Source organism: Nitrospinota bacterium (genome assembly GCA_009873635.1).
Taxonomy (GTDB): Bacteria; Nitrospinota; Nitrospinia; order Nitrospinales; family VA-1; genus LS-NOB.
In genome coordinates this window covers 124094-212323 of record WAHY01000003.1, presented here as the reverse complement: position 1 = coordinate 212323, position 88230 = coordinate 124094, and the positions used below count along the sequence as shown (strand labels likewise).

The 88230-nt window shown below is 43.3% G+C and carries 86 protein-coding genes; 35 read left to right on the top strand and 51 right to left on the bottom strand.

Translation table 11 applies throughout. From position 1 onward, the window contains the following. On the bottom strand, positions 1-220 hold a 220-nt coding region (locus tag F3741_03695), incomplete at its 3' end, for a PHP domain-containing protein (GenBank protein ID MZG29905.1). Between the two features lie 174 nt (positions 221-394). Here F3741_03695 and F3741_03690 point away from each other — a divergent pair. The 5 genes from F3741_03690 to F3741_03670 all read left to right on the top strand — a co-directional run bounded on the left by F3741_03690 (position 395) and on the right by F3741_03670 (position 4994). Further along, complete coding sequence (locus tag F3741_03690; GenBank protein MZG29904.1) at positions 395-1705, top strand: hypothetical protein; 1311 nt, start codon at positions 395-397, stop codon at positions 1703-1705. 28 nt (positions 1706-1733) lie between these two features. Further along, positions 1734-2360, top strand: a complete 627-nt coding sequence (locus tag F3741_03685) for a thioredoxin domain-containing protein (GenBank protein MZG29903.1) — start codon at positions 1734-1736, stop codon at positions 2358-2360. Positions 2361-2405: 45 nt separating this feature from the next. Next, the gene (locus tag F3741_03680) at positions 2406-3956 is read left to right on the top strand and encodes a S41 family peptidase (protein MZG29902.1); all 1551 of its coding nucleotides are present in this window, start codon (positions 2406-2408) and stop codon (positions 3954-3956) included. 31 nt (positions 3957-3987) lie between these two features. Continuing rightward, positions 3988-4230: a hypothetical protein gene (locus F3741_03675; GenBank protein ID MZG29901.1), complete on the top strand. Its 243-nt coding sequence runs from the start codon at positions 3988-3990 to the stop codon at positions 4228-4230. Between the two features lie 254 nt (positions 4231-4484). Further along, on the top strand, positions 4485-4994 hold the full coding sequence (locus F3741_03670) for an ankyrin repeat domain-containing protein (GenBank protein MZG29900.1): 510 nt from the start codon (positions 4485-4487) through the stop codon (positions 4992-4994). Positions 4995-5012: 18 nt separating this feature from the next. Here F3741_03670 and F3741_03665 read toward each other — a convergent pair whose 3' ends face one another. From F3741_03665 to F3741_03635, 7 genes are all read right to left on the bottom strand, one after another. Beyond that, positions 5013-5573 (bottom strand): hypothetical protein, encoded by a 561-nt coding sequence (locus F3741_03665; protein ID MZG29899.1) that lies wholly within the window; start codon positions 5571-5573, stop codon positions 5013-5015. Between the two features lie 8 nt (positions 5574-5581). Continuing rightward, positions 5582-6166 (bottom strand): hypothetical protein, encoded by a 585-nt coding sequence (locus F3741_03660; GenBank protein ID MZG29898.1) that lies wholly within the window; start codon positions 6164-6166, stop codon positions 5582-5584. 68 nt (positions 6167-6234) lie between these two features. Continuing rightward, complete coding sequence (locus F3741_03655; protein MZG29897.1) at positions 6235-7569, bottom strand: NCS2 family permease; 1335 nt, start codon at positions 7567-7569, stop codon at positions 6235-6237. 36 nt (positions 7570-7605) lie between these two features. Beyond that, on the bottom strand, positions 7606-10236 hold the full coding sequence (locus F3741_03650; GenBank protein MZG29896.1) for a CBS domain-containing protein: 2631 nt from the start codon (positions 10234-10236) through the stop codon (positions 7606-7608). 155 nt (positions 10237-10391) lie between these two features. Beyond that, entirely contained in the window at positions 10392-10904 is a 513-nt protein-coding gene (locus F3741_03645; protein MZG29895.1) for a hypothetical protein, read from the bottom strand. A 10-nt stretch (positions 10905-10914) separates the two neighbouring features. Then, positions 10915-11973 (bottom strand): thioredoxin domain-containing protein, encoded by a 1059-nt coding sequence (locus tag F3741_03640; GenBank protein MZG29894.1) that lies wholly within the window; start codon positions 11971-11973, stop codon positions 10915-10917. A 243-nt stretch (positions 11974-12216) separates the two neighbouring features. Then, the gene (locus F3741_03635; GenBank protein ID MZG29893.1) at positions 12217-13062 is read right to left on the bottom strand and encodes an Mrp/NBP35 family ATP-binding protein; all 846 of its coding nucleotides are present in this window, start codon (positions 13060-13062) and stop codon (positions 12217-12219) included. Between the two features lie 294 nt (positions 13063-13356). On the opposite strand from F3741_03635, the gene F3741_03630 reads away from it, so the two are divergent. Both F3741_03630 and F3741_03625 read left to right on the top strand, forming a co-directional pair. After that, positions 13357-13764 (top strand): DUF4399 domain-containing protein, encoded by a 408-nt coding sequence (locus tag F3741_03630; GenBank protein MZG29892.1) that lies wholly within the window; start codon positions 13357-13359, stop codon positions 13762-13764. 178 nt (positions 13765-13942) lie between these two features. Next, the gene (locus F3741_03625) at positions 13943-15295 is read left to right on the top strand and encodes a tetratricopeptide repeat protein (protein MZG29891.1); all 1353 of its coding nucleotides are present in this window, start codon (positions 13943-13945) and stop codon (positions 15293-15295) included. Between the two features lie 99 nt (positions 15296-15394). On the opposite strand, the gene F3741_03620 is transcribed toward F3741_03625, so the two are convergent. Both F3741_03620 and F3741_03615 read right to left on the bottom strand, forming a co-directional pair. After that, positions 15395-16327, bottom strand: a complete 933-nt coding sequence (locus F3741_03620; protein ID MZG29890.1) for a M28 family peptidase — start codon at positions 16325-16327, stop codon at positions 15395-15397. A 13-nt stretch (positions 16328-16340) separates the two neighbouring features. Then, positions 16341-16769, bottom strand: a complete 429-nt coding sequence (locus F3741_03615) for an NUDIX hydrolase (GenBank protein MZG29889.1) — start codon at positions 16767-16769, stop codon at positions 16341-16343. 316 nt (positions 16770-17085) lie between these two features. On the opposite strand from F3741_03615, the gene flgM reads away from it, so the two are divergent. After that, positions 17086-17403: a flagellar biosynthesis anti-sigma factor FlgM gene (flgM, locus tag F3741_03610; protein ID MZG29888.1), complete on the top strand. Its 318-nt coding sequence runs from the start codon at positions 17086-17088 to the stop codon at positions 17401-17403. A gap of 118 nt (positions 17404-17521) precedes the next feature. Here flgM and F3741_03605 read toward each other — a convergent pair whose 3' ends face one another. Then, positions 17522-17743 carry a DUF1858 domain-containing protein gene (locus F3741_03605; GenBank protein ID MZG29887.1) on the bottom strand — a complete coding sequence of 74 codons (222 nt, stop codon included), beginning with the start codon at positions 17741-17743 and terminating at the stop codon, positions 17522-17524. A gap of 84 nt (positions 17744-17827) precedes the next feature. Here F3741_03605 and rpmB point away from each other — a divergent pair, with 84 nt between their 5' ends. Continuing rightward, the gene (gene rpmB, locus F3741_03600) at positions 17828-18022 is read left to right on the top strand and encodes a 50S ribosomal protein L28 (protein ID MZG29886.1); all 195 of its coding nucleotides are present in this window, start codon (positions 17828-17830) and stop codon (positions 18020-18022) included. Here rpmB and F3741_03595 read toward each other — a convergent pair. Further along, positions 18015-20261, bottom strand: coding sequence for a bifunctional (p)ppGpp synthetase/guanosine-3',5'-bis(diphosphate) 3'-pyrophosphohydrolase (locus tag F3741_03595; protein MZG29885.1), 2247 nt, complete (start codon positions 20259-20261; stop codon positions 18015-18017). The two genes, rpmB and F3741_03595, sit on opposite strands and share 8 nt — an antisense overlap. Before the next feature lie 163 nt (positions 20262-20424). On the opposite strand from F3741_03595, the gene recG reads away from it, so the two are divergent. The 4 genes from recG to F3741_03575 all read left to right on the top strand — a co-directional run bounded on the left by recG (position 20425) and on the right by F3741_03575 (position 24994). Then, positions 20425-22536: an ATP-dependent DNA helicase RecG gene (gene recG / locus F3741_03590; GenBank protein ID MZG29884.1), complete on the top strand. Its 2112-nt coding sequence runs from the start codon at positions 20425-20427 to the stop codon at positions 22534-22536. Between the two features lie 299 nt (positions 22537-22835). Then, positions 22836-23102, top strand: coding sequence for a hypothetical protein (locus F3741_03585; protein ID MZG29883.1), 267 nt, complete (start codon positions 22836-22838; stop codon positions 23100-23102). Positions 23103-23313: 211 nt separating this feature from the next. Next, positions 23314-24597, top strand: coding sequence for a tetratricopeptide repeat protein (locus F3741_03580; protein MZG29882.1), 1284 nt, complete (start codon positions 23314-23316; stop codon positions 24595-24597). Between the two features lie 106 nt (positions 24598-24703). Then, positions 24704-24994 carry a CBS domain-containing protein gene (locus F3741_03575; protein MZG29881.1) on the top strand — a complete coding sequence of 97 codons (291 nt, stop codon included), beginning with the start codon at positions 24704-24706 and terminating at the stop codon, positions 24992-24994. A gap of 135 nt (positions 24995-25129) precedes the next feature. On the opposite strand, the gene F3741_03570 is transcribed toward F3741_03575, so the two are convergent. Both F3741_03570 and F3741_03565 read right to left on the bottom strand, forming a co-directional pair. After that, a complete protein-coding gene (locus F3741_03570; GenBank protein ID MZG29880.1) occupies positions 25130-25702 on the bottom strand; it encodes a hypothetical protein in 573 nt (190 codons plus the stop codon). 4 nt (positions 25703-25706) lie between these two features. Then, positions 25707-28322, bottom strand: a complete 2616-nt coding sequence (locus F3741_03565) for a hypothetical protein (protein MZG29879.1) — start codon at positions 28320-28322, stop codon at positions 25707-25709. A gap of 194 nt (positions 28323-28516) precedes the next feature. Between F3741_03565 and F3741_03560 the strand changes: the two genes are divergently transcribed. After that, positions 28517-29425, top strand: coding sequence for a DUF58 domain-containing protein (locus F3741_03560; GenBank protein ID MZG29878.1), 909 nt, complete (start codon positions 28517-28519; stop codon positions 29423-29425). Then, positions 29422-31524: a VWA domain-containing protein gene (locus F3741_03555; GenBank protein MZG29877.1), complete on the top strand. Its 2103-nt coding sequence runs from the start codon at positions 29422-29424 to the stop codon at positions 31522-31524. Before F3741_03560 ends, F3741_03555 begins: the two co-directional genes overlap by 4 nt. Here F3741_03555 and F3741_03550 read toward each other — a convergent pair. Further along, complete coding sequence (locus F3741_03550) at positions 31379-31768, bottom strand: response regulator (protein MZG29876.1); 390 nt, start codon at positions 31766-31768, stop codon at positions 31379-31381. The genes F3741_03555 and F3741_03550 overlap by 146 nt on opposite strands. A gap of 187 nt (positions 31769-31955) precedes the next feature. Between F3741_03550 and F3741_03545 the strand changes: the two genes are divergently transcribed. Together F3741_03545 and F3741_03540 are read left to right on the top strand one after the other, a co-directional pair. Beyond that, the gene (locus F3741_03545) at positions 31956-34484 is read left to right on the top strand and encodes an SUMF1/EgtB/PvdO family nonheme iron enzyme (protein ID MZG29875.1); all 2529 of its coding nucleotides are present in this window, start codon (positions 31956-31958) and stop codon (positions 34482-34484) included. Positions 34485-34504: 20 nt separating this feature from the next. After that, positions 34505-34774 (top strand): hypothetical protein, encoded by a 270-nt coding sequence (locus F3741_03540; protein ID MZG29874.1) that lies wholly within the window; start codon positions 34505-34507, stop codon positions 34772-34774. A 96-nt stretch (positions 34775-34870) separates the two neighbouring features. Here the strand turns inward: F3741_03540 and F3741_03535 are convergent, their stop codons facing one another. The 9 genes from F3741_03535 to F3741_03495 all read right to left on the bottom strand — a co-directional run bounded on the left by F3741_03535 (position 34871) and on the right by F3741_03495 (position 43584). Then, entirely contained in the window at positions 34871-35338 is a 468-nt protein-coding gene (locus F3741_03535; GenBank protein ID MZG29873.1) for a flavin reductase family protein, read from the bottom strand. Positions 35339-35564: 226 nt separating this feature from the next. Further along, entirely contained in the window at positions 35565-36209 is a 645-nt protein-coding gene (locus tag F3741_03530) for a hypothetical protein (GenBank protein ID MZG29872.1), read from the bottom strand. Positions 36210-36328: 119 nt separating this feature from the next. Beyond that, entirely contained in the window at positions 36329-37390 is a 1062-nt protein-coding gene (amrS, locus tag F3741_03525; GenBank protein ID MZG29871.1) for an AmmeMemoRadiSam system radical SAM enzyme, read from the bottom strand. Positions 37391-37405: 15 nt separating this feature from the next. Next, positions 37406-37864, bottom strand: a complete 459-nt coding sequence (locus tag F3741_03520; GenBank protein ID MZG29870.1) for an SUF system NifU family Fe-S cluster assembly protein — start codon at positions 37862-37864, stop codon at positions 37406-37408. Positions 37865-37934: 70 nt separating this feature from the next. Then, positions 37935-39194, bottom strand: coding sequence for a cysteine desulfurase (locus tag F3741_03515; GenBank protein MZG29869.1), 1260 nt, complete (start codon positions 39192-39194; stop codon positions 37935-37937). Then, positions 39187-40491, bottom strand: a complete 1305-nt coding sequence (sufD, locus tag F3741_03510) for a Fe-S cluster assembly protein SufD (protein ID MZG29868.1) — start codon at positions 40489-40491, stop codon at positions 39187-39189. The genes F3741_03515 and sufD overlap by 8 nt, the downstream gene beginning before the upstream one ends. Positions 40492-40499: 8 nt before the next feature. After that, positions 40500-41246, bottom strand: coding sequence for a Fe-S cluster assembly ATPase SufC (gene sufC, locus F3741_03505; protein ID MZG29867.1), 747 nt, complete (start codon positions 41244-41246; stop codon positions 40500-40502). Positions 41247-41370: 124 nt separating this feature from the next. Further along, entirely contained in the window at positions 41371-42822 is a 1452-nt protein-coding gene (gene sufB, locus F3741_03500; GenBank protein MZG29866.1) for a Fe-S cluster assembly protein SufB, read from the bottom strand. 21 nt (positions 42823-42843) lie between these two features. Then, on the bottom strand, positions 42844-43584 hold the full coding sequence (locus F3741_03495) for an iron-sulfur cluster assembly scaffold protein SufE (GenBank protein ID MZG29865.1): 741 nt from the start codon (positions 43582-43584) through the stop codon (positions 42844-42846). Positions 43585-44100: 516 nt separating this feature from the next. Here F3741_03495 and moaA point away from each other — a divergent pair. The 3 genes from moaA (at position 44101) to F3741_03480 (ending at position 46727) form a co-directional block, all read left to right on the top strand. Then, positions 44101-45102, top strand: a complete 1002-nt coding sequence (gene moaA / locus F3741_03490; protein ID MZG29864.1) for a GTP 3',8-cyclase MoaA — start codon at positions 44101-44103, stop codon at positions 45100-45102. A 268-nt stretch (positions 45103-45370) separates the two neighbouring features. Beyond that, positions 45371-45634: a hypothetical protein gene (locus F3741_03485; GenBank protein ID MZG29863.1), complete on the top strand. Its 264-nt coding sequence runs from the start codon at positions 45371-45373 to the stop codon at positions 45632-45634. A 331-nt stretch (positions 45635-45965) separates the two neighbouring features. Continuing rightward, positions 45966-46727, top strand: coding sequence for a hypothetical protein (locus F3741_03480; GenBank protein MZG29862.1), 762 nt, complete (start codon positions 45966-45968; stop codon positions 46725-46727). 228 nt (positions 46728-46955) lie between these two features. On the opposite strand, the gene F3741_03475 is transcribed toward F3741_03480, so the two are convergent. Next, the gene (locus tag F3741_03475; protein ID MZG29861.1) at positions 46956-47258 is read right to left on the bottom strand and encodes a hypothetical protein; all 303 of its coding nucleotides are present in this window, start codon (positions 47256-47258) and stop codon (positions 46956-46958) included. 252 nt (positions 47259-47510) lie between these two features. Between F3741_03475 and F3741_03470 the strand changes: the two genes are divergently transcribed. Then, complete coding sequence (locus F3741_03470) at positions 47511-48794, top strand: M18 family aminopeptidase (GenBank protein MZG29860.1); 1284 nt, start codon at positions 47511-47513, stop codon at positions 48792-48794. Between the two features lie 187 nt (positions 48795-48981). Here the strand turns inward: F3741_03470 and F3741_03465 are convergent, their stop codons facing one another. The 10 genes from F3741_03465 to F3741_03420 all read right to left on the bottom strand — a co-directional run bounded on the left by F3741_03465 (position 48982) and on the right by F3741_03420 (position 55581). Continuing rightward, a complete protein-coding gene (locus tag F3741_03465) occupies positions 48982-49257 on the bottom strand; it encodes a hypothetical protein (GenBank protein ID MZG29859.1) in 276 nt (91 codons plus the stop codon). 27 nt (positions 49258-49284) lie between these two features. Next, entirely contained in the window at positions 49285-49848 is a 564-nt protein-coding gene (locus tag F3741_03460; GenBank protein MZG29858.1) for a tetratricopeptide repeat protein, read from the bottom strand. Positions 49849-50004: 156 nt separating this feature from the next. After that, on the bottom strand, positions 50005-50778 hold the full coding sequence (locus F3741_03455) for an ATP-binding cassette domain-containing protein (GenBank protein ID MZG29857.1): 774 nt from the start codon (positions 50776-50778) through the stop codon (positions 50005-50007). 14 nt (positions 50779-50792) lie between these two features. Continuing rightward, on the bottom strand, positions 50793-51446 hold the full coding sequence (gene cobC, locus F3741_03450) for an alpha-ribazole phosphatase (protein ID MZG29856.1): 654 nt from the start codon (positions 51444-51446) through the stop codon (positions 50793-50795). A gap of 100 nt (positions 51447-51546) precedes the next feature. Beyond that, positions 51547-51732: a hypothetical protein gene (locus F3741_03445; GenBank protein ID MZG29855.1), complete on the bottom strand. Its 186-nt coding sequence runs from the start codon at positions 51730-51732 to the stop codon at positions 51547-51549. A gap of 525 nt (positions 51733-52257) precedes the next feature. Next, positions 52258-52971: a DUF420 domain-containing protein gene (locus F3741_03440; protein MZG29854.1), complete on the bottom strand. Its 714-nt coding sequence runs from the start codon at positions 52969-52971 to the stop codon at positions 52258-52260. 54 nt (positions 52972-53025) lie between these two features. Beyond that, positions 53026-53205: a hypothetical protein gene (locus F3741_03435; GenBank protein ID MZG29853.1), complete on the bottom strand. Its 180-nt coding sequence runs from the start codon at positions 53203-53205 to the stop codon at positions 53026-53028. A 4-nt stretch (positions 53206-53209) separates the two neighbouring features. After that, on the bottom strand, positions 53210-53794 hold the full coding sequence (locus F3741_03430; protein MZG29852.1) for a hypothetical protein: 585 nt from the start codon (positions 53792-53794) through the stop codon (positions 53210-53212). Between the two features lie 144 nt (positions 53795-53938). Beyond that, entirely contained in the window at positions 53939-54718 is a 780-nt protein-coding gene (locus tag F3741_03425; protein MZG29851.1) for a hypothetical protein, read from the bottom strand. Next, positions 54715-55581: a hypothetical protein gene (locus tag F3741_03420; protein MZG29850.1), complete on the bottom strand. Its 867-nt coding sequence runs from the start codon at positions 55579-55581 to the stop codon at positions 54715-54717. The genes F3741_03425 and F3741_03420 overlap by 4 nt, the downstream gene beginning before the upstream one ends. Before the next feature lie 181 nt (positions 55582-55762). Here F3741_03420 and F3741_03415 point away from each other — a divergent pair, with 181 nt between their 5' ends. Beyond that, positions 55763-57718 (top strand): 4Fe-4S dicluster domain-containing protein, encoded by a 1956-nt coding sequence (locus tag F3741_03415; protein MZG29849.1) that lies wholly within the window; start codon positions 55763-55765, stop codon positions 57716-57718. Between the two features lie 22 nt (positions 57719-57740). Here the strand turns inward: F3741_03415 and gltX are convergent, their stop codons facing one another. From gltX to F3741_03390, 5 genes are all read right to left on the bottom strand, one after another. Further along, on the bottom strand, positions 57741-59144 hold the full coding sequence (gltX, locus tag F3741_03410; GenBank protein MZG29848.1) for a glutamate--tRNA ligase: 1404 nt from the start codon (positions 59142-59144) through the stop codon (positions 57741-57743). A 453-nt stretch (positions 59145-59597) separates the two neighbouring features. Continuing rightward, positions 59598-60038, bottom strand: coding sequence for a hypothetical protein (locus tag F3741_03405; protein MZG29847.1), 441 nt, complete (start codon positions 60036-60038; stop codon positions 59598-59600). 422 nt (positions 60039-60460) lie between these two features. Continuing rightward, positions 60461-60901, bottom strand: a complete 441-nt coding sequence (locus F3741_03400; GenBank protein MZG29846.1) for a hypothetical protein — start codon at positions 60899-60901, stop codon at positions 60461-60463. Between the two features lie 239 nt (positions 60902-61140). Next, complete coding sequence (locus F3741_03395; GenBank protein ID MZG29845.1) at positions 61141-61794, bottom strand: response regulator transcription factor; 654 nt, start codon at positions 61792-61794, stop codon at positions 61141-61143. Between the two features lie 2 nt (positions 61795-61796). After that, the gene (locus F3741_03390) at positions 61797-63068 is read right to left on the bottom strand and encodes a GAF domain-containing sensor histidine kinase (protein MZG29844.1); all 1272 of its coding nucleotides are present in this window, start codon (positions 63066-63068) and stop codon (positions 61797-61799) included. A gap of 272 nt (positions 63069-63340) precedes the next feature. Here F3741_03390 and F3741_03385 point away from each other — a divergent pair, with 272 nt between their 5' ends. The 3 genes from F3741_03385 (at position 63341) to F3741_03375 (ending at position 66411) form a co-directional block, all read left to right on the top strand. After that, a complete protein-coding gene (locus F3741_03385; protein ID MZG29843.1) occupies positions 63341-63646 on the top strand; it encodes a hypothetical protein in 306 nt (101 codons plus the stop codon). A gap of 207 nt (positions 63647-63853) precedes the next feature. After that, positions 63854-64708: a hypothetical protein gene (locus F3741_03380; GenBank protein MZG29842.1), complete on the top strand. Its 855-nt coding sequence runs from the start codon at positions 63854-63856 to the stop codon at positions 64706-64708. Positions 64709-64713: 5 nt separating this feature from the next. After that, positions 64714-66411: an ABC-ATPase domain-containing protein gene (locus F3741_03375; protein MZG29841.1), complete on the top strand. Its 1698-nt coding sequence runs from the start codon at positions 64714-64716 to the stop codon at positions 66409-66411. Positions 66412-66449: 38 nt separating this feature from the next. On the opposite strand, the gene F3741_03370 is transcribed toward F3741_03375, so the two are convergent. Beyond that, positions 66450-68498, bottom strand: coding sequence for a hypothetical protein (locus F3741_03370; GenBank protein MZG29840.1), 2049 nt, complete (start codon positions 68496-68498; stop codon positions 66450-66452). Between the two features lie 59 nt (positions 68499-68557). Beyond that, positions 68558-71197: a spermine synthase gene (locus tag F3741_03365; GenBank protein ID MZG29839.1), complete on the bottom strand. Its 2640-nt coding sequence runs from the start codon at positions 71195-71197 to the stop codon at positions 68558-68560. Positions 71198-71430: 233 nt separating this feature from the next. Here F3741_03365 and F3741_03360 point away from each other — a divergent pair, with 233 nt between their 5' ends. Then, on the top strand, positions 71431-72462 hold the full coding sequence (locus F3741_03360; GenBank protein ID MZG29838.1) for a hypothetical protein: 1032 nt from the start codon (positions 71431-71433) through the stop codon (positions 72460-72462). A 9-nt stretch (positions 72463-72471) separates the two neighbouring features. Here F3741_03360 and F3741_03355 read toward each other — a convergent pair whose 3' ends face one another. Both F3741_03355 and F3741_03350 read right to left on the bottom strand, forming a co-directional pair. Further along, positions 72472-73491, bottom strand: coding sequence for an ABC transporter substrate-binding protein (locus tag F3741_03355; protein ID MZG29837.1), 1020 nt, complete (start codon positions 73489-73491; stop codon positions 72472-72474). Continuing rightward, complete coding sequence (locus F3741_03350) at positions 73478-74335, bottom strand: hypothetical protein (GenBank protein MZG29836.1); 858 nt, start codon at positions 74333-74335, stop codon at positions 73478-73480. Before F3741_03350 ends, F3741_03355 begins: the two co-directional genes overlap by 14 nt. 194 nt (positions 74336-74529) lie before the next feature. Between F3741_03350 and F3741_03345 the strand changes: the two genes are divergently transcribed. From F3741_03345 to F3741_03330, 4 genes are read left to right on the top strand one after another with little or no spacing between them, the layout of a single operon-like run. After that, on the top strand, positions 74530-74724 hold the full coding sequence (locus tag F3741_03345) for a hypothetical protein (GenBank protein ID MZG29835.1): 195 nt from the start codon (positions 74530-74532) through the stop codon (positions 74722-74724). A gap of 22 nt (positions 74725-74746) precedes the next feature. Then, the gene (locus F3741_03340; GenBank protein ID MZG29834.1) at positions 74747-75136 is read left to right on the top strand and encodes a DUF1844 domain-containing protein; all 390 of its coding nucleotides are present in this window, start codon (positions 74747-74749) and stop codon (positions 75134-75136) included. A gap of 14 nt (positions 75137-75150) precedes the next feature. Further along, positions 75151-75867: a YkgJ family cysteine cluster protein gene (locus F3741_03335; protein ID MZG29833.1), complete on the top strand. Its 717-nt coding sequence runs from the start codon at positions 75151-75153 to the stop codon at positions 75865-75867. A 33-nt stretch (positions 75868-75900) separates the two neighbouring features. Further along, complete coding sequence (locus F3741_03330; protein MZG29832.1) at positions 75901-76920, top strand: alcohol dehydrogenase catalytic domain-containing protein; 1020 nt, start codon at positions 75901-75903, stop codon at positions 76918-76920. An 88-nt stretch (positions 76921-77008) separates the two neighbouring features. Here F3741_03330 and F3741_03325 read toward each other — a convergent pair whose 3' ends face one another. Further along, positions 77009-77290, bottom strand: coding sequence for a DUF2806 domain-containing protein (locus F3741_03325; protein MZG29831.1), 282 nt, complete (start codon positions 77288-77290; stop codon positions 77009-77011). 182 nt (positions 77291-77472) lie between these two features. Here F3741_03325 and F3741_03320 point away from each other — a divergent pair, with 182 nt between their 5' ends. Then, a complete protein-coding gene (locus F3741_03320) occupies positions 77473-78258 on the top strand; it encodes a hypothetical protein (GenBank protein MZG29830.1) in 786 nt (261 codons plus the stop codon). 175 nt (positions 78259-78433) lie between these two features. Here F3741_03320 and F3741_03315 read toward each other — a convergent pair whose 3' ends face one another. Then, positions 78434-79336: a DUF1858 domain-containing protein gene (locus F3741_03315; protein MZG29829.1), complete on the bottom strand. Its 903-nt coding sequence runs from the start codon at positions 79334-79336 to the stop codon at positions 78434-78436. A 28-nt stretch (positions 79337-79364) separates the two neighbouring features. Next, positions 79365-80498, bottom strand: coding sequence for a glycosyltransferase (locus F3741_03310; GenBank protein MZG29828.1), 1134 nt, complete (start codon positions 80496-80498; stop codon positions 79365-79367). A gap of 187 nt (positions 80499-80685) precedes the next feature. Between F3741_03310 and F3741_03305 the strand changes: the two genes are divergently transcribed. Further along, positions 80686-81138 carry a hypothetical protein gene (locus F3741_03305; protein MZG29827.1) on the top strand — a complete coding sequence of 151 codons (453 nt, stop codon included), beginning with the start codon at positions 80686-80688 and terminating at the stop codon, positions 81136-81138. A gap of 179 nt (positions 81139-81317) precedes the next feature. Next, positions 81318-82823 (top strand): aldehyde dehydrogenase family protein, encoded by a 1506-nt coding sequence (locus F3741_03300; protein ID MZG29826.1) that lies wholly within the window; start codon positions 81318-81320, stop codon positions 82821-82823. A 189-nt stretch (positions 82824-83012) separates the two neighbouring features. Here the strand turns inward: F3741_03300 and F3741_03295 are convergent, their stop codons facing one another. From F3741_03295 to F3741_03280, 4 genes are all read right to left on the bottom strand, one after another. Next, positions 83013-84434, bottom strand: a complete 1422-nt coding sequence (locus F3741_03295; protein ID MZG29825.1) for a heavy metal sensor histidine kinase — start codon at positions 84432-84434, stop codon at positions 83013-83015. A 2-nt stretch (positions 84435-84436) separates the two neighbouring features. Continuing rightward, a complete protein-coding gene (locus tag F3741_03290; GenBank protein MZG29824.1) occupies positions 84437-85105 on the bottom strand; it encodes a response regulator in 669 nt (222 codons plus the stop codon). Then, positions 85106-85312, bottom strand: a complete 207-nt coding sequence (locus F3741_03285; GenBank protein MZG29823.1) for a hypothetical protein — start codon at positions 85310-85312, stop codon at positions 85106-85108. It lies immediately after the preceding gene. Positions 85313-85471: 159 nt separating this feature from the next. After that, on the bottom strand, positions 85472-85720 hold the full coding sequence (locus F3741_03280) for a hypothetical protein (GenBank protein ID MZG29822.1): 249 nt from the start codon (positions 85718-85720) through the stop codon (positions 85472-85474). 127 nt (positions 85721-85847) lie between these two features. Between F3741_03280 and F3741_03275 the strand changes: the two genes are divergently transcribed. Beyond that, positions 85848-86588: an SDR family oxidoreductase gene (locus F3741_03275; protein MZG29821.1), complete on the top strand. Its 741-nt coding sequence runs from the start codon at positions 85848-85850 to the stop codon at positions 86586-86588. Positions 86589-86786: 198 nt separating this feature from the next. After that, complete coding sequence (gene gatB, locus F3741_03270; GenBank protein ID MZG29820.1) at positions 86787-88226, top strand: Asp-tRNA(Asn)/Glu-tRNA(Gln) amidotransferase subunit GatB; 1440 nt, start codon at positions 86787-86789, stop codon at positions 88224-88226. Positions 88227-88230: the final 4 nt, after the last annotated feature.

Sequence of the window (88230 nt, the reverse complement as noted above, 5' to 3'; positions counted from 1 at the left end):
TATTAAAATCGTGGAATTTTACAGTGATTTCAATTCCGGGAAACGCCGTGATACCCGTAGAATCTGCAGATTGAATAAATTCTGGAATACCATCAAAAGTATCATGATCGGTGAGAGACAAGATCGACACATTATTTTTTTCAGCAATCTGTACCAAATCTGAAGGAGAAAACTCACCATCTGAAAAGATCGAGTGCATATGTATTTCAGATTTACGCAGTGGCATGGCTTTATCCTTGAAGTTTCCATTTATATTAACGGGTTTTCCAGTGATTTCATAACAAAATACGGTTTTCCTGAAAACCAAACGCTTTCTCCTTCCCCAGTTAGGGTGTTCTATCTTCTTATTCCGTGAGCATTGATTTGGTGATAGATTTCCGATACCTTTAAGTGCATGAGACAAACAATATTGATTTTCCTGATATTTATTGCCGGATGCCTTTCTTTAAGCACAAGCACCCCTGTTGCTTCAGAGCCTCGTGAGGTTCTCATTGTATATACTGGCAATGTCCTGGCAGAACTGAAACCCTGCGGTTGCGCCAAGGAAGAAGACCAGGGGGGAATAGAACGGCGAATGCAATATTTGATAGATACGCGCAAACAAAACCCTGATCTTTTGCTTGTTGACACCGGAGATCATTTTAAAGAGCCCACTCGCCAGGGTAAATTGAAAGCAGAAACACTGCTCATTGCGACAGAAAAAATGCAATATGACGCTATTGCATTGGGAGACAGGGACATGGTCTACGGAACCAGGTTTTTAAAAGAACGACCACAAATTCCCTGGATTGCGGGAAACTTGTTGATCAATAATTTTGAGCCTATTCGATCAAAGGTAAAATCATTCTCAAATGGATTGAAAGTGGGTATTGTCGCTGTAGCTGATCCCGACCTGTTTTATGACCATTTCGGTCTGGAAATCTTGAATCCCAAGCAGACAGCCCTGAACCTGATAACCCGTCTGCGTGAAAAAGAAAACCCTGACCTCATCGTCCTCCTCACTCATGCAGAAAAAAAGGTCGCCTTGGGTTATCTTGATTTGGAAGGTGTGGATATTGTGATCAATGGTCACATTGTCAACGAATTAGATGTCATTGACATGGAGCCCGTGAGGAAAAAAGGGAAACTATTTGTTCAATCCTCTCCAAAGGGACAGAAAATGGGAGAATTGAGAGTTCAGTTTGACTCGAATAGAAAAAAATCTATCACCCATCACATGGTAAAACTGGATTCAAGTGTAAAATTTGCCCCTGAAATGGTAAAGTTATACGAAAATTATAATGAAAAAGTAGAAGCCATGTTTTTTGAAACTCTGGCTGGCAAGCGCAACAAAAGAAACAAATCTGTCTACGCCGGAGATAAAGTGTGCAAGAACTGTCATACCTCTGAGCATAAGGTATGGTCGGGTTCCAGGCATGGAAAGGCCTATGAAACTTTAAGGAAAATTAATAAGGCGTTCGATCCTGAATGTCTGAAGTGCCACGTAGTGGGCTTTAATCTTTCTGGAGGCTTCATCAGCGAATTGGATACCCCGGGGCTGAAGAATGTTCAGTGCGAGGTGTGCCATGGTCCGGGCCTAACCCACGCATCAGCTCCACAGGAGAGATTAAAGAGCCGGGCTAAAGAAGCCTGTAGCAAGTGCCATGTAAAAAACCACAGTCCCCGTTTTAATTTTGCGGAGTACTGGCCTAAGATTAAACATTAATATTTTTTGAAAATATAAGGAGTCGTTCATGACAAAGGTTACATCCCTTTTACTTACAGTTTTTTTATTCCTGCCTGCATGGGCTCAGGCTGATGAAAAAATTCGCGGGACCTATGAAGTCGTTGGAGACATCAACAAACTCAAAAATATTAACACCATTGAAATGGCGGAGTTCTTCAATTATTCCTGCGGGCATTGTTATCGGTTTCTGGAAACCTCTAAACGGCTGCGCTCAAAGTTCAAAGACAAATTACATCACAAAAAGTTTCCTATTTACTGGGGCAACCAGACCGCCTATCCAGCAATGGCATTTTATATTGCCGATGAACTGGGGGTTGAAGAAGAATTCACACAGGAACTTTTTGATACAGGTTTTAAATTGGGTGTCGATATTTTCCAACCCAAAGTTATAAAGTTCCTCGCTCGAGATTTTGAAATAGGTAAAGAGATGACCGAAGGCATGCAGTCTGCTTCCATTAAAAAGAAAACCGATCGCTCCCTGGAACTGGCCAAACAGTTCAAGGCCAATGAAACACCAACCATTATAATTAATGACATACTAAAAGTAGCACCCAGCATGTCAAATGGAAGTGTTGATGAAATGACAGACAACTTGGAATTAATATTTTCAGATATATTAAAAAATAATGGTTAGTTATATTCGCCTTGGCCTCGACTCTAATCCTGCTTAAAATCCATTATGAAAAATAATATTTTAAAAAATACATTAGCTCTTTTTATTGTTGCCTTCTTCATCTTATATCTGCCGCAGGTCAATATCCTGGGCACGATTAACCTTAAAGGGACAGCTGACGCAGGCTTCTTCAGCAGTGACCTGGAAATTTTTGAAGAAGTTGTGGATTTAGTCTCAGAAAAATATGTCTACCCCCCTGACCACAAAAAACTGTTCTCTGCCGCGATCGAGGGCATGATAAAAGGTGCGGATTCAGACAGTGTTACACTCAGCAAAAAAACCAACATTAATATTCTGAGATATAAAGACAAGAAAACTCGATACAGGCTGAATTATGACAGAAACCACGATTGGGACGAGCTCCAGAAGGTGTACTATTTCCTCCACGACAATTCAAAAAGGACCATTGAAAAAAAAGATTTGGAAAGTTCAGCCATCGAAGGGGTCATGAGTTCGCTTGACAGCTATTCTCAATATATGGACAAAGACACCTTTAATAAATCCATGCGAGATACTGAAGGAAAGTATGGCGGGCTGGGAATGGTCATCACGATGAAAGATAAAAAGCTATACGTGGTAAAAACCATGGGTGATTCACCCGCACAAAGAGCTGGAATTCTCGCTGACGATTCATTCGTAAGCGTGAATGGCAAAGAAATCGTTGGAATGCATATTGAGGAGCTTGCCAACCTGCTAAGGGGCTATCCAGACACCAAAGTTACAATTACCCTTTTGCGGCCTGCTGACAAAAGAAAAAGAACTTACACCCTCACCCGTGAGATCATTTTAATAAATACGGTCGAATACAAAACCCTTGATAACCAGATAGGTTATTTAAAAATAAATAGCTTTTCCAAACAAACTGAAAAACAATTGATGGCCAGTTTGAAAATGGCTGAAAAAGATGAAGTCAAGGCATTCATCCTTGATGTTCGTGAAAACCCTGGTGGACTGCTTACCCAGTCGGTAAAAGTAGCCAGTCATTTTCTTTTCAAAGGCAGAATGGTTGTTTATACGCAGGGAAGAGACGAAGACGATTATCATGAGTACCGTGGTTTATATAAAAACAGCCTGCATCAGGTTCCCGTCGTTGTTCTCATCAATCAATACAGTGCCAGCGCATCAGAGATTGTAGCAGGCGCCTTGAGAGATTCGGGGAAAGCTCTGATCATCGGTGAAAACTCTTACGGCAAGGGGTCCGTTCAAACCATTTTCAGGTTAAGCGACGGCTCTGGACTGCGTCTCACTACCTCAAAGTATTACACTCCATCAGGAATCGACATCACCGAGCATGGTATAGTTCCTGAGATTCGTATTATCAACGACGTCATAAAAGATGAGGAACATAAAGCCGATATTGAAGGTCCTGTCCAACCTTCACTGACTTTAAAGAACTCCAGCCTCAAAAAGTTTTTCGAAAAGCAGGGCATCACATTGTCCCGAGAGCATGACTCAACAGTGGAACTGGCTCACAGCATACTTATTAACACAACAGTTGCCAGCAAAAAACGGTCTATGGAAAAGGCCCGTGAAATTGCTGCCAACATTGAATATTAGCTAAACTTAAAGATTAGAAGGAATGCAGGAAATGAACATCATCAGCATCGACTACGAAAAAGGAACCGTACAAAGTGATTTTTTCAACTGGCAAATCGTCTCGAACAATGACAACAAATTTCTTCTCCTGCAACGGGAAGAAAATGGCCGGTTTCATGCCGCAGAAGCGGATGTCAAAAAGAAACAAATCTGGGAAGTAAAAGAAATATCATATCGCGGACCGGACGGTGACACTTTTTTTTATGATGAAGACAGCGGCATCATCAAGGTCTAAATAGAAGCCAGCATTGATTTCCCATTGAAGAAAATAACGCGTTCAAGAATATTTGAAATTCATATTGAATCACCTGGTGGTAGACTGCCTGTAAAGCTGGAAGTTCCAATCAGTGGCCAACTAACTGAGGCAGGCCAGTGGTCTCAATTATCTCGAAAGTCAAAAGTTCTAAAAATCTAATTTTATATGTTGGCATCGCTGTCTTCCTGTCAGCAGGGTTGGCTTTGATTATTAATATTGCGACAGCTCCATAAATAAAGACAACCGAACTCCCTCAAAAGAAAAACTCTGAACCCTCTACCCTTCCACCTGAACCAGAAGCTAAACCTGACAAAAACAAATCAACCAAAAAGAGTTTTATTAACTCCTTAAAGCCCAGCACCCTCTATAAGGAAACAGCAGTTATCAGAAAACTGGAAAGAGGAGATTTGACCAGTGTCTATGACTATCTGGTTCAGCGGGGAACCCCCAATGCTAAAACCCAGGACCATTACACCCTTCTTATGGCTGCAACTCTTCACGGGCATATTGAATTCGTAGATGGCTTACTGAAACTTGGGGCAGACCCGAATATTCCTGCCAATGACGGCTTTACAGCATTAATGAGAGCTATCTTGAACGACAATTTGGCAATTGCCAGAATTTTATTGAAACACGGCGCCAAACCAAACCAGCAGGATGACAATGGTGATACACCGTTATCAATCGCGCAAGACTCAAATAACACCAGAATGAGTTCTTTAATAATAAAGTATTCGCAGTAGTTGCCTGCAACTAGCCGGTTATTCAGATTGGAAGATGCGCAGGGACTTCAAATGCCCTAATGAAGTGCGCAGAGTTTCTTTTGTTTTTCCAGCCAGGAAATTACCCCTTAAATCAAGTTTCTTCAGTTTAGGAAATTTTTTCGTGTTCGCCAGGGCTAAAGCCCCGGCATCCCTGATTTCGTTCCAACCTAATTGCAACGACTCAAGGTTAGGAAAACTGGAAGAGCTTGCGAAGGCAATCGTACCTTCATCAGCAAAAAAGTTATGCTTCAGGATTAACTTTTTGAGTTTTGGGAAAGGCTGAGATTGGGATAGCAGTTCGGCACCTTTTGGGCTGATATCGTTGTACCTCAAATCAAGTTTTTTTAGTTTTTTAATAAACTCCTGTTTGAGCAGAGTTTCCAGGCCCTTGTCACCAATCTTTTTTCCAGAGAGGTTTAAGACCTTTCCTCCCCTCGACAGGTTTTCTTTAAAAAGTTTTTCATAATCAACCGGCTCAGAAATATCCAATTGCGCCTCAGCCCAGTTGACAGGAATTAGAAAAACTATTAACAGGAAAAGGAACTTTGATTTGAACATTGGATAAATCAGTCGTCTGTATCGCTGTCCTTCGCGGCCCGGGCTTTGAGTTCTTCCCAGCTATTGATCAAATCTTCATCATCCTCATCCGTGATTTCCTCATAATAAAAATCCTTGAGGTCATCGACATAAAGATGACAAAGCCGGGTTCTACACTTGGCGTTTTGAAGAGATTCTATTCCCTCACGCCGGATCCGGTTCGAGGTGATATATAAATGTTTCAACTTGGAAAGTGTCTGGGATTCAGCAATGGCAATAGCTCCTTCATCTTCGACCAGGTTGCCATATAAGCTGAGTTTTTTCAGGTTGCTCATGTAAGGAGATTCAGCTATCGCCTTAACTCCATCATCACTGATGACATTTCCATAAATATCCAGGTCGGTCAGGTGCTTGAAATTTTCCGAGTTGGCAATCGCCGCAATTCCTTCATCACTGATATTGTTGTTGGGTAAAACCAGTTTTTTCAATCTGCGAAGACTTTTGGATTCTGATAACTTGATGGCCCCCTTGTCTCCAATATTCTGGTTGCTTAAATCCAGGTTTTTTTTATCCGGAGTTAAAAACTGTTTTATAAGATATTCAACACTTGCCACGGGCCATTACCTCTTCACAAATTAAAGGGAGTTTACTTGCCACATTATAACATAATCGGTTCCCGGCTTTAACCATCCAGCATGACATATCGAATCAGGAAAAGGAGCGCGATCAAAATCATTACTGGGTGAACGTCTCTGATCTTCCCGGATAAAAGTCTTGTCAGGGGATAAGTGATAAAACCCAGGGCCATTCCACTGGCGATGCTATAGGTTAAAGGCATGCCCACAATTGTCAAAAACGCTGGAAGAGCGTCATCCCATTTTCTCCACTCAATGCGGGCCAGGTTGGAAACCATGAGACACCCCACAATGATCAACACAGGAGCCGTTATGGGATAAAGAGTTTTACCCGATTCCAGAGTGTAACCCCCGCCAATCATTTGAGCTATTGGAGCGAAAAATAGCGCCAGCAGAAATAGAAACGCAATCACGATGGCGGTGAGGCCTGTGCGTCCACCTTCGGCCACTCCGGCTGAACTTTCGATATAGCAGACCACGGTAGAGGTTCCCATGGCAGCCCCTGCTGTGGTAGCTACCGAATCCGGCAAAAATGCCCGGGTCGCTCGAGGCAGTTTACCCTCCTTCAAGAGACCTGCCTGTTGGCTGACCCCTACAAGGGTTCCCGCCGTATCAAACAAATCAACAAAAACAAAGACAAAGATTACGGTGATAAGCCCAAGGTCTAACGCGCCGAGAATATCCATTTTCAAAAATGTCGGCCCCATAGCAGGCGGCAGCGCAATAATCCCCTGATAACTCACCAGTCCAAAAGGAAGTCCCCCAAATGTCAGCAGCAACATGCCTATCAGAATCGCCCCCTTGATTTTCCTGAACATAAGAAATCCGATCAAGGCAGTCCCGAAAAAGGTGAATAAAACGGGAAGGCTTTTGAGGTTGCCCAGCTTTACCAAGGTTCCCGGGTCTTTAACGATCAGACCACCCTGAACAAAACCAATGAAAAAAATGAACAGCCCTATTCCAGAAGCAATCGCATATTTAAGAAAGTCTGGAATCAGGTTTAGAATCAGTTCACGAACTCGCATCAGGGTAAGGACGATCAAAATAAGACCGGAGCAAAAGACAGCTCCCAGAGCTTTCTCCCAGGAAATTCCCTGGCCAATAACAACGGTATAAGTGAAATAGAAATTGATACCCATGCCAGGAGCCAGGGCTATGGGATAATTGGCCCACAAGCCCATTATCAGGCATCCTAAAGCGGCAGAAAGGCAGGTCGCTGTCATCACCGCACCAAAATCCATACCAGTTGCAGACAGGACAGCAGGCTGTACAAAAATTATATAAGATGCGGTCAGGAAGGTGGCAACACCTGCCCTGATTTCAGTGGGAATATCTGTCCCATTCTGAGACAAAAGGAAAAACTGGTCGATCCGATGTTTAATAGATTGCACCTTCTCGCGCCCAGACAATTTACTTAATCAGGATTTCAGGAACCGTTCTTCAACCAGGGCAACCTCTTCTTCACGGGAATTGACCTCACCCATCACTCGAGCTTCCCGAAGTTCATTGAGCACCGATTGGAAAACAGGTCCGGGCTCCATGCCCATTTCCACAAGGTCATCCCCAGTCAGCGATAGTTCTGCCTTACCCTGGTATTGTGTGAAATAAATATTCGCGTACTGGTTAAATCGGTCTGTAGAAGACAAGGCCATCAAAAAAATGACCGCTTCAACGGAAAGACTGGAAAAGGTATGGTATATCTCTTTCGGTCCCCACTCTTTTATAGACTCCAGTTTTTGCATACTTTCACGGCAGCGGATCCTGTCATCGCGAAGCGAGTTTTTCATACGGGCAGGTAAATGCAAACGATCTGCCGCTTTCAAAAACGCGTCTTCATCCAGGGAATAGAACAGCCCCAAAAAATAGACATACCATACTTCTGGTTTTTTTGGAAAGATAACCCTGTCTGCCCAGGGGAATACCGACTCAAGTCTCTCCAGAACTTCCAGGTCACACGACGATTTCAACATTTCAGGAGATACAAACTGCAACAGATCAAATTCCCTCATTCTACGCACGCAATCCATAGGCTTTTTTTCATTGAGCAAGAGTTTGATCTCATTAAACAAACGCATTCCACTTAAAGAATCGACCAGCCTCTTTTTGATGGTGTTCCCCATAAACGCCTCTGCCTGCTTGCCCATCGAAAAACCAAACCTCTGTTCAAACCTTATTGCCCTGAAAAGTCTGCAAGGGTCTTCAATAAAACTTAAACTGTGGAGGACATGAATTTCCCTGCTTCGCAAATCCCTTTCCCCATTAAAAAAGTCAATCAGGCAAAAAGCATTAGAGCCGGTCAATTTCACAGCCATACTGTTTATAGTGAAGTCGCGCCGAAAAAGGTCAGACTTTATAGAGCTTTTTTCAACTGTGGGCAAAGCTCCGGGATGCTCATAATATTCCATGCGCGCGGTGGCTACATCTATTCGATAACCATCAGGAAAAATCACTACCGATGTCCCGAATTTTTCGTGAGACTTTACCCTGCCTCCCTGTTCTTTAGCAAGGCAGGAGGCAAAGTGAATTCCGTCACCCTCTACGACAATGTCAATGTCCTGATTAGGAATGTTTAAAAACAGGTCCCGGACAAAACCCCCAACCGCATAAACAGAAAAATTCAAACGATCACCAATTTTGGCAATGCCTTCAAGGTGCTTGAACACATCCTTATCCAACCTCTCCTTGACCAGGCTCTTGAGGTTTTTAGGAGCCCCAGACTTACCCAGAAACATAACCTTTGAAGAGTCCTCCTGTTGCAGCATGTCATTATGCAAAACGCGGAGAAGGTCTCCCCGGCTGATAACGCCTATCAAACGATTATCAGCATCGACGACGGGTATGAGCTTCTGTTTCTCTTCAATCACTATAGGAATCAGTGACTTGAAATAATCATCAGGAGATGCAACCGCAAAACGGCTTATCATCAAGTTCTCGGTAATATCCTTATCCATGTCATGATAGATAGCTTTTTCTACTATCTGACGGGTGATCAACCCTACCGGCTGCCCAGCCTTCAAAACTGGAAGCGTGTTCAAGTTATACTGGGTCAATTTTTTCTCAACACTCTCAATGGTATCTTTCATATCCACAGAAATTGCCGGCGAATGCATGATGTCTCCTACACGGCTCAAGGGCTGAACAAGGCGTTCAAGTTCGCCAAGCAACTTTTCTTTCACTTGTTGAAGAGTGAGTTCTTTGATAGTGGCCGATGCAGCGCTCCCATGCCCACCCCCTCCGAAGACCTGTGCCAGCTCAGCAACATTTAATTCTGCAATACTGCTTCGCGCTATCAAATAGATTCTTTTATCCAGTCGAACCAGAGCAAAAACCGCTGCCAGATTTTCCATGTCGACAACATTCTGGACCACATATGCCAGGTCCCTGACAAAATGATCCGAAGAAGCGAAAACGAGGGCAACCTCTATTCCATTGATCATGTGCGTTTCCAGGCTGGACACCAGTTCATTGAAAATTTCAAGTTGTTCAGAATTTAGTTTTTGCCGCATAAAACTGGAAACCCGGCTCAATTCCGCGCCGCGTTTAACCAGTTCTCCGGCAGCAATCAAATCTTCTGGTGTGGTCGAAACTGTAACCAGTGAATGAGTATCCTGATAAATACCCAGAGTCATCAGGGTACATTCTTCCGGTGTCAGAGGTATATCTTTAGCAAGCAAAATTTCATGCAAAATAGTAGTGGTTGCTCCTCTTTTTTTTATAACTGCCTGATTGACATTCACTTCATGCTTTGGGTCTGAGTGGTGATCATAAACATGGACCTCTACTTCCGGGCTATGCATTAAATCAGCAAAAACACCTATTCTCTCAGGCATATGCGTGTCGACAATCACCAATAGTTTCACCTGATTCAAAGGGATGTCCTTAATTCTTGTGAATTCAAGACGAGGGCGATCTTCCTTCAGAAATTCTTCAACCAGACTTTCAGCTGAACCGGGAAGGACGAGATGCGCATCAGGATACAGTTTTTTTGCCGCCATCATAGAAGCCAGACAATCAAAATCCGCATTCAAATGTGTTGTTATGATTTGCACTTTTAGAAAAGGCCCAGGTCAATAAAAAATGATAATTCAACAAGAAGCTTATTTTCAGCCAAAGTGTCTTGCATTATATCTTTTATATAAATTCTAACTTATTTTATCCCAACGAAGGAAAAGAAAACAAAAAGTTGCTCATGCCCGTGATATTTTCAAGTGTCTCTTTTGCGAATTTGAACTCGACTTGAGAAAGGAAGGCTTTTGGGGAGAGTGCAAAGAGTGTTATCGCAGGCCTTGTACACCAATACTCCTTTAATCAAATAATTCCCCGGATCAAAACCCTGGGGAACTCGAAAGCTTTTGTTAAATTCGGCGGTGTTGATATGCCCCTTGACCATTTTTTGCTGCGCATCATCTCGAATCAGGTGTGTTGGAGATTCATGCCAGTGTTTCTTGCTTGCAAAAAAATTATCTTCAAGTTTGATTCGGGTTGCCAGCAATTCATTACCTTGCATCGGTTGTAACGAATAAATATGCCAGCCTTCTTCAATCTGGACTGACAGGTACAGCTTGAAATGGTCACCTGGGTAAGCGAAATCCCTGTCGACCAATGCACTTAGTTTGACTCTTGGACCAACTGGAAGCTCTGAACTGGGGAAAGAAAAAGGTTCAGCAAAAACTGAAGTTGGAACAAACGCCAGAATAAAAACACATATTCTGATCATGGTCAGGGTATTACTTGTTTAATTTTGCTTCGGTTCGGGAAGAGGCAAGATATTTTTCTATAACGTGAACAAATTTCTCTTCAGATACAGCGCCAGAAAACATTTCCCCAGAAATTGTCCTGGAATCAGGGTCGTAGGTACCCAGAATAAAAGTTGGAGTTCCTTGTATTCCAAGGTCAACCCCGTCGCGGATGTCTTTCTTAACACGCTCCGCATATTTTTCATTTTTCCAGCACCGTTCGAATTCCTTCATATTTTCAATTCCTGCAAGCCTGACCAGGCCTAAAATTTCATTGTTGTCCGCAGGATTTGTGATTTTTCTATAGAAAAGGCTCTGAAGTTCCCAGAATTTATTTTGGTCCCTGGCACATTCAACTGCTTGCGCCAATCCATGCGCTTCCTTATGAAAGGGAAGTGGAAAATGACGGTACCCGAATTGAACTTCGCTGGAATATTTTTCCCTTACTTTTGCCAAAGTATTTTGCACCCTTTTGCAAAACGGACATTGAAAATCAGAATACTCCAGGACAAATACCCGTCTGGTAGAAGAATCATTTTCGTTCGCCCACATCATGGCAGTGCCCACCCCTGCAACCAAATGAAAATCATTAGGGGGTTTTAAATAAACTTTAACCCACCCTTGTTGAACGGCATTCTGATATTGCCGCTCGACATGAACCTGGTGGAAGCTTTTTTCCAGATAATCCCGAATTTCACCACTTACCTGGGCGAGGTTGCCAATCTCTTTGATACCAGGATTGCTGTCGTAAAACTGTTTTATTTCAGCAGGCGTAACCTTTGGGGGTTGTTTAGTAAATGAATCAGGGTGCTTTTCTGCAAGTTTATCGAGGATCTTTTCTTTTAAGGCACGGGTCTGCATTTCATGCAGTTGTTTGAGGGCTTCCTGTATACGGATGTGCTTGAGGTCATCCAGATAGATAGGCTCTCCATCAACTTCTGCCGCTATCGGATTATTTGAAAAAAAAGGTTTCCCTTCTGTATCGGCATAGATCTGGTTAGTACCAGCAAGAAAAAATAAAAAGGAAACTATGAGTATCTTCTTAAACATCAATTTACCAGGAAAGCAAGAACACATATGAACTTTATGATAGAAAGGAATGTTCTAACCATATTGTCATGGAAAGCTTCGACATGGGAATCACGTCCTTCTAATACTATTATCTCTCAACCCTGATATAAAACGCAATTCATTAGTTCGCACCAGAAAACGCTATCTGCCCCAGATCTACAGAAAAACCATTATGAACTTCTACACTTTAAAAACAGGTTTGGTCCATTATAATTTTTTGTACTACTCGGGGTTGAGAAACTTGTGGACATTACCAGCGAGTTCCAAAAAGGCTTTTGTGGCATCAGAATCCGGGTGAGATAAAACAACAGGGTCTCCACTATCAGAATTAGCAACAATATTTCCATCTAACGGAATACTACCAAGATAGGGTAAAACCAGTTCTTCTGCCAATTTTTTTCCACCGCCCTTTTTGAACACATCAATTTTTTCATTACAATGCGGGCAGGACATCGTGCTCATATTTTCAATTACCCCCACAATGGGAACATTACTGTCGCGGGCAAAAGAAATCATTTTTCGAGCATCCAGAATTGCCAGATCCTGAGGAGTTGTGACCACTACAGCTCCATCCACCTCACCGATAAAGTCGATAATAGTGATTTGTTCGTTCCCGGTTCCGGGAGGAAGGTCAAACAGAATATAATCCAATGGCCCCCAGTTTATATTCCCCAGCAACTCAATAATAAAGTCATATTTGACAGCATCTCTCCAGGCTATATGCATATTGGGGTCTTCTATTAGAAACCCCAACGAAGCCACTTTCAGTCCATTTTTAGTTTCGTAAGGATCAATGCCTACATCTGTGGCTTTCAATCTGACATTTTCAGCACGCAATAATTTTGGGATATTAGGTCCATGAAGGTCGGCGTCTGCCAACCCAACAGAAAAGCCTTTTTCGGCCAGAGCAATAGCGAGGTTGGTGGTTACAGTACTTTTCCCGACTCCTCCTTTATTACTGCCAACAATAATCTTGTGCTTTATCTCATTCATCCGCTTGTTAACTAACCAGCGGTTATGCTCATTTTTGTCAGCTTTGCAGTCGGTCTCATTATTAAACTCACACATTTCACAAGTGTGAAGGAGTCGACATTCTCCGGTAACTACCATCTAAACCTCCTAAAAAACATAGAATCGGGCACACGTTCTTTTTCTGACGGCCCCTGGGAAAATGAAACTGAATGTTAAAGACTATGTAACTCGGATACCGATGTCAAGGGAAATAGGGCATAATCCACCAATACCTGCCTTGAGCAAAATTTTCTGAAACTTTCCCAAATTTTTTATATCTAAATCTGAGATGCCTTTTTAGGTACCAAATCATCAAAAAAAACCAACCATCTTTTAAGGAAATCAGGAAAAATGAAAACTATTCACCCAAAGCTTTTTACATTATTAATTATCCTTTTTACCGCGACCAGCGCTTTTGCTGGAAACGCTGTGACCATCACCGATCCGCCAAATGGTGCCGTGGTTTCAAGCCCTGTAAAGGTTTGCATGGCTACTGAAGGGGTTGAAGTTCAACCTGCAAAAAAAGGGGTCAATGAAGGCAAAGGCCATCATCATATTATCGTTGATGTCGATCTGCCAAAAGATCTGAGCCAGCCGATTGGAAAAGACGCAAACCACATCCATATGGGAGATGGTTCCACCTGTAAAGAGATAAAGCTCTCTGCCGGAAAACACATCATCCGCACCCTGTTCGCTAAGGGTAATCATGTACCTTATAATCCACCTTTGACGGCTACGGTAACCGTTACCGTTAAGTAGAAAACTCTATAGGTCCGGGCCGTACTCTTCAAGTCGGCCCGGGTTTATAGTTCAACCTCCCCTTTTAGTTGATTTATCTTAAATTCAGTTGTAATCAACCCTTCCAGTTTATAAAATGTATTAATCACGATAACTCTTACTTCTTTTGGAGCGGTATTTCAGGCCGAAATTATATACCATGAGCAAACGTTTAACTCAGACCACACTATTTATTTTCATCATTGGATTGTTGACCTTTTCAGGGACGGCAAATTCTTATGAAGTCAATAAAAACGCGGTGGCTTTGCTCATCGCTAAAGACAAGGCCGGGAAAACCGTTGGAACCGGGTCTGGTTTTGTGGCACGGCCCGAAGGAACCCTTGTCACCAATTACCATGTTCTGGTAGACGCGTACAGCATTGAAGTTCATTTCCCCAATGGGTCCCGTTCCAAAATAACAGGTGTGTTCAAGGTGGACAGGGCCAAAGATTTTGCCATCTTAAAACTAACGGAAGGTTTTTATTCTACATTGGAAATTGGCAACTCCTCATCCCTGAAGCCCTATGACTATACCAGTGCACTGGGCTATCTCTCCGCCGAGGTGACCGAGCAGAAAGATAAGATAGAGGGTCAGATTGCACAGACTTATGGTTTTGTTCTTGGGATACATCCTCAGTCTGACCCCCAAATACCCTTTATTTATACCACCACTGCATTTGGCCCAGGGTTCAGCGGAGGACCCGTCGTCAATGAATCCAATCAGGTTATAGGATTAGCCACAGTGGAAGGCAGATCTATCAACCTTGCCCTTCCCATTAATACCGTTAAGGAGTTTTTAGACACAAAAACTTCTTTTTCACTCCACGATCTATTCAATGAAGACAGGACTTCCCTGAACGCCATGTATTACCGGGGAAATTATTTTTTATACGGCCTGGGGGATCCCAACAAGGCCATCACCGAGTTTGAAAAAATACTGGCAAAGGACCCAGATTTTATTCTGGCCCATTACGACCTCGCCGTTGCGTACAGAGACCTGGGGATGGCTGAAAAAGCCATTGCCCAATATGAAAAAACCATTGAATTAAGTCCTGACTTTCCTGAAGCCTTATCAAATCTTGGTGGATATTATTTTCGCAAAGGTAAGCTAGATGAAGCCGTGAAAATATTTAAAAAAGCTGTTCAGGTTTATCCTAATTTTATCCAGGCGCTTTCCAATCTGGGAGCCGCTCTGAACAAACAAGGCCATGCCGAAGAAGCAATCCCTTTGTTAAAGAAAGCTCTGAGTCTGGACCCGGAGTTTGCCATTGCCAATTTCAATCTGGGCAATGCCCTGTTCGCGCTCAATCGTTTGAACGAAGCCCTGGAAGTGTTCGAGCTTTCACAGAAACAGGGTGTCGACTTCCTTTCCATGCATTGGAAACTTTACGAGATCCATAAAAAAAGCCAACGCTTCCCGGAAGCGGAAAAGGAATTGAAAACCATTCTGGAAATCGACCCTTTCAATGAAGAAGCCAAAAAGAAACTTTCCGAACTCCCTGTAGCGCATTAACCGGCGATGCTACCGGAGGGAGTGAAATGCAGACACTTTTTTCCTTTCATAAGCAAACACTCCGTTGTAGAGGCTATTCAACTACTAAGAAAATTGCGTTTACAAATCCTCAATTGTTTTCACCACAAGAGAGAAAATTGAATACATGCTCTCGACCGAGCATTTATCCAGCGTATCAGCAAGGGTGTGCCAATAGGGATAGTCAAAATCTATCAGCACGGTAGAGGGAATACCAATGCGGTGGAAGGGATAATGGTCATCGTAAATCGTATAATTAATTTCTTCTTTCATCGACTTTATTCCCAGCTTTTTTGCGGCACTATAAAGTTTATCTAAAAAACTCGCACTGCCTTTCAAGGAAAAGGTCTCTTTGTATATCTGTAAATCTTTATCCCCTATCATATCGATGACCAGCACCCAGTAAGGCCATTCACCTCTATCTTGCTGTATCAGTTGCTGGGCGTAGTAAGTGGAACCTAACAGCTTCAGGCCGGATCCGTCTGCACCAAAATCTTCACCATCAAAAAATACCAGGTGAACGGGTCGGGCAACAGGATGCTGACTGAGATATTGTGCCAACCCAAGTAGTACTGCTGTTCCCGAACCTCCATCATTGGCACCTAATATTGGTTTTGATCTGTTTTCAGGGTTTGGGTCTTCATCTGCAAAAGGCCGGGTATCAAAATGAGCACCTATCAAAATCGGGGCACCTCCTTCCGTCCCATCAAATCTGAGCTCCAAATTAACCATTTCCTCGGAGGATGTCATAGAAGTTTTTACTGAGAACGGGTGTTCCAAAACCTGGTCCGCATATTTGTCCCCCACTTTCCGGATCAACTTGAGAGTATCCCGATAGCCCTCACTACCTGGGTTTCTCGGGCCAAAGTCGCAAAGGGTCTCCAGATAACTCCAAATCACCCGGGAATATTTTTTCGAGTCAATAGAAGACCCATAACCTGGCTGGCTCCAGGCGGATGCTAAAACCATGGTTCCAACAATAATATATTTGCGAGCGTGCCTTAAAAGTTTCATAAAAATTCACCGGTCAAAGTTTTAACTGTCCGACTCCGGTCCTTCCGTTTTCCACCCACTCAAAATAATCATTCAAAATTTTTGCGTGATCAAACACGAGTGGTTTAGGAAGCGTATTCCTTGTAAAAAGCTCTGCCTTTGTCGCATCGGAACCTGCCTGGGCCTTCCCAGTAGCCTGGGCAACAAATACCGTAGAGATAGTGTGTTGTCTGGGGTCACGTTCAGGGTCGGAATATGTATGAAACTGGGCCAAAAGATTGACCACCAAGCCAGTCTCCTCCCGGGCTTCCCTGCAAGCCGCGGACTCCAGAGATTCGCCGTAATCGACAAACCCTCCAGGTAATGCCCATCCATGCGGAGGATTTTTTCGTTCGATCAAGATAATTCCCTCCGCTTGTTCTATAATTATATCGACTGTGATAACAGGGTTTTTAAAGCTCATAATTTTCTTGTGAACCAGGTAGCTATCAGGTAAAAATTCCACCAGCCTGACAGGGAGCAAGGGCCTCAAAAAATATCCCGATTCGGATATTTAAAACCAGCCAAACCCATATATCTAAAGAGTTTGAGCAAACAAAAAATTCTATTAATTTTATAAACAGAGCTAAAGTTTTTCAATCCAAATCCGATAAATGTTACAGAAGCTCGTTGATATTTTTATTTAGAACACCTTTGACGGTTTAAAAAAAGGTCTTTACTCCAAAAGGAGAAAAAGTTAACCTAAATTATAAATTTAATTTGCATAAAAGGTAAGTGAAATGGAAATACCGGGCAACGATTTTAGAATTAAAGGCAAAACAATTCAGGATAGAGTTAAAGTTGGTGATAAATCGGCCACTACAAAGAGTCAGGGAGCTGCTTCCCCAGCCAGTGGTAGTGAGCAGATAGCCATATCTTCTAAAGCCAAAGATATTCAAAAGGTCACTGAAGCAGTAAATACTGCCCCGGAAATCCGCACTGACAAAGTGGAAAGAATTAAAAATCAGATAGCAGATGGAAGCTACAGCGTACCCACTGATCAGATCGCTGAAAAAGTACTGGAAAACATCATTTCTGAGTCTAAGTTTCTCGAATAATTTCTCACCCCTACATTAATTTTTCGATTAGACGCAGTCCTCCCTCCTATTCTTCCTGACCCAGGCACAAAATCCTCATTAAATAATTAAAAGTCTGATTCTCTATAAATTACTTGTGTCAGGTAGAAACGGTACGGGCGGGAAGGGCTTCCAGAAATTCTTCAAGTTGTCTGATCAGAGCGGCGACATCCATACCATGCATCAAGGCCCCGTTTTCCAGAGTATCGAACTTAACAGCAAAACAACTGCTGCAGGACATTTGTTTCTCATTGAAAAACTTAATGGCCTCAGGATAGGTATTGAGAATCTCGTTGATCGTAGTATTTTTATCGACAACCATAATGCTCTCTCAAATCTCTTGCCCCTTTAACAAGGTTATGCTAGCATCTAACCATCTTCAAGACAATCTATTTCGGAGAATTTGATGTCCCAAAAATGTGAAGTTTGCGATAAAAAACCCCAATTTGGTAACAATGTCAGTCACGCGAACAATAAAACCCGCCGACAATGGAAACCAAATATAAAGAAATTACGTGTTGTGATGAAGGGTTCTGTTAAGACCATGAAAGTCTGTACCCGCTGCATCAAATCAGGAAAAATAACCAAAGCTATCAGGTAGGGCTCAGTTCCCGCTCTCCCTTCGCCCCCAGTTTTTCACCCAGGGCCTCCAGCCTGTTTTTGACCGGTGAATTTTTGTTAAAGTCTTTGATCCGCTCCAGGTAAATCACATCATCAAGCTGGCGTATTTTTTCAAGAATTTGATTCAAGTGTTCCACGTCCTGAATCTCTATGGAAAGGTCGAAGTATGCCCTTTGGTTTGATCCCTGTTGAATGTTTGCCCGGGTGATGTTGATCCCGCATTCTGCGAAGGACTGACTGATAGTAGCCATTATTCCGGGCTTGTCCGTCGCGACAATGGCAATATGGGCCTGGTAAATCACATTCAAGCCTGCTTCCCATTCTACTCCAACCAGTCTTTCCGGATCATTGATCACGTTTCCGACACTTGGGCAGTCAATATGGTGCACTGTAACTCCCCGGCCTCGCGTAATATAACCTATGATCGGTTCACCAGGGAGTGGATGACAACATTTGCCGATTCTAATGGAAATATTTTCATTGAAACATTGAACCTTGATCGCATTACGTGAGGATTTAGAAGGCCGGTTTTCCTTAAGTTTTATCAGCATTTTGTCACGCGACTCTTTGCCCTCCAACTTTTCTTTAGGAATCAATTTTTCGATGACATGGTGAGTCGATAATTTTCCGATTCCTATTCCCATCAACAGGCTATCCGTAGAATTAAAACCACATGCCTGTGCGGCTTCTTCAAAGGCCTCTCCTCCCATTTCAGTTTCAGGATCCAGGTCGTATCCGAGAATCTCTTTTTCAAGAAGCTCCTTCCCTAACTTCAAACTTCTTGAACGCTCTTCTGTATTGATGAAGTGAGATATTCGGTTTCTTGCCTTGGAAGTTTTCACAAAGGCCAGCCATTCGCGATTGGGGGATCCTTCCTCTGCTGTGATTATTTCAACCTGATCCCCATCCTTTAGTTTATAACGCAGCGGAACAACCTTTCCATTTACCTTAGCCGAATGACAATGGCATCCAACATCTGTATGAACCTGAAATGCGAAATCAACAGGAGTCGCGTTGTAAGGGAGCGCAATAACATCCCCGCCAGGGGTAAACACATAAACTTCATCCGGGAACAAATTAACCTTGAATGCATTGAGAAATTCTTTAGGGTTTTTCAAGTCTTTCTGGTTTTCAAGAAGAAGCCGAACCCATGATAATTGTTCGTCCATAGGCTTATCATCATCGCCGGTTTTTTCTTTATAACGCCAGTGTGACGCTATTCCTCCCTGGCAAACCTTTTCCATTTCCTCTGAACGAATCTGCACCTCCACCCTTTCACCCTTCGGACCAATCACTGTTGTGTGAAGAGACTGGTACATATTAGGCTTGGGCATGGCAATATAGTCCTTAAATTTTCCGGGAATGGGCTTCCATAGAGAATGCACCAACCCTAAAACCGAATAACAGTCACCCAGGGATTTCGTTAAAACCCGTACGCCGATCAGGTCATAAACATCCTCAAAACTAATGTTCTGGTCCACCATTTTTTTATAAATACTGTAAAATTGTTTGGGCCTCCCCTCAACTTTTCCTTCAATCTCTCCCTTTTGCAACTCCTTCATCAACCGGGAGGTAACTTTTTCCAGATACTGAGCGCGGCTGTCTTTACTTTTTGCAACTTTTTCTTCAATGGTTCGGTATTCTTCAGGGTAGAGGTAGCGGAATGACCCATTCTCTAATTCTGATTTCAACCACCCAATTCCCAGACGGTTGGCAATGGGAGCGAAAATTTCCAGAGTCTCACGCGCAATTCTCCTCTGCCTTTCCTCTGAGAGGGAACCCAGGGTCTGCATATTATGGGCCCGATCGGCAAGCTTGATCAAAACCACACGAATATCCTGAGCCATGGCGAAGATCATCTTTCTATAGTTCTCTGCCTGACTCTCTTCATGACTGGAAAAATGGATCTGGCTGATTTTAGTCACCCCATCCACAAGCTGGAAAATTTCGTCACCAAACAGTTCCTGAATTTCTTCGGGGGTAGAAAGGGTGTCCTCAATGGTGTCGTGCAATAGGCCCGCAGCCACTGTTGTAGGGTCCAGCTTTAACTTGACGAGATTATGCGCAACTTCAAGGGGATGGGAAATATAAGCCTCACCAGATCTGCGACTCTGGCCCCGGTGAGCCTTTGCGGAATAAATATAAGCATTCAGAATGATGTCGACATCAGCATCGGGCATGTATTCCAATAACTTGTCTGTCAAATCCTGAACTTTCATGGCAGAAATGCAACCTCCATTTTTCTCCAAACAATAGTCAAAAAAAGCAGTGAGGTAAGTATAAGCCTTTTATTTAAGGATACTTCCACATTTTTTTCCTGTCAACGCTCAATCGTCATAGAACTTCTTGCTCCCAAATCCCTTGCGCGATAATATTAGATCCATGAAACACACACCTTCCCTGAACGACCCCATGCAATATATAAAAGGGGTTGGCCCAAGAAAAGCGATTCTGCTTGAAAAACTGCGACTGACAAGTATTGAGGATTGTCTATATTTTTTACCTTTCAGGTATGAAGACCGCACACAGTTTAAAAAAATCTCGCAGGCTATGCCCGGCGAATATGTCACACTTACGGGAGAAGTCCTAAGCTCCGGAACAATATTCATGGGGCGTCAAAAAAGAATATTTGAAGCTATTATTCAGGATGAAACAGGAGTCATCCGTGCGAAATGGTTCAAATTTAACGAAACTTATATGAAAGAAAAGTTTCAAACGGGACAAAAAATAATTCTTTCAGGAAAACCCAATATCAACAAACGCTCAGGGCTGGAGATCATCCACCCGGAAACCGAGAAGGTGTCCGGAGAAAGTATCCAATCACTCGAAATTGGGAAAATTGTACCCGTTTACCATGTTACAGATGGTCTTCACCTCAAATCCATGCGGAATATTATTAAAAACGTCCTCGATAAATACCTGCATCTCATCGAAGAATTTCTTCCTGAAAGCCTGATCCGGCAACATAATTTTCCCTCTCGATCCGAAGCAATTTTCCAAGCTCATTTTCCAACCAAAGGCTCTTCACTTAAAGAGCTGGATCTTTTTAAAACTCCTGCACAAAAGCGACTGGTTTTTGAAGAGCTCTTCCTGATCCAGTTGGGACTGGCCTTCAGGAAAAAACAATCTGGGGTTGAACGCAAAGGAATCCCTTTTAAAACCCGTGATGAACTCATCAAACGATTTGTAAAGTTACTACCCTTCAAGTTAACAGGAGCTCAAAAAAAAGTTCTTGGAGAAATTATGGAGGACCTGGAAAAAGACAAACCGATGAACCGTTTGATCCAGGGTGATGTAGGAAGTGGAAAAACCATCGTAGCCCTCACCGCACTGTTAACGGCAGTGGATAATGGCACTCAATCAGCGCTAATGGTTCCGACCGAAATTCTTGCAGAACAACATTATTTAAACATTCGACCTTATTGTGAAAAATTAGGTGTCAAACTCAGCCTGGTTACAAGTGCTCTCAAGGGCAAAGAGCGCCAAAGATACTTTCAAGATATAGAGGAAGGAAAAACACATATCGTAGTTGGGACCCACTCCCTGATCCAAAAGGATATACAATTTAAAAATCTGGGGTTGGCTGTTATAGATGAACAACACCGCTTCGGAGTCATGCAAAGAGACGCCATTGGGAAAAAAGGAGCCCACCCGCATCTTCTTATTATGACCGCAACACCCATTCCCAGATCCCTTGCCCTCACCCTCTACGGGGATATGGATGTGTCGCTTTTAGATGAACTCCCCCCGGGAAGACAGGAAATTATCACCGACCTGTTTTTTGAGAACCGGCGCGAAAAAGCCTACAGTATTCTGGAAAAACAGTTACAAGAAGGAAGGCAGGCATTTGTAGTCTGTCCATTAATCGAAGAATCAGAATCTATCGATCTTAATGCAGCGGTTACTGTCTTCGAATATATTCAGGAACAATTTCCTGAATTTAAGGCTTGTTTGATACATGGAAAGCTTAAAAAAGAAGAACGGCAAAATATAATGTCACGCTTCCTTAATAAAGAAATCCAGATCTTAGTTTCTACCACGGTAATTGAAGTAGGCATTGATGTCCCCAACGCTTCCATCATGATTATTGAGCACGCAGAAAGGTTTGGACTTGCACAACTGCATCAGCTACGCGGACGTGTAGGTCGTGGAAAACATGCATCCCGTTGCTTACTCATGGCCTATCACCCTATATCCGAGGACGGACAAGCGAGGATGAGTGCAATGCAAAAGTCTGGGGATGGATTTGTCATCGCAGAAGAAGATTTAAAAATACGTGGTCCCGGAGACTTTATGGGAACCCGACAATCGGGATTGCCTATTTTAAAAATCGCCAACCTGATCCGGGACATCAAGATATTAGAGATAGCCCGAAAAGAAGCAATCTGCGTCATAGAAAAAGACCCGGAACTCAAAGACCCCAAACACCAACCTCTAAACGACGCTCTAAAACGGTTTTTTGGAAACTATATGGAGCTGATAGAAGTCATCTAAAAATTCCACCAAAAATCCACCCACCCCTTTAACTATATGTTTTTATTTGGGTTGCAATTATTCGACCACCTCTTGTTTTTCTTAGAACTCAAAAATAGTCAATATTGGAAATTCGATATAACCTTCAAAAATATTGGGGCTATTTTGTTTTTAAATAATTTATTTCAATAATCCCAAGACAAATTTTGAAAGCTGTATAAATTTTTCAAGCAATGGCTGTAAAAAAACAGGTATTTCTTGCTTCCCCAAACTTTATAACGTCTGTAAAAGAGTTTACTTACGGGGAGAAAATATAAAAGATGATTGATTCTAAAGCTCTACCAGAGCTGAAAAAACATATTGCGTCTTTGGAAAACCAGTTGTCTTTCTTTGAGACCAAAGTCAAAGAAACTCCTGACATTGAACCTGGCGAAAAAGGCCCTGAGGAAGAAAGAGAAAGGATTCTATCCCTTATTCTCGCTTATCAGAAAACACTACCAAAAATAGTCGAGTATGCCAGCGGCCCCCTCCTGAAAAATGGCTCAGACCCGATTGATGTTTCTACCGCTCTTCTGAGATTAAAATAGATCGACAAAACCTTCAAAGACCTGAAGCAAGATGTTGAACAGATTGCTGAGGAACAATATGAATGTAAACGAAAAAGTGATGACTGAATTAACCAAGGAGCCTCGTTGCCAGGCACGCTTAAAAGAACTATTCAAAAGTAAAGATTGAGTGGTATTTTAAAGAAGATAATGGACCTCTCCAATTCCGGGGATATAAATTCAGATAATCAGAATGCCTACTCTTTATTTCAGCCACAACAATCCCAATTCAATAAATATAGTTCAAAACATTATTCAAGATTGTCGCATTGCTTTAAATGCCACTTGCCTGGGTCTTGAAGAGCCTGAGGATTTCTTGCCACAAACTCTCAACAAAATTCTTTCACTCTGTGATGCACTAATCATAGTAATTTCAAAAAATGGATCCGATGCTAAAGACTCAGAAAGCCCTGATTGCGACTCTACCCTGAAAGAACGCACTCAACTGGAGATTGAGACGGCCATAAACCTGGATATGATGATTGTTCCTCTGCTACTTGACGAAGCCATGATTCCGATTGGCATTGACCCTTATTGGGAATATCTTCGCAAGTTCAATCCCTACTCTTTGAGAAGCGCGTTTTTACAGGAAGACTTTCAGGAAGTTCTGGATGATATAGAAGAGGAATTGAATTTCAAAAAAGACGTTGAAACCAGAATGTCTCTTACCGTTGATGAGAACTTTGAAAGGATGGCTGAAATTGATGCAAAACCCGGAAAACCATTTGGCCTGGAATCTTCCGGAATGCTTGAGCTGCGTAAAATGGTAGAATCTGAAACCATTTTTCTCAAAAAAGCCCGTGGCATAGGTGACAGGCTGGCTGAAAAAAACGCGCTTTCAGCCCTGGGCCTGGCATACAGCAGACTGGGACAAACCCAGAGAGCGATTGATTTCTTTCTTCAGGAACTGGACATTGCAATAGAGTTAGACGATAGCAAAGAACAATGCAGCCTGCTTGCCAACCTTGGTGATGCATCTGCAATTTCCGGCAAACTTGATCAAGCCCTGAAATATTTTGAAGAACAAAAAACTCTTGCCACAGAAAAAGGGTTCAGCGCATTTATTGGCAGTTCGTATAACGGACTCGGATTCGTTTACGTTAAGAAAAATATAATTTCAAAAGCTATCGACTGTTATTTAAAAGCACTGGAAAGTTACCGCCAACAGGAAGATCATGATAAGGTGCTTGAATTATTGGTTGGCATAGGGCTTAACTACCAGAAACTAGGTGACTATGAGGATGCGACAGCTTTTTTCATCCAGGCTCTGGCTAAAGCAAAATATGTCGAAAACAGGAAGGAGGAAGCCCACATCCTGATAGACCTCGCCGAAACTTACCATAAGCTTGGAGACCTTACACTCCTGAAACCAGTTATGCAACAAGCAGAAGAATTATTGAATGCGCGTAAAACCAACTGGGCTCCTCCCCTTATAAACAGGCTGCACAATTTAAAAATATCAATAAATTCGCATTGATTTGAATTCAGGAAAGTTTAACCATATAGCATGCGTAGACAGCTATAAATAACGGGACCAAATGAATCTTGCAGGCAATTAATATTTAGAAATCGGGTGAATCGAAATGGAAAGAATCCTCAACTATCTTGCAGAATCTCTTTTAAGTATCAGCCCAACAGAAACTGTTTTGGAGGCAGCACATACCATGCACGACAATGGTATTCACTCTTTGCTTGTCGAAGCGGGAGGAAAATTCATTGGAATCATCACCAATAACGACATCAGCAAGAAAGTAGTCTCTGAAAACCTTGACCCGGAAAAAATTCAGGTTGCTGAAGTCATGAGCTTTCCACTCGTCAAACTGGAAAGCCAGGAAAGCATGGAAAAGGCTGCGCAAGTGATGCGGGATCATTAAATCCATCATCTGGCTATAACAGAGCATGGGCAAATGCTGGGGACATTATCCATCAGCGATTATCATAAATACCTTTTAAAGAAACATCCAGGTAATATGTAAACATTGCCCAGGAGGAGGTTGCATAAAAACAACTCACTCCAAAACCAGTGTCTGTAGTTTGGGGAAAGCGGTGGATTCCTTGAGTAGTTTTTTGCCTTCATCGGTCAATCCACTGCCAAACACCTCAAGTAATTCCAGGTTTGACAGGCTATTGCTTTCGGCAAGAGCTTTGGCCCCATCATCGCCAATATTATTCTGTGCTAAATCCAGGTTCTTGAGATTAACCAAAGTCGTTGAGGCCGCAATTGCTTTTGTCCCTTCAGCCCCAACCTTATTCTTCCAAAAGTTAATGAATTGCAAATAAGAAAAATTAGCCGATTCTGAAATAGCTTGAACTCCAGCATCTCCGATATCGTTTCTTTCAAGATGCAACTCCTTAAGGTTGGTTACTATGGTAGATTTCGCCAGCGCAGCTATTCCCTTATCAGTAATCTCATTCCTTTCCAGGTTCAAAACTTCCAGATCAACCAACTCAGGGCATTGAGCCAAATATTCCAGACCTTCATCACCAATATATTTCAATCTCAAATCCAAAACCGTTCCGTTCTGGGTTAGAAATTTTTTCACCAATACATCTACCGGATCATCATTAAAAGGTTTATTCATTCCATTATCCTTTTTTCTTTTGGGATTTTTGTTTAGCGTCTTTTTGTTTTTCAATTATATCCAATCGATCACGCAAAGCTTTATTATCTTTCAACAAGTCATCAAGGTCAGACCGTATCAACTTCATTTCACCTGGTTTTTTTGCAGACTCCAGCAGGCGGACAATCGTTTCCTCTGCCCTCCTTTTTAAACGGCCATCGGTTTCACTTTCCGCCAGCCGTCTCAAGGTCGGAATTGCTGAAAGGTCTTCCAGCGCACCCATTGCCTGAATGGCGGCCAGTTTTCCTCTAAATGTTGCTGAAGGAGTTCCTCGAGTTTCCCTGGTAAATTTCTTTAAAATATTAATGGCTTCCGGCTTAAGATGTTCAAACCGGCCTGCCAGCTTTGCGACACCCTGAATAGCCGAAAAACGACTACTACGAGCCGCACCGTAGTCTGCACCTTTGATCAAAGTTTCCCAAGCCTTTTCTTCCTCAAGATTGGCCAAAGCCCTGAAAATCGCAGACCTGCCGATATCATTGTGAGAAGGCCTATCCAAAAACCCTTCCAAAAAGGTTCTACTGTTTTTCGCTTTGATCCTTCCGAGGGATGACATTGCTTCAGCTTCTACCCTATATGACGGATCGCCCTTGGAAATTTTTTTAAGCGCACGGGCAACTTTCTCATCTCCTATAAACTCCCCCAAAGCCTCAACGATTCCCCGACGAATTTTCGCATCAGCACTGTTCACCGCTTTGAGCAAACCATCCCTGGCAAACTCTCCCCCAATTTTTCCCAATGCACGTGCGATACGGTTTGCCACACCCCATTGAGATTCTTTTTTGAGACACTGACTGAGGATCTTGATATCAAGCTGCGATGATTTAGCTACAAGGTTTTGAGCCGCTTCGATACGTCCTATCGGGTCTTTATCCCGTTTCAGCTGCTCATGCAAAATTGAACGTGAAACTTCCAACTTTACCTTTTTTGACGGACACTCATAGTCCGGATCTATCCTGAAATACAACGGTTTGGATTTGAGGTGAAAACTGAACTTTTCTTCTTTATTTCTGATTTCAAGAGGAAACTTTTCACTCCCCCTGGAAAAATAGAACTCAATTTTCAAGGGAAGTTTGAACAACAGCTCAGCTTCTTTTTTTTCAGCTTTCTGAGTTTGCTTTATCGTTATTTCCGTCAATTTAGTGGTTGCCCCCCACTTGTAAGAAACTTCAAGCACAGGGTAACCACCGCGAAAAATCCATTGATCCATCCATCCGTCAAAGTTCTTGCCACTGACTTCTTCAAGACACCGGACCAAATCCACTGTTTCGACCAAACCATATTCATGACGTTTAAGAAATCGGGCAATAGCTTTACGAAAAAGAGGTTCCCCCACAAGAGATTTCAAGTAATGCAGTCTTACTGCCCCTCCCGGATAAAGGTGGGCATCAAACAAGTCAATAGGTTCTTTGTAAATATGGGTAACAATTGGACGGCGGTAGCGGGCATCTTCGCTAAAATAGGTTTCAGCGTCTTCCAACAACTGGTATCGAAATTCGTCCTCACCTTTCGATTCACGTGTATAGAGCGCGTCAAAATAAGTGGCGAATGATTCATGCAACCATGCATGAGACCAGCTTCTCGCTGTAACAATATCACCAAACCACATATGGGCGGCTTCATGGGCAACCAATCCATTTGAATCCATATCAAGGCTGGCCCTGTCATTATGAAGGGTCAGATCCGTTTGTGTAGTAACAGTAAAATTTTCCATACCACCAAACACAAATTCTGGAACAGCTATCTGGGTATAATGTTCATAGGGATATGGGTAACCCGTGTAGTCGGAAAAAAAGCGTATGATTTTTCCTGTATCTTTAAAGGCATTGCGGCCTTCCCGTTCACGGCCTTTTTGAACATACCATTTGATATCCACTTCCCCGGCTCGCCCCTTATATTCGGAAAATTCCCCAGCGACAATTGAGAGAAGGTAAGTGGAGTAGGGAATTTCCAGCTTATAGTGAAAAAAAGACTCCCTGGAGTTTGTTTTCTTTTTTATAAGACGGCCGTTAGACAACCCGAACATCCCCCCCGGCAGATGCAACTTGACTTCAGTTGTTTGTTTAAAGTTAGGCTGGTCAAAACAGGGGAAATAATATTTAGAATCTTCATCCTGTCCCTGTGTCCAGACTGTTTTAAATCTTTCCGGGTATGATTCATCGGGTTTGGTAAAATATATCCCCGCAGAAGGATGAGTGACTGAATGAAATAGCTTTATCTGAATTATCTTTCCATATTTGAGAGTCTTCCCAAAAAATACAATGATCCGATCACCGGTATTTTCAAATTCAAGTGTACGGCGTCCTGAAACTACCCGGTCTATTTCCAAATTTACCGCATCAAGTTCAATTTCCTGGATTTCCTGCCCATTGACCATCAAGTCATAAGTAGTGCTTCCCCAAACCCGCTCATCCTCCCAGTCGAAACTGAGATCAAGCAAAAGATGTTTGGGTAATACAGGCGTATCCGGTGCAAAATGTGCTTTAGCTCCCTTTTGGGCAAAAGCTTTGCGATCCAGGAAACCCCAGTGATCGGACTCACCATTATGATAATGGCATTTGCAATATCGAACCAAACTCATCTATTAATTAGCCTGGGAATATTCTTTGGAAAAAGGATCATTTTATAAGGCTTCTTTTCAATGTCAACTACAAGAGAGGAGGCCAACATGTAATCACTTGTCTTAACTAATTGAATGGCCTTATCATATTAACTGGTTAATGCCACATTTTTTGCATTATGGAAAGCTCGTCATTTCCAGCTATAATCAGAATTATGCAAAACTCTGTACAAAATTTTGATGCTCAAGTACTCTCCCGGATATCCTCTTTGAAGATGACAGCCATGAATCTGGTAGAGGGTTTGCTAACGGGGCAACACCGCAGTCGCCACAAAGGATCTTCAGTGGAGTTTGCAGAATATAAAGATTACTCTCCCGGGGATGAAGTCCGCCATATTGACTGGAAAGTAGCAGGTAAAACCGACAAATACCATATCAAGCAATTTGAGCAGTCCACAAACCTGAAATGCACTATCCTGCTGGACTCAAGCGGGTCCATGGGTTATGAGTCCCCGGAAAACAAACAGCTCTCAAAAATAGAATATGCTCGCAACCTGGCTGCAGCACTTTCTTATTTGCTTTTAAAGCAGTTTGATGCAGTAGGAATGACTTTATTTAACGATCAAGTTCTTGATCACATTCCTCCTCGCTCCAAAGCTTCACACTTTCAGCATATTTTGCATGGTCTTGCAAGCATTTCACCACAGGGAGAAACCAGGATCGAAGATGTTTTGGGAGGCCTGCATGAAAGACTGCCAAGAAGGAGCATGCTCATTCTGATTTCTGATTTTTTTGTTCAAAACCAGAATCTACAAAAAAGCTTAAAACTTTTATGCTCAAGAGGACTTGAGGTCATATTATTTCACGTGCTTGACCCCGATGAAATTAACCTGCCTTTTGAGGGGGATATCGTTTTTGAGTCGCTTGAAGAGGACCCCGCGATCAGTCTTGATCCGCAAGATATTCGTGACGAGTACCGGTTTATGGTTCAGGAGCATATCAACTCCTTAAAAAAAGACTGCAATGGACTGGGAGTGGATCATATCTTACTGAATACCTCTGAGTCTCTCGATCATGCCTTGAGTTACTATTTATTGAAACGTAAAAGTCTCGCCAAACTATGAGTCTAAATTTTTCGTCTCCACTATTTTTACTTGGTATGGCAGGGATCTCTATTCCAATCCTGATCCATCTTTTAACCAAGAGACAACAAAAGCAAATTAAATTTTCAGCGGTTTATTTACTCACACAATCACAAAGACGTTCTATAAGAAAGTCCCGGCCTAACAAGTTATTATTACTTTTGACACGTTGTTTGGCTATAGCTCTGTTCAGCATCGCCCTGGCCAACCCATTTTTTTCATTTGGAAAATCGGAAGCTTTCCTGCCGGCCTCTCCTGCTTCAATCGTATTTGTCCTTGATAATTCCTATAGCATGGGAATCCGCTCTAAAGAAAAGACCTTGTTTGATAACGCCATTAAATATATTTTTGAAATAATCAAACAATCTCCTGATAGCAGCGAGTTCAGTCTTGTCCTCGCTTCTTCTCCAGCACAAACCATACAAGAGTGGACAACAAATAAACCCGCTTTTGCAACCATACTTAAGGCGCAAACAATCTCCTATCAAACAACTCATATTGGAGGAGCTATTGATGAAGCAATAAAACTGCTAGATATCGCCAAACACGAAAACAAGAAAATTCTTTTACTAACTGACCTGGACAAAAATGGCTGGCAGGAGGGATCATTTCCAACAAGCACCACTCCCTATTTAATTCAAACAATAAATTTTTCACAACTGCAGTCAGGCGACAACAAGGGAATGATCGAAAACGTCAATTTATCCCAGGAATTTCTCACACAAAGTCGCATGTTAAGAGTAAAAGCGGAAGTGAAAAATTTTTCCAACACATTGAGCCAGACGCCAGTCTCTCTATTTCTGGAAGGAAAACTTGTAAAAGAAAAACTTCTCGACCTCCCAGCAGGACAAACCATTGATCAAGAGTTCTCCTATCCTTTAAAAAGAAACCAACCCTTAAATGGCAAGATACAGATTTCTGATGACGCTTTGCCAATCGATAACTCTCGTTATTTTCCATTTCACCCCAGCCAGAATATTCGCGTTCTGGTAGTCGATGGGGACCCGGAAACCATCTCTCATCAAAGCGAATCTTTTTATCTTGAGCATGCCCTGAACCCTTTTTCTGTTCCACTGTCGAATATTGATCCAACCGTTTCTACCCTTGCAGAATTAACCTTGAGAAATTTATCTGATTTTTCAGTAGTTATCCTGGCCAATGTCCGTGAACTTCCACCTGGCTATGAATTGGAGCTTGAAAAGTTTGTTTTAAATGGAGGGGCCCTTTTGTTTGGAATGGGAGATCAAGTAAATCCCAAATATTTTAATGAGCGTTTAGGAAACCTTCTTCCTGTCAAACTGGAATCTCAGCAACAGACCAGGAAAGGGGAACTCCACCTCCTCTTGAAAAATAATGATCACCCGGTCATGCAGGTATTCTCGGCCAAGGCTCTTGAAGAAATGCGCGGGATAAATTTTTATTCAATGTACACCCTATCAGCACGGGAAGACAAGAAATTTAAAGTAGGCACCTGGTTTTCGAACAAACATCCTGCAGTGATTGAATCTGAAACTGGAAAAGGCATTGTTGTTCTATTTTTAAGTTCACTGGACAGAGATTGGAACGATTTTCCAATTCAACCTACTTATTTACCCTGGATACAGCGATGGACTCAGTATGCCGCGCGAGGTCTGGAGCAAGTTTCCCAGCAAGAGTTGTTGGTAGGCGAACCATTTCGTAATAATGTCAAAGATGAAAGACGAATTGTGCTTTCACCTGATGGAACACTCCGTAATATAGAAAATGGTTATTTTAGCAAAACCTTTCAACCGGGTGTATACCGTCTCTATTCATTGCCTTCATTAGATGTCGAAAGCCAAAAAGAGCTAACAAAGCTTCCTCCAGGAGCCGAACCTGCAGGAACATTTACCGTTAACATTGATACCAGCGAATCAGAGCCGGGAAAGATCTCAAAAATAGAAATCGAAAACCTTCTTAAAGGAACGAAACTGGAGTTTCTGGAGCCCCAAACAGAATCAGGCAGACCTGAAACTTCTGACGGCTTACCTTTGAGCACAGCTTTATTTTTGATGGTTGCAGGAATGCTTTTTCTAGAGGGTTGGATGGTAAGAAGAGAATAGACAGGTTTATTCCTGTCTCTTGCGATTCAATAATTTTTTTTGCCTTAAGCACCTGCCGACGAGATTCATCATCTCCAACCGCAGTGACCATCAAGATCAAAGGTGTGGCATCAAGTTCTTTGCGGACTTTTTGTATCAGAGTCGCCCCATCCATTTCCGGCATCATCCAATCTGTCAAGAGCACATCGAACTGAGACTGCCTCAACCTGTCAAGAGCTTTGGCACCATCATCCACGACTTCCACAGTATGCTAACTGTTTTTAAGTATATTCTCCAGCAACCTGGCATTATCCAGATCATCTTCTGCGACAAGGATTTTCATATATGATTCTCTGAAAAAGAAGGCAAAAACATTACATTATTCTTAAGCACTAAGAATTCGCCTTCTGTTATAATATTATTAAACCCTTAAAACCTTTGCCCAGATTTCTATGCCTAATAAAACTACTAAGACTATTAATGACTTCGTATTTATTATTTTTTTATTCCTATACAACTTACAACCGATAATTGCCCATGGCACCCCCCCCAACGATGCGATTGAGACAAAACTACTTGAGATAAAACAGGGTTCGAATACAACCCCAAACCTGCTGGAAACCCTTCTTTTAGTTTCAAAGCATTGGGACCCTTCTTTAGATTTAGTACCCTTAAGAGAAAAAATTGATCAGCTTAGCCTCTCAGCCAAACAAAACCTAAAAGGAAAAAACAACCCTAACGAAATAACCCGAGAGCTAAAAACTCTCATCCATGACACCGGAAAATTTGGCTATACAGATAAGGTTGATGAAAGAGGAGTTCCTGTCAATCCTGAAGAACTATTCCTTCACGGTTTATTGAAAACTCACAAAGGTTATTGTATGAACCTGTCTCTTTTATATCTCATACTAGGACAAAAATTAAACATTCCTCTACATGGCGTTGCACTGCCCAATCACTTTTTTGTTCGATATCAGAATAAAGGAACGCGTATCAATATTGAAACCACTGAGCGGGGAGCTTCCTATCCAGACAGTTTTTACCAGCAACGCTTTGGCGTTTTGGCCGACAATCAAAAAAAATCATATTTCCTGAAAAACCTGAATGGCAGACAAACCCTTGGAGCTTACTTTTCAAATGTTGGAATGGTTTATTATCAGAACCAGAAACCGGAAAGAGCTATTTTTTATTTGGAGATATCCACCTCCATCAACCCCGGGTCAATTGACGCTCAAAACAACCTGGCAAACATTTATTCAGAATTAAAAAAGCCCGCAAAAGCTATCGAACATTACAGCCTGGCTTTAAAAGCAGAGCCTGATAACACTTCAACCCTGTTCAACCTTGGCCTTGTGCACATGGATTCCGGCAATCCGGATAAAGCCATTGATGCCTTTTTGCAGGTTGTTCAAATTGAGCCCAGTTTCAGCCCGGCTCATAGAATGCTGGCAAACCTGTATCTGCAAAATAACAGACTCACTTCATCGCTGCTGCACCTTAAACTGCTAGCCCGAATACAGCCTGAAACTTTACAAAATCATCTTAATATAGCTTCCGCCTACGGAAAAATGGGGCAACAGGCATTGGCACTTGAAACCCTGAAACAGATTCAAATGAGGTTCCCTGAGTCTGCCCAAATTAATGAAGGGTTGGCTGAAGCTTATTACAGAATGGAAGATTTCCAGCGAGCGATTGAACAATACCGTTTTCTCATAGATAAAGACCCTGCGCATCTGAAAAACTATATCCAGCTGGGTTGGACCTATTACCGTCTTGGTGATCTATCCATGGCTTCGGCCTGGACTCTTCGGGGAATTAAGAAAAGTATGGGAACAGACCAACTCAAAGCGCTCGCACAGATGAACCTGGGCTTTTATTCACTCCTGCAAAAACAATACATGAAAGCCAAGGAATGGTATGAAACGGTTATCTCGGAAAACCCTGTTCATCTAGTCCAGGGCATGATTCAGGATATTAATGAAAACCTCAGTTCTCACAGGGCAGATTTACATTTTTTCAAGGGATGGATCTATTACAAAGCAGGCAAACAAAATAAATCCAAGGACAGTCTGCAAACTTATTTAAAAATGGATGCAAACGGACCCTTTAGCAGAGAAACCCGAGACCTGTTACAGCAACTGCAGACGCAAAACAACAGGTCGGAAAAAAACCTGAGTGATAAATATGTAATAAAAGAGGAAGGCAATATGGTCCTTGTTCCTGCCGGTTTTTTCAAAATGGGTGCCAGCGATAGCCTGGAAGATGAAGCTCCTGAACATAGTGTCTATCTTGACGGATACTGGATAGATAAATACGAGGTGTCAGCAAATGAGTTTGCTGAATTTTTGAACGAAAAAAATAATGTTAAAGGATATTACCTTGATAACAAGTTTGGAACGCTTTTCTATGATGGTCGTTTCCACCCGCGACCGGGCCTGGAAAATTACCCGATCAACAACGTCACCTGGTTTGCCGCAGACTCATATTGCAAATGGAAGGGAAAGCGTCTGCCCACTGAAGCTGAATGGGAAAAAGCGGCCCGTGGCGAAAATTCGCAATTATACCCCTGGGGGAACTCAGCACCCTCCAGCACTCGAGCTCGCTATTTCCAGAACTGGACTGATGAGCTCGAGCACAAAGTCATGGTTCCTGTTCAGGCACTCCCAGAGGGGAAAAGTCCATACGGGCTTTACAACATGGCGGGAAACGTCAAAGAATGGGTGGACGATTGGTATGATCGCGAGTATTATAGAGAACAATCAGAATATGCAAACCCAAGAGGGCCCATTGGAGGGGAATTTAAGGGTGTTCGTGGCGGGTCATGGCGAGACTTGAAAGGTTTTATTTATTCTTCATTTCGCAATAATGGTACCCCCAAAAGCCGCATGGACGACTATGGATTTCGTTGCGCTAAAAATGCCGCTCAGGCTTCCGAAGAGAAAAGATTAACGAGCCGGGCCATACCTCGAAATAAAGGATAGCCCCCCATTACCAGAAAAACATGATAGGTGCCATTGAAATACTGATCATCGCTCTGATCTTCGGGATCATATATGGACGCGATGCAATAGACAAAACCTTTCGCAAATCTGCCGATGAGGGGGTTGTTGAAAGCATGGCTGGCGACCTGAAGGATTATTACGAAGCCGACCCGAAAAGAATGGTCAAGCTAGGCGCCTTGCTCATTGGTGTCGTGGCGTTTTTGATCACCGGTGCTTATTGGGCCATCACCCGGACAGACCTACTTAAAATGATAGGTCTCGAACAATAATCAGCAGGCGTGCCTATGAGCAATAGCCTTATCTGGCCTACAAAGTGTTATCCCGGCTTAAAAGTAATATCTAGTTTCCTCCCTCGTTAGAGGGAATCAATATCCAAACCCGTTGTCACGCACATGAATGTAAGGGTCTCCCCCTTTGAGAGATTTACCCCCCACAACTTCACCGACATAAACAACATGGTCTCCAGCCTGCATTGCCTGGACCACCTCGCATTCGAGATAAGAAACTGCTTCAGTTAAAATACGAATACCATCCAGCCCTTTTCGGGTTTTAACACCTTTGAAAATGTCTTCAGGAGGACGACTGAAGTGTTTCAATAAGCTCATATCATCTTTAGGCAGAACGTTGACGATAAAAGACCCCGATGCTTCAACCAAAAGCCGTGCCGATCGCAATGTCGCCAAAGCAGTGGTTAATGCAGGCGGATCAAACGAGCACTGGTTGACCCAGCTTGCCAATACCGCATCCTCTTTATCTTCACATTTGGCAGTGACCACAAACAATCCACTAGCCACCCTACCCAACGCCTTGCCCACTTGTTTCTTGTTTTTCACAATATTCTCCCAGCACTTAATTTTATGATAATCAGGAAACCTATCTTATTAATTGAAAAAAGATTGTCCAATACTAGCATACTAAGCGTAAGGGTAAGTCGAAAAAAGAAAAGACCGGAACTACTGTTCGGGCACGAAATTCCAAAAAAATATAAAGGTCACTCTCTTTTTAGTCGCCCGCGGTCACGCATAAATAAAGGTTTAGGATTTACGAAGGTATGAACTTTTAAAAATCACCCTCTTTGATACGAAAGACATCAGGTTTGCCGGGTTTTTCGATGTAGGAAAGAGTAAGGGAAATGTTTTCACCCACTTTATCGGAATCGGTTTTTGGATTAACCAGAACCAACTTCACGGCACGGCCTTTTTTGTCCATCCCCTGAAAAACCAGAATGATATCTTCACTCAGTTTCGCGTTCAGGGCCAGCCCTTCCTTCCTATAACTTTTCTGGGAAAAATGATTGCGCAACTGGTTGGCAACCGCAACCACATTCTGGGGATCTGGTTTATTTGTCGCCGGCCTGCCCCAAACTACATTGATTTGCATCAGGCGGCTTGATTTATGTCCGAAGATATAAAATATTTTTGCAGGACCACTATTTGGCAACAGCTTATCGACACGAATGCTCAGGTACAAAGTTTTTTCTTCTGGATGCTCATCACGTCTAACCTGCTTGCGGCTAATTTTAAAATCTTTAAAGATAGCCCTCAACACATCTCGCTCTTCCATTCCAAACAAAGCAGAACGGAACCCTTCAATATTGGCCGGTTTGAGCGACGAGCTTCCGTCATCCGGTTTTGCATGGACCACACCCGGCAACAAAGTGAAATATATGAAAAAAAAGAAAATCAGTCGATATTTCGCCATCATTCTCTGCTGTTTATAAATTCAACTATTGAAATGATAACGCCACCTGCCCAATCAAGCAACTGGCATTGCACACTCATAACGTTTGTCTCTTATTCCATCAGGACCAAAATGCCAGGTTATTAACAAAAATTAATCCACCGCCCAGGAACCCTGGCATCGCAAGAGGGACAATGATCGCCTTTTAATTTCAAGGACAAAACTCGAAATCCCTTTCTCTCAACAAGAAGGTGTTGACAACTTGGACAATAAGTATTCTCGTTATCTTTCACCTGTCCCGGTAAATTGCCGGAGTATACAAATTGAAGTCCAGCTTCCCTGCCATGCCGGGTGGCTCTCAACAGGGTCTCCACTGGGGTTCGTCCTCTATCCTGCATTTTATAGTCCGGATGAAAAGCTGTCACATGCCAGGGGATGCCTGGTGAAACTCCGGAGATAAACTCAGCCATTTTGATCAACTCCGAATCAGAGTCGTTATAACCGGGAATCAACAAGCTGACCAACTCCAGCCATGTCCCCATTTCATAAACAGTTTGAATTGTCTCCAGCACCGCGGAAAGGTTGCCGCCCAAACGGCGATATTCCTTTTCTGAAAAACTTTTCAGGTCTATCTTAAACAGATCGACCCAGGGCCGCAGGTATTCAAGCACTTCTGGAGTACCATGCCCATTGGATACATAGGCCGTACCAAGCCCTCTTTTCTTAGCCTCCTGAAAAACCTCCACCGCCCATTCACTGGTTATCAAAGGTTCGTTGTATGTGGAAACCACTACCTTTGCCCCCTTCTGCTCTGCCAGATCACATATTTCACCAGCTGTCACAGGATTGGAACGCACCGTTGAAGCTTCGTCTCTCATACTTTGAGAAGTGAACCAGTTCTGGCAATAGGCGCAGCGAAAATCGCAACCAAGCATCCCGAAGCTCAAAGCCAGACTGCCGGGAAGCGCGTGGAAAAAAGGTTTTTTTTCTATGGGATCGTTTTGAATGCCCGCGGAATAATTGAAAGGCACCATCAAGGTGCCATTAGAGTTGAAGCGTACCTTACAGATACCCCTCTGATTCGGCTTTAGCTTGCATAAATGCCCGCAGGCAGTGCAAATCAGGTTTTCATTATCAAGCTGTTTGATTAAATCACCCGGTCGGGTCTGGGAATCCAGATCATGTGAAAATAGTTTGGAAGACACGGAAGAGCCTCCGAATCATTCAGTACTGACACCGTCGAATTTCTTGTCTAATGCTCCAACGAGGGTATGCCAGGCCAGGCTTGCACATTTTGTACGTGACGGATATTCGCGAATTCCCATAAAAAGGGTCAGCTTGCCAAGGTGATGCTCATCCTTTTCCGGGTCCAGTTCTCCGAGGATCATTTTATGAAACTCTTCCTTCAACTGCCTCGCTTCCTCAACGGATTTGCCTTTGAGATAAGTTGTCATCAGTGAAGTGCTGGCTTTACAGATCGCACACCCAGAGCCCTGGAAACTGACTTCATCAATCTTTCCAGCCGCATCATCTACATTTAGATAGACAGTGATATCATCACCACAAAGTGGGTTTACACCGTGGCAATTATGAGTTGCGTTCTCAATGACATGGAAGTTTCTCGGTTTCCTGTTATGGTCAAGGATTACCTGCTGGTATAGTTCGTTATCGTAAGACATGAGATATCTAAATTATTAATGGATCTTATGATTATACCATGTAAACAAAAATGTTTTCAGAGTGTGCTGCTTATTCTTCCGGTGAGAAAAAACGTATGCATTTTTTAACGCTTTCAGCCAACGCATCCAACTCTTCCGGCTTATTATAAAAAGCCATGGAAGCCCTTGTGGTAGCCGGAACCTGATATCTCATCATTGTAGGCTGGGCACAATGGTGACCACCGCGACAAGAAATACCGTCCTGATCAAGCAAAGTCACTACATCGTGAGGATGCGCCGCATCGATATAAAAAGAAATGATACTGGCTTTATGACTTGCATTCCCAATGATGCGCACCCCTTCAATATCATTAAATAGCCGGGTGCCATATTCGAGAAGCGTGTTTTCATAATCAGCAATTTTATCCAAACCGATTTCATTCAAATAGTCAATCGCCGCACCTAGGCCTATCACTTGAGTTATGGGTGGCGTACCCGCTTCAAACCGTGCAGGAGGTTTGGCATAAGTTGTTTTTTCCAACGTCACCTGCATGATCATGTCTCCACCCGTCACATAAGGCGGCAGTTCTTCCCACAAGTCCATTTTTCCATAAACCCCGCCTATTCCACTGGGAGCATACATCTTGTGGCCGGAGAATGTATAAAAGTCGCAACCTATATCCTGAACATCCACTTTCATATGCGGTGTACTTTGGGCTCCATCCACCAATACCTTTGCACCTGCTGCGTGAGCTTTTTCTGTAATTTCTTTGACTGGATTGATCGTTCCCAATGCATTAGAGACATGGTTAACCGCAACCATTCGAGTTTTGGAAGAAAGAAGTTTTTCATATTCTTCCATAACCAGTTCACCATCATCGTTTACAGGAATGACTTTAAGTTTTGCCCCACGCTCTTCACAAAGAACCTGCCAAGGAACTGTGTTAGCGTGATGTTCGATCGTGGAAATGATTATTTCATCCCCCTCATTCACAAACCGCCTGCCAAAGCTGTGAGCCACAAGGTTTATGGACTGTGTGGTACCGCTGGTAAAAACGATTTCACCTTTCTTGTCGGCTCCCATAAAATCAGCCACCTTCTGGCGCACTTCTTCATAGAGCAGAGTGGCATTTTCGCTCAGCTTGTAAGCTCCGCGTCGGACTGTGCCATATTCTTCCGCGTCAAAGTTGCTGACTCTCTCAATAACTGAGGCCGGTTTATGGGTCGTTGCGGCATTATCAAGATAGATCAGGGGTTTTCCACGAACCGTCGTGGAAAGAATGGGAAAATCTTTTTGGATCTTTTCTATATCTAAAGCATTTTCCGTAACATTCGTGCCGGACTCAGACATTACGGACCTCCAGTTTCTTAAGAAGAGTACTATTCAAGTCACTCACCACTTCAGGAAACTCAATAGTATCAATAATACTTTTAGCAAAGCTTCGAGTTAGAAGTTCTTTAGCAGCTTTCGCAGAAAGACCTCGCGTTTGCAGGTAGAACCACTGTTCCTCGTCAATCTGTCCTATGGTCGCTCCATGAGTACATTTTACATCATCAGCAAAAATCATCAGGTTTGGTTTATTGTCCGCATGGCAATCATTGGAAAGCATAAGATTGTTGATCAACTGGTCAGAGCTGGTCAACTGAGCACCCTGGTTCACAATCACGGTTCCATCGAAGCTGGATCGGGCATGACCGTTGACAATGTTTTTAAAATGCTGATGACTGATACATTGTGGTGCTTCATGATGGATCCTGATAAAGTTATGGACTTGCTCCTTGTCATCAAGCACACTGACTCCATTTAACCTCAACTCAGCCCCTTCATCTTTCAGGCGCGCCTCAAAATGATGCCTTGTCAGCCGGGTTCCTGAAGAAGCATTTGAAGAATAAAACCGTGAGTTCCGATCCAATTGGACACGTGTTTTGGAAAAATGCCAGGAATCAGTAACATCCGCCTGAACCTGCGTGAAGCAAACTCCCGCGCCTTCTTCCAACAACCAGTCCTGAACAGAGTTGGAAAAATAACCTTTTTCAGTACCCACAAATTTTTCTATAACCTTTACTTCTGAGAGCTTACCCAACTGCCAAACCAGCCTGGGAGTATGCATAACCGGGCTTCCGCCGGTTGAAATAAAAAGAACCTGAACCGGTCCTGAAACTTGAGTGTTATCGCCAACCTTGATCACCAAGCCCTCACGAGAAAACGCAGAACTGAGAGAAGCAAATACATCATTTTCATTTTCTGCGGTTTCCAGCAAATATTTTTTTAACTGCAGATCTTGCATGGCTTCCGATAATGGAATGAGAGTGGCGTTCAATCCATCAAACTTAGACAAGTCACTATTGAAAATTCCATCGATAAATACAAGGCATTGATGCTCACAACCAGGATAAATATGACTAGCAATAAAATCTTCAGAAACTCTGCCAAAGTCTTCAGCAAGACCAAACGCTGTATCAGCCAGTTCTTTGGTATTCAGGTAGGTGTACATCTCGTGCCTGGAGTGAGGGAAACCCAACAACTCAAAGCGATTCAAAGCAACTTGCTGGAGCTCAGCCAAAGCAGGGCTTTCTTTTTCAATAAGTTTTTTATGTAAATCCAGAAACGCTGACTCAGCGCTGGACTCTACGAGTGCATCTGACATACTTCTCCTTAATTCGCAGTCGTTACCCAGTCATAGCCCTGGGATTCAAGTTCGAGCGCCAGGTTTTTATCCCCAGACTTGACAATTTTTCCTTTGCTGAGAACATGAACATAATCGGGTTTAATATAGTCCAGCAAGCGCTGGTAATGAGTGATGAGGATGAGCGAATTATTCTCGTTTCTCAGTTTATTAACGCCTTCCGACACAACCCGGAGGGCATCAATATCAAGCCCTGAGTCTGTCTCATCCAGAATGGAAAGTTTGGGTTCGAGAATTGCCATTTGCAATATCTCATTTTTCTTTTTCTCTCCTCCTGAAAACCCGTCGTTGAGGTTTCTCTCCTTATACTTTTTTTCCATACCAAGTAATTTCATTTTTTCAGACAGCAGATCGTCAAAGTCAAGAGGATCAATTTCGTCTTCACCAGCCTTAATTCTTCGGGCATTATGAGCCATACGCAGGAACTCAGCATTATTCACACCTGGCACTTCCACCGGATATTGAAAACCCATAAAAATGCCAGCCAGGGACCTTTCTTCCGCATCCATATCCAGAAGGTTTTCTTCCTCGAAAAGAATCTCTCCGCTCATGGTTTCATAGGATGGGTGACCAGACAGGATTTTAGCCATAGTACTTTTTCCTGAACCATTGGGTCCCATCACAGCGTGGATCTCTCCTTTCTTAATCGAAAGGGAAATGCCTTTTATAATCTCATTCCCATCAAACCCCGCATGCAAATCTTTAATTTCAAGCATTCACTTTTCCTCAATCAATAAAAAAAGCCCTGCAAGTTCCCCGAAAAAAAAGTTGGTGAGAACCAACACAGGAGCTATTTGAATTTTGTCCAAAACCAAAGCTGCTTAACAGCCTCGACAACAATCAACCTACACTGTCTTCAAGTTTGAGCGTCAGCAGTTTTTGAGCTTCAACAGCAAACTCCATTGGCAATTGTTTGAAAACTTCTTTACAGAACCCATTAATAACCGCTTCGATCGCATTTTCCCGGGAAATTCCTCTCGATTCAAAATAGAAGAGCTGGTCTTCGCTTATCTTTGAAGTGGCGGCTTCATGCTCGACCTGAACCGAACTATTGGCGGTTTCAATATAAGGGAAAGTGTGAGCACTGCTTTTATCACCAACCAGCATACTGTCGCACTGGCTGTAGTTTCTTGCATTGGTGGCGTTTTTGCCCACCTTCACCTGACCTCGATAACTGTTACTGGAATAATCAGCAGATATACCTTTTGAAATAATACTCGAACGTGTGTTCTTACCAACATGGATCATCTTTGTACCGGTATCAGCCTGCATATGCCCGTTGGTCAATGCAACCGAGTAAAATTCTCCAGTGGTGTTATCCCCCATAAGAAGACAACTTGGGTATTTCCAGGTGATTGCCGAACCAGTCTCAACCTGGGTCCAAGAAATTTTGGAATTATCACCCTGACATTTGCCCCGCTTGGTAACAAAGTTATATATGCCTCCCTGACCGGTTTCCTTATCTCCGGCATACCAGTTTTGCACGGTGCTGTATTTGATCTCTGCGTTTTCAAGGGTTACCAGTTCAACCACTGCCGCATGCAGCTGGTTGGTGTCAAACTGTGGTGCCGTACATCCTTCCAGATAGGACACATAGCTGTTTTCCGCGCAAATGATCAAAGTTCTCTCAAACTGCCCAGTCTCTTCAGTATTGATACGGAAATAGGTGGATATCTCCATAGGGCTGATCGTGTCCGGTGGAATGTAGACAAATGAACCATCCGTAAACACCGCGCTGTTCAGTGCGGCATAATAATTATCACCTACAGGAACCACGGTACCGAGATACTCTTCTACCAGCTCAGGATATTCCTGCAAGGCTTCAGAGATTGAACAGAAGATGATACCCACTTCCATGAGTTTTTTCTTATGGGTGGTGGCCACACTGACACTGTCGAACACTGCATCCACCGCTACATTTGCCAGCTTCTTTTGCTCATCCAGAGGAATACCCAGTTTTTCGAAAGTACGCAGGACTTCCGGGTCCACTTCATCGAGACTTTCCAGCTGCTTCTTTTTCTTTGGAGCAGAGTAATAGGAAATATCCTGGAAATCGATGGGTGGATAATGCACATTCGGCCACTCTGGCTCTTTCATGGTTTTCCACTTTTCAAATGCCTTCAACCTGAAGTCGAGCATAAACTGTGGCTCTTTCTTCTTTTTAGAGATGGCACGAACAACATCCTCGTTCAACCCTTTTGCAAAGGTTTCCGATTCAACATCTGTGGTGAACCCGTATTTATAGGCATTGTCTTCTAAAATATCTGAAACGGAGTTTTGCTCTTCACTCATCTTTTATCTCCGGGTAACAAGTTACATCTGTGGAACAACATTTATTTCGTTGTAGATATGTTTTCTCAGGGTTGACTCCATAAATGACAAGGTAGCTCCCATAGAGGAGCCGCAACTGCCACATGCACCCTGGTATTGAATTAAAATTTTCTCACCATCTGTTATATCCAGGACTTGAACATTACCCCCGTCATTCATTAGGGCCGGGCGGATGTGTTCATCCAGGACAATTTCTACCTGTTCTTTTTGCTCCTCTTTTGACAATCCCAGCCACGCCTGGGCCATCATGTTCAATTCTGTCGTGGATTGAAAATCTTCCTTATTGATGTTAGCACTGGCAACAGCCACCCCTTTTGCCGAAGGGTACTGCTCTTTCGCCATTTTCAATAATTCTTCAATGGTATCAAAAGCCTTCATCTTGGATTCGGGAATAGAAGGCACATCCGGCTCATCACGAAGCCGTGCTTCCACATCGGTTTTCAAAAGTGAACAGGCTTCATCCACGGTCAACCCTTCCACCATTGTGCAAAGCGTTTCTCCTATCACCAGAGAGACCTTTCCTCCATAAGCAAAAAAACGTGCGCTGAAAATACGGTCTTCCTTAACATCCACCAGCCAGTATATTTTTGTGTCTTTAAACTTGGCTTCAAGAAGTGCCAAGCCTTTTTCACTGGCATCTTCCTGGTAATAAGCACCCCTGTGCTTGATTCCAGCCGCGGTTTCCTCAAATTTAGCGGAGAAATTTTCTTCAGCGACAGACACTATTAAATCCTTAAATATTAAAGCTTTACCTGTTTATACACCTTAGGTTGGCCATAAAGCGGCTCAAACTGATTACATTGATACAATTATATATCAAGTATGGCCTTAGCCACAATTTTAAGATGCATTTAGACCGCTAAAGTTCTTTAATTTTCGACATTTTCCACTCGGCGTGGGCCATCAACATTACGCTGGCGAACGTAATGACCGAGCTGAACCAAAAGTTTTATCGGTTTGATGGGTTAAACCTATCTACCTGACCTATTATGAGGTCGGCGAACCGTCTGGTGAAGATTATCTAAAACTTCAACTATATATTGACTCGGCTCAACCAGCATTTTCCCAATCTCATTTTCTTCCTGCAAAGGGTTAAAAACTAATCCTATACATATTCGGAGGAAAAAAGCTATAATTTAGATACACTTTAATCGGGATTCATTTACCGATTCCTTATGAATTGAAAAAAATATTGGAAATTGGGCGCGACAAGCGTCTACAAGACATAGAGGTTTATCAATGACCAGCACATCACCAGAACTTGTCGATGGTATGGGACGAAAAATTGTCAACCTGCGGATATCCGTCACCGATCGCTGTAATTTTAGATGCACCTATTGCATGCCGGCAGATAACGTAGAGTTCATGGATCGAAGCAACCTTCTGACGTTTGAAGAAATTCATCGTGTAGTGACAATTGCATCCAGTTTGGGAATAAACCGTATACGCCTGACGGGTGGCGAACCCCTGATGAGGAAAGACCTGCCAACTTTGATCAAAATGATTCATGGGGTGGAAGGCATCAACGATGTAGCCCTGACTACAAACGCGTTTTTTCTCAAAGACCAAGCTCAAAGTTTGAATGATGCAGGACTTCAACGGCTGAACGTCAGCCTCGATGCCCTGGATCCAGAAAAGTTTCGTGATGTCAATCGCAGGGACTGTCTGCAATCGGTTCTTGATGGTTTGGACATGGCCCGCAAGGTTGGGTTCAAATCAATCAAGATTAACGCTGTTGCAGTACGCAACTTCTCTGAAACCGAAATCATGAGCCTGATCGACTATGGTCGTTCCGACGGGTTTGAAGTCCGGTTCATCGAGTTCATGCCCCTGGACTCTGATAAAGTCTGGGAACGCGACAAAGTTTTGTTTGGGCATGAGATTGTTGATCTCATTAAAGAAAAATATGAACTGCTACCCGTTGACAATTCACTTGAAATAGGACCAGCAAGCGAATACACCTTTGCTGATGGCAAAGGGAAAATTGGCATCATTACAGCAGTGAGTAACCCTTTCTGCGATCATTGCAACCGCATTCGCATGACTGCCGACGGCAAACTTAGGACATGCCTTTTCTCAACTGATGAAACCAACCTGAAAGAAATGATCCGGTCTGGCAAAAGCGATTCAGCCATTGCAGAAACCATCCGGCAAGCAGTTCTGGTAAAAGAACCCGGCCACAAAATTAATCTTAATGACTTTGAACGTCCCAACCGTGCTATGCATGCAATTGGGGGATAACTTAATTTACCTATAAACAAGGAGAGTTTTTACTTCAGTACTATTTTTTGTATGGCTGAATTGCCTGTTTTCCAACTAAAATAATAAAACAAACTATTTAAAACAGTTTGAAAGCCCAAGCGACTCGTTTTAAAACATTAGGCATTCTTTTAGTTTTAAATTAAGCGTAACCAATTAAGCAATTTTAAAGAAAGTGCATGGGAAATAACTTTTTTCTTTTACTGCAGTAAGTGTAGTATACTTAATTGGATTTTTAGGGAGAGAAAATGTGGATAAACTAACCAATGTGTTAGATGTTACAAATTCGAAGCAAACAGACATAACCAAACTATCAGTTGAAACAACAGGGATTAAATCGAAAAATTTACAATCGCTCGAAGAAAACAAAGCAGAAGTTCGCGAAATGGGTGCTAAGAGGTACCCTTTTAAGTTAGAAGGCATTGGTTCTAAACCAATCAACACAGAAGATTCTGTGAATATAGTTGTCCCACCAGAGATAGGCAAAGGAAGTTTAATTAAAAACATGGTTTAAGCTTTTTTCCCCATTCCCAGCTTTTTAATTGCCTTGTAGTATTTCTAATGAAAGAATTGATTAAATAGTTTTTATTTATAAATATTCGCTGTTTCAGTCTTATATCCCTAACAAAGCTAGCTCACCAGTCTATTACGTTAATTAGAAATAAACCTCAATCTGAGTAATGGCAGAAAAAAGATCACCCAAATTTAAACGCTAATGACCCAACAAGAAACTACTATAATAAAATCTCTCCCCTACTAGAAGGAAAACTTTTTCCTTCTACGCAACAAATTACAAACATCAAATAAACCCACTCTTTTATAAAAAATTGAAAACAATTCCACTCATGACTACCGATGAAAATAAAAACATATATTTCCTATTCAGATTTTTAACTCTTCCTCCATTAGCAAGTCTTTTTACATATATTTGCATAGAATATAATTTTATTTTTAACCTTAGCAGTGTAGATTTGATTTTTTTTGGGGGTTTATTTTTCGTTTTTGCAATAAGCATAAGCACTGCCAATACAAGACGTTTTCAAGCTATTGAAGAACTGGCTAATTTATGGGCATTAGCAATGAGTTTTTTGCAAACAGGCAAGAGGCATTTAACTGAAAACGAAAAAGAACTATTACAGATTGAATTAAGAGGGTTTTTTGAAAAATTAAGATTTCTTTTTCATATTGATGTGGTTGGCGAAGAGGCTGAAAAAAAACTTTCTGATATAGATATTTTCTTTAACCGAATTAGCTTAACTATTGAGAAATTTCGAGAAAAACCGAAAATAAGCGACCCAGAACTCTCATGCCTATTAGGTTGGTATGAAAAAATGTATTCAAGTTTTGAAAAATTATTAGCAATAAAAGAAGCCCGCACCCCAAAAACTTTGAGAGTATTTCTAGACTGGGCCCTGGTAATAGGGGTTTTAATATTAACACCAAAGTTTGCAGAATTTGGGCTTTATGGTATTTTCACATCATTCTTAATTATGTCCTTCCTCATTATATTGATCAAGGTTCAAAAAGTACTTGAATACCCATTTGGGAAAAATATGGATCATATTGATTTACGAATGAGAAATAGAGCAAACAAAAGAATAGTTTAAGCACATTGTTTGAACAGCCGCTGCATAAATCTCAGTTCTACATATCTACAGTAAAAATTCAATAATATTTTCAAAGCGAACATTAGCTAGGCCTTAACCTGATATTAATTTATTGCAAGAATATAGGAGAGAGTAAACAAGAAAAGTTTAAAAAACTATTAAAAATTTATGTGACTGAGAGCACTTCACTAAATTTGAGCCTAGGCATTAGGCAGTTTAATTAATGCACTATTTCCCACTTGCCAAAGAACCTGGTTTATTGCGAAGCAAAACCCATTCGTTAAGTTTCCTTACTTCGAAAGGCTTTAAAGTTTCAAGAAGGGACTTGGGGTTTGAGTGATCTTCATCATTCACGACGAAACAATAGTTTCTTTCTATATAAGCCGCGACATGAGCCTTGAACTGTGGAAATTGCAAAAACATTTCACAAAAAATGTCATCGTGGTATTCTTGTTTTGATTTTTTAGGGTCATACCTATAAAACTTAATATCTAACTTCTTTTTAAAGTCCGCTTTTATTAAAAGGCCCATGGTACAACTCCTTCAAAAATTTACTTTATTTTACAGGAATCCAGATTGGTGCCAAGTTCAAAGAAACTTTTAAAGAAAAAATTCGGAAACCCATTTTTAGTGATGAGTAACAGCATTTTTATCTACAAATAGTTAGCCTTTGGCCTCAAACTGGCACACACATAACTTGTTATGGTTCAAGACAGCTTTAAGTTGAACCAGCGTTAAACCCGTTGCAACCGGTGCTTTTAAAGATATTTGGAGACTCTTTTCATGAATCAGCAAACCAGAACTAACCGAATTCAAAACATGCTGGATTTTATTAACCGGTCTCCCACTCCCTTTCATGCAGTAGAAGAAATGTCCAACACTCTTGCTGAAAAAGGGTTTAACAAGCTTAAAGAAGAGGATGCCTGGGAACTTGAAACCAATGGCAGGTATTTTCTCACTCGTAATGATTCATCGCTGATAGCTTTTGTCGTGGGACCTAAACCTTCCTTTAAAATTATTGGCGCCCACACAGATAGTCCCAACCTTAGGCTTAAACCTAACGCAGGATATGATAAAAACGGATATTTGCAACTGGGTGTAGAAGTTTATGGAGGAGTACTCCTGTCCACCTGGACAGATCGGGATCTATCTCTGGCAGGGCGTGTGATATTAGCTGGAAAGAAAAAGCCTCTTTCAAAACTGATTCGCTTCGAGCAGGCTTTACTAAGAATACCTCAACTGGCCATTCACCTGAATCGCGACGTCAATAAAAAAGGACTGGTTCTCAATGAGCAGAACCATTTGCCACCCATTTTCTCAATACAAAAAAAATCCTCGGCTGATGAGGCTCTAAAAAAACTGGTTGCTCGTGAACTGAGGTGCAAACCGGCAGACATCGTGGGCATGGAGTTGTCCCTGTATGATACACAAACAGGAACATTGGCTGGTGCTGAACAAGAGTTCATCTTTTCCGGCCGGCTTGATAACCTTGCCAGTTGCCATGCGGCGATGCACGCATTGATGGAAACCACGAAGAAAGATCCCGCCACAAGGGTCATAGCATTCTATGACCATGAAGAAATCGGTAGCGAAACTGCACAAGGAGCCGGTTCTCCTTTCCTGAAAGATGTTTTGGAGCGAATAACAATGAGTGAAAACAGGGAAGGGTTTCTGAGGGCCATGGCCCGTTCGTTTTTCATCTCTGCGGATATGGCCCATGCTATCCACCCCAATTATTCGGACAGACATGACACTCAACATATGCCAATCATCAACAGCGGTCCCGTGATAAAAAGTAACGCGAATCAACGGTATGCCACTGATGCGGTATCCAGCGCATGGTTTGAGTCGTTATGCAAAAAAGCAGGAGTGCCTGTGCAGAAGTTTGTGGTGCGGTCTGACCTGGGTTGCGGAAGCACTATCGGCCCCATCACAGCTGCCAATCTCGGTATCCGCACTGTCGATGTGGGCAACCCGATGCTCTCCATGCACTCGATTCGTGAAATGGCGGGAGCAAAAGATCATGAATTATTGATCCACGCATTCAAAGAATTCTTCCGCCACTAGGCGCGGGGCCAGCAAGCAATTGCGCTTTGAACCAAGAACGCTTTTGCCCGCAAATATAAAGACATTGTAATTTGCCAGCGGAGGTTCTCCGCCACTAGGCGTGGGGCCAATATGCAATGCTCCGTTAAACCGGGACAACTTTTTGCATGCAAGCAAAAACCCTGGCCTTAGCCACTGCGGCTAGCGGTTAGTTAGCCTGAACTTTGCGGATGGTTTCCATCACTTTGGGTTTTACGGTGGCCCACCGGATATCCGTATCTTTTGTGACCATGATTTCCTTTCCGGTAATCCAGGCACTGTTCACCCCGGATATGGACATCAAAGCTTGTGCCATAGGGTGAAGGTCTGACGTCTCTGGTTCAGAAAAAGGCAGGCTTTTACCATAAGGCAGTAACTCCTGATCCAGCTTGAAAGTGATGGTGTTTTCATTGCGTGTGGGTATGACAGTAATGCTCTTGCTCATAAAATCCTCTTAAAAAAATAATTACGCTTATTGGATCAGCGAGACCCCGAATTTATTCCGGGCCTCATCAAGAATCTTTTGTGTCGCCTCAGCGGCCCGCAACTGGTTTTGTTCCCTAAATAACTCGACAGCACGCGACAAATTGAGAATAACGACTTTCTTGAAAGGCGGTCCTGCTTTATAGTTGTAATAGGCCCAACCTAGGTTTCCGTGTGCTTGGGCATCTCCTTGTCTGCGGTGTACAACTATATTGAGCTGCCCTATTGCGTCTTTCCAACGTTCCTGAAGGTTATAAACATTACCCAGAGTTACCCGTGTATCCATATTGACCGGTTCTAACTCCACAGACTTTTCTAATGAAGTCGCCGCATTATCCAATTGCTTCAGGTTCTTATATGCGATTCCCAGATTATAATGCGCGACCGGAGACAGCGGATTACCGGCAATGGATTTTTCATAGGCCTCTACTGCCTTTTCAAATCTTCCTTCGGCACTATACCGGTTGCCCTCCTGAAACCATTGTTCGGGGCTAAGCCCCCAAACTATGGAAGCTTGCAACAAAAACAGAGTTAGAAAAAGACTCGACCTCATGGGTAAATACCTCGACTGGTGAAAGTAGCAAAATTCTACCCTGTCCAAAATCAAATATCAACTGCTGGACCAGGGCCAGTTAGCGGCAAGTAAAAATTTTATAGCTAACATAGTTTTGTCTTGGATCAAGTGAATCTATGCCTATTGCCTCCCTCGCTAAATGGTGAGCCAGAATCGGTCGGATTTTTTTTCTACCGTCAAAGAACATTCCAGGACACGGGAAAGCATTTCGGATTTCATCATTTCCTCTTTTTTACCCTGCGCCATAATTTGACCGTCTTTCAAGAAAAGCACATGGGTGATACAAGGCATGATCTCTTCAATCCTGTGAGTCACATAGATCATGCGCGTCCCTTTTTTAGAGAGTTTTTCCAGTGTGGTCAGGAAACATTCACGTGTAGGAATATCCAGACCCGCGCAGGGTTCATCCAGAATCAGCAGTTTCGTACGGTGAACCATAGCCCGGGCCAGTAAAACCCTTCTGGCTTCTCCATATGACATTTGTCGAAAGGGAGTTTCGCTCAAAGCGCTGATTCCAAGATGCTCCATGGCATTGAGGGCAGATTTTTTCTGTTCATGGGAGACAGCCTCATGCAAACCGATCGATGAAAAAAAACCCGAGGCCACTACTTCCCAACCTGCAGCGGGGCGGTCGTAATTATTCTGGTATTCAGCAGATACGTAACCCAGGTTTTCTCGAACTTCCAGAAGGGGTGTGTGCTCACGTTTTCCAAACCAGTGGACCTGGCCACCGTAAACAGGAATGATTTCACCGAACACCAGTTTCATGAGAGTGGTTTTGCCGGAACCATTAATACCCACTACAGCCCAGCTTTCTCCTTCGTTCATGGACCAGTTTAAAGACTTGAGAACCCGGTTTTCGCCAACATACACATCGGCATTTTTGATCTGAACCAGAAAACTCCCCATACAAGGAGCCCTTTCTATTGGATGGCTATTTTTTTATCCTGAGCCTCGGGTTTGCTGTTTGTAGCCCCGCCAAGCAGTTCCACAACCGGCTCATCTCCATAATACTGGATGATATTGAGCGCCGCGTATTCCTGTTTCACCCTGAATATTCTTTTTATAGGCACTTCAAGCAGATGGGAAAGAATAACCCGGTTCACTCCTCCGTGGCAAACCATGGCAATTTGTTCATTGGGGTGCCTGGCGATAATTTCTTCAAACCGGGGAACAACCCTCTGCTGGAGTTGTTCAAAGGTCTCCCCTCCTTTTACTTTGAAATTCTCAATATCCTTCATTCGTTCACCAAGTTGATTGGGATATTTTTCCTCAACCTCAGAAATGCTCAATCCCTCCCACTCACCGAAACAAAGTTCCCTTAGCTCAGAGTATGCCACTGGTTCGAGATTATGCGGCTTGGTTAGTAATTGAGCGCTTTCCCTTGTTCGCTTGAGGTCACTGGAGTAGACAGCTTTGAATGGTTCTTCCTTTAAAAGCTGGGCCCATTCCTTAAACTGATCTTCACCTTTTGAAGAAAGACCCACGTCGAAATGGCCATTGAAACAAACTTCTTTTGAATTTGCGGTTTCGCCATGTCGGAACAGGTAGACTCGGCAGGAAGGTTCTTCATTCATAATTCATAATTATTCAAGAGTTGCGAGGCTATAATTTGGCAAAAAAAATGGCAAGCCACTAGGGCCTGCCATTTTTCTTCTTAATATCTATTACTCAGACTTAGTGACCGCCACCGCCGCCGCCGCCTGAACTCCACAAATAGAAGAAATCAAGTCCCTGAACCTTCATCAACCCAACGTTGATCAGGAAATAATAACCAGCCATGCAGGCCAGAGCAATGAAAAACCATATTATGGATTTTGCAGTAATAAACTTTTTTTGTTCATCAGCAGATAAATCGTTCATATTTCCTTAAACTCCCCCAAAAAAATTAAATATTGGATTCCTATTTCCAACCGATTACCGCCAAACGGACGCAAACCAATAGAAGAACCATAAAGAGAAAATAACGGTTCCAATATAAATCAGGGGTCCTGCTTTTTCCTTAATCTTTTCTATATCCATTGTTTGCTCCGGAAAAATTAAATTAATTTTTTATTCAAAAAGTTTATTCTTGACAGTTTTAAAATCTGAATGATAGGGTATATTTCTTTTATTTCAAAGAAAAAAACTATCTTTTAGAGGATTATTATGGCTAGCAAAGACGGGAAAATTTTCGACACCATCGTTTACATCGGCCTCGGTGTTAACGGACTGACAGCCTTATACCTCCTTCTTATGTACTTCGAAGTCATTTAATTGCGCAAAATTTATCAGGTAAATCATGGGGTGTCAAGGGTAAAACCCCTATATTTTATAGATTTCCCAGATTCAGGCAGACATTTTTTCCGTTTAAACCAAACTCTTATATATCCTCCCCCCTCAGTTTCTTCAATGTTTGAGGGGATATATGAAATATAGCATGAGATAGGTGGCGGTACTGGTTACCAGAATCAGGGCATAAATGACCATGGTGGCACGCCCCAAAACCCGATGCCGTCTCGCTCCATCTGGCAGCAATTTCTCGATTAATTTCTCAATACTCGCAACCAGGGCAACGGTCAAAAAAATCAATCCATACGCTACACTGGCCCCAAACGGGTTCTCCCTGGTTATCAAGAGTAAGGTCTGAACCAGAGCCCAACAACCTAAAATGGTGAATAATACAATCTTAAATGTCCGGGGTTTCATTTTTAAATCCCCGGATTTCAGGTGATAGTCAACGCCTGTCTTCTCACTGGCACGAAACCCTTGCGAAATCATATAAAAGGCGAGAATCATCCCCAAGGTAACGAGAATAAGGTGGGTGGTTAAAACCGGGACAAATATGTTCTCATAGACATCATCTGGGCCGCCAAAACCCTCCCGTCCCTCAAATGAGAGAACGCCCAGGCTTCTGGCGTAATAGTAGGCAACGAAATAAACTATCATCGCCACCATGGAGACCAAAATAAGCTTATGGTGCCGGGTTCCCTCTGCTTTTTTGGCCATCCTCCAGGCCACAAGAAACAGGATTGTAAAAATCAGAGCTAACAGGTAACTAATATCTGCCCCTATCGTTCCCGAAGGAGCCAGAAAACCAGGTTGTTCTAGAATCGTTTTCACAGGAGCTATATATGCTTAAGGGGAGACTACTTTACTATTGGAAGGAAAGGCATATCATCCTTCCTGTTTGCCTAACAACCAGGTACCACCATAAAATTCTGAAGCACCGATCAACGACCACATCAAAAGAGGCTCCATGCTCATCTGAGAAAAAAACATGAGAACCACTGCTGTGATGGTGGCAAGACCTATCAACTGCAGAGCCCTGCCTAGATAGTATTTGATGGGACTCATCGACTCAGCCCTTCAATGAGGACTTTACTTTTTTATTTACATCCATCAGTTCGATCAAGCTTTCTTTACTCAATTGTTGCATGGTTTCACTGACCACACCTAAAACAACCTTGCCAGCTTTTGTAAAAGCACTGGGAGAATCAGGTATAGATGGGTCTGCATGGCCACTCATAGCTTTTTCGTATCGTTTCGACACGACCGTATTATCGAACAAATCATCCAGGGCATATCGATATTGAAGCTTTACATAGTCCCGCTTTTTTTCAGTTTCTTTTTTTGAATCCCAGACAATATTCTCCCTTTCGATAGATACTGGTTTGTTCTTGCTTTTTTCCAGGATTTTTTTCATCTGATCAAAATAGGATTGCATTTCCTTGGGAGATTTTAGTTCATCCTCCGGAATTTTTGAGCTGATCTCAAATTCGATAGCATTGCTTTTAAGGGCAGGTCGGCTGATTTCATAAGTGATATTATTATGGTTAAATCTGCGTCCTTTTTTCGCGGTATAACTGGACTGCATTTCTTCAACCAGGGCAGTCAGGCCCTCAGCAGCAAATTGATTGAATAATAAACCTTTTAAAGTCGGCATCCATTTTCTCCAAATCCATTTTTTTTATCAAAGTCTAATTGTTCTATAAAATTCTTTCTACCCAAATAACACGCAAAGTATATTTTTAGCAGAAAAAACCGTGTTTGGGAAGAGCGGTATCAATAACTAAAAAATTGCAGTTATCTAGAAGGTGTTATTAGTTTCCGGCACAGAGGACGTTGCTACCAAACTACCACCTTTCCTTAAAAAGCTATTTGAACCGTTATCCTGGTAAACATAACGTATTTTTACACACCCAGCCTCTTTATTATCGCAATAGAAGCTCAAAAACTGGAACTTGGCAAATTTTCCATCCGCCGTCCTTACTGCATAGCTGTTCTTTTTAGCTGTCAACTTGTGGGTGAAATAATTGTAATTGTACCATTTTTCCAGAACCGGATTTTCAGTCTCGGTATCTGCTGCCACATCCTTGATATAGTTATCCAGAGGGACCTCGGCGATTCCATCAAATTCAACTTCTCCCAGATCAATGAGTCCGGCTTTTCCCAACTTGCTGGAAGCGCCACCATTAGAGATCACCTTACCCCGTCGGAATGCCAGGTCCCATTCCAGTGATGACGTATCCAGGATCCGGACAGGCTTTCCGCTGGAAAAATCAAAATACACATAATCTTTTTCGGAAGACGCGTTGATCGTGGTCACCTGGGTTGATAACAAGTTGGTGGGTTTCGGGGCAGGTTCAATTTTTTCCTCAGGTTTTTTAGCAATGGTACCTTCTTCGGGAAGGTTAACACTGGGAGAATCTAGGAAATCGCCCACCTGCTCCAACTTTGAAGGTAACCAGAAAATTCCAATTAAAAGCAAGGAAACACAGAGATTGAGCAGAAAAAGATTGCGCCAGAGCTTCTTTTTCTTATCTATCCCGGGATCATGTTGCGTGGTTCCACTAAACGGATCATTCATTGAACTGGATGTTTTATATTGTTTACGGGTCTATCTCTAAATTCTTTCAACACATATTTCATAGCTGAGCGGGTGAAGTCTTCCTTATTTTGCCATCTCCCTTTATGTTGGCCGAAGTGTTGAAATCCCGGCCGCTGCCGCCCTACAAAACGGGCACCCCATAGAACCTCGCGGGTTCGGGGATCCACCAAAAATGCAGTAAATTCCAAGCCGCTAGCTATACTTTTCTTAATTTTCCCAGATCGGTCTATATATTTGTCAGTATATTTTGAAACAGCCCCAACCATCACAGCATCAACTTTATCCGCCGAAACCAAGGGTGTTGCCTCATCACCATCTGTCATGTTTTGACCTGATGAAGAACCCGGAGACTTGACAATTTTAAGTCGTGCATCTTCCATTAGCTGAGGCGGAATGATGTTTGAGTAGCTTTTGTTGTTTTTCAATTCATGATATAGCTGCCTGGAAACAATATTCCCCGCAGCCCTGTCTTCAAAAGGGGCAAAGGTTTTATTCTCAAAGCCCAACACCCCTATCCTTTGGAGGCGATTAAACTTATCAGAGTTAAACACCTTGCTTTGAACCTGGTCCACCGGCTCAACTCTCAGCAACTGAGTATAAATATCCCGTTTAACCTGGGATGGTAATGGGTGAGGCTCGTTTATACCATCAGTTAGATTAGGATGCAGATCCTTATATACCGGGGGTGTCCCTTGCCATTCAGGGTAAACCCCAGGGTGGTTCCCTGCCTGATTTCTATCAAGTTCATCCTGAATAGGAACTGCAATCACAGTGATCGGAAACAAGACTCCCATAGCCAAAGATAGCAGAACCCTATAACCCATAAGTTTCAGCAAGATCAAAAACCTCCCAAATAAGTTAGGAATAAGAGATAATGCCCTACTTTATAATTATATATTACCAACGCTACGAATAAAATAGCAATTAGCACATAAAAACAATAATCTAACATCTGGCACGAAGCCGTGAGATTTAAAAATACCTTGTAGATAAACATTTTACAATTATAGAAATATACCGTTTATGGATAAACATATTAACCGTGCGTTTGAATGGGTTCCCCCACATCTGCAACCCTGGTTGCTGCTTGTTTTAATAATTTTTTCATTGACTGTGTTCGTCTTGAGTGCATGGCCAAAACTGAGCCTCATGCTGAACGCAGAGAAAGAAAACCGTACAGATCAACCTATAAAACGATTTTTCAAAACTCTTAAAATTGCATTTGGGCAATCCCGACTCTTTAAAGAAGCTAAAGCTGGCTGGATGCACGCCCTGATTTTCTGGGGATTCCTGATTCTTCTTCTACGTGCTGGAGAATTCTTTTTCATAGGCTTTTTCCCAAATATTGAGTCACACTTTTCTTTCACGGCCCCCTTCGTTCTTCCCTATTTATGGGTTAAGGACTTAGCCGTTCTCATGATCACAATTGGAGTTTTATATGCCTTATACCGCAGGCTGGTGATTAAACCTGACCGGCTTACCCTGTCCACAGAAGGACTGGTTATTCTTGGCCTGATATTAGCCATTCTGGCAAGCGATGTTTTGTTCGACTCTGCCTTTCTGGTGCTTAACCCGGACATTGAACAATCAGGCCCTCTGGCAGCAATTTTCGCTCCAATGATTGGTTTGGCTGGAAAAGATATGGTCGGACACCTCCATAGCCTGGCTTACTGGACGCACGTTTCTGTCATTCTGTTTTTCATAACGCTCCTCCCGCGAAGCAAGCACTTTCATATACTAACCGCCATTCCAAATGTTTTTCTGTCCAATTTAAAATCAGGAAACGGTTTGCGACGGATCGATTTTGAGGATGAAACAAAAGAAACCTTTGGCGTTACAGAAACAGGCAGTTTTACCTGGAAGCAAATGCTGGATCTGCATACTTGCACTCAGTGTGGACGATGCGACAGGGTTTGCCCGGCGCTGGCAACCAACAAACCTCTTTCGCCCCAGCAATTAACCGTGAACCTGAGGGACCATCTTAACAGCTCCCAGGATTCCGATATGACTCTGCTTGGAGATACCATTGAGGACGAGGTGCTATGGTCCTGCACCACATGCGGGGCTTGCGAGTCCGCCTGTCCCGTAACGATAGAATACGTCAATAAAGTGATCGACCTGAGGCGGGGACTTGTGCTGACGGAAGACCGTTACCCCAAAGAATTCGAAACCGCTTTTAAATCATTGGAAACTCAATCCAACCCATGGGGATTTCCTAAAAACTCACGTGCCGACTGGGCCAGGGAATTAGAGATCCCAGTCTGGGACAAAGCCAATCCTACCGAGTTTTTGTATTTCATCGGATGTAACGGATCTTTTGATACGCGAGGAAAACAAGTTTCTGAATCAGTAGTCAAAACTCTGAGGAAAGCTGGAGTCAGCTTTTCCATACTTGGCAACGGTGAAGGATGCACAGGTGACCCCGCAAGGAGGGCCGGAAACGAATACCTGTTCGATATGCTTGCCAGCCAGAACGCAGAAACCTTCAAGCAACAAAACGTGCTGAAAATCATAACGCATTGTCCGCATTGTCTTAATTCACTTAAAAACGAGTATCCTGATTTTGGGGTGAACCTGGAAGTGATTCATCACTCTGAATTACTGGAAAAACTGATCGATGAAGGGAAAATCTCTAAAGAAGGAAATACCGACTCCAATGTAGTGATGCATGACTCCTGCTATCTGGGACGACATAATGGTGTCTACAATGCTCCACGTAATGTGTTGCAAAATGCCCGGGAAGTTGAACAAAGCCGCGAAAACGGAACCTGTTGCGGAGCGGGTGGCGCCCGGTTCCTGCTCGAAGAAAACACCGGCTCCCGTATGAGCCATCATAGACTGGATGAGTTAATGGTCTCCAACCCGGACACCATCGCCGTCTCCTGCCCTTACTGTGTGTTGATGCTTGAAGATGCGGTGAAAGCCAAAGGCCTTGAGGAACAAGTGAAGGTCCGCGACATCGGGGAAATGATCAATTAGATAAAAGGGGCTACCATCCAGTTCAGGGAAGGGATTGTTTTAACCGTTTAATCGTCTCTTCTTTACCAAGAAGAAGTATTACATCGTAAATACCCGGGCTTACTGTGGTACCTGTGAGCGCTACACGGACGGGTTGCGCCAGCTTGCCCAGCTTTGTCCCTTCATCTTCAACAATTTGTTTGAATAACGCTTCGACCTCTTCTGCGGAAAAATTTTCCAAACCAGAAAGTCCTGCAATTGTTTTTTCCAGCAAGGGTCTGGAGTCAGAAGTCAAAAACCTGGCTTTTGCTTTTTCATCAAACTCTAAATTCTTTTTAAAATAGAATGCCGATTTTTCTGCCATCTCTACCAGAGTCTTTGCTCGCTGATTCAAAGAGGGGATAACCCTTGCGATTTCAGAGGCATCCAGTCCGTGCCCTTTTTCAAGAATTCCCGAGTGTATGAGAAATGGCTCCAGGTGCAGGGCCAGCTCTTCAGGAGGAGTATTTTTTATATAATGTTCATTCAACCAGGACAGCTTATCAGGGTCAAAAACCGCCGCTGAAGTGTGAACCGAATCGAAGGAAAAAAGCTTTATCATATCTTCCCGAGAAAAAATTTCCTGGTCACCGTGCGACCAACCCAGCCGGGCCAGATAATTGATCATCGCTGAAGGCAAATAGCCCATGTCACGATAAGCCAGCGCAGAAGTTGCTCCATGCCGTTTGCTCAATCGAGTCTTGTCCTGACCCAGTATCATAGAAATATGGGCAAAACTGGGACGGGGATAGTTCAATGCGTCATACAACAAACATTGTCGAGGCGTATTGGAAAGATGGTCGTCCCCGCGTATCACATGGGTGATACCCATATCAGCATCATCGACCACAACAACAAAGTTGTAAGTGGGAGAACCATCTGTTCTCTGCAAAATCAGGTCATCAAGTTCGCCGATATCGAAGACCACCTTGCCGCGCAAAAGGTCCTCGACCACCACCGAACCCTCCAGCGGGGCCTTGAACCGAATAACGGAAGGAACTCCTTCAGGCTGTTCAGTACGCTCCCTGCATGTTCCATCATATTTAGGTTTGAGCCCTTTTTTCTGTGCTTCATTCCGTTTCTTATCCAGTTCCTCCTGCGAGCAGTAACAACGGTAAGCCTTGCCTTCCTTGAAAAGCTGGTCGACTTTTTCAGAATAAAGGTTCTGTCGCTCGGTTTGTCGAAAAGGGCCTTCATCCCAGTCCAGACGCAGCCATCTCATGGACTCTAGTATTTCCTCAATGGATTCTTCTGTTGAACGCTCATGGTCAGTATCTTCAATTCGCAATACAAATTTTCCGCCATGGTGCCTGGCATACAACCAGTTGAACAGAGCGGTTCTCACCCCTCCAATATGTAAAAAACCCGTAGGGCTGGGCGCGAAACGAACTTTTACGGAATCACTCATTTAACTATCTTAAAAATAAATTGCTATAGATGGTGTGAAAGAAGGCTAAGAGTAACAAATAAATCGGGAAAATTTAAGCGCAATATCAAGCAATCTATAAACTTTAATTTAAACTGCTGGCGATGGAAATTCAGACGTCTGGAGCTTAAAGCTTCTCCTTATGATTTCCCTGAGACAGCAAACATTGACAAGTATTGGGAGCTTTAGCAGAAAACTCAGCTTTATATTTCCAGTCAGCCAGGTTGATTGCCGGGTGGGTATCAGGAAGGTTGAAGTAAAACCGTTTTATATGTGTCCAGGTCTCTTCTGATGCAGGATTTTTTTTCTGATACGAATACACAAAAGAACAATGAAAATTCATACTAAAAAAACGAAAAACAGCCGGCCTTGGGAGAAGACCGGCTGTTTCAGGGTAAGGGCAAAAAAATCACACCCTCATATAAACAATAATTCTTAATTACAGGTTACAGTAACCGGGATTGAGCCCGTGTTGGTGATTTTAACCAATCCACTGATATCACCAATAGAGTCACCACGGCTGAATGCTGGTTGAGACATGAGGGTTACTTTTCCTTTTCCCATTCCGCCTCTTTGAGGAAGACCTGTTTTACCGTGGTCGCTACCATTAAGACTGTCATTATTGTCGTTCGGTCCCAATGAAATAGGAACTGTGGTGAAGTTAGAAGACTTCCACAGGCTCAAGTTTGCGCTACCCCTATCATTGTCTGTGTAACCAAATTTGTCAGCAGAAGCGTTAGCTACTTTGGCTGCTTCCAGGGTGATGCTTTTAGCATCATTACATTTTGCTGTTTGGCCATTGCTGATCTGTGCCGCATTAGCAGTAAATGCGAGACCCGCAACAAACATAGCTGTTAAAGCGAAAATCTTTTTCATAAACCTCTCCTTGTTTTTGTTTTATAAAATCACAACTCAGCTGTGCTAATAGATATTTTTATTACTGATGGAGAGTTTAATGAACCTTATATTTTTTGAATATCAGTCGAAAACCATTTTTTTGATAGTCTTGCATCTTATCCTCATTTAAGAGGTTTCTCTAAACTGATAAGAAATATGAGATGGGCCTGTAAAAATTTAAAGAAGTCTCTTCAATAGTATTTATCCACGAGTTTTCCTTGCGAGAAAATCCTCGTAACATTTTTAATCGGACATGAAAGATGAATATGTGTGAGGTAAAGAGCGCAGCAACTAGGAATCTACTGACAAATACCGATGGAGGCAAAAAAAACAGCCGACCGGGAGAGGTCGGCTGTTTTCCAGGGTAAGGGCCCAACTCGCTAATTAAGCCCTTCTATAACTTAGTTACAGGTAACAGTAACTGGATTTAAACCAGTGTTGGTAATTTTAACCAGCCCACTGATATCGCCGATAGAGTCACCACGGCTGAATGCTGGCTGAGAAACGAGGGTTACTTTATGTTTACCCATTCCACCTCTCTGAGGTAGACCTGTTTTACCATTGTCGCTACCATTAACACTGTCGTTGTTGTCGTTCGGTCCTAATGTAATTGGAACTGTGGTGAAGTTAGAAGACTTCCACAAGCTCAAGTTAGCACCACCTCGGTCGTTGTCGCTGTAACCATACTTATCACTTGAGGTGCTGGCAGGACCTGCTGTTTCCAGCGTGATGCTTTTTGCGTCAGTACATTTTGCTGTCTGACCGGTTGAGATCTCAGCTGCGTTAGCAACCAGAGCAAAACCTGCAATGAAAGCTACTGTCAAAACAAAAATCTTTTTCATGACCCTCTCCTTAAGTTTTGTTTATTAAAAACACTCGTTCGAGTAACAGACTATTTCTTAATCTTTACCGCTAATTTTCCGAGAGATTTTAATAGATAGAACCTGCCGTTAATATAGGTCTAACACCTTTTATAAGGTAGGATTTAAACCTAAATATTCATGAACTTAACCTATCAATTAATAAGTGTTTGTCCTATAATTCTTAAGGGCCATTGTTTGGGTGGGTAGGCTGCAAACTATTATTGAATAAGCTTTTGGGAAATTGCGTAATGAATCAGCTCAGCATTTTTCTTCATTTGCATTTTTTCCAGGATCCTGGAACGATGCGTACTGATGGTTTTGACGCTAAGTGATAACTCTTTGCCTATTTCGGTGGGCGAGCTTCCCTCAGCCAGCATCATGAATACTTGATGCTCCCGGTCTGAGAGTCTTTCATGTGCGGGTCTATCCGACTTTGTAAAATCAAAGGCCAGCTTTTCGGTGATTTCGGGACTGGCATATTTGCCGCCGTCCGCAACTTTTCGCACTGCCGCATAGATTTGGTCTGTACTACTTTCTTTAGTAATAAAACCTGAAGCCCCGGCCTTGAAAAATCGAACAGCATAATGTTCTTCCGGATATACGGTTAGTATCAATACAGGCAACTTGGGACGATCCTCTCGAAGCTGCTTGAGTATTTCCAGACCTCCTTTTCCTGGCAGGGAAATATCAAGGAGAGCCAGGCCCAAATCCATACCTCGAATTTTATCCAATAATTCTTCACCGGTTTCCGCCTCATCCACAACCTCGATATCAGGTGTTTCAGAAAAAGCGTGCTTCAAACCCCTACGAAATAATGGGTGGTCGTCTGCAATAATTACTTTTATTTTTCCATTTCCCTTCTTCGTTGCCATGATCATCCTTTTTTAATTTTAATATTTACAGTTGTCCCATTGTTCGGGAAACTACTGATGAACACATTACCACCCCAAACCATTGCCCGCTCACGCATACCTTGTAGGCCCAAAGACCTCAGGCTCGAAACTTTATCTGAAGGAATTCCACAACCATTATCTTCAACTTCAAGGGAAAGCATTTCATTACTATGACTTAGTTTAACATAAACCTTAGTCGCTCTTGCATGCCTCACGATATTCGTCAAAGTTTCTTGAAAAACCCTGAACAGGGTTGTCGATCTCTCAAGGTCCGGCTCGAACTCATTCAACTCATTCACAAACACGCACTCGATTCCCGTTCTTTTGGAAAAATCTTTGGCCTGCCAAACTATCGCCTCGGCAATTCCCAGGTCGTCAAGAATAGGTGGTCGTAAATCCATTGAAATTTTCTTAACTGTTTGAATAGCCTCATCACTCATTTCAAGAAGCTGTTCGGTTGATTTCTTTATACTCGGATTGTAATAAGTCAGTTTTTTACCAAGCAGAGAGATTTCCAGTTTTATAGTTGTCAGCACCTGTCCTAAATGGTCATGGACTTCCCTGGCTGTGCGGGTCCTCTCTTCTTCACGTACCTGCTCCAGACGATGGTAAAGTTTGCGCAACTGGTCCTTAGTGCGTTCACTTTCATCCTGAGCCTGCTTTCTTTCAAGAACCCTGCCAAGCTGAGTTCCAACCTGTGCCATGATATCTAGCATTTGTGTATCGGGTTCTACAGCTTTGGGAGAAAAAAACTCCATCACTCCAACCACTCTTTTGCCTATTAAAATAGGGAACGCAAAACCTGCCTTAACTCCAATATCCTGTGCCAGGTTTGCACGAGGGAAGTTAGCATCTTTTGTCACATCAATGATCCAAGCTGGCTCTCCACTTGCCAACACACGACCCGGCAAACCAATTCCAGTTTCCAAAGGGGTTTCCTGAGTGATCCTTTGGAAGGTATCAAACTTACCTGGCTCCTCAACATGCCAAAATGAGGAAGGAACAAGTCCTTCAGAGGGGTTATCAGCAGTCAAATATAAATGTCCCAACGGCCATCCAGCAAATTCACAGATTTGGCGAATACAGAAACGCAAGGTTTCATCAATCGCCCGGGTTTCATTGGATGCCACCGCAATAGCCTTTATCAGTTTGGAATGTTCTATTTCGGCATTTAACCGTTCATTGGTCTCCTGCAACTTGCTGGTCCATTCCTTGTTTTCTTTCTCCTGATTCATAGGCTGAGCTATCTGCATTGTAAAAGGTATATTGTCAAAAGTTTTAGAGTGTTCAAGACGCTGGAAAAAACCTGATATATTGCTTAAATAATAAGGGTGATACGGTCAGGGAAAATACCTTAACTAAGCTAAAAAATGATAAAATGGTTAATGAAAAAGCGGGGTTCTGTAAAGCCGGGAAAAACACCAAGGTGCGGGCATCCTTCAGCTTCTACCATAATACGCGATTAAATTGAAGGTATGGCAATGTTGAAAGTTTCCAATATAAATAAGCTTTAAGAGATCCAGCAATGAATATAAAAACCATATGGGTTCTTACAATAATAGCCTTTGGTTTTCCGTCTGTCAATTGGGCTGAAGAAACCAAAGCTGAGCTGGTGATCTTTAAGGAAGCTTCAGATAAATGGACACTTCTTAAAAAAGGCCGCACCTGCGAAGATATTTTTATCATAAAGAAAGGAAAGGACGCCGCAGACCTTAGATTAATGAATAATTATTTTTGCGAGGGTGAGTACACCCTGACCCTTGACGGCCCACCCGGCACGACAGTCACTTTGTACGGCCAGTTTTTTTCGAAGATGACCTTGGCTCGCTGACACTGACTAAAACAGATGACAGGCAAGTCTGGATATGGGATTTGGAAGATTTTCCCGACCGTAAATGGGTGGTCGCTGGCGCCAACAGAAGCACAGGTGGTTATGAGGTGTTTTATAGGTCCGCACCAAACTTCAAAATGCATTTGGGTTCTGTAAAATGGGGCGAAATTCCCTGAGTCGCACAAACCCTACCTTTCAGTCAGTGATATGCAGATTAACTTGACAACCAGCAAATCATTACTGACCCGCTCCAGCGGTTATCTAAGTGGAGTGTGCACACACTCATTGAATCCCTACCGCGGTTGCGGTTTTGGGCTTTCATCCTGCGGTGAAGGTTGCTACGTTCGTTTTAATCATTGGTTAACACAAGGACGTGAATGGGGGAAGTTTGTAGATGTCAAAATTAATGCAAGCAAATTGTATATCCAGTCAGTGGAAAAAGAAAAAAAATGGGCTCGCAAACGTTCAACCCCATTTACAATTTTCATGTCAAGCTCCACCGACCCGTGGCAACCTGCTGAGAAAAAATATAGAGTCACCCGTTCACTACTAGATGCCATGACAAGTTGTCCGCCTGACACATTGATCCTGCAAACCCACAGTTCCAGCATTCTGGATGATATTAAAGTGATTCAAAAACTGTCACAATTATGCTCAGTCAGGATCCATATTTCAATCGAAGGAGACCGCAACCGCCTGCCAGGACTGCCACCTCCACCCTGCAGTATTGAGCAACGGATTTCCGCCCTGGAAAAACTGTCAGGCTATGGACTCAACACGGTTGCTTGTCTTTCCCCATTATATCCACTGAAGAACCCAAAGCTTTTTTTTGAACGTTTAAAAAAATCAGGGGCCTCTGCGGTAATCATTGACCACTTTATAGAAGGTGATGGGACTGAAGGTGGTTCCCGAACCTTTAGAACCCGCCTTCCTTCGGCAATGAGCCAGGTAGAAGAAGATTCGGTTAAACTTTCATATCGAAACCAAATCGCAGACATTGCCCGCTCTTATCTTCCTGTAGGAATTTCCGCCCAGGGTTTTGCAGGGCATTTTTCCCATTAATAACAATGTCCGCCCCAAAGGAAATCATCAATCAAATTACATCCTTGGATGGTAAAGGATATAAAGCCTATAAAGCATTGCAAGGCAAAAAGTTCATCTTTGACCTGTTTGAGTTAACTTTTGAACATGTTCAAGGCGACCCTTATGCGGCACCCTCCCGCTTGTCTATAAAGATCGAATTAGAAAAAGCCGGCTTTGCAAAATCCCATTATGAAAATCCTGTAAGAAAACTAGCCCTGGAAGACCATTTATTACGAATAGTGAGCCTCCAAACTCTAAAGTGCCGAGGTAAAATAAAAGGCTCAGGAAGAAGCGGCGAAATAGCCGTGCAATCACCAGGTCAAAAAGTAATCCGCCGAAGCGGACTGCAAATAAAAAAGGATCAAGTAATACTGACCCTGTTCGCCGGCTTACCGGGAGATGGGCGAAGTGTAATGGCCAGGGACTGTGTAAAACTTTTCTCCGAGATCCTCCCCCCTGTCTGGGAGGAAAGCCTGCTGGCAAAATCTCTCGACATGAAAAAAGTTCAACAGGCTATCGAAACATTGGAAGACTATTCCAGGCTGAACCAGCTATTGACCGAGAATCAATGGGCCAGCTTTGTAGCTGACGGTTCGCTTCTACCGCGCTCTTCGGGGGTCAGCGATCTGCCGCTTGAAAGTGGCGGAGTGTTATTTTCCGCACCCGATGAACTCAGCGCCGAAGTTCATCTGCCTCACGCCGGAACTGTCCGCGGTATGCCTGTTCCATTGGGTATTACTCTGATTGTGGGTGGAGGATTCCACGGGAAGAGCACTCTACTGAAAGCCCTGCAGGATGCCGTATACCCGCATGCAACTGGAGATGGGAGAGAGCGAATCGCCACACAGCCAACCGCGGTGAAAATCAGGGCAGAAGACGGACGCTGTGTACAACCCATTAACGTTTCCGGATTCATGGACAACCTACCGCTCATTCCATCGACCGAAAACTTTTCGACGGTTTCAGCCAGTGGCTCCACCTCACAGGCAGTAAATATTATAGAAGCGGTTGAGTCGGGCTCCTCACTTCTGCTTATGGATGAAGATACCTGCGCGACTAATTTCATGATCCGCGATGCCCGTATGCAGGCATTGATCTCATCCGGCCAGGAACCTATCACCCCACTTGTCGACCGGATTGAAGAGCTCTATAAGGATTTTGGGGTAAGCACCATTCTGGTTATGGGAGGAAGTGGGGATTACTTTGATATGGCAGACAACATCATTGCCATGGATTCCTTTAAGCCTCGATTGGTGACAGAAAAAGCTAAACAGATTGTTCAAGAAAATCCCGGTAGCCGTAAAATAGAAACCAGCAGCCCTCTTCCAAAAATTCAGTTACGAAACAGAAACTTATCAGGATTGAACTTCAGTCGAGGCAAAAAAGACTGCGTGATTCAAACACAAGCGATGATCTCTCTTATCCTTGGGCGTACCGGGATTGATGTGCGTTATGTTGAGCATCTTGTAGAACCGGGGCAATTGGAATTATGCGGGTGGATTCTGAAACAGCTTAAAGAGAGACAAAAAAAAGAACCCGGAGAGCCAAACCGGGAAGGAATAAAGAACATACTGGATAAGATTGAAAGTGGCGAACTGGAATCGGTTGCACCCTACAATAATGGCCTGCTGGCCCTTCCCAGACTGCAGGATGTCATGGCCGCCTTAAACCGCCTTCGTTAAAAAATTCCAACACCTGAAGTGAAATGCAACTGCGGGAGTTAATCTTGAAAAACAGGCTTGAAAGAAACCAGAGGTTTTTGGTCCGGTAAAAGCAGCGGTTGTCCTTCCTTGAAAATTTCTTCCAGTCCAACGGGATTGGTAGCCCAGACCCCTCTTTCTTGAATCTCTGGCTCAGGACCTTCAAAAACCAGATAGCCGTATTTGCCGTAATGAGGCAGTTTGCGTATTAATCCGGGTACACTTTCTTTGTTGCCGGCAATAACCCAGGTCATGGTTCCTTGTTGTTGGTCTGTCCTGGCAAGCGTGAACACAAAGCTGTGATCCTTCCATGGATAATAACGTTCAATCAACTGTACACCCTTCTCATCCATTTCAATTCCCACTTTTTTGAGTCGTACTTTAAAAATTTTGCTCAATGGATGATTTTTCCCAAAAATCCATAAGCTGCCTTCGGGATTAGAATCATTTCCATTGTTCCTGAAAATCCGTTTGGCCACCGAACTGGCAAATTTCTGGTAATCATTGAAATCTTCTTCTGGTATGAAAGCCGTTATTTGTTTTGCGCCATAAGTCTGGCTCAAGCTGGATGGAGCTTCTTTAGCCCCCAATCGGCGGAATACATCGCTAAATGGATCAAGTCGGATCGCTACAGGTTCAGAAGGTAATTGAAAATCAAATGCTTTCTCGCGTGAATCGATTTCTATAGTGTGAATCTCTCCCAACGAGGAACCTTTGGACCAAATAGCAACGGGAATTTTCACCTTAAATACAGGGGCCTCCTGCTCAACCGTCAATTTAAGGTCGTATCGGTCCCCGGAGGACACATAAGATGCGTGCTTCAATCTAATTTCCGGAGCACCTTTACGGTGTACCCACTGCTGAAAAAAATCCTTTAAGCTCCGCCCTGACTCCGCCTCAAAAGTTTTTCGCATATCGTCATAACCGGCATATCGGTACTTGAAAGTCTCATAAAACTTTTTCAGGCCATTTAAAAAATTGCTATCGCCCGTTTCTTTACGAAGCATATGAAAAACCATCAGCAACTTGGCATAACCAATTGCCTGAGAGGCCATGCTGTCGCGATAACCAAATTCATTCAAAGGGAAATCGTTTTCATCGTTGACATAGTTTGAATATTTCATCATTTCCTGAAACCTGTATGCGGCCCCTTTTCCTTTCAGTTCCAACAAAAGATGGTCGGCAAGATAAGCGGTCAGCCCTTCTGACCAGTTGCCATGCCCAAGATCCGGGAAAACACCGTTGCCCCACCAGTTATGCAGAATTTCGTGAGGATAAGAACTGTGCAGAATAAACGGGAAGCGTATAATCCTTGATCCCATGAACGTAAAAGAGGGCATTCCATAACCGGTCTGCCGGGAGTTTTCTATCAATGCAAACTTTTCATAAGGATAAGAACCGATCAACCGGGAATAAAAGTCTGTATAAGACTTCGCAGTTTGCAGGTAACGATCAGCCAGCCTTTCATCGTCCTGAAGCAAATATGCATATAAAGGAAGCCCGTTATGTATTGTTTCATGAATGTGGAACTTGTTACCGATTAAATAGATCTCTTCTGAAGGAAAGCTGGATTCCCAGGAAACAATCCTCCTAGTCCCAGACAACTGTTCACCTAGCCTTTTCCCCTGGCTCACCGCATGCCAGGGTTCGGGCAGCGAAACCTTCATCTCAAACGTTATTCGGGGAAAGTCCCCTTCTGTTTGAGGATAAAAATAACTCTCACCAGAAAAAAATAATCCATCGGACGCTATTGGTTTATCAGCTTCAAGGGAAGTGTCATGAAGGACTCCAGAATAGTTCAGCGTTAATGAATCAGGACAATTTGTGGAATGCTTCTCGACAAACTCCAACTTGAGAAATCCGGATGATGTATGCACCTTCCACCCTTCCGGAACCCGATCCAGTTTCAAGTCTGAATGAAGGTAAAAGGGAACATTGCATAATGTTGCGGAGTCTTTAAGCTGAATAGTATCTTTGATATTTGCAAAACGGGTAGAAGGCTCCAGTTCAATTTGCAACTGGTGGTGGATTTTCGGATCAGCAAAAGACCGGGCCTCATTTGAGGTCATTGCCAATACCATCAGAATTGAAAAAAGTTTAAAACAATGATTTAAATTCATGACTCATATTAATCATTCCATTGAGCATCACGCAATTGAATTGATGGAGAATCGTGTGATTCAAAATAAATTCCTAGTGCTTCCAATCCGGCAAAATAATTACCCGATGCAAAAAATTTTTCCCCCGGACCTTTATAACGTCTTGAGAAAAGGCCAAATCTTTGCGCAGTTCGAATTGTATAGTTCCTTTTAAAAGCTTCCTGTTCCCGTGCAGACACACCCCTCACATTTGGAACCTGTTCCAACCTGGGGCGGAGGAGGTTTAAAAAGCTTTCATCTGTTTCCCATTGCAAAGGGGGCAGGAGCGAAACAGTAGAAAACTCAAGCAAAGGCGAATCATCCGTGATTTCACCAGCCCCTTTCAGATATGGCGAAAGTTGCCTTCCCTCAGTAATGTAAAAATCAGCGAAATCCAGGAAGGAATTCACCTTCATTTCCCGGGCCATTTCATTGATTTCCAAATTTTTCATCAAATCCTCAAAATGTTCTTTATCCAGGGTCACTGGCTTGCGGCTTCCCACCAGCATAACTATACGAGTGAGAAAGCTGTTCCACACCGAAAACTCAGGAAAAACCCCATTGAATGTATGGGTGATTGATCTCGCATCTTCCGGTCCTACCAGATGTAAAGGCAACCATTGAAGAAGCAAGCCGTCTTCTTTTAAGCGGCTCAAAGCCAACTCATAAAATTCCCTGGAATACAAATTAACCACCCCGGCCTGCAAAGGTGACATGGGTTCCATAATAATCACATCATAAGTGAACTCCGTCCATTTCAAGAAACTTCTTCCATCTTGAATAAACATTTTAATATTGGGACGGGTTAAAACATCGTGATTCCATTTTAAAAACCACTTCGAAAACTCGAGCACATTTTTATCAATTTCAACGCCGTGAACCTCAGCCTCCGGAAACATAGATGCAGTCCCCAGGGTGTTGCCGGTTCCAAACCCAATCACTAAAACACGTTTTGGAGAAGGATGCAGCACCATCGGCACAAACCCCATTGCCTGCATATAAGTGCTGCCCGAAAACATACTGGAAACTGTGGCGGTGCTGAACCCATCCAGATAAATAGTACGTGCGCGGCTTTCCTTATCTTCCACAACACTGATAGTGGAATATTCCCCTTCCTTATAATCCAGAAGCTTTATCCGGTCTTTTGGAACATTTACTTCAAGCCTTGCAAAATTACCCTTACCGGCTTTTTGGGTGTCAATACCCGGCACCAGGAATCCTTTACCCAATATCAAAACAACCAATACCGACCCCAACATCATCAACATGGTAGCTGGCTTGAACTCACGGTCTTTTGCCAGAATATAAACCCCGAACAAAATCAATACTGCGTAGATTCCATACAAAGATAAGCGAATACCCCATAGCGGTATGAAAACAAATGGGGTCAAGATCGTTCCCGCTACTGCTCCAACTGTATTGATTGAATAGGTATTGCCAAGAACCTTCCCGACGCCTTGAAGTCGGGATGAATAGATTTGATTGGCTAAAGGAAAAAGCAGACCGAACCCAAAAGTCGGGAGGAACATGAGCGCAAAGGCAAACAAAGACCTGATCAAAATAATTCGCCCTGGAGAACTGTCCAGGCTGTAAAAATATTTATCAGCAATAGCAGTCCATTCTGTCAGGTTTGCCAACACAGGAAGTATGGCTATGCAAAAAATACCGATGGCAAGCTCAATACCGACAAATTTGAGAACTCGGCAGGAACTTCCCACCAGCTTGTTGGCCGCAAGGCTTCCCAAAGCTATTCCCAATAAAAATGTGGCAAGGATAAGCGCGAAAGAATACAGGGTGCTTCCCATCGGGAAAACAAGAATTCGTGTCCACAATATCTCACTTGAAAGGGAAGCCATGCCGGAATAAGCAAACATGACAAGAACCAGAAGCCCTATGGCTGGTGAGACTTCTTCAACTTCTTTTTTCTTCTTTCTTTTCTTAGTTTGAGTTTGATCAGAACCAGTTTCCTCCACATAAAAAGCACGAGGCTTGCCATAGCACAGCATAAAAACCATAACATTGAGCAATATCGCAAACCAGGTCGCGCCCTGAACTCCCAGAAGACGAATCGCAAAAAACTGGGTGAACAAACAACCACACACCGCGCCGAATGTATTGACTCCATACAGTAATGATATTTTGGAAAAAATCTTATCCGTCTGGTTGCCAGTCGCCCAGCACCCTACCAGGGGAAGTGTCGCCCCCATCAATAATGTCGCGGGCAACATCAGGAGCGTACTCAGCAAGAACTCCAGCAGGTGCACCGATAAATCAACCTGTCCAGTTGCCGGTAAAATCAGGGGGTATAATTTTCCCAGAAGGTCAAGCCCGAGGGGAAAACTCAATGCATAAAGACCTATTAATCCCTCAAGCAGACCATAAATACGAATCAGTTTATCCGGTTCCAAACTGGCAGGGTTATTGGATAACACCCTCCCCATGAACCAGGCACCTCCGGCCAAACCCGTCATGAATGCGCACAATACAGCACTGAGCGCATACAAACTGGCTCCAAAGACCAGGGCCAGATGCCGAAACCAGATCAACTCATAAACCAGGCTGGCCGCACCAGAAGCAAAAAGGCACGCATAGGCAACCCATGAAATCCTGAATGAAGGGAAACTTGTCATAAGAAGAGAGATTTTCCCACAGCATCACCAATCCGTCAATTTAACGAACAAGTATTGCAACATGATTTCATGAATGCTATTCTCCAAGAAATCCCCGGCCCACTTACGCGGAAGGTAAAAGGCAATCACCCTGTAGTTTGAATATTCAACCAGCTAAGCATTGTCTTAATCGGTCGTGGCCCGGCCAAGCCATAATGGCATTCTAAAAAACCCTTTTATCGCTTTATAAAATCATGAAAAAAAGATTCAGCCTGATGGCTCCAGTTATTTTATCTGTTTTTTTACTTACCCTTCCGGCATGGGATAAAGCGTCCGCGCAATCTTCATCTCAACCCCTGAAAATTCCAGAGGTCGTGGCAAAAGTTAACGGTGTAGACATCCAGTCAAAATATATTCAGTTCAGGATGAATCAGATTTCGAGAAACGTAAAACGGCCGCTGACCTTGCGTGAAAGAACCAGTATCGCAAAAGATTTGATAGAGAAAGAAATCGTAAGGGAGCTGATCCATCAACAAGGTAAAAAAAAGAACCTTGAGGTAGACTCTGATTTAATTGAAAAAGAAATGGAAGCTCTACGCAAGCCCTATAACAGCGATGAAGAATTTGAAAAAGCACTGAAAGCCAGAAACATTACCCTGGAGGATTTAAAAGACTCCATGAAAGTAGACATCAATGCCCGGAAATTGTTGAATGAACAAATCAAAGGCAAGATCGATATTGCAGATGCCGACGTAAAAAAATATTACGAAGACAACAAGCAGAAGTTTCATCGCCCTGAAGCTTATCATACCCGGCATATCCTTGCGGCAACCTTTCCTCCCGACTTGTTGAAATCGACTCCTGTCTCCGAACTTCAAAACAAAAGGGAAGACCTGCACCGGAGTGCGGAAGAACGAATAGACGCCATTCTAAAAGAGCTCAAGGAAGGGGCGAACTTTGAGGAACTGGCAAAGAAAAAATCGGATGACGAAGCAAGCAGGGAGAGTGGCGGGGATCTTGACGTTATTTATAAAGGAGTTTTTGATCCTTCTTTTGACAAAGCCGTATCAAAGTTAAAGCCCGGTGAAATTAGCGGAAAAGTAGAAACCAGGTTTGGCTTCCATGTTATCAAGCTCATCGAAAAACACCCGCCTGAACTAACTCCTTTCGAAGAAATGAAAAAGGCCATTCAAAAACATCTGTTCATGGAAGAAGCTAAAAACCTGGTGGCGGCTTATGTACAAAAACTAAAGAAAGAAGCAAAGATTCAAACCTTCTTTCGTTAGCTTCCAAAACTAGTTCTGACGAAATTGTTCCAGGTGTTTAAGCACATGCTCAAGCAGCTCCACTGGAATGTATTTTCCTGCCAGGTTTTTTCTTGCTATGGTTCCTGCTTCCTGAAACCGTGCCCTTTCTTTCTCACCAGGAAGATCCACCCACTTCACATTATTTTTCTCTAAAACCTTGTGTGCTTTTATGTTGTCCTTTTTAATAAGCTCAACCAGTTCCTGCAAACATTCTGCACCAATTTTTTCAAGCGCTTCCTGATTAGATTGAGAAAGCTTGTCGAATTTCTTTTTAGAAATCAGAACACCGCCTGTTGCATAACCCATCCGCAATCTAGACACGTGTTTCACTTTAGTGAACCATTGCAAAGCCAGAGCACCCTGCGTGGAGGCGTAAACAGCATTGATCATACCCGTTTGCAAGGAAAGCAAAACATCTGTTATGGAAAGAGGTATCGGCTGAACACCCAAACCTTTATAAGCCTGCTCCACCAAAGGGTCGCCTTCCCACATCCAGGGTTTTGACTGCCGCAAGTCATCCACTGAGCGGATCGGTTGCTGGGAAAAAAAATGCACCCACCCTACAGGAACCCACCCCAACAAGACATAACCTTTCTCTTTATAGCGGGCCTTGAAATAATCGTTCATTTTTTTATAGATATGCTCGACTTCATCATCGTTTTCAAACAGGAAAGGCAGGTCAAGAACCCTCACTTCCTTCAATATCTCACCGAGTCCAACCCCTGTGAAACCCGCGCCGTGCAGCTGACCAACCCTTATTTTGCGAATCACGTCTTTTTCATCCCCAGACACGCCTCCGGGATAGAACCTGAATACCACATTGCCATCGGTGGCTTTTTTAATATTGTCCGAAAGCCTGCGCATAGACTTCATCCAGGATGAGCCTTCGGGTGCGAGAGTGGCAAATTTAATAATCTGCTTTTTTGCCTCAGCCGGGCTACTCCCAATCAAGGCAAATAAAAAAGCCAATACAACCAGAAGTCGATTAAGAAATTTAAAAGAGTTCATCAATTTGCTCTAAAAGTTGAGCGGCTTTTTTACGAGCCACTTGATTAGCCAAACGTTCTTCAGGAAAAATATCAACCGGAGCCTCAACAACAGCCTGCAATTGAGACTCAAACAACTCACGGTTCTGGTTCTGCACAGCATAGGTTTTAGCGAACAACAAACGCACCAGCAAATATTTATTTTCGGTTAGCACCAGGGCTTTTTCAAAATGCTGACGGGACTTTTCCGGGTTGCCACCCAACATCTTACTGCGGCCACCGTAAAAAGCCCCCAGAAACACATGAGGGCCTGCATGATGAAAAGATGGATCAAGATCGTGGACCTTGTTCATAAGTTTTTCCAAACGGGGAATATCAGCAAAAGCCTCAACCGAGTCAAGATTCTGCATCAACCAACTTCCCCAGCATTGCCCCATCCAGAACAAAGCTGGCTGATGCGAAACCTTGACCTCGTCAAGAGCCAGCGATAACTCATCTAATGAAAGATCCTTCCAATTATCCCTTCCTGTCCTGATAATCGTCGCCCGCAAGGCATAATCCTTACCCCTTTCGTATAAGGAGGATGCCCGTCCGGGTTCTGAATCTTCCAGAAAACTAAAGGCATAACCACATAAACCTTCAGCAAGGTTTTCCAGGATCCCGGTATTGTCGGGGTCCTGTCTCAGGAGTCCCTCAAGCATTTTCAAATTTGCGGGGATAGCCTGCTCTGCAAGTTCGGGGTCCCTTTCCTCCTTCATGACGGCTATCTGGCTCTCAACGAGAGTTAATGAGGCCTGTACAGCCATGCGGCCAGGTGAACAACCCGCCAGTAAACCAACCAGGAATAACAGAAAAAAAGGTTTCATAAGGCAATCTTAGCAGAACGGCCCAACATCAGGCGACTAATATTTTGACATGATATGGGCCTTTTGCTACCATCCAGACGGGTTGTACCCTACCCAGGGTTATCTGGCAATTGTGTTCGTCTGTTATTCAACAAGAACAACCCCATTTCCCGGTGACAAAAAAATTGAGCACTCATGAACAAAGTTCGAGTTGGATGAAAAAAGTTCTTTTTGTGCTGGGCGGAATATTTGTAGTAGTGGGGGTCATCCGGCAATGGCCACTGGCTGGAAAAACCTATATGGAGTTTATAGAGGGAAAAGGTTATCTAACCCTCATGCTGGGATTGATCATGATCGTACTAGGTTTTTCGGTTCCTCTTCTGGTGGGGGATGGGGAAGAAGACTCTTAACAATATAATTTAAAGGTGTGCTATGAGTGATGAAGAGATAGAAGGAGAAGGGTTTACATTTAAAGATAGCCGCTCCTCCCAGCTTTCTGAGGACGAGGCTCTTGACCAGGATGCCCAGAGTGAAACGCAACAACCCCCTGACTCACAGGAACAGCCGCAACAACCATTCAAGATAGACTTTTCCACTTTCATCATGTCGTTGACCTCATCGGCTTTTTACCATCTGGGAGACATCGCCGACCCTGAAACGGGAAAAACTGAAACCAACCTTCCCGCCGTGCAACAGACTATCGACATGCTGATCATGCTTAGTGAGAAAACCAAAGGCAATCTCAATGAAGAAGAAGGCAAACTGCTGGAACAACTCATCTATGAATTGCAGATGAAATTTGTAGCTAAATCGAAACAGTAAGCCCTGCTTTCTCCATGTCTCTCAATACAGATCGAAATGGAATGTTCATTTACGGTATGACCAGTACCGATGAACTGGGCGGATTCCTAAAGCACAAGTTTTCTGAACAACAAATCCAGCAAGCCTACGAATATCTGGTTGAGGCTTCTGAAGGTGAAGCCCGCGAGACAAAAACCTCACCTCTCAGGGTATTCTGGAAACATCTCAAGAAAGTTTATAGTGAAGGCATTCCACCTCTGCAATGTCACCGTGGGTGCGCCCATTGCTGCCATACTGGCGTATCCTGCACCCAATTGGAGTGGGACGGGATCCTGAAAAATGCCGAAGAAAACGGCGTTGATCTCAACGCTGTTATTGAGCGTTCACAAAGAACCATCAAAAAAGTGGACGAGGTTCTTAAATCAAACAAAAACCTGGATCAGGTAGACTGGCACAGGCTGGTCATCAACCAGCCCTGCCCTTTCTTAAATGAAGAAGGTGCCTGCGAAGTCTATGAAGACCGCCCCCTTGACTGCCGTATGGTGGTGGCGTTTCGAGGTGTCTGCGATTCAAAAAAGCTTGAACACGCCCAGCGTGGGGTGGTGGTGGAAGAAGCCGTTGGCGCGACCGTCATCGCAAAACTCCAGCACGACATGACCCCAAAAATCAAACGGCGGAAATTTCGCGGCACACAACCCATCAAACTCCTGCAACACTGGCTGATTCTGTGGAAAGAAAAAAACAAAAAGTGATAAAGCTGGTTTGCAGTTTTCAAAGCCCCTTCTATGCCACGTATTGCTCAACTCATCGCACCCGGTAAAATCGGTATTCAGGACAGCCACTCCCTGAAGCCACAACAAGGAGAAGTGGTCATTCAGGTCAAACACGCTGGAGTCTGCGGCACCGATCTGGCACTTTTTCAGGGAGATTACCCTGTACCCTTGCCCCATGTCTGCGGACACGAGTTCACCGGCATCGTTAAACAGGTCGGTGAGGACGTGGATGCTAAATGGATCGGCAAAACCGTCACAGCCGAAATCAACAACACTTGCGTCGCTTATAATCGCAAACCCCTTTGCTCCGCTTGCGCTAAAAACCTTTCATCCCATTGCCTTGAACGAACGGTTACGGGAATCATCCAGCACAACGGAGCCTTTGCCGAAGAAGTAACAGTCGCCGTAGGAACCCTCCACGAAATTCCTGACTCGATCGACCCTTTAACCGCCACTCTCACCGAGCCACTCGCTGCCGCATTACAGGCGTTTGTCATGTCACCCGTCACCGGAGAAGAAACCATTGTCGTGTTGGGTCCGGGCAGACTCGGCATCCTCGTCACCTTTGTTGCGGCATTAAAAGGTCTCAATGTTCTCGCCGTATCGCGCAGTCAAAGCAAACAGAAACGGGCACTGGACTATGGAGCCAAATGGGTTTGCGTGCCGCAAAAGGCCGAGGAAAAAATCAGGTCTCTCACTGAAAACTTAGGAGCGGATATTGTAATCGACACAACCGGAAATCCCGATGGCATCACCCAGGCTTTAACGCTGGTGCGCCCGCGTGGGACGGTGTGTTGCAAAACCACCTGCGGACTGCCAGCAAGTGGACTCGACATCACAAAACTCGTGGTCGATGAAGTGCGACTGCAAGGTTCGCGATGCGGTCCGTTCAAACCCGCATTGGAGATATTGGAAACCCATCACGAAAAACTCAGGGCGCTCATCACTTCCACCCGGTCGTTGAACGACACCCAACAAGCCCTGGAGTCCGCACGCAAAGAAAATAAAGTGGTGATAAATATAAATGAATGATTCAACCAATATGAAGGTGAGGGGGAATTAAAAACGAGAGACGGGACAGGTGTAGTCAAGTAGCGACTTGACTCGTTCATGACAATTTTTATTGTTCCTTGAGTTCTACTCCCATTGATTTGAAATACTGGACAACATCTTCAAAATATTCCTGATGGGGATTTGGTGGTACAAGTCGGACCAACTCTCTCCCGACACTAGCAATACCAACAGTAGTAAATTCTAATTTTAATGGAACTTGTTTGCTCAACATATTATATTTTTTCCCCTGATAGCTTATTTTTTTGCTTTCACCAGAAAACTTTTCCGTGTAACCCAAAAAATTTTCAGTCAAAAGTCCAATATTAGCTAGGTGGATTTGTTCGCTAATAGGGTTTAATAAGAATTTGGATCAAAATTAAAAAGGTATAACCCTTAAATACCCCCTACTTGTAAAATCGCTTGTAGCTCGATATTATCACCTTTCGAAAATTTAAATTATAAAACCAAAAACTCATATCTATTCTTACTGTGTTTCGATCGCCTTTCTTTGTATATATAGCTTCAATTATTTTGTCACAAATAGTTTCTTCGACAGCATTTGCCGATTCGGAAAACTCAGGGACAGTTCCTCAGCCCATTCAGGAGATGTTTCAGTCGAATTTAGTCTATCCGCAAGAAGAGGACGAAATTCAATTCACTCTATTCCCATCCTTTAGAAAAAGTGATAGTTCCAAAAATGTAAGAACTTTGTTCGAAGTTGAATATGGAATTACAGATGCATTTCAAATCATCTTTGAATGGGATGGGTTATTGTCTAAAAACCCAAATAATAGCCCCACTGTTTCAGGACCTGGAAATATTGAGGTTGGCGCTCAATACAGCTGGATGGGCCTGGGTGACGGGAATACACATTTTTCTTTTGGGAATTTATTTGAATTGCCTGTTGGACCAGTAGAAAACGGATTGACGGAAGGTTTATTAGAAGTACAACCCTTTGTTGTACTGGCTCGAGATTTTCCTGAACAAAATCAAAGTCAGGTTTTTGTTGAACTTGGTTTTATCTGGGCTGACAGGATCAGAAGTGTTCCTGCTGGCTCCACCCCTGTAACCAATAGTATTTCCTGGAACGTAGGAGGTTTTTATCCCATTGACTCATGGAGATTAACCTTGGAAATCAATGGAAGCAATAACGAGTGGGATAATGGGAACACTAACGAAATATTTATTACACCGGGAATTATCAATAAATTATCCAGAGAATGGGAAATTGGTGTAGCCATCCCAATTGGAGCTACCTCAACAACTGACGATTATCGAGTTGTCGGTTATTTAATGTGGGAATTTGAATTGGATTGAATAAACAAAGGCATTAGATGAAATAGATTCAAATTGATACTAATGTGTTGCAGCGATCGATTGAACTCGCAGCCGATAGCCGACTAATCACTCCTGATGAGAAGGAACTATTTGCCTCCTTTCTCTTGAGGGGAAAGGAAGTAAAAGGTTGTTCACTGCCCCCACGGCGAGTGGTTCAGGAAGCGTTTAACTCGTTCTCTATTTCTCGATTGATTTCAGACAGGATCAGTTCAAGGTCCACATTATGCATGCTGGCTGTCTGTTCCACCGTTTCATAAACCTGACCGGGACAGGAAAAGCACCCTTCCCCATAATGCGCCTCGAACACTTTTTTAGTTGTGGGATAAGTCACGATCAAACTGCCAACCCGTGTATCGGCTTCACATATTTTCCCCCGTTCAACTTCCTTTCCGGCAGTCTGAGTTCCCTCCGGGTGGGATGATGCGTCTTCACTGAATATTTGTTGATTGAGTTTTTCCAGAAATTCCCCAACATCAACCCCGTGTTTTTCGCAGGCCTTGTCTATGGTGATAACTTTGGCAAAGGTCTGCCGAACTGTCGGGTTCGCAAAAGCCTGAAATCCGCTCGCAAGAAAAACATCCAGTGCTTTTGGGAACTGGTCTATCACGGTTCCCACTTTCATATCCCCGGTAATTTTTGTCGGGCGTGGTTCTTCATTTGCGGGTGAGAGAACAAAATACAGGTTATAAAACATGATTAGAAATGATATCCCCGCGAGGACAGCAAATAAGATGAACATCGCCTGGGCTATTCCTCCATCGCGCCAGTCCGCAAACCCCTGCATGACCACCATACCGAGCAGACCGGTATTTTGCAGAATAAACTGATATTTCATTCCAGCGGGCCAGGGCAGGGTTCGCGCGCTGAAACGTGGAAGCACATGATAGGCCACACCAGACACCATCATCGCCATGAATCCAAGCAGGTTTAAATGAATGTGGATAAACCGTAACGGATAAGAAAGTGATGGGTCTATGGCCATGGTGATGCCAGGCACAGCACCCACCACTGCATAGATCAGGCCTGCCTTGATAAATAATCGCGGGGTGTTATCCATAGCAGGTAAGATATCGATAAGCGTTGAATTATTCCACCGAATAAACCCTGCCCCGCCACTCGGTGCGGGAGAAAAATAGAGTCTGAACCATCGAGTTCAGCATGATGGCGGCCATCACCACAGCTCCTATCGGAAACAGGCAGGCATTCAATCGATTCAGTCCCATCTCGTCACAGGTTTTAATCTTCGCCGCGGAAACCATGCTCACGCCGAACAGGGAGAGTCCAATCCAAACAAGACCTGTTCCTTCTACCAGGTTCCATAATAAAACCAGGTAAGGCGTAATGACAAACATCTGTACCATGGAAACATAATAGAACGCACGCAAGACAGACCGCTTCATGGCCAGAAACATGTTCTTTCTCCAGCCGCTCCAGATTTCGCGGAACCCGTAATACATGCGGATCGAAAAGAGGCGTTTGGCATCAGCCACCAGAAGTTTCAGTCCGGCTTTTTTAAGACGTTTTGCGATCAACACATCTTCCAGCACATCCGCTTTTCCACCTTCATGCCCACCGATGGTTTCATAAGCAGAACGAGTGAACATCAGGAACGCGCCGAATCCCATAGCGCTTTTATGGTCCGTACTGTTTACTTTCCGGAACCGTGTCAAAGATGCTATGAAACCGAAGATGACGGGTTGCACCGCCCTTTCCCAAAACGAACCAAACTCCGCCTGGGGCATCAGGGTCAAGGCATCCAACCCTTTTTCTCTCATCGTAGAAATGGCTGTGCTTAAAGCATGCGGTTTAAAAACAGGGTCCGCGTCGGTGAACAACAATATATCTCCTTTTGACTTTTGAAAGGCCTGATGAAGGGCAAAGGGTTTTCCCAGCCAGCCCTGAGGCAAATCCTTCCCATCCAACGCGATCAGACGAGAGTCTTTTTCCGCCAGCTCACGAATCAACTCGCCGGTTCGATCGCTGGAATGGTCATTCACCGCAATCACTTCAAAACGGGGATAGTCCTGCGCTAAAAGAGATTCCAGGCAGGCTGCTATTCCCCTCTCTTCATCCCTCGCGGGAACGCAAACAGAAACCATTGGCGGATCATCCAGTTTACCGGTAACAGGTTCCAGACGAACCAGATAGATCATGTTCGCCGTCAGGTAAACAATGACCGAGACAATCAAAAATAATTGAATAGATGTTAATATTTGCAGCAATTGAATTTATAACCTTTCCCTGAAGTTGAAAAAAAGAAAAACCGGATGCAGGCCAGATAATTTGTTATGCTTAAGAAAGATGGAGAAAGCAAAATCATCCTGATCCATCAATAACGCCTGACATATTGAAATTTTTTGCAGCAGACTCATTACTTCTTAAGCAAATCTCTCTCGACAAGTTGCCATGGTTAAAACTCCCGCATCAATTTTTATATTTACCATAATTTTATCACTTCTTGGAGAAGTCTCCGCATCGGCCCTGTGCATCAAAAATGAAAAAGCTAATTTGAGAAAAGGTCCAGGCACGAAGCATGAAAAGCTCTGGCAGGTATTCCAGTATATGCCTTTTAAACTTTTAAAAACCAAAGGTGACTGGAAACAGGTGCAGGACTTGGACGGCGACGTCTATTGGGTCCATGGTCCCCTCACCACACAAAAGTATAAGTGCGCGGTCATCAAAAACAATCAAACCAACCTTAGAAAAGGACCCGGCACCGATCACCCCAAAGTGAAATGGGCACCTGTTGATAAATATTTTTCCATGAAAGTCCTTAAAATCAAGAACAACTGGGTACACATCGAAGATGCCGCAGGAGACAAGGCCTGGGTTTACAGGCCCCTTGTTTGGATTAAATAACCCTACCCCACACTTTTATTTGCGAGAAAATTCATATCATAACGATTGTCCTCATCGCTTCTACCCCAAAAAAAGCTTTATTTCCTCTCCAAATCAATATAATAATTGGGAAAAATAAAATTTAATCAATGAGACGAGCCCCAATTGATTTTTGAACCTTAAGTCTGACGGAGATAGCCATGACCACCGCAACCGAACCGCTTTCTGCGGTAAAAGAATTTCTAAACTCACCCCAAAAACTATTAATAGATGGTAAACAAGTCGATTCGGCAGGTGGAGAAACTTTTGAGGTTCTGGACCCTTCCGACAACAGCGTCCTGACACGTGTGCCCAAGGGTGAAAAAGAAGATATTGACCGCGCTGTAAAAGCTGCTCGAAAGGCATTTGAAAACGGTCCCTGGAGAAAAATGTCTGTTTCGGAAAGAGGCAAGCTGATATGGAAGCTGGCCGACTTGATCGAACAACGAACCGAAGAGTTTGCGCAACTGGAAACTCTGGATAATGGAAAACCCCTTGCCATAGCGCGTGCTGCCGATGTGCCTCTTACTGTCGACCATTTCCGCTACTACGCAGGTATGGCAACTAAGATTCATGGTGAAACCATTGACATCTCTGTCCCCTATGCTCCGGGTGCTGAGTTTCTCGATTTCACTTTGCGCGAGCCAATGGGTGTGGTGGGCCAGGTCATTCCATGGAATTTCCCTCTACTCATGGCCGCCTGGAAACTGGGTGTCTCTCTTGCGGCAGGTAATTGCGTTGTTTTGAAACCTGCGGAACAAACACCCTTATCGGCTTTGTATCTTGCTGACCTGTTTGGGGAAGCGGGTTTCCCGGAAGGTGTGGTAAACATCGTTTCCGGATTTGGCGATGCCGGAGAGGCTCTGGCTCGTCATGATGATGTCGATAAGATTGCCTTTACGGGTAGCACGGAAGTGGGTCATGAAATCGTCAAATCTTCTGCCGGTAATTTAAAACGTGTTTCACTGGAACTGGGAGGAAAATCACCCAGCATTGTCTTCCCCGATGCTGACCTGGAGCTTGCCGCACAGGGAGTTGCGGGTGCCATTTTTTTCAACCACGGACAATGTTGCGCAGCGGGTTCGCGTCTCATGGTCCATGAAAATGTATATGAAGAACTGATCGGGCATGTTGCAGATATTGCCAAAGAAATCAAAGTTGGGCCTGGGATGTGCTCGGATACTGAGATGGGGCCTCTGGTTTCCCGTGAACAACAGGAGCGAGTCATGAATTATATTCGCTCAGGAGAACAGCAAGGGGCCAAAACCCGCGCAGGCGGCAACAAGCCGGGTAACGGAATGGAGTCGGGGTGTTATGTTGAACCCACTGTTTTTGACAATGTGAACTCAGATATGAAAATCGTGGCGGAAGAAATTTTCGGCCCTGTTGTGGTCGCCGCACCATTTGAAGATCTTGATTCAGTAATTGCCCGCGGTAACGACACGATTTACGGACTGGCGGCAAGTGTATGGACCAAAGACATTAACAAGGCGCACAGGGTCGCGAAAGGACTCAAAGCTGGAACGGTTTGGGTGAACTGCCACAATATATTTGATGCCGCGGCACCTTTCGGAGGTTACAAACAAAGTGGCTTTGGCAGGGAAATGGGAATCCATGCCCTGGAAAATTACACTCAGGTCAAAAACGTCATCACTCAAATACACTAGCCGTGTAGGCAGATAGCCATGACTCATTGAACCAAAAAGTCGTTTATCTGCAATATAAAGATATTAAAAGATGCCAGTGGAGGTTCTCCGCGCACCAGGCGTGCGGCCAAATTGCAATGGCTCTATTTTTGTGAGAAATGTTTCTCTCGGCTTAACAAGGTTGACACTACCAATCACTCTTGGTTCCAGCTACTTATAAGCCTCACTGGCAACAGGAATTCGAATTTTGAATCGGGTACCCACTCCAGGTTTGCTTTCTACTTCGATACCGCCTTTATGAGCCTCAGCGATGTGTTTACAGATACTGAGTCCCAATCCACTCCCTCCCTCATCCCGTGACCGGGCTTTATCTACCCGGTAGAACCTCTCAAAAATAGACGGCAGATCTTTTTCCGGGATACCAATGCCGGTGTCCTGAATGGATAAAAGAGCAAATCCTGTTTCCTCAAGCAAAGTAACTTTCAGTTCGCCACCTGCTTGTGTGTATTTAATTCCATTCTGCATAATGTTCCAGATCATTTGCCGCAGCCGCACCTCATCCCCATTAATTTCTACCGACTCCAGAAAAGCGATGATGATGGTGATATTTTTATCTTCAGCCAACACTTCAGCGTGTCTGCATACTTCCTCAACCAAATCCCTCAAATCCATCGGCTTGCAATTCAGTTGAATCTGGTTTTCATCGGACCTTGAAAGCACAAACAAATCTTCCAACACCTTGGACATATAATTTATCTCTTCAAGATTACTGATGATGACTTCCTGATACTCCTTGGGATCGCGTTGTTTACTCAATATCAGTTCGTTTTGACCTTTTAACACGGTCAGCGGTGTCCTCAATTCATGCGAGGCATCACTGCTGAATTGACGCATCAAGGCAAATGACTTTTCCAGCCTGTCCATCATTTCATTAAAGGTCAGGGCCAACTGGCCCAATTCATCCTTGACTCTAAAAACCGGGATGCGTTTACTTAACTCTTGCCCCTGACCAATATCCCGTGCCGTTTGTATGATTTTGGAGATCGGTTTCAAAGCCCGTCGAGCAAGAAACCTGGCAAACAATGTAGCCAGCAGAAGAACCGCAGGAACCGCTGTGAACAGGAATATTCTCAAGTTGCTCAGAGTTTCCCGGACCGCTTCCAGGGAAGTACCCACTTGAACAAGGTTGACCAGTTTCTTTTCCCTTAGAATCGGCATCGTAATAACCCGAATGGGATGCTTTCCATCCACTAAAAATGTTTCATAGGAGTTTTTTCCTTTAAGGGCATCGGCATAGGCTTTTTGAGATAATGGAAACTTGGACGCATCAATATTAGCAGAACGGGATCCAACGTTTCCGGAACCATCATAGATTCTATAAAATTTGTTGAGGTTTCCGGCTCCCATAAACTGCTCAAAAAACTGATCCAGTCCAGGTAATGGCGACCGGTTGAATTTCATCACCGCCGAGGTAGCAACTACAGTTGCTGAAACCGTCAAGGAGTTATCGACACTTTCATATAAACGTTTAGAGAGAAAATAGTTAAGAAAAATGCTGAATAGGATGAGGATGGTGCCCAGCAATATGATATACCAGGCGGTCAACCTGGACCGAATGGATTTGAAAGGCATGGCTATTCTTTCATGATGTATCCAACGCCCCGGAGGGTATGCAAAAGCTTTCGGGAGTAGTTTTTATCTATTTTTTTTCTTAAATGGTTGACGTAAACATCTATTACGTTGGTAAAGGTATCAAAATTATAATCCCAGACGTGCTCTGCGATCATCGTTCTCGTTAAAACCTTGCCCTGGTTCCGCAAAAAATATTCCAGCAAACTGTATTCTTTTCCCGTAAGTTCAATTTCCTGGTTTTCGCGTTTCACTTTGTGGCTAACAAGGTCCAAGGTCAAGTCTGCAATCTTCAACGTGGTCTGGACTTCTGCTTTACCCCTTCGAAGTAAAACCCGGATTCTCGCCAAAAGCTCCGAAAAAGCAAAAGGCTTGGTCAAATAATCATCAGCCCCCTGGTTGAGTCCGGTTACTTTGTCTTCTACTGAGTCTTTAGCCGTAAGGAGTAAGATTGGAGTCTCTATTTTTCTGGACCTAAGGGTAGATAATACTTCCAGGCCACCAATTTTGGGGAGCATGAGATCCAGAATTATCAGGTCATACTGATTCTGCTCACCAAGGAGCAGCCCTTCTTCTCCATCGGAGGCTATATCTACAGCGTATGTTTCTTCTTCAAGTCCTTTTTTAATAAAACCTGAAACCTTTTTTTCATCTTCTACAATCAATATACGCATTTAACCATCCCATTTTTTTTGAACTTTATGAAGTTCTATTTCTCCTTTCAACATTTCCACATGCCTTTCACAATCCTTTTGGATCGCTGAATACATGGCTCGGCAACTTTCATCATTGGCATCAATCATTGCCTGTTTGCAAATTTTCACAGCCTCATGCGAAGCTTCCAAGGCTTTTAGAATATTCTCGTTAAACTTTTTACTCATTATCAATCCTGAATAAAAATTATTTTAGTTGTATTCTACCATTAATTCCATGTAGTTGAAGGCCTAATCCAGACCACAACCGGATAGAGCAATACAAGCTGATTTTCCTTGAGAGGAAAATATTCACAGGGTAGCTAAGCCAAAAAGTATCTTTTAGGGTTATTGCTCAGTATCTTCACTCAGTTCCCTTTCAAAAAGGAGTTTGACTAAAATAATTCCTAATGCCGCACCAATAACGGGAAGCGCATTGATTAATTCAAGCAGGTATTTTCCAAAAAAACCAAAATTCGTGATCAGGTAGTGGGCAAACTTTACCCCAGACTGGTCTAACCAGTAAAAAATAAGATTGATGCCGGTACCACAAACAAACCCTATAAATGCCCCAAATCCATAGTATGCGTATTTCATGACTAATTCCCGCCTGTGACTAATTCAACTGGAAAAGATTTCAAAACTTGAACTATGATGATAAAAATAACATTATAGACCTAATTATACATACCTTAAATTCCATTTTTAACCATTAGGGAATGAAATGAGACTTGCAAATAAAACAGCCATTATCACCGGAGGTGGGTCAGGAATAGGTCAAGCCTCTGCAAGAGTTTTCCACAAGGAAGGCGCTAATGTGGTTTTATTTGGCCGAAGAAAACATAAACTGGAAGAAACAGCTCAAGAACTTGGCTCTGGAGTCCTGACTGTTGAGGGGGATATGACTCTGAGCAACGACCTGGACCGGCTCGTCCAGGAAACTAAAAAAACTTTTCAACGTATTGATGTTCTAGTCAATAACGCAGGTCTTTTTAAAGGGTCTCCCCTGCACGACATCTCTGATGAAGATTATGACGAAATGATGAATGTCAATATAAAGGGAGTGTTTCAACTTACACGCAAGGTGCTACCTGTAATGATGGAGCAAAATGGCGGAAGTATTATCCACATAAGTTCTATTCTGGGGATCATAGCTGTGCCGCAGGTAGCGGCTTATAATGTTTCAAAGGGTGCCTTAAATCAACTCAGCCGTTCTATTGCTGTTGAATACGGAAATTATGGCATTCGCTCTAACTCCATTTGCCCTGGATTAATAGAAACTGAAATGACCTCAGAACTGATGAAAGACAAAGAACTGATGGAAGAATGGAGTAAGGACTACCCTATTGGCCGGTTTGGAAAATCTGAGGATGTGGCAAACGCCTGCCTGTTCCTGGCCAGCGATGAGTCATCTTTCATCACGGGGGCGGTACTTCCTGTAGACGGTGGATTCACCGCCCACTAGCCGTGCAGGCAGATAGCTATACCCATTGAGCCCAAAAGTCGTTTACCCGCAATTTAAAGATATAAAAAGATGCCAGCAGAAGTTTTCTGCCCATCAAGGACAGTGCTTGACGAAACCTCCACAGGTGATTAAAATCATAGCCACCGAAAAACTTCAACAGACTTCAACCCTGCAAAACACTAAGGTAACTATTACTAGATGAAGTACGAAACTGTCATTGGACTGGAAGTTCACGTCCAGATTAAAACCAAAACAAAAATATTCTGTTCCTGCTCCACTGAATTTGGAAGCCCTCCTAACGCAAATACCTGCCCCATATGTCTCGGTATGCCAGGAGTGCTCCCCGTTTTAAACAAACAATTTCTTGACTCGGCCATGAAAGCTTGCCTTGCCACCCATTGCGCCATAGAACCGATGAACCGTTTTGCGAGAAAAAACTACTTTTATCCCGATCTGCCCAAGGGATATCAGATTTCGCAAATGGCTCACCCTTTGGGAACAAGCGGATTCATCAATATCAATGTAGATGGCAAGCAAAAAAGAATAGGTTTGACACGTATTCATATGGAAGAAGATGCTGGCAAGCTGATTCATGGGGAAAACCTGGGGAGCCCGGGAAAAAGTTACGTCGACTTCAACCGCACCGGAGTCCCTCTTTGCGAAATAGTCAGCGAACCTGACATACGTTCACCAGAAGAAGCCCGCGCATACTTGACAGAGCTGAAAGCAATTCTGGAGTATACGGAGGTCAGCGATTGTAATATGGAAGAAGGTAGCTTGCGATGTGATGCCAACGTTTCTATTCGCCCTGTCGGACAAAAAGAGTTTGGAACACGCACCGAATTAAAAAACCTGAACTCATTTAAATTTGTTCAAAAGGCTATCGAATATGAGGTTGATCGACAAACCAGGATTCTGGATCAGGGTGAAAGTGTTAAACAGGAGACCAGGCTTTATGACTCTGACAAGGGGGAAACCTTCTCAATGAGAAGCAAAGAAGAAGCCCACGATTATCGTTATTTTCCTGATCCTGATCTGGTTCCTATTGAAATCAGTGAGGCATGGATTGAAGAAATTCGCAAGACAATTCCCGAGTTGCCCGAACAGAAAAGGGAGCGTTTTGTTAACGACTACGGAATCCCTGAATATGACGCAGGAGTTTTAACTTCATCAAAATTTCTGGCAGATTATTTTGAACAATGCGCTACCCAGTTTTCCAAAGCTAAAATTATCAGCAACTGGATAATGGGGGACTTGCTGAGGGAATTAAAAAAAGATAACAGGAACATTGAAGAAAGCCCGGTCTCTCCTTCTGCGCTTGTTGAGCTGCTAAAACTGATTGATTCGGCGACAATCAGCGGTAATATCGCTAAAGGGGTTTTTGAAGAAATGTATCAGACACAAAAACCTGCCGACCGTATTGTAGAGGAAAAAGGACTAAAGCAAATCACCGACAGTTCAGCCATAGAAAAAATTGTGGACGAGGTTATTGAAGCCAATCCCAGCCAGGTCGAAGAACTCCGTGGCGGCAAAGAGAAAGTACTCGGATTTCTTGTTGGACAAATCATGAAAGCAAGCAAAGGAAAAGCCAACCCTGGGATGGCCAACAAATTGTTAAAAGAAAAAATAGGTGTATGAGTAT

Coding starts and splice junctions, on each gene's coding strand:
- F3741_03620 (MZG29890.1), bottom strand. CDS start 16,327: ATGAAACTTTTAAGGCACGCTCGCAAATATATTATTGTTGGAACCATG.
- F3741_03445 (MZG29855.1), bottom strand. CDS start 51,732: ATGAACGATTTATCTGCTGATGAACAAAAAAAGTTTATTACTGCAAAA.
- F3741_03400 (MZG29846.1), bottom strand. CDS start 60,901: ATGAAAAAGATTTTTGTTTTGACAGTAGCTTTCATTGCAGGTTTTGCT.
- recG (MZG29884.1), top strand. CDS start 20,425: ATGAAACACACACCTTCCCTGAACGACCCCATGCAATATATAAAAGGG.
- F3741_03680 (MZG29902.1), top strand. CDS start 2,406: ATGAAAAATAATATTTTAAAAAATACATTAGCTCTTTTTATTGTTGCC.
- F3741_03555 (MZG29877.1), top strand. CDS start 29,422: ATGAGTCTAAATTTTTCGTCTCCACTATTTTTACTTGGTATGGCAGGG.
- F3741_03575 (MZG29881.1), top strand. CDS start 24,704: ATGGAAAGAATCCTCAACTATCTTGCAGAATCTCTTTTAAGTATCAGC.
- F3741_03425 (MZG29851.1), bottom strand. CDS start 54,718: ATGAATGATCCGTTTAGTGGAACCACGCAACATGATCCCGGGATAGAT.
- F3741_03355 (MZG29837.1), bottom strand. CDS start 73,491: ATGAACTCTTTTAAATTTCTTAATCGACTTCTGGTTGTATTGGCTTTT.
- sufB (MZG29866.1), bottom strand. CDS start 42,822: ATGAGTGAAGAGCAAAACTCCGTTTCAGATATTTTAGAAGACAATGCC.
- F3741_03460 (MZG29858.1), bottom strand. CDS start 49,848: ATGAGGTCGAGTCTTTTTCTAACTCTGTTTTTGTTGCAAGCTTCCATA.
- F3741_03690 (MZG29904.1), top strand. CDS start 395: ATGAGACAAACAATATTGATTTTCCTGATATTTATTGCCGGATGCCTT.
- gatB (MZG29820.1), top strand. CDS start 86,787: ATGAAGTACGAAACTGTCATTGGACTGGAAGTTCACGTCCAGATTAAA.
- F3741_03560 (MZG29878.1), top strand. CDS start 28,517: ATGCAAAACTCTGTACAAAATTTTGATGCTCAAGTACTCTCCCGGATA.
- F3741_03635 (MZG29893.1), bottom strand. CDS start 13,062: ATGTGTGAGTTTAATAATGAGACCGACTGCAAAGCTGACAAAAATGAG.
- F3741_03350 (MZG29836.1), bottom strand. CDS start 74,335: ATGAAACCTTTTTTTCTGTTATTCCTGGTTGGTTTACTGGCGGGTTGT.
- F3741_03455 (MZG29857.1), bottom strand. CDS start 50,778: ATGGGGAGTTTTCTGGTTCAGATCAAAAATGCCGATGTGTATGTTGGC.
- F3741_03515 (MZG29869.1), bottom strand. CDS start 39,194: ATGTCTGAGTCCGGCACGAATGTTACGGAAAATGCTTTAGATATAGAA.
- F3741_03475 (MZG29861.1), bottom strand. CDS start 47,258: ATGGGCCTTTTAATAAAAGCGGACTTTAAAAAGAAGTTAGATATTAAG.
- F3741_03315 (MZG29829.1), bottom strand. CDS start 79,336: ATGGATAACACCCCGCGATTATTTATCAAGGCAGGCCTGATCTATGCA.
- F3741_03605 (MZG29887.1), bottom strand. CDS start 17,743: ATGGTTGTCGATAAAAATACTACGATCAACGAGATTCTCAATACCTAT.
- F3741_03415 (MZG29849.1), top strand. CDS start 55,763: ATGGATAAACATATTAACCGTGCGTTTGAATGGGTTCCCCCACATCTG.
- moaA (MZG29864.1), top strand. CDS start 44,101: ATGACCAGCACATCACCAGAACTTGTCGATGGTATGGGACGAAAAATT.
- F3741_03570 (MZG29880.1), bottom strand. CDS start 25,702: ATGAATAAACCTTTTAATGATGATCCGGTAGATGTATTGGTGAAAAAA.
- F3741_03295 (MZG29825.1), bottom strand. CDS start 84,434: ATGCCTTTCAAATCCATTCGGTCCAGGTTGACCGCCTGGTATATCATA.
- sufD (MZG29868.1), bottom strand. CDS start 40,491: ATGTCAGATGCACTCGTAGAGTCCAGCGCTGAGTCAGCGTTTCTGGAT.
- F3741_03285 (MZG29823.1), bottom strand. CDS start 85,312: ATGAGTAAAAAGTTTAACGAGAATATTCTAAAAGCCTTGGAAGCTTCG.
- F3741_03275 (MZG29821.1), top strand. CDS start 85,848: ATGAGACTTGCAAATAAAACAGCCATTATCACCGGAGGTGGGTCAGGA.
- F3741_03360 (MZG29838.1), top strand. CDS start 71,431: ATGAAAAAAAGATTCAGCCTGATGGCTCCAGTTATTTTATCTGTTTTT.
- F3741_03340 (MZG29834.1), top strand. CDS start 74,747: ATGAGTGATGAAGAGATAGAAGGAGAAGGGTTTACATTTAAAGATAGC.
- F3741_03685 (MZG29903.1), top strand. CDS start 1,734: ATGACAAAGGTTACATCCCTTTTACTTACAGTTTTTTTATTCCTGCCT.
- F3741_03480 (MZG29862.1), top strand. CDS start 45,966: ATGACTACCGATGAAAATAAAAACATATATTTCCTATTCAGATTTTTA.
- F3741_03640 (MZG29894.1), bottom strand. CDS start 11,973: ATGTTTAAGAAGATACTCATAGTTTCCTTTTTATTTTTTCTTGCTGGT.
- F3741_03430 (MZG29852.1), bottom strand. CDS start 53,794: ATGCCGACTTTAAAAGGTTTATTATTCAATCAATTTGCTGCTGAGGGC.
- sufC (MZG29867.1), bottom strand. CDS start 41,246: ATGCTTGAAATTAAAGATTTGCATGCGGGGTTTGATGGGAATGAGATT.
- F3741_03280 (MZG29822.1), bottom strand. CDS start 85,720: ATGAAATACGCATACTATGGATTTGGGGCATTTATAGGGTTTGTTTGT.
- F3741_03465 (MZG29859.1), bottom strand. CDS start 49,257: ATGAGCAAGAGCATTACTGTCATACCCACACGCAATGAAAACACCATC.
- flgM (MZG29888.1), top strand. CDS start 17,086: ATGGAAATACCGGGCAACGATTTTAGAATTAAAGGCAAAACAATTCAG.
- F3741_03470 (MZG29860.1), top strand. CDS start 47,511: ATGAATCAGCAAACCAGAACTAACCGAATTCAAAACATGCTGGATTTT.
- F3741_03615 (MZG29889.1), bottom strand. CDS start 16,769: ATGAGCTTTAAAAACCCTGTTATCACAGTCGATATAATTATAGAACAA.
- F3741_03335 (MZG29833.1), top strand. CDS start 75,151: ATGTCTCTCAATACAGATCGAAATGGAATGTTCATTTACGGTATGACC.
- F3741_03530 (MZG29872.1), bottom strand. CDS start 36,209: ATGATGGCGAAATATCGACTGATTTTCTTTTTTTTCATATATTTCACT.
- F3741_03405 (MZG29847.1), bottom strand. CDS start 60,038: ATGAAAAAGATTTTCGCTTTAACAGCTATGTTTGTTGCGGGTCTCGCA.
- cobC (MZG29856.1), bottom strand. CDS start 51,446: ATGAATGAAGAACCTTCCTGCCGAGTCTACCTGTTCCGACATGGCGAA.
- F3741_03585 (MZG29883.1), top strand. CDS start 22,836: ATGATTGATTCTAAAGCTCTACCAGAGCTGAAAAAACATATTGCGTCT.
- F3741_03300 (MZG29826.1), top strand. CDS start 81,318: ATGACCACCGCAACCGAACCGCTTTCTGCGGTAAAAGAATTTCTAAAC.
- F3741_03625 (MZG29891.1), top strand. CDS start 13,943: ATGAGCAAACGTTTAACTCAGACCACACTATTTATTTTCATCATTGGA.
- F3741_03380 (MZG29842.1), top strand. CDS start 63,854: ATGCAGATTAACTTGACAACCAGCAAATCATTACTGACCCGCTCCAGC.
- F3741_03365 (MZG29839.1), bottom strand. CDS start 71,197: ATGACAAGTTTCCCTTCATTCAGGATTTCATGGGTTGCCTATGCGTGC.
- F3741_03595 (MZG29885.1), bottom strand. CDS start 20,261: ATGAAAGTTCAGGATTTGACAGACAAGTTATTGGAATACATGCCCGAT.
- F3741_03345 (MZG29835.1), top strand. CDS start 74,530: ATGAAAAAAGTTCTTTTTGTGCTGGGCGGAATATTTGTAGTAGTGGGG.
- F3741_03330 (MZG29832.1), top strand. CDS start 75,901: ATGCCACGTATTGCTCAACTCATCGCACCCGGTAAAATCGGTATTCAG.
- F3741_03520 (MZG29870.1), bottom strand. CDS start 37,864: ATGTCTTACGATAACGAACTATACCAGCAGGTAATCCTTGACCATAAC.
- F3741_03390 (MZG29844.1), bottom strand. CDS start 63,068: ATGCAGATAGCTCAGCCTATGAATCAGGAGAAAGAAAACAAGGAATGG.
- F3741_03630 (MZG29892.1), top strand. CDS start 13,357: ATGAAAACTATTCACCCAAAGCTTTTTACATTATTAATTATCCTTTTT.
- gltX (MZG29848.1), bottom strand. CDS start 59,144: ATGAGTGATTCCGTAAAAGTTCGTTTCGCGCCCAGCCCTACGGGTTTT.
- F3741_03665 (MZG29899.1), bottom strand. CDS start 5,573: ATGTTCAAATCAAAGTTCCTTTTCCTGTTAATAGTTTTTCTAATTCCT.
- F3741_03675 (MZG29901.1), top strand. CDS start 3,988: ATGAACATCATCAGCATCGACTACGAAAAAGGAACCGTACAAAGTGAT.
- F3741_03435 (MZG29853.1), bottom strand. CDS start 53,205: ATGAGTCCCATCAAATACTATCTAGGCAGGGCTCTGCAGTTGATAGGT.
- F3741_03580 (MZG29882.1), top strand. CDS start 23,314: ATGCCTACTCTTTATTTCAGCCACAACAATCCCAATTCAATAAATATA.
- F3741_03370 (MZG29840.1), bottom strand. CDS start 68,498: ATGACCTCAAATGAGGCCCGGTCTTTTGCTGATCCGAAAATCCACCAC.
- F3741_03375 (MZG29841.1), top strand. CDS start 64,714: ATGTCCGCCCCAAAGGAAATCATCAATCAAATTACATCCTTGGATGGT.
- rpmB (MZG29886.1), top strand. CDS start 17,828: ATGTCCCAAAAATGTGAAGTTTGCGATAAAAAACCCCAATTTGGTAAC.
- F3741_03290 (MZG29824.1), bottom strand. CDS start 85,105: ATGCGTATATTGATTGTAGAAGATGAAAAAAAGGTTTCAGGTTTTATT.
- F3741_03540 (MZG29874.1), top strand. CDS start 34,505: ATGATAGGTGCCATTGAAATACTGATCATCGCTCTGATCTTCGGGATC.
- F3741_03565 (MZG29879.1), bottom strand. CDS start 28,322: ATGAGTTTGGTTCGATATTGCAAATGCCATTATCATAATGGTGAGTCC.
- F3741_03305 (MZG29827.1), top strand. CDS start 80,686: ATGGTTAAAACTCCCGCATCAATTTTTATATTTACCATAATTTTATCA.
- F3741_03645 (MZG29895.1), bottom strand. CDS start 10,904: ATGATCAGAATATGTGTTTTTATTCTGGCGTTTGTTCCAACTTCAGTT.
- F3741_03545 (MZG29875.1), top strand. CDS start 31,956: ATGCCTAATAAAACTACTAAGACTATTAATGACTTCGTATTTATTATT.
- F3741_03395 (MZG29845.1), bottom strand. CDS start 61,794: ATGGCAACGAAGAAGGGAAATGGAAAAATAAAAGTAATTATTGCAGAC.
- F3741_03385 (MZG29843.1), top strand. CDS start 63,341: ATGAATATAAAAACCATATGGGTTCTTACAATAATAGCCTTTGGTTTT.